Annotated in this window: 111 protein-coding genes (2 of these 111 running past the window's edge); 35 read left to right on the top strand and 76 right to left on the bottom strand. The window is 42.2% G+C overall.

The window, feature by feature from the left end; all coding sequences use genetic code 11:
* The 9 genes from DC487_RS05695 to DC487_RS05655 form a co-directional block, all read right to left on the bottom strand.
* Nucleotides 1-92, bottom strand: partial view of a DUF6850 family outer membrane beta-barrel protein gene (locus tag DC487_RS05695; RefSeq protein WP_116774944.1) — the beginning only. Its footprint begins 1,450 nt before the window's first position; 92 of the gene's 1,542 nt are visible here — the first part of the coding sequence; the start codon lies at nt 90-92; its stop codon lies off the left edge, out of view.
* Nucleotides 93-96: 4 nt separating this feature from the next.
* Nucleotides 97-1,440 carry a DUF4876 domain-containing protein gene (locus DC487_RS05690; RefSeq protein ID WP_116774943.1) on the bottom strand — a complete coding sequence of 448 codons (1,344 nt, stop codon included), beginning with the start codon at nt 1,438-1,440 and terminating at the stop codon, nt 97-99.
* Nucleotides 1,441-1,491: 51 nt separating this feature from the next.
* Nucleotides 1,492-4,509 carry a TonB-dependent receptor gene (locus tag DC487_RS05685; protein WP_116774942.1) on the bottom strand — a complete coding sequence of 1,006 codons (3,018 nt, stop codon included), beginning with the start codon at nt 4,507-4,509 and terminating at the stop codon, nt 1,492-1,494.
* 1 nt (nt 4,510) lies between these two features.
* The gene (locus DC487_RS05680; protein ID WP_116774941.1) at nt 4,511-5,512 is read right to left on the bottom strand and encodes a FecR family protein; all 1,002 of its coding nucleotides are present in this window, start codon (nt 5,510-5,512) and stop codon (nt 4,511-4,513) included.
* Nucleotides 5,513-5,566: 54 nt separating this feature from the next.
* Nucleotides 5,567-6,121 carry an RNA polymerase sigma factor gene (locus DC487_RS05675; protein ID WP_116774940.1) on the bottom strand — a complete coding sequence of 185 codons (555 nt, stop codon included), beginning with the start codon at nt 6,119-6,121 and terminating at the stop codon, nt 5,567-5,569.
* A gap of 182 nt (nt 6,122-6,303) precedes the next feature.
* The gene (locus tag DC487_RS05670) at nt 6,304-7,008 is read right to left on the bottom strand and encodes an SDR family oxidoreductase (protein WP_116774939.1); all 705 of its coding nucleotides are present in this window, start codon (nt 7,006-7,008) and stop codon (nt 6,304-6,306) included.
* 83 nt (nt 7,009-7,091) lie between these two features.
* Nucleotides 7,092-7,631, bottom strand: coding sequence for an STM3941 family protein (locus DC487_RS05665; RefSeq protein WP_116774938.1), 540 nt, complete (start codon nt 7,629-7,631; stop codon nt 7,092-7,094).
* 131 nt (nt 7,632-7,762) lie between these two features.
* Nucleotides 7,763-8,938 (bottom strand): sensor histidine kinase, encoded by a 1,176-nt coding sequence (locus DC487_RS05660; protein WP_116774937.1) that lies wholly within the window; start codon nt 8,936-8,938, stop codon nt 7,763-7,765.
* On the bottom strand, nt 8,905-10,299 hold the full coding sequence (locus DC487_RS05655) for a PAS domain-containing protein (RefSeq protein WP_116774936.1): 1,395 nt from the start codon (nt 10,297-10,299) through the stop codon (nt 8,905-8,907). Before DC487_RS05655 ends, DC487_RS05660 begins: the two co-directional genes overlap by 34 nt.
* Nucleotides 10,300-10,873: 574 nt before the next feature.
* Between DC487_RS05655 and DC487_RS05650 the strand changes: the two genes are divergently transcribed.
* On the top strand, nt 10,874-11,671 hold the full coding sequence (locus DC487_RS05650; RefSeq protein ID WP_133228415.1) for a helix-turn-helix domain-containing protein: 798 nt from the start codon (nt 10,874-10,876) through the stop codon (nt 11,669-11,671).
* A gap of 173 nt (nt 11,672-11,844) precedes the next feature.
* Here DC487_RS05650 and DC487_RS05645 read toward each other — a convergent pair whose 3' ends face one another.
* From DC487_RS05645 to DC487_RS05595, 11 genes are all read right to left on the bottom strand, one after another.
* Nucleotides 11,845-13,791, bottom strand: coding sequence for a glycoside hydrolase family 97 protein (locus tag DC487_RS05645; protein WP_116774934.1), 1,947 nt, complete (start codon nt 13,789-13,791; stop codon nt 11,845-11,847).
* 17 nt (nt 13,792-13,808) lie between these two features.
* Entirely contained in the window at nt 13,809-14,489 is a 681-nt protein-coding gene (locus tag DC487_RS05640) for a DUF3823 domain-containing protein (protein ID WP_116774933.1), read from the bottom strand.
* A gap of 29 nt (nt 14,490-14,518) precedes the next feature.
* Nucleotides 14,519-16,360 (bottom strand): RagB/SusD family nutrient uptake outer membrane protein, encoded by a 1,842-nt coding sequence (locus DC487_RS05635; RefSeq protein ID WP_116774932.1) that lies wholly within the window; start codon nt 16,358-16,360, stop codon nt 14,519-14,521.
* Nucleotides 16,361-16,368: 8 nt separating this feature from the next.
* On the bottom strand, nt 16,369-19,443 hold the full coding sequence (locus DC487_RS05630; RefSeq protein WP_207774311.1) for a SusC/RagA family TonB-linked outer membrane protein: 3,075 nt from the start codon (nt 19,441-19,443) through the stop codon (nt 16,369-16,371).
* Nucleotides 19,444-19,799: 356 nt separating this feature from the next.
* Nucleotides 19,800-21,557: a hypothetical protein gene (locus DC487_RS05625; protein WP_116774930.1), complete on the bottom strand. Its 1,758-nt coding sequence runs from the start codon at nt 21,555-21,557 to the stop codon at nt 19,800-19,802.
* A 147-nt stretch (nt 21,558-21,704) separates the two neighbouring features.
* Entirely contained in the window at nt 21,705-21,908 is a 204-nt protein-coding gene (locus DC487_RS05620) for a hypothetical protein (RefSeq protein ID WP_116774929.1), read from the bottom strand.
* 839 nt (nt 21,909-22,747) lie between these two features.
* Complete coding sequence (locus DC487_RS05615; protein WP_133228412.1) at nt 22,748-23,944, bottom strand: APC family permease; 1,197 nt, start codon at nt 23,942-23,944, stop codon at nt 22,748-22,750.
* Entirely contained in the window at nt 23,941-24,795 is an 855-nt protein-coding gene (locus DC487_RS05610; protein ID WP_116774927.1) for a hypothetical protein, read from the bottom strand. Before DC487_RS05610 ends, DC487_RS05615 begins: the two co-directional genes overlap by 4 nt.
* Nucleotides 24,796-24,814: 19 nt before the next feature.
* On the bottom strand, nt 24,815-26,362 hold the full coding sequence (locus tag DC487_RS05605) for a DUF6850 family outer membrane beta-barrel protein (protein WP_133228409.1): 1,548 nt from the start codon (nt 26,360-26,362) through the stop codon (nt 24,815-24,817).
* An 18-nt stretch (nt 26,363-26,380) separates the two neighbouring features.
* Nucleotides 26,381-27,619 carry a DUF4876 domain-containing protein gene (locus DC487_RS05600; RefSeq protein ID WP_116774925.1) on the bottom strand — a complete coding sequence of 413 codons (1,239 nt, stop codon included), beginning with the start codon at nt 27,617-27,619 and terminating at the stop codon, nt 26,381-26,383.
* Nucleotides 27,620-27,628: 9 nt separating this feature from the next.
* Complete coding sequence (locus DC487_RS05595; RefSeq protein ID WP_165799022.1) at nt 27,629-30,451, bottom strand: TonB-dependent receptor; 2,823 nt, start codon at nt 30,449-30,451, stop codon at nt 27,629-27,631.
* A gap of 387 nt (nt 30,452-30,838) precedes the next feature.
* On the opposite strand from DC487_RS05595, the gene DC487_RS05590 reads away from it, so the two are divergent.
* On the top strand, nt 30,839-31,873 hold the full coding sequence (locus DC487_RS05590) for a glycoside hydrolase family 43 protein (protein ID WP_207774310.1): 1,035 nt from the start codon (nt 30,839-30,841) through the stop codon (nt 31,871-31,873).
* 106 nt (nt 31,874-31,979) lie between these two features.
* Here the strand turns inward: DC487_RS05590 and DC487_RS05585 are convergent, their stop codons facing one another.
* The gene (locus DC487_RS05585) at nt 31,980-33,032 is read right to left on the bottom strand and encodes a glycoside hydrolase family 43 protein (RefSeq protein WP_116774922.1); all 1,053 of its coding nucleotides are present in this window, start codon (nt 33,030-33,032) and stop codon (nt 31,980-31,982) included.
* Nucleotides 33,033-33,055: 23 nt separating this feature from the next.
* Entirely contained in the window at nt 33,056-33,979 is a 924-nt protein-coding gene (locus DC487_RS05580) for a hypothetical protein (protein WP_133228405.1), read from the bottom strand.
* 169 nt (nt 33,980-34,148) lie between these two features.
* Here DC487_RS05580 and DC487_RS05575 point away from each other — a divergent pair, with 169 nt between their 5' ends.
* A complete protein-coding gene (locus DC487_RS05575) occupies nt 34,149-34,373 on the top strand; it encodes a hypothetical protein (RefSeq protein WP_116774920.1) in 225 nt (74 codons plus the stop codon).
* A 50-nt stretch (nt 34,374-34,423) separates the two neighbouring features.
* On the opposite strand, the gene DC487_RS05570 is transcribed toward DC487_RS05575, so the two are convergent.
* Nucleotides 34,424-34,594: a hypothetical protein gene (locus DC487_RS05570; protein ID WP_239016324.1), complete on the bottom strand. Its 171-nt coding sequence runs from the start codon at nt 34,592-34,594 to the stop codon at nt 34,424-34,426.
* Between the two features lie 130 nt (nt 34,595-34,724).
* A complete protein-coding gene (locus DC487_RS05565; RefSeq protein ID WP_116774918.1) occupies nt 34,725-35,438 on the bottom strand; it encodes a dihydrofolate reductase family protein in 714 nt (237 codons plus the stop codon).
* A 142-nt stretch (nt 35,439-35,580) separates the two neighbouring features.
* Here DC487_RS05565 and DC487_RS05560 point away from each other — a divergent pair, with 142 nt between their 5' ends.
* Nucleotides 35,581-36,480, top strand: coding sequence for a helix-turn-helix domain-containing protein (locus tag DC487_RS05560; protein ID WP_116774917.1), 900 nt, complete (start codon nt 35,581-35,583; stop codon nt 36,478-36,480).
* Between the two features lie 192 nt (nt 36,481-36,672).
* On the opposite strand, the gene DC487_RS05555 is transcribed toward DC487_RS05560, so the two are convergent.
* Entirely contained in the window at nt 36,673-36,903 is a 231-nt protein-coding gene (locus DC487_RS05555) for a hypothetical protein (protein ID WP_116774916.1), read from the bottom strand.
* 198 nt (nt 36,904-37,101) lie between these two features.
* The gene (locus tag DC487_RS05550) at nt 37,102-37,494 is read right to left on the bottom strand and encodes a helix-turn-helix domain-containing protein (RefSeq protein WP_116775048.1); all 393 of its coding nucleotides are present in this window, start codon (nt 37,492-37,494) and stop codon (nt 37,102-37,104) included.
* A 152-nt stretch (nt 37,495-37,646) separates the two neighbouring features.
* On the opposite strand from DC487_RS05550, the gene DC487_RS05545 reads away from it, so the two are divergent.
* From DC487_RS05545 to DC487_RS05525, 5 genes are all read left to right on the top strand, one after another.
* The gene (locus DC487_RS05545; RefSeq protein ID WP_116774915.1) at nt 37,647-37,874 is read left to right on the top strand and encodes a hypothetical protein; all 228 of its coding nucleotides are present in this window, start codon (nt 37,647-37,649) and stop codon (nt 37,872-37,874) included.
* Between the two features lie 28 nt (nt 37,875-37,902).
* Nucleotides 37,903-39,096 carry an SIR2 family protein gene (locus DC487_RS05540; RefSeq protein WP_116774914.1) on the top strand — a complete coding sequence of 398 codons (1,194 nt, stop codon included), beginning with the start codon at nt 37,903-37,905 and terminating at the stop codon, nt 39,094-39,096.
* Nucleotides 39,086-40,951 (top strand): ATP-binding protein, encoded by a 1,866-nt coding sequence (locus DC487_RS05535; RefSeq protein WP_116774913.1) that lies wholly within the window; start codon nt 39,086-39,088, stop codon nt 40,949-40,951. Before DC487_RS05540 ends, DC487_RS05535 begins: the two co-directional genes overlap by 11 nt.
* A gap of 8 nt (nt 40,952-40,959) precedes the next feature.
* Nucleotides 40,960-41,169, top strand: coding sequence for a KTSC domain-containing protein (locus DC487_RS05530; protein ID WP_116774912.1), 210 nt, complete (start codon nt 40,960-40,962; stop codon nt 41,167-41,169).
* Nucleotides 41,170-41,253: 84 nt separating this feature from the next.
* The gene (locus DC487_RS05525; RefSeq protein ID WP_116774911.1) at nt 41,254-42,282 is read left to right on the top strand and encodes a hypothetical protein; all 1,029 of its coding nucleotides are present in this window, start codon (nt 41,254-41,256) and stop codon (nt 42,280-42,282) included.
* 717 nt (nt 42,283-42,999) lie between these two features.
* On the opposite strand, the gene DC487_RS05520 is transcribed toward DC487_RS05525, so the two are convergent.
* Nucleotides 43,000-43,821 carry an alpha/beta fold hydrolase gene (locus tag DC487_RS05520; RefSeq protein ID WP_116774910.1) on the bottom strand — a complete coding sequence of 274 codons (822 nt, stop codon included), beginning with the start codon at nt 43,819-43,821 and terminating at the stop codon, nt 43,000-43,002.
* Nucleotides 43,822-44,119: 298 nt separating this feature from the next.
* Nucleotides 44,120-44,497 (bottom strand): MauE/DoxX family redox-associated membrane protein, encoded by a 378-nt coding sequence (locus DC487_RS05515; protein ID WP_116774909.1) that lies wholly within the window; start codon nt 44,495-44,497, stop codon nt 44,120-44,122.
* 249 nt (nt 44,498-44,746) lie between these two features.
* Here DC487_RS05515 and DC487_RS05510 point away from each other — a divergent pair, with 249 nt between their 5' ends.
* The 9 genes from DC487_RS05510 (at nt 44,747) to DC487_RS05470 (ending at nt 56,076) form a co-directional block, all read left to right on the top strand.
* Nucleotides 44,747-45,802 carry a YncE family protein gene (locus DC487_RS05510; RefSeq protein WP_116774908.1) on the top strand — a complete coding sequence of 352 codons (1,056 nt, stop codon included), beginning with the start codon at nt 44,747-44,749 and terminating at the stop codon, nt 45,800-45,802.
* Nucleotides 45,803-45,907: 105 nt separating this feature from the next.
* Complete coding sequence (locus DC487_RS05505; protein ID WP_116774907.1) at nt 45,908-48,268, top strand: outer membrane beta-barrel family protein; 2,361 nt, start codon at nt 45,908-45,910, stop codon at nt 48,266-48,268.
* A 38-nt stretch (nt 48,269-48,306) separates the two neighbouring features.
* Nucleotides 48,307-48,525 carry a transcriptional repressor gene (locus DC487_RS05500; RefSeq protein WP_116774906.1) on the top strand — a complete coding sequence of 73 codons (219 nt, stop codon included), beginning with the start codon at nt 48,307-48,309 and terminating at the stop codon, nt 48,523-48,525.
* A gap of 66 nt (nt 48,526-48,591) precedes the next feature.
* A complete protein-coding gene (locus DC487_RS05495) occupies nt 48,592-49,116 on the top strand; it encodes an RNA polymerase sigma-70 factor (protein ID WP_116774905.1) in 525 nt (174 codons plus the stop codon).
* Between the two features lie 49 nt (nt 49,117-49,165).
* Nucleotides 49,166-49,879, top strand: a complete 714-nt coding sequence (locus DC487_RS05490; RefSeq protein ID WP_116774904.1) for a hypothetical protein — start codon at nt 49,166-49,168, stop codon at nt 49,877-49,879.
* Nucleotides 49,880-49,882: 3 nt separating this feature from the next.
* Nucleotides 49,883-51,103 (top strand): hypothetical protein, encoded by a 1,221-nt coding sequence (locus tag DC487_RS05485; RefSeq protein WP_116774903.1) that lies wholly within the window; start codon nt 49,883-49,885, stop codon nt 51,101-51,103.
* An 82-nt stretch (nt 51,104-51,185) separates the two neighbouring features.
* Nucleotides 51,186-53,594, top strand: a complete 2,409-nt coding sequence (locus tag DC487_RS05480) for a TonB-dependent receptor (protein ID WP_239016323.1) — start codon at nt 51,186-51,188, stop codon at nt 53,592-53,594.
* 59 nt (nt 53,595-53,653) lie between these two features.
* Entirely contained in the window at nt 53,654-54,838 is a 1,185-nt protein-coding gene (locus tag DC487_RS05475; RefSeq protein ID WP_165799021.1) for a DUF4374 domain-containing protein, read from the top strand.
* An 89-nt stretch (nt 54,839-54,927) separates the two neighbouring features.
* Nucleotides 54,928-56,076 (top strand): PepSY-associated TM helix domain-containing protein, encoded by a 1,149-nt coding sequence (locus DC487_RS05470; RefSeq protein ID WP_116774900.1) that lies wholly within the window; start codon nt 54,928-54,930, stop codon nt 56,074-56,076.
* On the opposite strand, the gene DC487_RS05465 is transcribed toward DC487_RS05470, so the two are convergent.
* Nucleotides 56,073-57,542: a MoxR family ATPase gene (locus DC487_RS05465; RefSeq protein ID WP_116774899.1), complete on the bottom strand. Its 1,470-nt coding sequence runs from the start codon at nt 57,540-57,542 to the stop codon at nt 56,073-56,075. The genes DC487_RS05470 and DC487_RS05465 overlap by 4 nt on opposite strands.
* Before the next feature lie 91 nt (nt 57,543-57,633).
* The gene (locus DC487_RS05460; protein ID WP_116774898.1) at nt 57,634-58,752 is read right to left on the bottom strand and encodes a vWA domain-containing protein; all 1,119 of its coding nucleotides are present in this window, start codon (nt 58,750-58,752) and stop codon (nt 57,634-57,636) included.
* A 143-nt stretch (nt 58,753-58,895) separates the two neighbouring features.
* Here DC487_RS05460 and DC487_RS05455 point away from each other — a divergent pair, with 143 nt between their 5' ends.
* Entirely contained in the window at nt 58,896-59,213 is a 318-nt protein-coding gene (locus DC487_RS05455; RefSeq protein WP_116774897.1) for a hypothetical protein, read from the top strand.
* Nucleotides 59,214-59,374: 161 nt separating this feature from the next.
* On the opposite strand, the gene DC487_RS05450 is transcribed toward DC487_RS05455, so the two are convergent.
* The 7 genes from DC487_RS05450 to DC487_RS05420 form a co-directional block, all read right to left on the bottom strand.
* A complete protein-coding gene (locus DC487_RS05450; protein WP_116774896.1) occupies nt 59,375-60,949 on the bottom strand; it encodes a RagB/SusD family nutrient uptake outer membrane protein in 1,575 nt (524 codons plus the stop codon).
* An 18-nt stretch (nt 60,950-60,967) separates the two neighbouring features.
* Nucleotides 60,968-64,270 carry a SusC/RagA family TonB-linked outer membrane protein gene (locus tag DC487_RS05445; RefSeq protein ID WP_116774895.1) on the bottom strand — a complete coding sequence of 1,101 codons (3,303 nt, stop codon included), beginning with the start codon at nt 64,268-64,270 and terminating at the stop codon, nt 60,968-60,970.
* Nucleotides 64,271-64,415: 145 nt separating this feature from the next.
* Complete coding sequence (locus DC487_RS05440; RefSeq protein WP_116774894.1) at nt 64,416-65,426, bottom strand: FecR family protein; 1,011 nt, start codon at nt 65,424-65,426, stop codon at nt 64,416-64,418.
* An 84-nt stretch (nt 65,427-65,510) separates the two neighbouring features.
* Complete coding sequence (locus tag DC487_RS05435; RefSeq protein WP_116774893.1) at nt 65,511-66,134, bottom strand: RNA polymerase sigma-70 factor; 624 nt, start codon at nt 66,132-66,134, stop codon at nt 65,511-65,513.
* 106 nt (nt 66,135-66,240) lie between these two features.
* Nucleotides 66,241-67,215 (bottom strand): NAD(P)H-quinone oxidoreductase, encoded by a 975-nt coding sequence (locus tag DC487_RS05430; protein WP_207774309.1) that lies wholly within the window; start codon nt 67,213-67,215, stop codon nt 66,241-66,243.
* A gap of 22 nt (nt 67,216-67,237) precedes the next feature.
* The gene (locus DC487_RS05425; protein WP_116774891.1) at nt 67,238-68,620 is read right to left on the bottom strand and encodes a M20/M25/M40 family metallo-hydrolase; all 1,383 of its coding nucleotides are present in this window, start codon (nt 68,618-68,620) and stop codon (nt 67,238-67,240) included.
* Between the two features lie 44 nt (nt 68,621-68,664).
* Nucleotides 68,665-68,931 carry a hypothetical protein gene (locus tag DC487_RS05420; protein ID WP_116774890.1) on the bottom strand — a complete coding sequence of 89 codons (267 nt, stop codon included), beginning with the start codon at nt 68,929-68,931 and terminating at the stop codon, nt 68,665-68,667.
* Between the two features lie 265 nt (nt 68,932-69,196).
* On the opposite strand from DC487_RS05420, the gene DC487_RS05415 reads away from it, so the two are divergent.
* The 8 genes from DC487_RS05415 to DC487_RS05385 all read left to right on the top strand — a co-directional run bounded on the left by DC487_RS05415 (nt 69,197) and on the right by DC487_RS05385 (nt 76,156).
* The gene (locus tag DC487_RS05415; RefSeq protein WP_116774889.1) at nt 69,197-69,523 is read left to right on the top strand and encodes a HesB/IscA family protein; all 327 of its coding nucleotides are present in this window, start codon (nt 69,197-69,199) and stop codon (nt 69,521-69,523) included.
* Nucleotides 69,524-69,981: 458 nt separating this feature from the next.
* Nucleotides 69,982-70,272 (top strand): hypothetical protein, encoded by a 291-nt coding sequence (locus DC487_RS05410; RefSeq protein WP_116774888.1) that lies wholly within the window; start codon nt 69,982-69,984, stop codon nt 70,270-70,272.
* A 103-nt stretch (nt 70,273-70,375) separates the two neighbouring features.
* Nucleotides 70,376-70,648 (top strand): hypothetical protein, encoded by a 273-nt coding sequence (locus tag DC487_RS05405; RefSeq protein ID WP_116774887.1) that lies wholly within the window; start codon nt 70,376-70,378, stop codon nt 70,646-70,648.
* Nucleotides 70,638-71,381 carry a hypothetical protein gene (locus tag DC487_RS05400; RefSeq protein ID WP_116774886.1) on the top strand — a complete coding sequence of 248 codons (744 nt, stop codon included), beginning with the start codon at nt 70,638-70,640 and terminating at the stop codon, nt 71,379-71,381. The genes DC487_RS05405 and DC487_RS05400 overlap by 11 nt, the downstream gene beginning before the upstream one ends.
* Nucleotides 71,374-73,893 carry a DNA methyltransferase gene (locus DC487_RS05395; RefSeq protein ID WP_116774885.1) on the top strand — a complete coding sequence of 840 codons (2,520 nt, stop codon included), beginning with the start codon at nt 71,374-71,376 and terminating at the stop codon, nt 73,891-73,893. Before DC487_RS05400 ends, DC487_RS05395 begins: the two co-directional genes overlap by 8 nt.
* Nucleotides 73,894-73,896: 3 nt before the next feature.
* Entirely contained in the window at nt 73,897-74,142 is a 246-nt protein-coding gene (locus DC487_RS05390) for a hypothetical protein (protein ID WP_116774884.1), read from the top strand.
* Between the two features lie 5 nt (nt 74,143-74,147).
* A complete protein-coding gene (locus tag DC487_RS17160) occupies nt 74,148-74,360 on the top strand; it encodes a hypothetical protein (RefSeq protein ID WP_133228397.1) in 213 nt (70 codons plus the stop codon).
* Nucleotides 74,361-74,362: 2 nt separating this feature from the next.
* Entirely contained in the window at nt 74,363-76,156 is a 1,794-nt protein-coding gene (locus DC487_RS05385) for a DNA cytosine methyltransferase (RefSeq protein WP_116774883.1), read from the top strand.
* 14 nt (nt 76,157-76,170) lie between these two features.
* Here DC487_RS05385 and DC487_RS17210 read toward each other — a convergent pair whose 3' ends face one another.
* A complete protein-coding gene (locus DC487_RS17210; RefSeq protein WP_116774882.1) occupies nt 76,171-76,410 on the bottom strand; it encodes a hypothetical protein in 240 nt (79 codons plus the stop codon).
* A gap of 95 nt (nt 76,411-76,505) precedes the next feature.
* Between DC487_RS17210 and DC487_RS05375 the strand changes: the two genes are divergently transcribed.
* Nucleotides 76,506-76,715, top strand: a complete 210-nt coding sequence (locus tag DC487_RS05375; RefSeq protein ID WP_116774881.1) for a helix-turn-helix transcriptional regulator — start codon at nt 76,506-76,508, stop codon at nt 76,713-76,715.
* 309 nt (nt 76,716-77,024) lie between these two features.
* Complete coding sequence (locus DC487_RS05370; RefSeq protein ID WP_133228394.1) at nt 77,025-77,351, top strand: hypothetical protein; 327 nt, start codon at nt 77,025-77,027, stop codon at nt 77,349-77,351.
* Nucleotides 77,352-77,393: 42 nt separating this feature from the next.
* Here DC487_RS05370 and DC487_RS05365 read toward each other — a convergent pair whose 3' ends face one another.
* Nucleotides 77,394-77,654, bottom strand: coding sequence for a hypothetical protein (locus tag DC487_RS05365; protein WP_116774879.1), 261 nt, complete (start codon nt 77,652-77,654; stop codon nt 77,394-77,396).
* Between the two features lie 231 nt (nt 77,655-77,885).
* Between DC487_RS05365 and DC487_RS05360 the strand changes: the two genes are divergently transcribed.
* Nucleotides 77,886-78,575 carry an SOS response-associated peptidase gene (locus DC487_RS05360; protein ID WP_116774878.1) on the top strand — a complete coding sequence of 230 codons (690 nt, stop codon included), beginning with the start codon at nt 77,886-77,888 and terminating at the stop codon, nt 78,573-78,575.
* Nucleotides 78,576-79,122: 547 nt separating this feature from the next.
* A complete protein-coding gene (locus tag DC487_RS05355) occupies nt 79,123-79,689 on the top strand; it encodes a hypothetical protein (protein ID WP_116774877.1) in 567 nt (188 codons plus the stop codon).
* Between the two features lie 47 nt (nt 79,690-79,736).
* On the opposite strand, the gene DC487_RS05350 is transcribed toward DC487_RS05355, so the two are convergent.
* Nucleotides 79,737-80,084, bottom strand: coding sequence for a hypothetical protein (locus DC487_RS05350; RefSeq protein ID WP_116774876.1), 348 nt, complete (start codon nt 80,082-80,084; stop codon nt 79,737-79,739).
* 138 nt (nt 80,085-80,222) lie between these two features.
* Between DC487_RS05350 and DC487_RS05345 the strand changes: the two genes are divergently transcribed.
* Entirely contained in the window at nt 80,223-80,570 is a 348-nt protein-coding gene (locus DC487_RS05345; protein WP_116774875.1) for a hypothetical protein, read from the top strand.
* 107 nt (nt 80,571-80,677) lie between these two features.
* The gene (locus DC487_RS05340) at nt 80,678-82,549 is read left to right on the top strand and encodes an acyltransferase family protein (RefSeq protein ID WP_116774874.1); all 1,872 of its coding nucleotides are present in this window, start codon (nt 80,678-80,680) and stop codon (nt 82,547-82,549) included.
* A 16-nt stretch (nt 82,550-82,565) separates the two neighbouring features.
* Here DC487_RS05340 and DC487_RS05335 read toward each other — a convergent pair whose 3' ends face one another.
* The 23 genes from DC487_RS05335 to DC487_RS05230 all read right to left on the bottom strand — a co-directional run bounded on the left by DC487_RS05335 (nt 82,566) and on the right by DC487_RS05230 (nt 103,100).
* Nucleotides 82,566-83,063, bottom strand: a complete 498-nt coding sequence (locus DC487_RS05335; RefSeq protein ID WP_133228391.1) for a hypothetical protein — start codon at nt 83,061-83,063, stop codon at nt 82,566-82,568.
* Nucleotides 83,064-83,086: 23 nt separating this feature from the next.
* Nucleotides 83,087-83,254 (bottom strand): hypothetical protein, encoded by a 168-nt coding sequence (locus tag DC487_RS17205; RefSeq protein WP_165799020.1) that lies wholly within the window; start codon nt 83,252-83,254, stop codon nt 83,087-83,089.
* Nucleotides 83,251-83,589, bottom strand: coding sequence for a hypothetical protein (locus tag DC487_RS05330; RefSeq protein ID WP_116774872.1), 339 nt, complete (start codon nt 83,587-83,589; stop codon nt 83,251-83,253). The genes DC487_RS17205 and DC487_RS05330 overlap by 4 nt, the downstream gene beginning before the upstream one ends.
* A 3-nt stretch (nt 83,590-83,592) precedes the next feature.
* On the bottom strand, nt 83,593-84,114 hold the full coding sequence (locus DC487_RS05325) for an N-acetylmuramoyl-L-alanine amidase (RefSeq protein ID WP_116774871.1): 522 nt from the start codon (nt 84,112-84,114) through the stop codon (nt 83,593-83,595).
* 11 nt (nt 84,115-84,125) lie between these two features.
* Nucleotides 84,126-85,334, bottom strand: a complete 1,209-nt coding sequence (locus tag DC487_RS05320; protein WP_116774870.1) for a glycoside hydrolase family protein — start codon at nt 85,332-85,334, stop codon at nt 84,126-84,128.
* 1 nt (nt 85,335) lies between these two features.
* Nucleotides 85,336-86,895 (bottom strand): hypothetical protein, encoded by a 1,560-nt coding sequence (locus DC487_RS05315; RefSeq protein WP_116774869.1) that lies wholly within the window; start codon nt 86,893-86,895, stop codon nt 85,336-85,338.
* 17 nt (nt 86,896-86,912) lie between these two features.
* Nucleotides 86,913-89,438 carry a phage tail protein gene (locus DC487_RS05310; RefSeq protein WP_116774868.1) on the bottom strand — a complete coding sequence of 842 codons (2,526 nt, stop codon included), beginning with the start codon at nt 89,436-89,438 and terminating at the stop codon, nt 86,913-86,915.
* An 18-nt stretch (nt 89,439-89,456) separates the two neighbouring features.
* Complete coding sequence (locus DC487_RS05305; protein ID WP_116774867.1) at nt 89,457-89,969, bottom strand: hypothetical protein; 513 nt, start codon at nt 89,967-89,969, stop codon at nt 89,457-89,459.
* Entirely contained in the window at nt 89,969-90,409 is a 441-nt protein-coding gene (locus DC487_RS05300) for a hypothetical protein (RefSeq protein WP_116774866.1), read from the bottom strand. The genes DC487_RS05305 and DC487_RS05300 overlap by 1 nt, the downstream gene beginning before the upstream one ends.
* Entirely contained in the window at nt 90,399-95,201 is a 4,803-nt protein-coding gene (locus DC487_RS05295) for a phage tail tape measure protein (protein ID WP_116774865.1), read from the bottom strand. Before DC487_RS05295 ends, DC487_RS05300 begins: the two co-directional genes overlap by 11 nt.
* Nucleotides 95,202-95,460: 259 nt before the next feature.
* Nucleotides 95,461-95,919 carry a hypothetical protein gene (locus DC487_RS05290; protein ID WP_133228385.1) on the bottom strand — a complete coding sequence of 153 codons (459 nt, stop codon included), beginning with the start codon at nt 95,917-95,919 and terminating at the stop codon, nt 95,461-95,463.
* 134 nt (nt 95,920-96,053) lie between these two features.
* Nucleotides 96,054-96,593 (bottom strand): hypothetical protein, encoded by a 540-nt coding sequence (locus DC487_RS05285; RefSeq protein WP_116774863.1) that lies wholly within the window; start codon nt 96,591-96,593, stop codon nt 96,054-96,056.
* A 95-nt stretch (nt 96,594-96,688) separates the two neighbouring features.
* Nucleotides 96,689-97,129, bottom strand: coding sequence for a hypothetical protein (locus DC487_RS05280; RefSeq protein ID WP_116774862.1), 441 nt, complete (start codon nt 97,127-97,129; stop codon nt 96,689-96,691).
* Nucleotides 97,126-97,602, bottom strand: a complete 477-nt coding sequence (locus tag DC487_RS05275; protein WP_133228382.1) for a hypothetical protein — start codon at nt 97,600-97,602, stop codon at nt 97,126-97,128. Before DC487_RS05275 ends, DC487_RS05280 begins: the two co-directional genes overlap by 4 nt.
* 25 nt (nt 97,603-97,627) lie before the next feature.
* Nucleotides 97,628-97,912 (bottom strand): hypothetical protein, encoded by a 285-nt coding sequence (locus DC487_RS05270; protein ID WP_116774860.1) that lies wholly within the window; start codon nt 97,910-97,912, stop codon nt 97,628-97,630.
* Between the two features lie 2 nt (nt 97,913-97,914).
* Nucleotides 97,915-98,244, bottom strand: coding sequence for a hypothetical protein (locus DC487_RS05265; protein WP_116774859.1), 330 nt, complete (start codon nt 98,242-98,244; stop codon nt 97,915-97,917).
* Between the two features lie 3 nt (nt 98,245-98,247).
* Nucleotides 98,248-98,631: a hypothetical protein gene (locus DC487_RS05260; RefSeq protein WP_116774858.1), complete on the bottom strand. Its 384-nt coding sequence runs from the start codon at nt 98,629-98,631 to the stop codon at nt 98,248-98,250.
* Nucleotides 98,631-99,719, bottom strand: a complete 1,089-nt coding sequence (locus tag DC487_RS05255) for a major capsid protein (protein ID WP_116774857.1) — start codon at nt 99,717-99,719, stop codon at nt 98,631-98,633. Before DC487_RS05255 ends, DC487_RS05260 begins: the two co-directional genes overlap by 1 nt.
* Nucleotides 99,720-99,724: 5 nt before the next feature.
* The gene (locus DC487_RS05250) at nt 99,725-100,123 is read right to left on the bottom strand and encodes a hypothetical protein (protein ID WP_116774856.1); all 399 of its coding nucleotides are present in this window, start codon (nt 100,121-100,123) and stop codon (nt 99,725-99,727) included.
* Nucleotides 100,124-100,132: 9 nt separating this feature from the next.
* Nucleotides 100,133-100,786, bottom strand: a complete 654-nt coding sequence (locus DC487_RS05245) for a hypothetical protein (RefSeq protein WP_116774855.1) — start codon at nt 100,784-100,786, stop codon at nt 100,133-100,135.
* 469 nt (nt 100,787-101,255) lie between these two features.
* A complete protein-coding gene (locus DC487_RS05240) occupies nt 101,256-101,876 on the bottom strand; it encodes a DEAD/DEAH box helicase family protein (protein ID WP_116774854.1) in 621 nt (206 codons plus the stop codon).
* Complete coding sequence (locus DC487_RS05235) at nt 101,854-102,195, bottom strand: STAS-like domain-containing protein (protein WP_116774853.1); 342 nt, start codon at nt 102,193-102,195, stop codon at nt 101,854-101,856. Before DC487_RS05235 ends, DC487_RS05240 begins: the two co-directional genes overlap by 23 nt.
* Nucleotides 102,183-103,100 carry a hypothetical protein gene (locus DC487_RS05230; RefSeq protein WP_165799019.1) on the bottom strand — a complete coding sequence of 306 codons (918 nt, stop codon included), beginning with the start codon at nt 103,098-103,100 and terminating at the stop codon, nt 102,183-102,185. Before DC487_RS05230 ends, DC487_RS05235 begins: the two co-directional genes overlap by 13 nt.
* 293 nt (nt 103,101-103,393) lie before the next feature.
* Here DC487_RS05230 and DC487_RS05225 point away from each other — a divergent pair, with 293 nt between their 5' ends.
* Nucleotides 103,394-104,032: a mobilome CxxCx(11)CxxC protein gene (locus DC487_RS05225; RefSeq protein ID WP_116774851.1), complete on the top strand. Its 639-nt coding sequence runs from the start codon at nt 103,394-103,396 to the stop codon at nt 104,030-104,032.
* On the top strand, nt 104,025-104,213 hold the full coding sequence (locus DC487_RS05220) for a hypothetical protein (RefSeq protein ID WP_116774850.1): 189 nt from the start codon (nt 104,025-104,027) through the stop codon (nt 104,211-104,213). The genes DC487_RS05225 and DC487_RS05220 overlap by 8 nt, the downstream gene beginning before the upstream one ends.
* A gap of 55 nt (nt 104,214-104,268) precedes the next feature.
* Here DC487_RS05220 and DC487_RS05215 read toward each other — a convergent pair whose 3' ends face one another.
* The 13 genes from DC487_RS05215 to DC487_RS05150 form a co-directional block, all read right to left on the bottom strand.
* Nucleotides 104,269-104,589 carry a hypothetical protein gene (locus tag DC487_RS05215; RefSeq protein WP_116774849.1) on the bottom strand — a complete coding sequence of 107 codons (321 nt, stop codon included), beginning with the start codon at nt 104,587-104,589 and terminating at the stop codon, nt 104,269-104,271.
* A 424-nt stretch (nt 104,590-105,013) separates the two neighbouring features.
* Nucleotides 105,014-106,504, bottom strand: a complete 1,491-nt coding sequence (locus DC487_RS05210; RefSeq protein WP_116774848.1) for a phage portal protein — start codon at nt 106,502-106,504, stop codon at nt 105,014-105,016.
* 26 nt (nt 106,505-106,530) lie between these two features.
* Nucleotides 106,531-108,036 (bottom strand): phage terminase large subunit, encoded by a 1,506-nt coding sequence (gene terL / locus DC487_RS05205; RefSeq protein WP_116774847.1) that lies wholly within the window; start codon nt 108,034-108,036, stop codon nt 106,531-106,533.
* Nucleotides 108,036-108,812: a terminase small subunit gene (locus tag DC487_RS05200; RefSeq protein ID WP_116774846.1), complete on the bottom strand. Its 777-nt coding sequence runs from the start codon at nt 108,810-108,812 to the stop codon at nt 108,036-108,038. Before DC487_RS05200 ends, terL begins: the two co-directional genes overlap by 1 nt.
* Entirely contained in the window at nt 108,805-109,080 is a 276-nt protein-coding gene (locus DC487_RS05195) for a hypothetical protein (protein ID WP_133228375.1), read from the bottom strand. The genes DC487_RS05200 and DC487_RS05195 overlap by 8 nt, the downstream gene beginning before the upstream one ends.
* 134 nt (nt 109,081-109,214) lie before the next feature.
* A complete protein-coding gene (locus tag DC487_RS05190) occupies nt 109,215-109,586 on the bottom strand; it encodes a VRR-NUC domain-containing protein (RefSeq protein ID WP_116774844.1) in 372 nt (123 codons plus the stop codon).
* A gap of 914 nt (nt 109,587-110,500) precedes the next feature.
* Complete coding sequence (locus DC487_RS05185) at nt 110,501-111,109, bottom strand: hypothetical protein (RefSeq protein ID WP_133228372.1); 609 nt, start codon at nt 111,107-111,109, stop codon at nt 110,501-110,503.
* Between the two features lie 20 nt (nt 111,110-111,129).
* Nucleotides 111,130-111,882 (bottom strand): Ig-like domain-containing protein, encoded by a 753-nt coding sequence (locus DC487_RS05180; protein ID WP_116774842.1) that lies wholly within the window; start codon nt 111,880-111,882, stop codon nt 111,130-111,132.
* Nucleotides 111,883-112,053: 171 nt separating this feature from the next.
* On the bottom strand, nt 112,054-112,749 hold the full coding sequence (locus tag DC487_RS05175; RefSeq protein ID WP_116774841.1) for an Ig-like domain-containing protein: 696 nt from the start codon (nt 112,747-112,749) through the stop codon (nt 112,054-112,056).
* Nucleotides 112,750-112,843: 94 nt separating this feature from the next.
* Nucleotides 112,844-113,887 carry a hypothetical protein gene (locus tag DC487_RS05170; protein WP_116774840.1) on the bottom strand — a complete coding sequence of 348 codons (1,044 nt, stop codon included), beginning with the start codon at nt 113,885-113,887 and terminating at the stop codon, nt 112,844-112,846.
* A 44-nt stretch (nt 113,888-113,931) separates the two neighbouring features.
* Nucleotides 113,932-114,165 (bottom strand): hypothetical protein, encoded by a 234-nt coding sequence (locus DC487_RS05165; protein ID WP_116774839.1) that lies wholly within the window; start codon nt 114,163-114,165, stop codon nt 113,932-113,934.
* A 640-nt stretch (nt 114,166-114,805) separates the two neighbouring features.
* Nucleotides 114,806-115,024 (bottom strand): hypothetical protein, encoded by a 219-nt coding sequence (locus tag DC487_RS17200; RefSeq protein ID WP_116774837.1) that lies wholly within the window; start codon nt 115,022-115,024, stop codon nt 114,806-114,808.
* A 2-nt stretch (nt 115,025-115,026) separates the two neighbouring features.
* Nucleotides 115,027-115,343, bottom strand: partial view of a hypothetical protein gene (locus DC487_RS05150; RefSeq protein ID WP_116774836.1) — the 3' portion only. 7 nt of this gene lie beyond the right edge of the window; 317 of the gene's 324 nt are visible here — the last part of the coding sequence; the start codon falls outside the window, past its right edge — the gene reads right to left on this strand; it ends in the stop codon at nt 115,027-115,029.

Here is a 115,343-nt window from a genome sequence, read left to right as displayed (position 1 = left end):
ATGGTATCCAGCGTATTACTTTCCTGCGCCAGCGTAATCTGACACAAGAAAGTAAAACAAACCCATAAAATATATTTATTGGTATGCTGCATGGTATTAGTTAGCAAATCCGCGTGGATTGGCTTTGATCGTGACAAAATCTGCCGTTGAGTTATTGGTATCCATCAATACACGACGTCCGTTGATGGTTTCTTTTGTTTTGCGGATCACCGAATTGGAAGAACGTGCACCACCAGTTACTGCAATCCAACCCGCATCACTCTGTGCCGTGAATTTTTTAGGATACCTTGTGGTGGTAGATGATGATTGTATCTCTACCGCATCGATGATATTAGCAACGGGTATTTGTACAAACTCGCCATCTGTACGTTCGCGCCCATCTGCGTAAGGTGCATCATAGCTCTTCCATGAGGTTACCGCACCCATATTTTGATCACGGAAAATGATAAAACTATGCTGACCGTTAGAGCTCAAAATCAAATCCGTCGCGTTGCCTGCCCTGCGGTGTACGATGACATTCGGAACATTAGGATTATCCACATCAGACGCGATCGGACGACCACGATCTACATAGGGTGTATAGTACGCTTCGAAATCTGTCTGACTAAGATCTACTGTTAATTCCGGATCCTGGATAGAAATACCGACGCCATCTGTACCTTGATATGGCTGTTTGTGATTCACTGCCGTAGCGGCAATGACAATACTTTCGCCAGCACGAATTGGATATTGCTGGCCCGTGCCTGGCAATTGCAAAATCGTACGCGCATACACATAATCTGCATTGGCATTGATATCCGTCGGCATACCGAACGAACGAGACCAATCGTACTGACCACTACGCGCTTGATAGGCATATGTGGTACTAGCAGAGTTAGCTCCTTGTGCTTCTGCAATGTATAAGCCATCGGCATACTGTACTTCTTCGGAGTTGTTGTATACTTCGATAAAGTGATCGCGGAAATTAGCGCCTCTGTTTGCATCAGAACCTGCATAATAAATTTGCTTAATTACTAAGGCATTGTACGATCCATTACGCAATTCTACCGAAAACGATTTTTCAGAATTTAGGTTGATGTCTTCGGTCTCAATAGCACTGCTAAAAAGTACGTCGAATTCTTCGCTCAAGCCTGAAGCGGCATTGAAATCATTGACGGGATATGTTTTAGTACCTTGTATACCATAGCGGCCTGGTGCTAGATTGGGTACACTGACGCGCCCTTGCGCATCTGTTTCTCCTTTGAAGACTTCTTTACCAGAGATGTCAAACACTTGAATAGTGATGGCGTCCAATTTTAATTTACTGGAGTAATCGCTTTCGCCAAATGCGGCATTGACTTCGATACTAACGGATTGATTTTCGGGTGCTACATCTTTTTTACAAGCTACGACGCTCAACAGAGCAAAGCAGATTAAGACGAGTTGGATAGATTGTTTCATTTGTTTTTGGAATAATACTGTTTGTGTAATAGATAATGATTTGGAAGGCGACTATAGACGCAGTCGCAATTGCGCACCATAGGTAGGTTTACTGTTGGGGATAATCAACGTATTGTCGGATCGTAAGTATTGTGGTCGATAGTTAAATACGTTGTATACATTAAAGGAAACGGTAAGTCGTTCGGTAATTTCTTTGGATAGATTCAAATGAAAATTGCTGTATAACCCCGGTTGATTCTGGTTGTTCAATAATTGCTGTGTCTGTAATAGGTGTCGATATTGCACATTTTCAGGATCAAATTCATTAATTAGATAATAATTACCGTTCTCCGTATAGTAGCCCACTGGGATACCGTCGGTGGCTAAGGTCTTCGTTTCATTGAGAATGTTAAATTCTGCCGTAAAGTTTACGATCAGCTTGGCTTTAGGAATATGCGTACTGGTGGTGAGAGCCGCATTACTAGTCATCGTTACGCGAAGTCGAGATGGATAAACCCCAGTGACGGCATAGCCGGGATCTGTTCCTGGATTAGTGAAATCTAGAAAGTTATAACTTGTTAATGGCCGTGCTTCCGTATGAGTAAATCCTCCACGTAGATTAAAGACGGTTTGAATTGCTTCCCATTTTGGTGTCGATAATAACACTTCTATACCTCGATTGTACGACTTATTTCCGTTTCTAAATTCGTTACGGGTGAGTCGACGTAAGTCAGTACCGTTGATTATATAAGGAATTTCTGCCGTTTGATCTGGATTACGCTCATAACGATCAAGTAAAACTTGACTGAAACCACGCACGGTGCCGATGCCGTCATAATTGCGCTTGTCGTATACGTTGATAGCTAGTCGATATCCGTTAGAAGCATACATTGTAGACAATTCAAACTGCTGGGATTTGCTCGGTTTTAAAGTCGAGTTGCCGGGCACAAACTTGTCCACGTGCAACAGGTAAAGGCTCTTCGCTGCATCTACGGCACCTGTTTCAGTCACCGCGGTGTATTGGAATAGTGGAATCTCATAATATACTGGACCAGGGTACAGTTGTGCCAAAGCTGGTGCTTTGCTGGAAAAACCATAAGCCAAGCCGACACGCCATTTGGAGTTTAGCTCATAGCGCAAGTTGGCGCGTGGTGATACCGTCACAAATTTTTCAAAAAAGTCCATTCGCGCACCAGCACGCACATGCAGCGGTCGGTCGGCCACATCCAACTGGAACACATCTTCTGCATACAAGCCGATTTGATGTTGGGCGCGGATTTGGGTGTAATCATAATATCGTGCCGAACGATTACTCGCTGTCGCAGCAGAAGCTAAACTATTCGGACGCGATGGATCAACGATTTGTCCAGCACCATTATTTTTCGAATAATTGTAATTGGCACCAAACTGCACTTGATGAGCTACATCGCCTGTGTAATACCGGCCAGTAAGATCTAATCGGGTCGTAAAATCGATTGGTTTACCTTCAATATGAGATATCGACGTGTAGGTACCTGGACCGTAAATCCCTTGAGCTACGCCCACTTCCGTTGCATCCGAATAGATAACAAACGTGCCATTCATCAACTGCTCTTTGTAGGTATTTTGGTAAGATTGGCCATAACGCATATTAAGGCCAATGTTACTGATGAATCCGTGGTCAATACGATAGTTGGCGCGATTGGCTATACTAAAGTTGTAGGTACGAAAACGTACGAAAGTACCTGTAGGATCATCCGGATCTTGCAAGATATTGTCCAGATTACGATTGTAATCTACCGACAGTGTATTAGTAAATGCGCGTTCGCGACCGCCGGCGATCGTCCACATGGCATTTCCGCCCCAACGATCATACGCTTTCAGCTTATCACGATTATCTTCGAAAGAGCGGGTAAAATTTGCCCCAAAAGAGAAGCCACCAAACTTTTTGGTTTGGAAGCCTTTATTCATCCCGTACACCGTTGCATTGTCGCGTAGCTGCATTTGAAAATGTAATGGCGAACTTCCTGCCATACGATTTATGATGATGGCGCCATCCGTGAGATCACCATATCTGGCGGAAGCCACTCCAGCTACGATCTCCACACTCTCAATATTGTCCGTCGTAATCTGCCGAAGATCCAATCCGCCGAAGGCATAATCTCCCGAATAATTACCCGGAGAATTGCCACCACCTGTTAGTCCAGAGGCACCACCAAACACACCGGCATTTTCCATTCCCGTCATACCCACATTTCTGGTTTGCATATTCGCATTATTAGATAATGCAATGCCATCCAAAATCAGGGCAACACCAAAGGCGTTGTTTAAAGCGAAGGCATCTCGCGAAGCGGCAGAATTAGTGGCATAATTGGCCGTACGCAGATTGGCTTGTTGCACACGTTGCAAAGATGGCGCTTCTATCTTCTTGCCTGGCACAAGATTCAATAAATCATTCAAACTCAGTGCGCCAGATTGCAGGATCACTTCCCGATTGATATAGATGGAACTATTACTTTCTAAGCGCGAATCTGCCGTCGGCGCTACCGACACCTCTTCCAGCCCCATACTCAATATCGGCAATATCACATCTGGCAATCGTCTTTCGCCAGGTTCAAGATCAACTTGCAAGCGCTGTTCCTGCCTGCCCAAAAGCGAAATGGTTAATAGTTCATTTCTAGTTTTTGTTGCGGGATAATGGAAACGAAACTCTCCGTTCTCTCCTGTAATGAATCGCTGATCCATCGCCGGCAAATAGACCGAAACCGATTGTAGCGGTGCTCCTTGCTCATCAATCACGCGCCCGGATAATAATCCAGTGCGAGAAGGTTTCATCAAAATATGCTTACCAGATACCTGCAATTCTACAAATGCTGCTTTTTCGATCGCTTTTAGCACGCTATTCAGGTTGCCAGTCACGTCTAGCGAGATGCGTTTATTGAGCGAGATGCGTTGTTCATCGTACAAAAAGGTATAAGGCACCTGCGCTTCTACAAGCTTCACGACTTGGCGCAATGCCGCCTTATCTGCTTTTACTGAAATATTTTGCTGTGCGCTGATCTGATTGGTGCACAAACATAGTATGCACAGTATTTTGTAAAAATGATTCATGTTAATTCTGCTGTACACGTACAGTATCCTGTTGCAAAGTGAAGCGGTAATCGGTGGTATAGGTCAAATGATTCAACACATCTTCGAGAGATTCTTGATGGATTGTACCTGAAAACTGTATCTGGACAGCTATGTCTGACTGCCATTTTACGCCATATTTTCGCGTCAGCTGACGCGCGACTTCCTCATAGCTGGCATGCTCAAAGACCACTAGGCCATTAGATACTTGGCGTTCTTGTGCCACATCAAAAGATTCGACCTGTGCTGATTGGCTCTTTTTGTCCCACACAAAAGCTTGTCCAGGCGACAAGGTTTGTTGTTTTCCTTGATGTTCGATGAGCACTTTTCCATTAAATAGAGCGACTTTTGTTTGGTTATCCGTAGCGTATGCTTGCATATTGAACGAAGTTCCCATTACGCGGACAGCTAATTCGTCGGTATGGATGATAAATGGCTTTTCTGCATTATGCTTTACCTCGAAAAAACCGCCACCATCTAATTTTACTTCACGTATGCTATCTTGAAAAGCCGCAGGATAAGAAAAATTTGAACCCGGAAATAATTTCACGGTAGTACCATCTGCCAATGCCACGTGCATCATCTTTTTGTCGGGTACATGTTGTGCTACCCAGTCGATATTGCTGGTATTAGCAAGCTGACTATCTTGTCTATGCATCCATACCTGATAACTGATTGCGCCCACGAGCAATATCGTCGCAGCAGCTACTGCTGCCTTCCATAACCGGCGAACACGTGGTTTATGCTGCTCGTTGAACGCTGTTATGTGGTTTAGCAAACGCGTTCTTTCGATCTGAAATTCATCCTCGGTAGGTTGGTCTACTAATAGTAGTACCATTTGGCGCGCTTTATCGGTCACCTCGCGATGTTCTGGATTTTGCTCTAGCCATCTGTCCCAAAAAGTGCTGTCTTCGGCACTTTTCGACAGACAATAATTCACAAAAGAGTGATCTGAAATCAGCTTTTCTACTGTAGGATCTAGCATGTATTTGAGTTACTATATGGAGTAGTGGGCAAAGTCAGCGACTTTTACCTATTTTTATTTAGAAAAAATCAAAATAATAGCATGAAGGATTGCTATATCGCCACGCATGCGCTTTAAAGCTTCATAAATAACATTGTAAACTGTTCTGACAGAGGCATTGTCTAGTTCGGCAATCTCTTCGTACGAACGCTCCTCGAAAAATCGCCATTGAATATAGCGACGTTGTTTTTTAGTCAATTTATTAAGCGCACGTTGCAAGCGTTCGTGCATATCCATCACTTGTTCGATGGCAATGCTTTGTGCTTCGATCGATTCCTCTGCTGGTTCGTGTAGTAAATCCTCGATCTGACTATGTGGTATTTCGACCTGACGGATAATGATACGTTTGAGCCAAGTAAACAGATAGAATTTGGGATCTACTTTCGTTTGCGGCAGACGCTCGTGTCGTTCCCACAATTCGCAAAACAAAATATGAAGGCTTTCTTTAACTAATTCCCGATCCCGGCGGATCGTCATTCCGTAGTGAAACAAAGGCGTATAGAACGTGTCGTACAGCTTCAAAAAGCTAGTACGATCGCCTTTAATGATGTTTAACCACGTATCTTTCATAGATGTGCCAGCAAAGATATATATTATTTATAATTATTCTAAATTACTGATGAGAATTTTTATTCTATGCCAATCTAGCTATTGTATACATATAAAAGGGTGAATATCAGTCGATATTCACCCTTTTATGAGAAAACAGTAATTTCTCGATGTGCTGTTAGCACTTCTTATCAGTGTTCCTATTATTTCGTTTTGGAAGGCCGAACTTCGATTTTGCTTGGCAATACGTTAGGATTCATCTGCAATAAATTTACTATCATTTCGCCTAAGTCAGACGGTTGAATTTTCCACGCATCTTCTTCACTTGGTGTATGATCGGCAAAATGTGATGTCACCGAACCCGGCATTATCGTCGTGCATTTAATATCGTAACTACGCAAATCCAGCATGGCTGCTTGCGTAAAACCAACCACACCAAATTTAGAAGCATTGTATCCAGCTCCATTAGCAAAGAAGTTAGTTCCTGCCAGAGATGCTATAGAAATATAGTAGCCCTTGTGCTGCTTTAATTGATCGACCGTAGCTTTCAACGTATGAAATACACCTGTCAAATTGGTATCAATCATCGCGTTCCAATCCTCTAAAGACAACTGATCAATTGGCGCAAACTTTCCAACGCCAGCATTGGCAATTACCACGTCCAACTTTCCAAACTTGGTGACAATCTCTTTTACTGCCTTTGTTTCATCTTCAAAATTGGTCACGTCGGACTGTAAAGCCAACACGTTGTCACTACCAAGCGTAGTTTTCGCTTTCTCCACATCTTCTAATTTCCGACCTGAAATAGCGACTTTGATGCCGTTTTCAACGAGCACTTTGGCAATGCCAAAACCAATACCTTTTGTACCTCCTGTGATATAAGCAACTTTATTTTCTATGTTTTGCATGTCTATATGTGATTTGTGTGTATGTAAAATGAAACGATAAAATTAAGTCATTTAGAATAGAGTAGTTTCATGCGAGCGTAAGATTATGCAGGCATGGTCTTTTCTGTAGATTCTTTCCAATAAGATTGAAAGGTCTCCAATAATTGTTCTGGAGATAGTTCAATTTCGGAAGCCGAATACATGATGTTAAGTTCATTGCGCTCCTTGTCAATTGCAATACTTTTCATCATTTTAGACAAATGGCCAGTATATTTCTCTTGGTTAGCAAGCGTAACCACGACCAAGCGATCCCCACCTGAGGTTTCCAAATTAATATCCTTTACATCAACCCACTCTCCTTTTCCGAATGCCTTTGTTAGTGGAGCGGTGCGTCCTTGAAAGGTATTTGCCGTTAAGGTGATCAAAGGTGATTTATCCTTCAGGCCACGTAATTTACCAATCAGCAAGGCGGTCATGATTAGAAATAGCGCGCTGGAAATTACCAATGGTTTTACCTTGAGTTCATTGTCGATCCATCCTGAGCTGTAGATCGCGATGCCTAAAAGCAATACGCATATAGCACCAGAACTTAGTAGTACATTAGCAGTTTTTCCTTTCTTTGCAAAGAATTCAGTTGTTTTCATGGTGTTTTTTTTGCGTTTAGCGCATAAATGATGCCATTTAACACCAATTAAAGCCACCAGTAATATTGACGTCTCACGTTACAAGCTCTTAACACGCATGAAAGCAAGGTATTGTCACCTATTAAAAAAACTTAATAATTAGTTTCAGAAAGTGGAGCAATCGGTAACTCAAACCAAAATGTGCTACCTCCCCCATCTGAACTCTCTACGCCAATGCGTCCGGCATGTCCATCTATGATTTCTTTACATAAATATAGACCGATCCCAAAACCCGAGATATTCTCCGTCTTCGCTCCGATCACGCGATAAAACCGTTCAAATATATGCATCTGGTCTTTTACAGAAATCCCCATACCTTCATCTTTGACACTCACACGCACCCAGCCATTACCCGTATTACAGGTGACATAGATACGGCTATTATTAGGCGAATACTTCGCGGCATTGTTGATAAAATTAAGCAGCACCTGCTCTAATTTGTCCTGATCTGCCAATACCATTGTCTGCTCTACCGGACGGAACATAATTTTGTGGCTAGAGATTGTTGTCAGAGTTTCTTCTTCTACGATCTTAATTACATTATTCAGGTCAAAACTGGTTTTGTTTAGATAAATCTTGCCTTCGCCTGCTCTAGCGACGTCTAGAAAACCGGTGATTAAGGTTGTCATACGGTTTACCTGTCGAATAGCTTTTGCAGTGACCTCTGCCGTAAATAGATCCTCTGATTTCTTTGATTTCCAATCTAAAATCTGCACATATCCTTTCAACGCGGTTAGTGGGGATCGCATTTCATGACTTACAATACCAATAAAATCTTCCTTGAGTTGGTCATTCGCTTTACGCTCTGTAATATCGATCATCGTACCATAAAAGTGCTGGTCAGTACCCATTGCGGGATCAGAAACCTTGCCTACAGCGCGCAACCAACGCATAGCATTATCAGACTTTCGGAATACGCGATATTCTTCTTCAAACAATGTTCGATTACGGATAGCATAATGCATAGCATCCCAGATCCGATCCCGATCCTCTGTTAATGTACCAAAACCTTCGTCGATCGAAATGACCAGATCGTCTGAAAAACCAAATAGTTCTCGGCAATAATTATTTACTTCAATTATTCCAGTCTTTACATTTAGATTGAAAGTACCCATTCTTGCGGCCTCTATACTCAGACGCAAGCTTTCCTCTTTCTCTTTTAATTTTTTGTTGAGTCGTATTAGATTTTCTTCAGCTCTACGAAGATGTTCGTTCGTTGCGACAAGTTCTTCATTTAGTGCAATGTATTCCTCATTGACGGTACCCAATTCGACATTGGCTTCTTGTAGTTGGCTGCGGCTTTTCCTAGTAACTTACGCGATTTAACTGTTTCGGTGATATCTGTTACTGTCGCAATAATCGCTTCTGGTTCACCTTCTGAATTACGCAAAGGTTTGTATGCGAAGTCAATGTATATTCGATTGATCTTACCGTCTATTTCTGCAATATCTGCGGTGAGCTCGGGTATTGCCAATGGTTCACCAGTATTTAAGACATTACGCAATAAATCCGGGAAAGGTTGATCAATCACTTCCGGAAAAACCTCCGTCAAACGGCGACCAATCACTTGTTCAGAAGTACGTGTCCATATCTTAAGCATCGGATCGTTCGCAATTTCGATCACCAAATCTTGCCCCCTAATGATACACATTCCTGTGGCTGCATTCATTACCATTTCGCGCATTTGGTGCGCACTTTCTTCAATAGCTAGTCGTGCATTCACCTGATCGGTCACCTCTATAGCCATATCAATTATACCGGTAACTTTTCCATTTTCGATCAAAGGTGCATAGGTAAAATTGAAGTAACCGATTTCCAATTTACCATTGCGATGTAGGCTCACAGGTGTATCATAGCGAGATATGCTCTGTCCAGACAAATAAATATCTTTTAATAAGTCATAAGCAGGCTGATCTTCTAATTCTGGTATAGCTTCTAATATGGGTTTTCCTAGAATATCTTCTTGCTGATTGAGCAGCTCCAGCATAGCGGGGTTGATAGCATCAACGATCATATTTTCTCCTCGAAAAACAACAATTGCCGCAGGTGATTGCTCAATAATAAGTCTCAGATTGCGTTCACTTTCCTCACTTTTCAGACTCACTTTTATGTTTTCCAAGTGAGCTTTTTCGAGCTCGCGTAGTTTCTTGCGCAATACTAACTTATTAACCACCTGCTTTGAAAGCGTTTTGATTGCCTTTTCTTGCACTTCATTGAGTTTTCGGGGTTTTCGATCAATTACGCAAAGCGAACCTAACGCGAATCCTTCGTCGTCAACTAATGGCATTCCAGCATAAAATGCAATATACGGATCCCCCGTCACTAAAGGATTATCTTGAAAGCGAGGATCAAGACGCGCATTCTCTACCTGCATTAATTCCGTAGGATTCAGGATAGCACGAGCACAAAAAGACTGTGAACGATGGGTTTCACTGACGTTCAATCCTCGATGCGATTTGAACCACTGCCGTTCTTCGTCTACCAGACTAATCAGCGCAATGGGCGTTCCGCAGATTGCAGCCGCCAGCTCTGTCAGTTCTTCATAGTCATCTTCGATCGCAGTATCCAAGATATAGTAGGAATGAAGCGCGGCTAAACGCTGTTGCTCCTGAGTGGTTTTTTTTTGCATAGAAACACTTCTGTCAAATAGGGAAGCTAAACAAAGCTACACATTCTCTACGGTAGTATGGATATAGCTGCAAGATGAAATGAATGACCCTATACAAGATTACAATTTTCATATGGCGGTACGAGCCGCGATTATAAACTTACTATGATTTCTAGCGTTATTGTGAAAGAGTCTAGTACTATGTACAGCGTAGCGAACTGAAATAACCCGATAAATTCCTACTACAAAAAGTTCAAAACCTAGTAGGTTAGAAAGGATGTATTGTTACAAACTTCTTCTGTATTAAGCTAATTTCGACCTATTTCACTCGCTTTCTTATAAAAATTATCCCAGTAACTGTCATTACACGTCGCTTATGCTAAAGCGTTTTATTCACTAATAATCAGTGATTTAAAATCATTATACATGAAATAATTAGAAAAAATTGAAATTAATTTCTTGCTAAAACAACAAATTTGACATACATTTATTGTCAGTAAGACAATTAATAATAAACCTATGTGGTCAACATCATCAAAGAGCTGCCACAAATTGTGATACTGCTGACAAAGAAAACCTGTTAAAGAAAGTGTTTATGGTAGACGATAACGTGGACATCCGTAACTATGTAGCGAGAATTTTGGAGAAGGATTTTCAGGTCTTTGCCCTTTCGGGTAAGCCAAATGCAGAAAGATTTCTGACCAATATCCAACCGCTTGTTACTAGCCGTGATGTAGTAAAGAGAGACGCATCAGAATTGGAATTATCTACTAAAATTAAATCAAACATGATGTGGAATCACTCACCTGTGATTTTATTGATTGCCAGCTCATCAACTGAAATGGCGCTAAATGGCCTACGGGTTGATACGGATAGTTTAGTTGCGCAGCCATTTGATAAAGATTTACTCCTTGCTCATGTGCAGAGCCTGCTACAGCAACAGAATCAGTCGGTTGATCATCTGGACGAGGACATTCCTTTGCAGAAAATGGAAACTAGAAATGGCGGACAGCAACATGAGTTTCTCGAAAAAGTCACACATATTGTCGAAAAGCATTTGGATGACCCTAAATTCAATGTGCAAATGCTTGCCGAAGCGATCTCTATGAGTCATTCTAATTTTTATAGACGGATCAAATCCATCTCAGGCAAATCGGCAAATGAATTTATACGCTTAGTCCGTCTCAAAAAGGTCGCGCAATTGCTGGTGGAGACCGAATATAATGTGAGCGAAGCAGCTTTTGCTGCTGGCTTTAATGACATTAAGTACTTCAGAGCCAAATTCTTGAAACTGTTTGGCATGAAGCCTTCCGAATACAAGAAGAAATACTTAGCCACGAAGCCTAAACAGCATGTCGACATGCAGCACTCCCTACTACCTTCCTATTTGTAAACAAGAATACAAGCCAATAAGTATTCTTGTTTGAACAGAAAACTGTTCGACACATAGACATTAGATTTCCTATTACATAACACAGCCCTTATACTTTTTTGAAGAAAAGTATAAGGGCTGAGCTTTTTATAACAGAAGCCTTCGGCCAATTGGCCGAAGGCTAATACTCTGGATTAATTTCCAACCACTACCGATCCACCATTAGTCGGGATCGTCATGGTATAGCTTTGCTTTTTAGACTGCACCGCTTTGGAAACTATCGTACGTGCTGAAGCGTCGTCTCTATATTCGACTAACTTGCCGTTCGCCAGCTTCGGCAGATTGATATTTACCGTTTTAGGCGTAGATTCTGCATTAATTCCTGCAATGTACCATTGCTCGCCTTTGCGGCGTGCTAGCACCACATATTTACCCGGATAGCCATCTAAAAACAAGGTTTCATCCCAAGTCGTGGGCACCGATTTCATAAAATCAATCGCACCTTGGCTCGCATCGGTCAAGTTATTGGGCGTGATGCCAAAGTTTTGTACCGCACTTTGAAAAACAACGGCTGTGGCGATTTGAAACGTCTCACTGGTCATCCGCGTTTGTCCACCAGAATTCGTGCGATTATGTCTTTTGTTCAACAAAACGGGGCCAAAATCCATGGCCGCAACGCTATTACGGATAAAGGGATGCAACGTGGCATTGAAAGCTTCCATATCATTCGCGCGTTGCGTAAAAATAAGGTTCTCGGAAGCTAGTACTGCCTCGCTCGACACAAAGTTCGGATACATACGCTCCCAGCCTCTTGGCACGGTACAACCATGAAAGATCACCAGTAACCCGTATTCGTTTGCATCCGATAGGATAGCTTCGTATAGCTGCATGGTCTCCTGTTTGTCGCCGCCAAAGAAATCAACCTTAATCCCTTTAATGCCCACTTCTTTCATCCACGCCATCTCCTTTTTACGGGCTATGGCCTCGTTCATCTTATTTTTCGGTCCTTGCGGTGCATCGTTCCAGTAGCCGTTGGAATTATACCATAGCAACAAGCTAACGTCCTTTTTATGCGCGTAAGCTGCCAATTCTTCGATCTTGTCGCGACCGATGTTCGTATCCCACCAGTTGTCGACCAGCGAATATTCATAGCCCATCGCTGCCGACAAGTCTACAAACTTCTTCTGATCTTCTAGGTTGATACTTTCATCTTGCCACTCCAACCAGCTCCAAGTGGAGCGCCCAAATGCATAATCTTTCGACGCTTTGTACTTAGCGCCCACCACATCTTGCGTAATAGTCGTCTCGAGAATCGGCTGCAAGTTTTTTCCAACCGTCAGCGTGCGCCAAGGCGTGAAGCCAGGCAGCGCAAATGCGGGTTGTACAGCGCCCAAACCATTATTCTCTCCAGGCTCTGGAAATGCGATAGAGTACAGTCCGCTAATAGTCGGCTCGCTAAGTTTGCTGCCACAATAGTTGCCATCTACCCCACTTTCTGAAACCAAGACCCATCCTTTATCTTCCACTTTAAACAAAGCTGGAAAGGTAAAACCAACGCCATATTGCGATGCAGCACCTAATGTTGCATCTACGGTATAATCCTCTTCATAACTCGGCTTGGTCTTTTTCCAACCGACCATCGGTGGCGACTGAGGAGTCAGAAATGTAGTGGTGCGAGCTGGAAACTGAAAACCACTGTGCTCCTGCTGCACCACGATATTCGCTTGCTCTCCTTGTTGTGGAATGAAATAGCGAAAAGCCACATCATTATTGCTCACTTGGAATGTCGTTTCGAAAGCCTGTTTTTCGCTGTTCTCCCATCGACACACTAATTCATTGGCCTGATATCGGATCTGACTTTTCTTGAATCGGGATTCGCTGTATTGCTCATCAATAGCGCGTTCGTGTTTTAGCACGAAATTCAGCCTTTCTGATAGCGCATGCGTGTTGGCGGTCAACCCTAAAGGTGACTTATCCAACATCACTTCCTGATCTAGCAACACGGAATAGCTGAGCTTTCCAGCCTCCAAATAGAGATGTACGGCTAAACGGGCGTCCGGACTACGAACGATCCATTCTTGAGCCAGCGCCGGAAAGACAATAATTAGAGATAGTAGTAAACTGCAAAAAACAGGTTTCATGGGCATAAAAATATTTGTTAAGGTAAATTCACTCGTTGTACATCCGAATAGTAGTATTCTCCTGACAAATTGGAAAGTACGCCTACGCGGACAAACACATAATCTAGATTGGCCAAAGACGCAGGCAAGGTCGTGCTCATACTCAATGGTTGTCCCAATTGAATATTAGCCGCATCCATCTCCACGCGATGTTCAAAGCGCCCTTGATCCGTCAGAATAGAGTGGCCTACGTAAAGCGCTACTCTACTCACATTCGCATTTGGCACCACGCGTCGGATGGCAAACTGCGCATTGAGCGTGGTGCCAGCCGCTGTGAAGGATTCATTCTCCAACACAAAATACGGAGTTACTGGGATATCGACAACCGTGTTCCCGCGTACTGTGACTTCAACCGTATCCAAATTGCGCGGCGACCATGGCGCATCGCCATTAGTCACTAACTTGTATGTACCATCGAATAAGGACGCGGAGAAATGGCCTTCATGATCAATAAAGACATCCATCGGCGTACGCAGCGCATGGCCATCTTCCCAAAGTTGCAATCTAGTACCACCCGTTCTTACACTAACGGGATTACCCTCGTAGACGATACTGCCCGACAAGGTCGACTTTGGGGCTTCAAAATTATCGTATTCACAGCCCATTGAAAGCAGAGAGGCTAGGGTTAAAATAGATAGATATATACTTGAATATTTCATAATAAAATCTTTTCTGATCGTGATAATGGTTAGTTAAATGGATTTCGAACAATCTTCGGATTGTTGTTGAGCACATTTTGATCGATAGATGCATAATAGTTGGCCATACGGAAAAGTCGGGCGCGACGGAAACGTGTCGGGCGAATACGTTGGTAAATGTATTGTCCATTAGTAGGATGCCCTGGACGTACCACGCGATACGGATAAAGTCCATACACCACGGCGTTTCGATCCGATTCTTCCCCATTCCATACTAGGTGAGCGATGCGCCAGCGTTTCAAATCAAAGTAGCGATGATCTTCAAAAGCTAATTCGACACGGCGCTCCTTGCGGATAATATCCATGGTTAAATTGGAAATGCTATTGGCTGGGAAACCTGCCCTTTCACGTAAAGTGTTGATGTAAGTCGTTGCTGCACCTGTTTCGCCCAGTTCAAAAGCAGCTTCTGCAGCATTTAGGTAGATTTCGCCCATACGATACCAAGGCCACCAGTTATTAGCAGAAATACCGCGCGCACTCGCTCCTGCTGCATCACTCACCATTTTACGCAAATAGAATCCAGTATTACTCACATCCTGTTGATTGTCAGCAGGCCCGTCAAAACCCGTCCACAATCCACCATCTGCCGCATAATTATCTCCTAATCGTGATGTCGTGCGTAGGTCATAGCCACCATCTTGCCACACGGCGACACCAGCTTGTATACTGGTGTTCCGTCCTTTAAAGGTAGTACCGGCATAGATTACGGTACCGTAAAGCCGTCCGTCTTTGTTGGCAAAGATATCCGCAGGATTAGCATAGACAATATGATTTCCGTTCTGGTCGCGATCTCGAATCGTACCGACCGACCCATCCAAGTAATCGAAGCTTTCTACGAAACTCAACGAAGGGCTCAAAGCCGAAGAGGATTCATTATCTTCTGTAGAGCCTTTTATAATATTCTCATAGGTGAAGCCATGCACCTTCACACCTGTTTGAAAGTCTTTGGCAAAGATCACCTCACCGTTATTTTTGGCATTCAACATCGTGTAGAAATTCTCCCCTTTATTGGCATTGGCATTGAACAATCCATAGTTTGAATTAGCCATAATAGCGCGCGACGCCGTTAAGGATTTCTGGTAGTAGTCACTAGCCATGCTGGCTGGAATACCCACTTCGCCACCAGGCGTGCTAATTGGCGCTCCCATCAAGTTATTATACTTGGCGATCGACGCTGCGTAGAGCATAGAGCGACTTTGCAAAGCAAGCGCTGTTACCGTATTCGCACGTGTTCTGCTGTTCGCATTCGGCGCCAAGTGATCTTTAATCGCTTCCGTCTCGCTAAAGATGAAATCATAGACCTCATGCTCCTTGGCTCTAGGCATTTGCAAAGGCTCTGGATTTCCGCTAAAATCGTAAATTAATTGCGTAGTTACCAATGGAACACCGCCCATGCGCTTCACCATTTCGAAGTACACTGATGCACGGATAAAGCGCAACTCTGCATTAAAGAGCTGTTTCTGCGCAGCAGTCAAACTACCACCAAATTGTTCGATGCCTTCTAGTGCTACACTGATATCACGGATCAATCCGTAATCCCAGTACCGACCGTAATCGTCACCGTAATGAAGGTCATTGCGCCAGTTTTGATCGCGGTGACCCGACCACATGGCGTCATCCATTTCAGTCATTCCTCCGGTATTAAATACGCCATGCATGGTCGGAAGACGATTATAATAATTCGCCAATAGCGAAGTAATTAGCACAGGATCATTCCAAAGCTGCTCATCAGTAATGAGGTTTTTTGATGGTCGATCAAACCATTCATCATGTTTACACGAACTCACAGATAGCGCCGCCGCTACAAGAAATATAATCAATTTAGTCTTCATGTCTTTAATTAAAATGTGATGTTGAAACCTGCCATAATAACCTTCTGTTGTGGATATACCACCGCCGCTGCAGCTGAAATTTCTGGATCTATCTGAAAACGTTTTACGTTGTCAAATGAAAATAGGTTAGAGCCATTGACATATACTCGAATTTTGCTCGAACCAATTTTGGATGCTAGGTCTTGTCCGAACGTATAACCCAGTTCCATGTTCCGGACGCGTAGGTATCGTACATTGGTCAACCAAAAATCACTATTCCGATGATTTGGACCCGAGTTACCATTACGTACCGCAGGATAATAGCCCGGAATCCACTCGCTATTCAGATCATAAGGATCTGCACGATGCCAACGATCTTCTACCAAGTACGCTGGCGAATTACCGCCACCGTGCAACGCATTCCGCAATTCGTAATCCTGATTCCAAGATTGCAAAGCGCCACCGGCAAAATCGATATTCAAGTCAAATCCTTTATAGTTTAATCCGATACGTCCGCCAAAACTCAACATCGGCGCCCAATTCGTCTGATAACCGATGGGACGTTCGTCCAAACTGTTGATCACACCATCACCATTCACATCCTTGTAGATAAAGTCACCCGGTAGTTGCGTACGGTTGTTTTGGCCATCGTTATTGATCGGATGGTTACGAATTTGCTCTTCCGATTCAAACCGACCTTCGACCTGATAGCCCCACCAGACACCACCGTATCGATTCTCGGCCGAATTACGGTATTCATTCCAAGAGCTACCAAAACGTGGCTTGTAGGTTTCGATACTGCGGTATCTTGAATAGGTCGCATTTGCACTTACTACATATCCTAGCTCCCCTACGTTACTGCTGTAGGTTAGCATACCTTCGATACCGTAATATCCATTTTTATTTAAGTTTTCGTTGGGCAATCCATAGCCGATTTCAGACGGTAGCAATACATCATAACGTTGTGCAGGTGCTCCAGAACGGATAATCTTAAACGCATCAGCAGTAAAGGTCAACTTGTTGTCGAACATCGCCAAATCCATACCGATATTATAATTGGTATTCTTCACCCAAGATAGGTTGCGAATAGGTAATCCTCGCGGTTGCAAGCCCGGAACATATGCCCCATCCAATATGGCATTACCTTGATTCCAGGTATACCCTGCTAAATAGCCATGCATATTTACCCCTTGCTCCAAACCGGTTTGGCCTATCGAGAAGCGGAATTTCAAATCATTTACTGTTCCTTTCAGGCTTTCAAAAAAGGCCTCATCCGATATGCGCCATCCAGCAGACATCCCCGGAAAAACTCCCCAACGATTGTCTTGGTAATACAGATAAGATCCATCATATCTACCCAGTACTTCTAATAAGTACTTTCCTTTATAGTTATAATTAACCCTTCCGATATAACCAGCACGTGCTTCGTAATCCCAACCATCGCCAAAGCTATTGATCTGATCCATTTGCAATAGCGGTATATAGTTGTTGGTTGGGTTAGTACCGACCTGCTGGTAATTGCGATCCCAATCCGAGCGCTCATATCCTAAGGTCGTCGATAGGTGATGATCACCAAAGTCTTTGGCATAATCTAGTTGGAATTGCGCATACCGTGCTACCACCTCACGCTCTGTCTGATAACGCCAGCGCGAATCGGTACCATGAGTACGGTTGTAGGCATCGTTGGCGCGATCGTAGGTATACACACCATACGAATACTGGAAACCATCGAACTTGTTGTTGGTGTAATTATACGACACCGTTCCCTTCGCCGATAGTCCAAAATCCGTTTTATACTGTGCGAATAAGTTCACGTTAGCATTTCTATAGCGGTTATCTTTATATCCGGCGATATCGCGACTAAAAATCGCGGGGTTATACGCGAAATCATTCACGTGATTTGGATACATCGGATTGTCGTTCGCGTATGGTCCTACCGTTGGTCTGTTTCTAAATAAAGCGAGAAAAGAAGAAAAGTAGCCATCTCCACCCGGCAAACCCACATCTTGGCTATACTCTTGGCGACCGGAGATTTGTGTACCGACGGTCAATCCTTTTAAAATGGTGGTCTCCAAGTTAGCCTGTATATTAGTACGTTTGTAGGAGAAGTCTTCCATCATCGCATCCTGATTCAGGTTACCGACCGAAAGGAAATAGTTGGAGTTGGCACTACTTCCATTAATATTAGCATTGATGTAATTCTGCGGAATATTTTTGCGTACAATCATATCATAATAGTTGTAGCCCTGATATCCAGCTTCGGTACCAGCTTGCCATTTCGCCAGTTCTTCTGGCGTCATCACAGCAGAAGGATTTCCACCTTCGTTTTGCGCCGCTTCTACCAGCGCACGCGTATATTGTGCGGCATTCGCTAAGGTCGGAAAGCGGGTCAAATTCTGCCATCCCATGTAGCCATTAATATTCACGCGTACGGACTCGCCTTTGCTTCCCTTCTTGGTCGTCACGAGCACCACACCGTTGGCCGCACGCAACCCGTAGATCGCTGCTGATGCATCTTTGAGGATGGTGATATTCTCAATATCCTCCACATTCAATGCATTGAAGGCATCTTGTCCAGATACATTGGAAGATCCCACCCAATCGTTTCCGGTTTGCCCGCCATACGGTATCCCGTCAATGACGTAAAGCGGATTTCCCATATTACGGATCTGTAGATCCGCACCGCGACCCGGTCGGCCATCTTGTGCACGCACCGAGATACCTTGAATCTTACCGGCTAATGCGCCTGCAGTCGTTGTGGAAGATGTACGTACAATCTCTTTGGCATTGATATCGCTCACGGCACCTGTCAAGTTGCGACGAGATTGTGTACCGTAACCGACCACGACCACATCATCAATGGTTTGGTCATCGTCTTCCATCGTGATATTGAAGGAAGAGCGGCTACCGATCGTGATTTTTTGTGTTTTGTAGCCAATAAAAGACACAATCAAGGTTGTTCCATCTGTACGGAGCTCAAATTGACCGTCTTTATCGGTAGTCGCGCCATCAGTTGTTTTTTCGGCGCTGACGCTGACGCCTTGTAATGGAGTATTATCTTCTTTCACCACGGTGCCCCGTATGGTACGCTGTTGAGCAAACAAAGAATTTGCGCAACATAAAAAAAGACAACACAGAAGAATCTTAAAGTCTTTCATTTTTAGTAGAAATTTAGGTCTGTTAGCAATTAGTACCACAAATATTCAACTTCTAAGTTGCTTTGGGAGGGGTGGAATTGGTCAAATAAGATGGTGTAATATGTCGGAATTTTCACCCCTTGTAAAGTATAAATCAACCATCTCGAACTCTACTATTTCAGCTAAAAAAGAAGAAGGATGAAAATCTTTATCAGATTCCCATCCTTATCGGGTATGAATTTTTAACATCTAATTCCTTAATAGAAACTCGCTAGCAGCTAACTGAACTGAATAGAGATATAAAATAATTCATACTAATAGCTTTATCTTCTGTGGCATCGTATCGGTCTACGCATTGAACGTGGGGATTGTGCAAGTATTACACCCGCTGTATTTATGACTACACCATTCGAGTACTGAGTCACTCTATATCGTGCTACTCCAGCGGTAGTATTATTGGCAGCAGTATTAAGCCAGTGATCTGCTAAGGCTTGGCTAGAAGCAGAACCTAATCTCTCCCCATCTTCCTGAAGCACGCCATTCTCGTTATAGAAACCTAAATATAATATTGTCAAAACATTACTCGGATATCCAGAAGCATTTCCTGCGGCATTACCCGTTTGATTCCAATGCTTCGTTATCTTCCTTACGCCATTTGTATTCCCACTAGTTACTAGACCATTGGTCCCTAGTGCGCGAAAGTCCTCAATACGTGGACTTTTCCACACACTATTTGGATAAACATTTTGACAAGGATCAACGTTTCCTGTTGGTCCAGTTGGAGTATTTCCTTGAAATCTCCAGTATTCGTTATTGAAGTTCGGTCTAGCATAATTATTGTGAGGTCGGAAGCGGTAGCGGTCTACCTGATTATTCGCTGGATCATATATTAAATTAGTGCGTGCAAAGCGAGTTCCATTCACGGCCATAGCGGATTCAATCAGTCGTGCATTGATCACAGAACGTGACCCGTAAGTCGGTGTCATAGCTCCTGAAATGGGTACCAAAGTAGCGGTATTAAAACTTCTCACTCCCCCATCGTCCATAGTAAGATCCAATCGATTTAACCTTACCGTTAGTGAGCCGTTTGCTATATTATTATTGCGTACTGTGTAAAATACAGCATTTTTAACGGCATCGCCTGTGTTAGTTGCCGTAGCCGTCATACTGGCTCCGGTCACCGCCGAAGAATTTGTGATATTAGTATAATTTCCCGTTCGAATGTTCAAATCCCCCATTTGTATGACACTATTAAACGTCGTACCAGATCTCCATCCAATTTCTAAACTAGTGTTATTCCGAATTCTACCAAACATGCCACGAACATTGAGATTGACTTCAATTCTAGCCGTTCTTCTGCTAAAAGTAATTTGTAGTGTATTAGCACCAAATACGGGTGTAATAACACCGCTAGCATACAACACATCCCTGTTAGCAAGACTACTTCTTGCAATAACACCGCTACTGTTAATATTTGGAACCGTAGTAGCATTGATCGATACGGCATACCAATTATAGGTTTTACCTACATCTAAACTAGCCTCCATCGCAGTGCCTGCTATTGCTTGGTTATTAGAAGCCACAGTAGTACTTCCTTGCTCATAGAATATAATACGATATCGCGTTTGTGCCTCCATCCTTGTGACTGCTTTGGAAGATCCTTTTATAGCTTTAGTTCCAACAATGGCAGCCTTACTCACCACACTAGAGTCTATAATATTTACTGCCGATGAAGAAGAGGGTAAGGAACTTTGTACATCGCTCAACACATCAAATTCGGGCAATGTTTGAATGTCATATACGACGGTCTCTTTCTCGTCAGTGAATATGTTTGTGCGCGCAATTGAGGCACGCGCTATTTCGTCTTCCACTTCCGATTCGTTAATTATAAAGGTATTTTCATCTTCTACTCCACTAATAGAGATGTTAACACTCGCGGCACCATTCGTTTGCAACGTAGTATTCTCATCTTTAGAGCAAGACTGTAAAATCGCTATTAGAAATATTAAATGTATACCTACTTTAGCTATGATAGAAATGTTATAAACAGCATTTGGTACGCTTGTACTTGATAATTTCATGTAGTAAATAAATTATGAACACACTAATTCTTTTAACCTATTCAAATTGTCGGTTTGCATCTCAATGATAAGATTCACAGTAATTAATACAATATTGAGTATTAAGGTTTTAGCACTATAATATGACTATTATACCCTCAGAGTGCTTTACATAGTAAAATCAGATGATCGAGTAACACCATCTTGCCAGTCGTCAATAAAAGGGCTATGGTTATTCGATGTACCACCAACAGTTACTTTTGCTGATCCCGCAGCGATCGAACTTTCATGATTTATAATTTGAACCATAATTTCAGGATTTAGATAGGTTTTCCGATTTCTGTTGTTGTAGAGATCTGATGTTTTGATCATAGTATTTTACTAATTAAGAGAATTAATAACTTGTCTTCACAACAATACTAGGAACATCGGGGCAGTCTTCCTAGACGAACCTACACAGTTGTAGGTCAAGCGCCACAAGCATTTATGCTAAAATTGGCCATTTTTCCGGCTGTTAAAAATCTACTTTCTAGCTAATGTATGTCATTCATGCATAAGATTATGATTTTAAATCAAACGATACCACACAAAAACTAAAAACCGCTAAGGAAATATATATACTTCCTTAGCGGTTTTTAGATCTAGATCTACGCTCGTTTACGAAGCCGATCTTAAGTGGAATGCCCATTACAGGCTTACTGGTATTGCCGTTTCACAGTAAGCCGTAGTTATCGTTTTCGAGGCATTAGATTTTCCGAAACTCCTGATCGCCTTGGCTTTCCTTTTTTGTATTTTCGAGGGCCTTGATGCTTCCTAGGTTTACCTTTATGCATCCGTTTGCTATGACCATATTGTGCCCTCCCATGACGAGGTCCATTCGTGTAGCACGATGAAAAACACATGATCATTACACTGCTGATCGTGAGTAGAATTAGTAATTTTCTTAACATACCAGCCTAAGTTTCAATTATTAGACCAATATTTTCGCCCACTGCGATACAAAATCACAACATATTGACCTACAGTTATTTTAAGACAAAACAAGACCTTTATAAAATATCCAATCAATAGATAGAGAAGAAAACGTTCTTAAGCTCATGCTTATTTAACTCATATAACTTTCTTTCATTTGTGTTTACTAAAAGTATCCTTCATGACAGATCTTCTTGTGCATGGGTCTCTATTCACACGTGCTATCTCTATCATTACTTCTAAAAGAAGGCATGATAGAGATAATAAAAGTTGGAAACCAGGGTGATGATGCAGAAGAAAACAGCACACAAGCGAGTGGTTATCCGGAGCTTCAAATGTGATTGGTTACGATGAAACACGAGACTACCTATCACCAAAATCATCGACAGCGATAGTATAAAGGAAGTCGTAATCAATAGACTTTCGAAGTTAGAAACAAGCACAAACAAGATACTTACCAGCATCAATAACAGGATGTGTTTTGCAGGAATGGGTTTGTCATTGCTCCTTTTCCATAGGATTTCTTCCGTTTTCAACGAAACCCGCGAGCCACTCCAGATCATAGCACTAATGTTCGCAATTAGCAATATTCCAATCAGCGTAGAAAAAATTGCGCCCACCTGCGCGCCAAATAAATCGTTGGCTGCTCGCTGGCCGACCTCCGTGACACCGCGCAAATTTGCTAAGCCCGATACCGAGATAAAGCTTACGTTTAACAAGACGTACACTACCGTAGCCAAAATAACGGAGATAAACAGCGAATAATAAAATGTGCGACGATTGCGCATTTCTCTAAACACATATATACAGGTATTCCAGCCCGAATAGGAATAATGCACAAACATCAAGGCGATAAAAAACTCTCCTGATAGCATATGTTGCAGGTGGCTTTCCGACATCTGCCATGTCTTCGTTGATACATCCATGTGAGGAATAGCCGCACAGATAAAAACCACAATCAATGCAATTTTTAAGACAAACAAGATGCGCTGCGCTATACTACTGATCTGCAAACTGAGTAGATGTACCCCAGATACGGCCATAATTGTCACTACCGCAATCTGTGTAGCGGCAAAAGGTACATACAGCTGGAGATAACTCGCTACCGCCAAAGCCGCTAAAGCCACTGGCGCTGCAAATCCGAATACGATACTGAGCAACGCCACCACGATAGAAAGCTTGCTCCCGTACAATTCATTAATAAAGTGTACCTCGCCACCAGAATCGGGATATTGCTTGATCAGTTGATAATAGCATATTCCGCCAGTGAAAGCGGTAAAGCCACCAATCACCCACAATAATACAATCGACCATAGGGAAGAATGCTCGCTAATCTGATATCCTAAGCTGGTGAATACACCTGTGCCAACCATGCTCGAAAACGTGAGGCCAATTCCTGTCCAGACGCCAATGTATGCCCTATTGCCTATTTTCACTTCCGTCTTTGCAGCGTATGTTGAATGAGCTGGTGCGCACTGATCGTACTATCCTGTTTCATGTATTTGGGTCGTAGCGCTTTATATTGTGCTAAGACCGCACTTGCTTGCTGATATAGCGCCGAATCCAGTTGATCTGGTTGATGATCTTCTGGATACGCGTACACGAAATTACCTTCATTACGCAAGTAAGTCGGGATCTGAAAGAATTTTCGCTTTACATGCACACCTGTTGAATCCGACTCATGAAAGGCTTTAACAAAAAAATCTATGGCATAATTTGGGTAGCCAAACAGATAGCCATATCCGCGTAGGCGTTCGTAACGCTTTTCATATTCGTTGACGGTTAGTACTACCGCTGGATCTGTCCCTTTGGTAAATCCGTACTGACCAAAGAAGTCTGCCCGAGCTTCTAACAAACTATCCAGTTTAGAAACTCGGATTACAGTCAGTTGCAGAATACGTGTTTTGCTGTACGCATTGCGGTAAGGCACTAGCAAAAATCGTAAATCGTCGAATTGCATCAGATTTACCGCTTGCTGTATTTGTGCTAGTCTTTGTAGGTGATGTAGGGAGTCTGGGCTTACGATATGCTGGTCGAGCATGCGAAGGCTATCCTTATTACCCACTGGGAAGGAAAAGGCAGCCACACTACTCATAGGCTTTATATTGCCCAAGATGGTGTACAAGGCTTCGCCATCCAAACCTTGTTGCAGGATGGAATCGCGCAACTGTAATAAGTATGGATCCAGATCTGCACTTTGGCGATTGCTCGGATAATAAGATTTGCACGAATACGTAGCGGTTGCCAAAATGAAGGCAAGGCCGCACAGGGATAAAAATCTAAACATGTTTATGTGATGTAGTTGATTAAAAAATAGCGCCGACACTCAAGGTGATTTTCTTGCGGTTTTGGTACTCCGTAGATCGGGCATCGAGCCAGCTACCGACCGCTTGTACATAGAAATTATGTATATGTTTATTGTCTACTTGCAGCGAATAGGTGAATGGTATTTCGATGCTGAGGAAATCTGTCGTAAGGAAATTCAGATCAGAGCGCATTAATTCCTGCACGGGCAATTCATCTGCTCGCTGGCCACCATAGCGATAGTCACCCGAAAGGCTGTGTTGATTTCCGATCTTGCCACCCAATGTGTAGGTAGCATTCCCACTGCTAATCATCTTATCAAATGACAGTGCATAATTCAAATAACTCATTCCAAATGCGGATTGCGGCAGCAAATACTGATCTTCCCGCTTGCGATAACTCGCTTGGCCACGCAGTTTCCAGTCGTAGCCACCCTCCCTTTTCTTGATCAAGGTGTATGCGGCTTCGCCGAATGAATTTCTATAGGTAGATCGCACCGCCTTGTGCTGATTGATGTAACCATCGCTTTCCAATCCAGGAACAAATTCATTCCAATACTCCGTACCCTCGCCTAGCTTAAAGGCATAGTTCAACACAATTTGATGCGCAAATAGGGTGTTTTCGCGCGTAGCGCGGAGCGATGATTCTGATTGGCGAGTCAATATAGATCCTTGGGTACGTCCAGCGAGAAAACCAATGTTTGCTGTTTCTGCTGCGATTGCGTAATTGGTTGATAGCAAAAGATTCCATAGCCCATGGTACTCGTATTGCAACCCCGCACCCCATTTCTCTGACTCATAATTCATATTCGTACCCGATCCTACGTAAGGAATAGCATGGCCCAAACCATAGTGTATGAAATATCCTTGATCTACATACACATTCACATTGCTATTTACCGATTCTTCTTTGGAGGTGGCAAACAGGAGGTTAAAACCTGCTACGTGATTAGCGTTGATCTGGTACGTCAATCCCGGTCTGATGGACAAGCCAAACTGCGTATTCTCTGCACGGATGTCGCGCTGTTTGGCGCCACTCGCCGCTTGGTAATCCACGCTCAAGCCTGCCGTCCATTTGTCTTTAAATACCGGTGAGGCGAGGTCAAACCCCATCGTATATAATTGATTTAACCAGTCGCTGGCATTGCTATCAATAATATAGTAGGGCATATCGCGAAATGGATCGATCAGCGAAGCATTATAGGTAGCATCTTCTCGAAACTGCCGATTGTACCGAATGAATCCTTGCAAGTAATAGTCATTCAGCTGCGTATTACCCGCCCCATAGATAGATTGGCTATTGATCTTCTGAGCCTGTTGCGGCCTTCTAAAGTCTCCCTGTTCGATATCATAAGTTGCCTGTACTTTCGAAAACTGAACCGGCTGATCGCGGGTCAGTCCGGCAGGGTTAGCGGTATTTCTCCATGATCCTAAGCTATCCTGTATTTCTAGCCAATTTGGACTGACCTGTTTTATCTTCTGCTGTGCAACAGCTGGCTTGCTTAATGCCATAACCGCCATTGCAAAAAATAAGATTTGGTATATTTTCATTGTTGTAAGATCTAACTATTAAAAAGCCCGTGACCAAGAAGGTATGCCTTGGCCGTGGTAACGAAATTGCGGTACGACTTGTCTTTCAAAATCTTCTGTACTATTGTTGGTATCCATTAAGATGGGCGTACCATTGGCTCTTTGTCCAATTCGTTTGCGGCGCACGCCTAATGAATTATATGTTGCGCCCACCCAGGTCATGCCGGCATCAAGCACCGTGGGCACCCTTTTGGCGGCAGACATGCTTTCATTATGTCCTGCCTCTACAGCATCCACCACATAGCGAAGTGGGATTTTTGCGTAGAGCGTTGTTCCGGTTGTTCCCAGATCTCTGGTTTGCAAGTTCGGATTGCCTACCGGATCATAGCTTTCATCTTCTGGGATGCGGAAGATGGCAAAAGCGCCGCCAAATACGGAAGTCAAGTATTGCGGCACAGTTCCTTTTGCCGCCCGACCGTTGTAAAATACATGCTCCATATCTACCGCAGGTTGGTCTGGAAAACTAGGATTGTTCATATTAAACTCAAACTCCGATAACGAGGCATCGATTGGCGAGTTGGGGTTGTACTGCGGCAATTTGTGATTGGCGGCAAATTGCGCGATCGTAAACGATTCGCCCGGCTGTAGTGGGTAATCGCGACCCTTTCCCGGAATTTTCCAAACGCGCTGTGCGTAGGTATATGCGCCTTGATCCTCTTCTGGCCAGATCGGCAAATTTGTGGTCGCAATGGTCGGGTGCAAATTCGCAAAGTGCAACCCATCTACATATACCAATTCATCGGAGTTATTCGTGATCTCGTAAAACTGATTTCTAAAATAAAAAGGCGCTGTACCCGCGTAGAAAATCTCGCTAATAGCAAGCGGTCCTACTTTGGCTCCATCAATATTGACCTTCACATGTTGATTGCCTGGCACGAGTAATACATTAGCTACGCTACCTTTCAAAAGGTATTTTTCAGTACCAACCAGCAATTCTCCGTCTACGTTAATCGTGTACAGCCCTGGGATAATGCTATCTATTGTCGTTACGCCAGCTTGTAGCGTAGTACTGATTTGGTGTTTTTCGGTGTAATTTGTCAACGTAACGGGAAGTCCCTCGGTAGAAGAAATTCCTGACAGCACGGGGATTGCTTCGATATCGACTGCTAAATAATCGATGGTCTTAGTATCCAGCGAATCGGTGATTTTCTGACAGGAAATGCTGCATAGCGCTACACCTATAGCGATGAGCAATGGAATAAATGTATTGTTTTTCATAACCGTATATTAGAGATTGACACCAACTTTGAACCCGAAGAAGAAGGGAATATTTCGGCGGTAATACACCGAAGAAATACGATCCGACTGCGCATTTTGATAATACCGAAACAGGTTGTTGGCAAAGAATGAAAGCCTCATAAAGTCTTTGATATCTTTGGTGAGGTTGATGTTGAAGTTCACGAGCGGCGGTAGGCTTTCTCTTTGTTCGGTGGTGCGCACCACCGGACGCGATATCGCAGTAAATTCAGGTGTATTCAGGTCTACACCATCCAGATCGTACACTAATCCGTCGAATTTACTGATGTACTTTTGCGGGATAGAATCGTTTCCATACACAGTCCAGTCCGATTCGTTCCAGATAATATCGGTCGTCAAGGTGATTGCCAAACCAATCTTTGGAATGTTATGCGTTGCTTTCAAAGTCGAAACCACGGAGCTAACATTTTGCTGGATCATCGCGGGCTGGTACAGCCCAATATGTGTTCTACTTTGTGCTCCTGCCCCACTTTGACCGTCATAAAACGTATAATCCGTACTGTAGGTTTTTTCTTTGATATATGCTCCATACACACTAAACTGTGTGCGTATACGCTGTATCCGCGCCAGATCCAGTTGAAATTCCAAGCCCTGCTTATCAATCGCCATATTGTTGTTAGGCATATTGAATTTTGCCAGCACCGGATCTGCCGATATCTCCGTCAGCACCCTGCTATCTCCTACCCGTTCGTATTGTTTGTATTCTACCGGGCGGAATGAATGAATTGTCGGGGAGATCGCATAACCGTTTTTCAACTTTTCGCTAAATGCGGTCACCGATAGTATGGATTTGTTGAAGCGAAGATCAATGCCTACTTCCTGCTTGCGATTGGAGGCAATTTTTAAGGCACTATTTTCGGTGTTGAACGCGCGCGTAGTAGTCATAAAGATCGCATCTGGCGAACCCGTAGGGATTTCGTTGATATTGATATAATCGAAGTATGCATTCTCCGGATATAGATACAGTAAGCTAGGCGCTTTGGCCATCACCCCATATCCTGCGCGAATCATGAGCACTTCGGGCAAGATCTCAAATGAAGCATTTGCGCGCGGCGCAATGATGGATCTATTTTGCGAAAAACGATCATATCGCAGCCCTGCCGATACGCGTAGCAAGCGATCCATGATCCGTGTGGTCATATTATCTTCTACATAAAACCCCAGTTGAGTGACTGCTGGGATATCCGAATATTTTCGGTTTCGGTAAGAAGAGTTCACATATTGAAGATCTCGGTATGGCGGTAGGCTATCTGCAAAGGTTTTACCTGCACCAAAGTTCTTATCCGATCGGAAATCGCCACCCAGCAGCCAGCTATGCTGTGTGCCACCTATCTGATTAAAAAAGTTGGCCGTAGCCGATAGAAAGGTGCTAAACTCCTTCCCTTCTATTTGATGCACACCCAAATAGGTACTTGGCAAGTACACCGCGTACTTATCTTCCTCTCCCAGCGGAATCTGCGTGATCTGCTCTCCATCTTCGTTATACAATCTTTCGCCAGGCGTATTCGTTAGGATTGCACCATCTGTATATGTCATACCATACGCTGCATTTGCCGCTGTGTATTGCTGTTGGTAGTACGATTTTTTGGAATTGAAGGATAAACGACCGGCATAATCTATTTTTCGCAACCAAGTCGTGCCGGGCATTTGATAAGAACCCATGCTGTTGATCGCTATGCCTGTTTCCTTGCCCGAAGATTTAGTTCTAGTGATCTCATCATCTGGATTCAACCTGCGCCCATCGTTGGATACGTGGAAATCAATACCTGTGGTACTACTCAATCGCTCGTTGAAAAAGGAATTGCTGTATAAGGCATTAATGGTTCCGCGTTGATAATAGCGATATGCTTGTACCGGATCATTGGTGTTATAGGCATAGCTTCCGCCCAGGTTGATCGCGCCACGGCGATCATCTAGCACGATGCCTTTGGAAGCGCTCAGGTTGTACAGATTGGGATTGGTATTGGCTTCTACAAAAAGCGGTTGTCTTCCTGCGCGCTGATTGACGATCACCGCTCCCGACGCCAGATCTCCATATTTCACACCCGGCACACCGCGAATCACTTCTACCGATTCCACATTATACATCGGAATAGATCTGGAATCAATACCGCCACGAGGTGGTGCGCCACCTCCTAAGGCAGATGCACCACCGTTCATCACTGGAGATAGCGTTTGCAAATTAGCATTATTCGAGATTGGTGAGCCATTCATCACAATGGATGTACCGAATGCATTCGCATCCATGTATCGATCGATCGCCGCATTTTTGTCTTTTACAACCGATCGGATATTGATCAATCGCGATGCATCATTGTTTAGATCTGGATTGACCGTGATGCCGCCCGGCACTAACGACATGATATCGGCCAAACTATTAGCCTGCAAATGCTCAATAGCATTTCGGTTAATGACGGATGTGGATCCCAAGCCCGATTGCGATGGTTTGGCCACTACGTCCACATTCTCTAATCGGAATGAATTGTCGGCTAAACGTAGCATCAAAGGCTGCGTTGGTCTATTTTGAATCAAAGTATCCAGCGTGACTTTGCCGACATAGCTAATCACCAATCGGAATGATTCGTCGGGGATATTGTTAAATCTAAACTTTCCCTCGTTATCGGTATTGACCGTTAGATTGTACGGCAGAATACTCACCGACGCGGACTTTAATGGCTGCGATGCAGCAGATTGCTCGTAAACCGTTCCCTCCACAACCACCTTTCTTTGAGCTTGCGCATGCTGCGGATATGCGCTAAATAGTAAGATCGTGGCAAGTGCAAGTACTTGCATAGATCTCCGTAAAGTAATATCGAAAAACATATAATTTCTAAGGTTAAGTTTGATGACCCCATTCATATTTGCGCAAAGTTAAATACAAAAACAACAATAGCAACTTTGTTGCAATAAATAATTTTCGATGACTTGAATGTGCTTTACGAGCTGAATAAGGCTGGTCGATGAGGGAATGGAATATTACTTATAAAAGATTAGATTCAAAAAAAATGATATGCTATGTTGGGTATTCTTTACAAGTAAAAAGCTTAAAATACCCCCCATCCATCTGTCTCACATGATGTATCTTGCTATGTTCTTATTCACTTTTAGGATAGCTGGTTTTAGGCATCCCAACCTATCATTAGCTATCCTTCATTTCATATACATTTACCTATTCATGCTATGATGAGCATATATAGTCAAATCTTATTGACCTTCACCTTACTGCTTGGAGCAGCCAAAGGATTCGCCCAAGCAACATCTGCAGACTATGATGGTTATCTTTTCGCTTATTTTGAAGGTACGGGATCACCTGCTCTGCAAGAACAATTGCGCTTTGCGGTAAGTCAGGATGCTCTGAATTGGTATGCCTTGCACGATAACCAACCCATTATAAATTCGGCCGATATCTCTAGTACCGGAGGAATTCGCGATCCGCATCTTTTGCGAGGTGCTCAGCAAGATGGGTTTTACCTGACCTGCACCGATATGAACACGAAGAAAAATGGCTGGGAAACCAATCCGGGCATCATACTCATGCATTCTAATGATCTGATCTCTTGGAAATCTTCTATACTGGATCTTGCGAAACTATATCCGAATGAATTTGGATCGGTAAAATGGGTCTGGGCACCGCAAACGATCTATGATCCTTCGGCCGGGAAGTACTTGGTGTATTTCACCGTACGGCAGTATGCCAATGAGAAGTTGGATTTTTATTACGCGTACGCGAATGAAGATTTCACGGCATTAGAAGACACACCAAAGCTATTATTTAGTCCCACCTTTGGTGGAATAGATGGCGACATCATTCTAAAAGACGGTGTCTATCACTTCTTTTATAAAGGCAACACCAAAGATGCGGATGGCAAAGAATTTGAGAACGGCATCAAAAAGGCGACGAGCAACTCCTTGCTCGGCCCGTGGAAAGAAGATCCGCGCTATCTGGATGTATATGCCGGCACAAAGACTTCGGTGGAAGGTTCTAGCCTCTTCAAACTGAATAATTCCGAGGAGTATTTCCTGATGTACGATTTGTATTCTTCGGGAAAATATGCCTTTCAGCGCAGTACGGATTTGGTGAATTTTAGTCAGACCGCCGAATTCTTTGAGAAAAACTTCCATCCAAGACACGGCAGTGTGATTTCTATCTACAAAGCAGAAGCCGCCCGATTGGCAAAGAAATGGTCTGGTATTCCAGATGAGCTCATCAAGTAAACTATACAGACAAAATAAAAAAGGATTGTTGCTCGCACATATGTGGGCAACAATCCTGCTTTATAAAGTTATTGCGACAGCTAAAAGCAGCAATGCAACCTAGACCTTACTGGGACTTTTTCCAGTGATTTTCCAATCGCGTCGCTTCGGCAGCGGTGAGATGGATCACAGATCCATGTTTGGGTGAAGCGAAGTTAGTCGTCTTCATCACGCCTTCATTGAAGTGCCCCAAATTGGTAAAGTTCTGGAAATCTGTAGTTTCGCTAAATCCAAAATTGTGCGGATTGATACCATAAATATCGTACATCAATACCCATTTCTCCTCCCCGATCCGTTTCCACACCGTCGGTGCTTCACAAGCCTGCGGTTCTGGATCGTACCATTTTGGATCATACACATAATTGTCGCTCAAGGAATTGGATACCGCCTGCTTGATGCCAGGAATGCCATCGTGCGACACATAAAACAAATGAAACTGATCGCCCACTTGTGTAATATCCCCATCGATATTGGCAATATTATGCTTCGGATGCTGAAAAAGTAAACGCGGAGGCGTATCCAATGCCGTACATTCTTGATTGAGGTAGGAATAATACATCTGGCTCAATCCATTTTTGAACCGCAAGGTAAGATACACCATCATCTGATCCTTTTGCTTATCGTAAATAAGTTCCGGTGCCCAAGCGCAGCCGATATCTTGCCAACCCGGAAAAGCCTGATCTACCGCGATCCGGGTATGCGTCCAATGAATCAAATCTGCCGATTTCATCAGCACCAGATTCTTATTATTTCCCCAACCAAACTCCTTTCCATCGCGCTCCCACTCGGTCGTTCTATAGCCTTTTTGCTGTGCAAAAATGTGTAGATCGGTCATCGCCATATAGAAAAGCCCATCCGGACCACGCGTAATATAGGGATCGCGAATACCTTTTTGCTCAGCAATGCTATCGCCCGCGATGATCGGATTTCCATCGTTCACGTCCGAAAACGTATACCCATCCTTGCTCGTGGCAAAGTGCACACTATGGGTATCATCTTTGAAATACACCATCAAGTAAGCCGCCATATCCTTTTCTGTGGGTTGCTGCGCAAACAGACGCGTAGTCAATAGCGTAAACAGGCAAAAGCAAATGTATAGGCAACGCATTATTCTATTCATAATCTCGTGTAATTAATAAGTTGTTATAGGATGGTTAATCTAGGTAGCGTATCATAGGAGTCGCTGGTCTTTTTGGTTTCTTTACCGGCACTGTCATAATGCGTTATGGTTACCTTCCCAGCTTTAAAATATTCAATCTGCTCGGGCTTTCCATTATCATAATAGGTGGTTCTTTGGTAGAAATCTTGCTCGTTCGGCGTCCTTTTCGTACCACCGCCTTCATACGGCACACGCCCAGTATGCAGATCGGATTGCAGCACTTCGATCACCTTTGTTCCCTGCTGATTATACTGCTCATACTTTTCCAGTTTCGTGCCCCAGTCATAGCTTTTGATAGAAGAAACTTCACCATTGGCACGGTACATCTTTTGGTAAATGTCGGTGCACAGTTCTATGGTCTTTCTGGATTCGTCAAAAGTAGTTTTCAGCACCACACGTTGATCGTAGATGATCTCGAGTGAAGTTAAATTGGTGTTATTGAAATAGCTTCTCTGGTGCTGCACATGCAAGTTTTGCCAAGTAGGCACCTGATCTTCGAAAACAGGAATCTCTGCCATCGCAAAGTAGATACTATCCTGCAATCGACCGTTATTGACATCGTAATGGTTCATATAATGCAACAAACCATTCTCGACCGAAAATTTCTTAAACAGGATATTTCCTGCGGAATAAAATTGTACCAGACCATCTGGTTGATGTTCATTATTGATGTTAAACTCCACTCGGGCAGCTTTATTCGCCTCCTCTGTATGCACGACGTAAGTACCAGACTCGATGGATGCACCGTCTTGATAGGTAATACTCAAAAGAGAATCTTGATCTATGCGGATATGCAGGTCATCCTTCGAAATTTCCTTAGTCTGTTGTCCGCTACAGGCTGCGGTATTGATCAATAAGACGGTAAAAGCCATGTATGCTTTTATAATAGCTCGGTTTTTTCTCCTCATGGTAGTTATAAATATAGTGATATTATATCCTAAAATCATGGGGTTATAGGTAATCTTTTGGAGATCTGGCTTGCCGTGGTTGATAGCATATTTTTGCCATAACGTACACAAAAAAAACTATATATAGCAATAACATGTTACTCAGCTTAATCAATATGTATTAAAGAAAATGCCGAAAACAAAAAGCGCCATTCGGGTGAAAGATACCGAAGGCTTAACGCACATTATTTATCTAGACTCGATTGTATCATACCACGAGCGAAAGGACGATAAGGGAATAATCAATGGTTCGGAAATCGAACTAAAAAACGGCAAATGTGTTGCCGTGATGATACGACTGGACAATCTTATCGATGTTTTGGCTAGAGCAAAAGCCGGAATATCTGAGACATAAAAAAAGCCTTCCCAGGGGAAGGCTTCTTACATAAAACAAATCAATCACTCCTAATCGTGCCCCTCTGTCTTTACTAATTTGTTGTATATGCCTAATAATAGAAAAGGTGCTGCCCACTGACCGACAAATAGTGCAGATTTATCCTTTCCAATACATTTCAAAGTTGCTGAGATCGCCATCGATGCGCCAGCTGCCGCTAAGAATACGGTGGATGGAATCAATGAGAATTCTATGAAAAGCCAGAGAAACTATATCAACTAGGCAATAAAGCATATAAGCCAAGCCAGATAAGGAAGTGAGTATCCTTATCTGAACCTAGTATCTTTTAATTAAATTTCATAAGGTAATTTACTAACCCTTATGGAATTTGTATCGCAAATAAAGTATACCAAATTCTTCTTTTTCAACATCGATCAGCTCCAACGATTGCCCTGAAGCAGGTTTTTCGTCTTCGGTACCGTTTGTTTCGAAAATAGATGAAATTTTAGAAAGCCCATCAATTCCAGGATATAATTGCAAAAGAAGTTCATCGATGAGCCCCGCCTTCAAAAATGCACCATTAATGGTAGCTCCACCAACCAAAGTAAAGGTGTATAAACTAAAATATTCATTCAAGATCTTTATCGCTTGATGCAAATCGTATCCATCTTTTCCAGCAAAAAGATAAGAGATATTACGCTCTTTCAAATAAGAAAGATATTTATCTGATACATTGTGTCCCAAAACAACGATAATCTCATCTTCCATAATGGTATTGCTTGTAAAGTCTATAATACCCTTGGAATCAAAAACGACAACCGCTTTTTTTGTCTTTCTATCAGCGACGAAAGTTTCAAAGTTTTTTGTGGTGGGCTCAGCAGAAAAGTCCAATAAATCAGGGTAAGCCAGCTCTTGCACAGAGACTCTTCCTACAATCCAAGCATCTGCATTTTGCTCTAAATTCTTTTTAAGGTACAAATCATTCGAGAAAGATGCAGGAGCATCACCTCTTAAAGGAGTATACCGATCCGTACTTAAACGTCCATCCACAGAGCTGATCATGTGGCAAGTTATTTTTTTATTCATATAATTAATTTATGCCTACAAAATTCCAGACAATAGAGATTCATTTTGATAGATAAATTACGGATTGTGCTACCATTATTACTAATCATCGTAAGTAGGTATAACCTAATGACTATCTTTATATTGGTAATCTGAAGAACCGATGGAAGAGATCTTAAAAATAAATTCAATTGCCGAGTACAATAGACTTGTAGGCGCAAAGACATTACATCCCTTAGTTTCAGCCATTGATATCTCTGAAGTAGGTAAATTTCTCATATCTACGATTGTGTCTAACTTTTATACCATTTACTTTGTTGAAGTTGAATGCGGTGTCATGAAGTATGGACGAAACTTTTACGACTATCAAGAAGGAACATTACTTTTTACAGCACCTCAGCAAGTTGTACAAGGACAACCAACTATTTCGCCAGATGAAGCCCAAGGTTGGGTATTGGTTTTTCATCCGGATCTGATTCGCAATACAACTCTAGGTACGGAAATTCATAAGTATGCTTATTTTGCGTACAACATAAATGAAGCACTGCATCTTTCTGAAGACGAAAAAGATCTCGTCAATAATAGCTTCAAATACATACAATCTGAACTGCGGCGAGGAACTGATAAGCATACCAAAGGATTGGTAACAACAGCTATCGAATTGTTATTGAAATATTGTAACAGATTTTATGACCGGCAGTTTTTCAGCAGAGATAATTCTAATAAAAGTATCTTAGCAAAGTTCGAACTATTATTAAACAATTATTTTGCTTCAGACAATCCGCAGACATTGGGTTTGCCAACAGTTGCATTTTTTGCCAATCAACTGCATTTATCACCAAATTACTTTGGTGATATTATAAAAAAGGAAACTGGGTTTTCAGCTCAGGCGTACATTCAATCTAGAGTAATTGAAGTAGGTAAAGAGCTAATTTCTAATCCAGAAAAAACAATAGCAGAAGTAGCCTATGAATTAGGCTTTAAATATCCCCAGCACTTTATGCGATTATTCAAGAAAAAGGTAGGGATATCTCCCTCAACTTACCGAAACGGCGGTTCCTAAATGACTTTTTGAAATCAAGCCGCAACGGCTACTTCTTGAGCAAATTAGCTTTTTCATTATGTATGAGATAAAAATGCATGTGCCTGTATCGCGCCCCATCGACTTTAACAAATGGCACAAAATCTGGAATTTCCGAGACATAAAAAAGCCTTCCCTAGGGAAGGCTTCTTACATAAAACAAATCAATCACTCCTAATCGTGCCCCTCTGTCTTCACTAACTTGTTGTATATACCTAATAATAGAAAAGGTGCTGCCCATTGACCGACAAATAGTGCAGATTTATCCTTTCCAATACATTTCAAAGTTGCCGAGATCGCCATCGATGCTCCAGCCGCCGCTAAGAATACGGTAGATGGGATCAATGAGGTTACTTTCTCAATTTTCTTAGTTGCTTCGCCTTCGTTTCCTGTATTAAATGCCATAGTAGTATGTATTTATGTTATCAATTCTGTTTGATAAAAGAACAGGCTCGGATGACTTTAGTTTACTTCTATACTACTTTCGGGTATTTGCTGAGGTGGTTTTGTGGGAAGTACGGGAATATGGTAGATTTATTCTACTCGGAATAATAAAATACAAAATCTACAGAATTCTTTATCAAAATATATTCTAACAACCTTCTAACCAGTAATTAAAGTTTGTCTTTTGAGATCGTATTCTTTCGCCAAGTATTCAATAGGAACATTCAACATCTTGCTGAATAGCCTGATCATGTTAATAGAAAGCGCTTGTTTATAGTTAAGCACTTTACTAATTGTACCTTTGTCTCCATACTCTTTTGCGAGATCTACAGGCTTCAAATTCAGATCGTCCATCCTAATCTTGATTAACTCTATTGGATCCAGATCTGGCAAATCCATACTTTCCTTTTCATACCCAGAAATCAAATGAACTAGCAGCATCTTTTCTTTATGCTCCTCAGAGCCACTTCTCGACTGTTTAATTTCTTCATACCGTTTGATGGCAAGATTATAATCTGCCTCGCTTTCGATCAAATACCAGTGTGTTTTCATAACCATTTCCCTTTCTAAATAAGAACTATGAATAGTAATAAACTTATACGCTTCGAGCATCTCAAAAAACTATTATCTCTATTACGGGAATCCGTATTTCAAATATAATGATAATCGACTATATTCGTGATCATTATTAACCAAACATCACTATGAATATTATTCTATTACAAAGCTCTTCTAACGAAGTTTTGACTTTCCTCGCTGCGATAGCTATTTCCATATTACTCTTTTTTGTATTCCGTAGTGTACTGCTATGGTACTGGCGAGTTGACGAAATCGTAAAGAACCAACAAAAGCAGATTCAACAACAGCAAACTATTATTGAAGGTTTGGCTGGGTTGTATAAGTCGATGAATAGAATGGATACAAACGCATAATGATACTTTAAATAAAAAAACAGTTTCTATGGCAACTCATGACCCAATAAAGCATATAAAATTTTTAAGACAAACTTTATCCCAAGACAAAAAACCATTAGGCTTCTTTCTTTCGGCCGGCTGTCCTCTAGCGGTTCAGATGCCGGTTGGTAAATGGCCATTAATTCCCGATGTTGCAAAACTCACTAAATTTATTGCGGATGAATTAAAGTCTAAATCAAATGAGAAAAATAATTATGACAAACTACTTGAGGAAGTGATCCTTTCCAATAAAAATGATCAAAATATTGAAGATATATTAAGTTTTCTTCGAGGACTTAAGGAGGTATCTATTGGAAATTCTGTCAGAGGTTTTACCAATGCAGACTTAATTGAACTTGAGAAAAAAATATGTAACAAAATCGTTGAAAAGCTTGAGGTTAACCTGCCAGGTAAAGATACCCCTTATCATAAACTTGCTAATTGGATTTCAATTGACAGAGATAAACCTATCGAAGTATTTACTACCAATTATGATCTACTCCTTGAAGAAGCATTTGAAAATTTATCGATACCTTATTTTGACGGATTTGTGGGATCCAAGCAATCATTTTTTGATTTACGTGCAGTTGAAGATAATTTAATTCCTAATCACTGGACTAGATTATGGAAAATTCACGGTTCAATAAATTGGTTTCAAAAAGAAAACAAAGAAGTTTACAGATCAAGTTTGACAAAGGAAAATGGAGATTCGTATTTGATATATCCATCTCACCTGAAATATGAGCAAAGTAGAAAAATGCCATACTTAGCTCTTATCGACCAGTTAAATCGATTTATAAGAAGGCCTAATTCTCTATTAATTATAACTGGGTATTCATTTAATGACCAACATTTGAACGACACTATAATAAGTGCTTTAAAAGCTAACCCAAATTCAATGGCTATTGCGCTTTTATATGATACAATGACTTATGAAAAAGACGGAGCTATAATCGAAAGATATCCGGAAGCTGTTGAACGAGCTACGCAAAACAATCTTGCATTATGGGCTTACGATGAAGCAATAATTGGTACAGCTAGGGGGAAATGGAAAATCCAAGCTCATATTGAAGATGTAGAAAATTTGGGAAATTGCTATAGTAAACAAGATCAACAATTAAAATTGGGAGATTTTTCTATATTAGGTAATTTTCTTCAAGCACTTATAGGTGACAATCAAAGTAAATTAGATGAAAAATAATTCTACATATTTAGGAACTGTCCAAGATGTAACTGGTACAACCATAAGGGTATCAATGGTAAACGATTCTCTCTCGGGTTTGACATACGTTAATGGTGAGGGCTATCGAATTGGACAAATTGGAAGTTTTGTAAAAATTCCTATCGGATATAATTATCTATATGGTATTATTACACAAGTTGGGGCAGGTGCTGTCCCCGAAAATCAAGTCGCAAATCAACCCTATGGCAATAGATGGATTACAATTCAATTAATTGGTGAAGGACAAAGAGCAGGTGAGTTTCAAAGAGGTATTTCCCAATATCCGACTATAAGTGACGAAGTCCATTTAGTTTCAGAGCAAGATTTGAAAAGAATATACGGACAACCAGATAAACCATATTTTGTAAATGTTGGACATATAGCCGGTGCAGAGTCTATTCCTGCGTTAGTTGATGTAAACAAATTAATAACAAGGCATTCCGCGGTGGTTGGAACCACAGGCTCTGGTAAATCTACAACTGTTGCAAGCTTATTGAATGCATTATCAGATACAGAGAAATATCCATCTTCTCGGATTTTAGTTTTTGATATTCATGGCGAATATGGTCAGGCTTTAAAAGACAAAGCCAGTATTTACAAGATCAATGCAGATAAAAGTGCGGGAAGTGCTGAGAAAGAACTTCTTCTTCCGTTTTGGGCTTTAAATTTTGACGAACTTTGTGAGGTTAGCTTTGGGAAATTTTCAAATGAAAAAGATTACAATACGATTCTTGAAAGGATATTATCTGAAAAAAGAAAGAGCTTAGAAAAGTATCCTAGAGATGGGTTGAGTACGGATACCTTGAACGTTGATTCTCCAGTGCCTTTTAGTTTAAATCATCTTTGGTATGAATTATATACACAAACTTTAGGTAAACTGTATCAGGATAAAGAAGGAAAACCATTGGCTTATGAATTAGATGAGGATGGAAATGAAATTAAAGGTGACCCCATTAATGGGCTTCCTCCCATCTTTAAAAAAATTAATTCAAATGGTGCTAATGGAGACCGAATTCAGTACCAGAATGAATCTCCTTTGACAAACGGACAACAACTTCATTCTCTTGGTTCAAAATTAAGGATTCCAAGATATGATTTCATTTTCAAACCTACAGATTTAACCCCAAAACAGGATGGAGAGGTAGAAAAAGATTTAGATGAACTGTTAAAAGGTTGGATAGGGAGTGATAAGCCAATTACAATCTTAGATTTATCAGGCGTTCCAATTACCATATTGAATACAATTATTGGCGTTCTGCTTAGGATAATCTATGACGGTTTATTTTGGTCTCGAAATCTTTCTCAAGGAGGAAAGGAAAGACCACTATTATTACTGATGGAAGAGGCTCATAATTATTTAAATTCTGAAGGAAGTGCACTCTCTATTGTTCAAAAAATAGTAAAAGAAGGCAGAAAATATGGTATAGGAACAATGATTGTGAGCCAAAGACCATCCGAAATAAATTCTACAATTCTTTCTCAATGTGGAACTTTCTTCGCTTTAAGACTATCAAATTCAACGGATAGAAGTCATATTACTGGTACTGTTTCTGATAATCTTGAAGGCCTCACCAGCATGTTACCGATTTTAAAGACAGGTGAAGCAATAATTTTAGGAGAAGCTGTAAAATTGCCTATGAGAACATTTATAAAAGCTCCCTCAAAAGATAGGCGCCCAGATAGCCAAGATCCAATTGTCTTTGATGAAGTTAAGTCTGAAGAATCACTTCGGCCAGGAGGATGGGGCAATAAAATGGAACTAAACCCTAATTACAAGGAATTTATTGAAACTTGGAGAGCACAAAACCCAAAGATAGAACGTATAATTAAATAAATATAAAAATGGAAAGAAAACCTGTTACATCATCAAATATCGCTTCAATTGGATACGATGAAAATTCTTCAACTTTAGAGATTGAGTTTTTAAATAACACAATCTATCAATATTTTGATGTCCCTCACCAAATTTATCAAGGAATAATGAGTGCTGATTCACAAGGACAATATCTAGCCCAAAATATTAAAGGAACATACCGTTATTCTAAAATTTAATCCGGCAACATTAGTGACCATAATAAAGGGAGAAACAAAAGTTCTCTCTTTTTGTCATTTTATTTTGAGCTAGAACTGGACGCTATGATAAAAATCAACCAACAACTGAAACGACTTGAAGTAAAGGAATTTGAGATCGAAAACCAAATCGTTTTTAACTATTTCGACAATCTTCCTGCGACGGAACGTAATGAGAAGTTGCTTAGAGCCATATACATCGGGGTTTTAGCATTAATGGAAGATCGAATGTCTGCTTTCCTTTCAAAAACCAGTAATGAGCTGGGAACAGAACTGGAAAGTTTGAAAATGATCTTTGATATGAAAAAAGAGCTATTTTATAAGTCGTCGATCAAAGGTGTGCTTGCGGAAGATGAAATAGCTGACTTTCTTAATCAATATTTTTCGGATAAAAGATTGAAGGATCGTGCACTACTGACAGGACATGCCGCAGGAGCTCTCCCAAGAAATAAGACAGGAGATATTGTTTGCGAGGTAGACGGTAATTCAAATTTTAAGATCGCCATTGAATGTAAATTTGATAAAAGCGTGCGTCTCGGGAGTATTGAAACTAGAGATTTATTCATAAGAAAAACAGATACAGCTTGGAGCCAGCTTCTGGAAGCACAGGCAAACCGGGAAGCAAAAATAAGCATCATCGTATTTGACATTTCATTAGTTGATAATTCTGTGCTTAAGGAATTTGAGAATGTTGGTTATATACCAAACATCGGTCTAATAGCAATAATTAATTCGCAAAAGGGTGATTACACCAATTTGGCCATTGCATATATGTTAGCAAGAGATATTGCCTTGAATTCTAGACAAGTAGATCTGGATAAAGATTTGCTGGTGATATTAGTTAATCGAATCATTAAAGACATAAGTGAGATTACAGCCATCAAAAATCTTGTTCATAATAACATTGAGAACAATAAGATGATACTTAAACAGCTTGAAAAAAGCATATTACTAATGGAATTTAATCAGCAATATTTGAAAAAATTCTTAGAAGACGGGACACTAACAAAAGAGGATCTATTAAATTATTATCAGGGTGAAGATGTTAAAGATAAGTATCGACTAATAGAAAGAGAAATTAATGAAATTTCTTAATGACCATTTTGTAAAGCAATCATTTAGTTGTAAAAAATAAGTCCCATTAACCTCTCCCCCACCCTAAAAAACCCAAAGGGCACAGCGCTGAACCCGCTATGCAGAGCAGAGATTTTGGTATTGCAGGTATGCATAGGTAATTGCTAGACATGTGACTTGATACAAACTACCTGCAAGATGATGACAGCTTACCCCACTCCTTTCCTTTGAGCATTTTTAATCATATCTAATCGAAATTGATGCAACTCAAAAAAACAGGGAGAGAAAGCGAGATTGGGATATAATCGGGAGAAATCAGACGGATGCTCCGTGTGGTATATGCCAATAGGGCGAGCCTCAATGCTTTGCAACTGGTACCGTCAAGAACCGCCACAACCGAAGCTGTGGTTCACCAAAGACTAACATGAAACTCGCCCTATTGGACAGGTATCTCTTCAAAGATAGCAAAATCCAATAGCAAGCGAGCTCACGATCGACTCATAGTGAAATTGACGGTTTCGCTGTATGAGTGACATCGTAAAAGTAAGAGGCCGGAGCCTCCAACTAAGTTGTCGCTATTATAATTAGCATGAATATAATAATAATTCAGGAGAAATAAAATATTTCTTAAAGAATACTATACTGCAATCAAGATCATTAGGAGGAATACAGAAGCGGGAAGACGCCATATCCTCATTCCAAAATAGTGCAACAACCATCCAACACTGCTGCTTGCAACTACGATCGGATAAACGCTAAAATATCTTTACCGATCGTTTCAGCCTCTGTCGTCGGCATGCCGTGCGGAAAACCCGGATACGTGATTAACTGACCATGTTTCAATAATTCGACCGATTTTACACCTGCATTTTGGTAAGGTACGATTTGGTCATCTTCACCATGCAATACCAATACAGGAATATCCACCGCTTTCAGATCTTCGGTAAAATCGGTCTCAGAAAATGCTTTTACACATTCGTAATGCGCTACCATGCTTCCCATCATGCCCATCCGCCACCAGTTTCTTTGAATACCTTCATTTACAGCAGCACCTGCTCTGTTGTAACCGTAAAAAGGAAACGTAAAATCGATGTAAAACTGGCTTCTGTTTGTCCGCACCTGCTCCCTAATATCATCAAACACGCTGATTGGTAACCCGTCTGGATTCTTTTCACTTTGTAGCATGATTGGCGGCACGGCACTAACTAGCACTGCTTTTGCCACGCGGTCTTTACCATATTGGTGTACATAACGGATTACCTCACCGCCGCCAGTCGAATGCCCTACATGGATCGCATCTTTCAAGTCCAAAAAAGCAGTCAATTCCGCGACATCAGCTGCATACGTTTCCATTTCATGGCCTTTCGCAGTCTGACTAGAGCGACCATGCCCTCTTCTATCGTGTGCGATGACGCGATAGCCGTTTTGTAAAAAGAAAAACATTTGTGCTTCCCAATCATCCGAAGATAATGGCCATCCATGATGAAAAACAATAGGTTGCCCTTCGCCCAGATCTTTGTAATAAAGCTCTGCACCGTCTCTTAATTTTAATAAGCTCATTTTTTTAGTTTTAAGTGTGTATAACTATTTGTTGCGACAGAAAGTGGTAAACCAGAACTGATTCACAAAACCCATATAACCAAAATGAAGTTAAAAATAATTTTCAAGAAATAATTTATTTTATAAATAAATTAAAGAGATCGCAATATAAGAGGGGAAATGTTAGCGGAGCGCAGGCAAAACATAGGCATCAATCATCAAAAACACCAAAAAAAACAGCATATTGGAAAGTTACTAGACGCAAATAAGAGAAGCTGCCCGACCTATCCTGGCTGGCAGCTTCTCCAAATATATTTCGCTAGTTTTTAGCCAAAAGCTGCATAAAACGTGTGCGGTGATCTACGATCATCCAGATATTAATCAACAAAAGAGGAATAGCAATCGCTAAGCCACTTGGCATGAATGTATAATTATGCAGCACAATACCCACCATAACCGGCAGTATCACAATAGCTCCAATAGCTCGGGTTTTTGGAAAAATAAATAGCAGACCGCCAATAATCTCCACCAAACCCACCAAAGGCATGATCCACTGTAGTTTTTCGATTGCTTGAAATATTTCTAAATCCTGCGGAGTTGGCTCCGGCATAGGCATATAGTGTAGAAATTTATCCAGTCCCGCATTGATAAATAGCAGACCGAACAGTAAGCTGAGGATGAATTTTACGATTTTCATAATGATGGTATTTATATGATTTTATAAACAAATGTAGCATAGATATTTATAATTTTTCTTCGCTACTGCATTTCTTGTCTTAAGACAGCTTTAGCACCTTCAGTAACGCTACCGTACGGGGTAGTCACTTGGCTCCCATCCTATATATTTAAGAACTTTTCTAAATAAGCCTTCGGTAAGCTCCCATTTAAGCAACTCTCTTATAAGAAGGCGGTAAAAATTGCTGTCATAACAACAAAAAATTACACGATGAATAAAAGAACTACCCTTTTCCTATGTGCATTTGCCTTGCAAGGCCTAATCGCATTGGGCCAAGAACAAGATATGCCCGATATGAATTACGAGATTGCGCATACCCAAAAATTGCCCAACGAAGTATATCAACTCGTATACAACCCCACCAACCATAAAGTCTATGTAGCCGGACCAAAAAAAGGATTTAACCGCGAAGCGGAAAACTTTATCTACGAATTGGACGGCGGCGATCTGCGCATCACCGACTCGATCTCGGTTGGCAAAAACTTGCCATTCGGCATTGCGCTCAACAACAAAACGCAAACGCTTTATGTCGGTCATTCCCTACAAAATGCCATTAGCGCCATCGATATCCAGTCTAAAAAGCAAACCCTGATACCAAGTGCGCACGCCAAATCCAAAATCCGCGAACTAGTCGTGGATGAAAGCACCAACAAAATCTACGTTTCGGATCATGGCAATCCGTCTATCTGGCAAGTAGATGGCAAGACGAATAAGCATGAAAAATCATTGAGCCACGACAAAGCCTATTTGCTAGGCTTAAATGTAGATAGCCAACGGCAACGTGTCTATGGCACCGACGGCCAAGATATGAAAGGCAATATTTTGGTATTCAATACCGCGACGGGCGAAATGGAAAAGAGCTTCCAAACTTGGTCGTACTGCCCGATGAATATCGCATTGGACTTGAAAGCAAACCGCCTATTCGTGAGCCAGTCCAACGACAATAATATCACCGTGGTAGACGGAAATACCGGAAACATCGTAGACAAAGTATACTTGGGCTATGACACCTCGCCGATCGGTTTGGCGTACGATGCAGCCAATGAACTGATCTATACTGCCAATCGCTCGAAACAAGAAGTGGCCATCATTGATGCCAAAACCTACAAAGTAATCGAACGCATCCCGACCGAAGGATTGCCAAACACCATTAGCCTGGATCAAAAAACCGGTACGATCTACGTGACCAACAAAGAGGCCGGCAGAAACGGCGAACCAGTAGAAAATGGCAATACCGTCATGAAAATAAACTATAAAAGAGGATAGCATCGCTATCATCTACACACCGTCAAACTATACATCCAAACCATACATCACCGATATTGTCCTCTGCTTCCTTCGCGGAAGCGGAGGATCGTATCATGCCGCAACATGACTTTACAAACACGATTACTCTTCTTTCTTTTTCTACTTTTAGGCGCCAACTTGTATGCGCAAACCAGCATCAAAGGACGCGTATTATCCGCTGATGGCACGCCACAGTCCGATGTTTCCATTAGGCTGCTGCGCTCGCCGGATAGCACATTAGTAAGTTCGCAAAAAACAAATGCAGAAGGTACCTATCAACTTCAAATCACGCAAAAAGGCACATTTGTAGTCCGTGTGCAGGCATTAGGCTTCGCCGAATATGTATCTGCCGAAATGATGCTGACTCCAGGCGAACAGCGTCTGCTGGATGATATCTATCTGCATGGCGACCTTACCGAAATCGCCGTCGTATCCGTGAGCGGACGGCAGCCCGCCATTCGGCAATATGCCGATAAACTGGTGGTTGATGTAGAAGGATCGGTATTGAGTGAAGGAAATAATGCGCTGGAATTGTTGGAAAAAACGCCGGGAATCGTGTCTGACGGAAAAGGTAATTTTTCGATTCAAGGCCGAGCGGGTGCGAATGTGCGCATCGACGGACGCGAAACCTACCTGACTGGAGCGCAACTGGCCAGCATGCTGCGCGGTATGCAAGCGGCCGATGTGGCCAAACTGGAATTGATGAGCAATCCATCTGCGCGTGAAGATGCGGCCGGAACGGCAGGCATCATTAACATCGTGACCAAGCGCAACAAACGCAGTGGTTTTGGTGGTGATGTATTTGTGCGTGGTTCGCAAAGCAGACGATCGCAAGGAACAGTTGGCGGTGGCGTCCACTACAAAGTAAATGGCTGGAATATGTACGCCAATGGATCCATTGGGCGCGAACAATCGGAAGATAGCACCTTGGTAGAGCGTCAGTTTTTCAACAATGGTGCTTTGCAGACCTTGCAGAAGCAGAAAGAAACGAAAGAACTGGATCCGGGCAAGTTTCACAGCCTGCGCACGGGCGCGAGTTATGAATTTAACGATGGCGGTGTGCTCGATGCCAGCTTTCACTGGATGCGCGGGCGCTTCATCAGCAAATCGCTGATCGATATGATCACGAGCAACGCAACAGGCAGCACTACACAGACAGCGGCGACAAACAATCAGTTTGACGAAACATTTAACAATCTCACCTTCAACATCAACTACGTCAATAAATACGAAGGCGAGGATCACTTTTTAAAAATCAACTTCGATTATGCCCCGCATACCAATGCGTATAACAATAGCTTTCGTACAGATATCGCCAATCTGCAAACGAATACCAACAACACCACAGCACGCACGAACGTACAAGATCTGAGCAACACGACTTACGCTGGACGGTTGGATTACAGCAAACCATTCAGTGATCTGGGCAAGTTGGAATTGGGTTGGAAAGCCACCTATTTCTTTATAAATAACGATGTGCGCAATGATACCTTGAGTGGCACAAGCTGGCTACGGGATGCCAATACCTCTAATCAATTCCAATACACGCAGCATATCCAAGCGGCTTATGCGATGTATTCTGGAAAATTCAACCGATTCGAATATCAAGCTGGTTTGCGCGGAGAATATACCTTTATCAAGGCCAATCAGGTGACACTGAACGATATCAGCAAACAACGTTATTTTGACTTATTCCCGAACGGGTTCTTATTGTATCATATCAACGATGCGAATACCATCCGCGGATCATTCAGCAGCCGCATCGAACGCCCAGGCGATCACGATATCAATGCTTTCCGTATTTATGAAGATGCGTTTACCTATTCGGAAGGAAATCCAGAGTTGAAACCCGAGCGCAGCTATATCGGTGAGATTGGTCACGGCTATAAAAATGCCCTATTTACCACGGTGAGCATGAGCTACGGCTACGATGTGATCAATTGGATCTCTCGCGTAGGCAGCAATCCGGGCGAGAATTTGACGCGCCCAGCCAACATCGGCGATTTCAAAAACTACAGCGCCAGCGTGATGTACAACAATACCTTTTTCCCGTGGTGGACAGGCAGTCATTACCTCAATGCTTTTCATAATAACTACAAAGGGGAGATCGACGGTGTGATTCTGGATTCGGAAGGTTCAAGCTGGTCGGCCAACAGCCGCCACACGCTGCACCTGAAATGGGGATTGCGTGCCGAAGTCGCTGGTTATTACAATTCGGGCGTCACGACGGGTGCGATGCGCACCGATCAGCGCTATGGCGTGGATCTGGCAGCCGAGAAAAAAATGCTCGACGATCGGGCGATGTTGAAACTGGCGGTAACGGGATTGATCCGCAATGGCAATCCACAATATACCAGCACCTATGGTGATTTAGTGATTTGGCAATCGGCCTTCCCTGACAATCGGAAGGTCATGCTATCGCTGAGCTACCGATTTGGAGAATAGTACAGGGTTATTTTAGACAATGTTTAAATGCTTTTAGTATGGGATTTACAAAGACACAACAAGCAATCATGGATTTGTTGCACGAGCAACAGAAGGCACTTTGTGCCGACGATATCTTTCTGCAACTCAATCCGGGTAGGAAATGCTATAGCTATGCGGCAGTATACAACAATATCAATCAGCTTTGTCGCGAGGGAATCTTGACGGCTGAGAAGCTGGATGAAGAACGTAGAAGAGCGATAAAAATCAATGTTTGAAATAAAAGTAGATAATATGAAAATATTATTTATAATAAATCTAAATAACTGTATATTTGCGATGCTTTGGAAAACCATCTACATACGCAGTTATTACAAATCACGACCGATTCGTTCAAGCAATTGTTTGAACGCTATTGGAAGCGTTTGTTTGCTTTTGCGATAAAGATGACGGCGGATGAGGAAGATGCGAAAGAGATCGTACAGGAGATATTCAAATCCTTGTGGGAACGACGCGACAACCTCAACATCCAAGATGTAGAACGGTATTTGCTCCGCTCTGTCAAATTAAAAACGATGGAATACATGCGCAACAAATCAACCAAACAACGACATCACGATATCATACTAAGCACCACGAAGATCGATTACGAAGACCAGCAAGTGCAGGTCAAAGAGCTCAGTCACAAGGTGAATAACTTGGTAGAATCCTTGCCAAAGCAATGCAAAAATGTGTTTAAAATGAGTCGCGAGGAAGGTATGACGAACAAAGAAATCGCACATCTGCTGTTGATCTCCGAGCGAGCCGTAGAATACCATATTAGCAAAGCCTTGAGCGCACTAAAAATTGGGCTGTATCCGGTAGAATAAGTATTACCTACAGCTCGCAATTATGTACTATCTTTGCAAAGTAGAAGAGATGAAGATAACCAAAGAACTATTAGAACGCTATGCACTCGGGCAATGTACCAAGTTGGAAGCGACTGCCGTTAATCTTTGGTTGGAAAGTCCATCCCTATCTTTAGACGATGATGACGACGATGAGCTAGAGGTCTATACAGCGGATGACGCGACGGAAGATTCGCTAATTGAGTTGGAATTGTGGCAAGAGATATCGGCGCATATGCAGGAATCAGCTACCAAGAGTCATACCGCTGAACGATCTGAAAATAACCTCGTCTTCAGACCTACTAAAAGCAACGATCCAACCATAAAATTTGCGGCGCTAATAGCCATCGCGGCCTCGCTAATGATTATCTTAGGAATGGGTTGGTGGTTCTACCCTACTACGGCAGATAAAGAACATTTTTTCAACGCCAGCAACTCGGATAAAGCGGTCATGCTGTGGGAAGAAGATTCCTTCGAATTCACACTCAGCAAGAACAGTTCGGCCAGCATCAACCTACAATCTGGCAATATGGCTGTTTCGGGCGATGTGCTATTCAGTCCCAAAAAAGACTTTAAGCTGTACGACAAGCACAATAATACCTCGCTGGATTTTCGGCAGGGAGAAGTTTATTTTATCTCTACCGATCCGGATACCAGCGAATTGGTCGTTTATTCTAAATCACAGTTAGAATATTTGCCCCCTATTTTACGAAAACACATCCGAAAGCAGTTTCACCTTACCTAATCTATGCGTTTATTTACAGGACTATCCCCGATCTTATTTGTTGTACTTGCAAGTAGCATTATCGGCCTCGGAACATCCTGTAAACATTCCAATCAGCAGGTCGATTCCATCCTAGATTTTGAACCTGTCTATTCCCTATTTGTTAGCAAAGAAGGAGTTAATAACTTTTTATTGGTGGATAGCACCTGGCAAAGTGTTGCATCCGTGCGGCCACCGCACGCTAATTTCAACCGTGAATTTATCCAGCGCAAGGGTTTCATTTATTCGGTAAACCCAGAGAATGATTATCTGATCCAATACAAGATTACTTCGACGGGATTGGAAGCCGTGGATTCGATCAAAGTAGTGAATGATAATATAGAGCAATACCATTGGAAAAACAACTCAGATACTTTACTGATTTCCAATGTGGTACATGGTGATACCGAAACCTGTCGTTTCTATGAGATTGACACTAAAACTTTCTCCTTGATTCGTGAAGCGCAATTACCGATTCCACCTGCGGTGAATGATTTTAGCATCTTGAGCTTGGGCTTGGTGCGCTATGAAAACGATAAGCTCTGGATCGCTTTTGCGTACAGCAAAATGCTCGGACATAACGAATATACCACACTGGATACCATGTATTACCGCACCTTGGATTTCGCATCCTTGCGTGTGCTGTCGGAGCAGAAAGATCCGCGCTCCACTTATCCCGGCGGGATCAATACAATACAAACGTATAGTGGCACCGCCGAAAATGGGGATTTCTATTTTACCAGCGGACCGGGCATTGCAGCAGGAAACAATATCAAACAACCATCGGCTATCTTTCGCAAGAAAAAAGGAGCCGACCAAGTGGATACGACCTATATGGTGAATATCTCGGCACAGACGGGCAATCATGCCTATGGATTCTGGTATGTTGGTAACGGTAAGGCCATCGTACGTGGCGAGCGCTCGGATAAATACACCGATTTCTCCAACCACCACGCTGTCTACCAGTTTGAATATTTTCTGGTGGATCTGGCCAGCGGCAACATGGAGAAGCTAGATTTGCCGTTGGATAAGGGAACACGTAAAGAGAACGTAGTACAAGTGGGCTCCTATCTATATATTGCCATTGATGATGAGCAAGAAAACCATACGGTATGGCGATACGACCTGCAATCTGGAAAAGTATCTGCAAAACTAAGTCCCAAATTTCCAATCGATTACTTACTCCGATTGGACAAATTGAATTAAATCATCAATTTTCTTTCTATCCGACCTTCGGTTAAATGGTACATAAGCTACATTCTTATGTGTCATTAATCTAAATAAAAATATGTTGGGTCTGAAATGGAGACTTTGTCTCCTCATGTTCGTCGCAGTGGCTGCGTCATACGGGCAGGGAATTACAGTAAGTGGAACAATCAAAACAAAAAATAATCAGGGGGCAGAAGGCGCAACAATCCGCATCCTAAATCAAGACAGCAAGCAAACGCAGAGCGATGCCGCTGGAAAATATAGTATACAAGCCATAGCGCCGGGGGATTACGTCTTAGAAACCCGTCTCATGGGTTTCAAAACACAACAAAGAAATATTCGTGTGGGCACAACTCCTCTGACTAACATCAACTTTACGTTAGAAGAATCGGACGAGAACATCGAGCAAGTACAGGTGCAAGGCCTTAGCAAAGCCAAAGAAATCCAACAATCAGGTTTCAATGTAAATGTGATCGAAACGAAGCAATACGCGAATAGTAATACCGATATCAACCAGATCTTGAATCGTAGTACCGGTGTCAAAATCCGTGAGCAAGGTGGTTTGGGTTCTAGTTATTCGTTCTCGATCAATGGGATGTCGGGCAATCACATCAAATTCTTTATCGATGGCGTGCCGATCGAAGCCTATGGCAGCGGCATGTCTTTCAACAATATTCCGGTCAACATCGTCGAGCGCATTGAGGTATACAAAGGTGTTATTCCAGCACATCTTACTTCGGATGCTTTGGGTGGCGCGGTGAATATCATTACCAAACGCGATCGCCGGAAATCAATTGATGTGAGTTATAGCTATGGTTCCTTCAATACGCACCGTGCGGCATTGAGCGGTAGCTTTACCGATCCGAAAAAAGGCTTACATGTGAATGTAAACTCGTTCTTCAACTATTCGGACAATGACTATCGGATGCGTACTAATCCTGAAGCACGTGTGTTCTTAGAGGTTGTCAATCCAGATAATCCGAACAAGTTTGACACTCTTTCTTCTGCGAAGCGTTTTCACGATGCATACCGCTCTAACATGACGCAGGTAGAAGCTGGCTTATCGGGCAAAAGCTGGGCCGATGTATTTGTACTAGGACTGACCTATAATAACGTGTATAGAGAAGTACAAACTGGTGCTACGCAACAAAAAGTATATGGTCACGTGTTCGAAAAAAGCAACAGTATTGTCCCTAGCCTACGTTACCGCAAAGAAAACCTATTCACGCGCGGTTTGTCTGCTACAATCTTCGCCAACTTTGCCAACGATAAATCTATCGTAACCGATACGAGTTCTTATCGCGTGTACCGTTGGGATGCCCGACCTGACATCTATTTCCCAGAGGCTGGCGAGATCAACCTCACTAAATCTATACAGCACTACAATGGCTACAATAGTTTGATACAGAGCACATTTAATTACGAGATTAATCCAGTACAAACGATCAACCTCACGCATTCCTTCTCCAACAATCATCGTAAAAGCTATAATGAGATTGATCCATACAATCACAGCTATCGCCAAAACAATACCGTTAGCAAAAATATTGTAGGCCTGAATTATATGCACGACTTCTTCGACAAGAAATGGCGTAATCAGATTTTTGCAAAGTACTATAATTTTGCTGGCCGTGTAGAAAATGAAGACGGTAGCGATACGCGCCAATCTAAAAGCTATGTGGGATATGGTGCAGCATCTAGCTACTTCTTGTCTAAAGGTCTAGGCGTAAAAGCTTCTTATGAGTACGCTTATCGCCTACCTACACTCGTAGAATTATTTGGTAATGGTGTAGATGTATATCCTAACGTAGGTCTAGTACCAGAGAGCAGCCATAATTATAATTTGGGTGTATTCTACAATGGTGAGATAAATGATAGGCACCGCATCTATGCGACCGCAGGCATATTCTACCGCGATGCAGATAACTACATTCACCGCACGCCTCCAGGTGTAGTATCTGGTTCTTCTGAAAGTTTTAGCCAATACTACAACTACGGTGGTATCAAGGTAGAAGGTGCCGAGATGGAAATGACGTACTCGTACGGTGACTTATTGAAGTTCACGATCAATGGCAGCTACGAAAGCGCGGTAGATCGCGAGCAATATGTACGCGGAACAAACCGGGTGAAAGTAACCTATGGCAACCGCCTACCAGATAAACCTTGGCTATATGGAAATACCGATTTCATTATCGGGAAGAATGACATCCTAGGCGAAGGAACACGTATTGAGTTCAATTGGTTTATGCAATACGTGAACGAATACTCCACCACTTGGTCCAAATTGGGTGATCGCTCGACCAACTACTACATTCCGACACAATTGATCCAGAATGCAGGTATCACCTACTCCATTAAGCATGGCTTGTACAACTTCACTTTAGAAGGCAGAAACTTAACCGACGTGATTGCTTACGACAACTCTAAGCTGCAAAAACCAGGTCGGTTTATATCTATGAAATTCCGTTACAACTTAAATATTTACTAATTAATACAATTAAAATGATCAATTTACAACACACTAAAAAAAGTGTTTGGGCCGTAGCAATGGCTTTAGCTACTCTTAGTTTTTCGGCTACGTCTTGTAGTGACGATGCACCAGCACCAGAGGATATCGTCGATCCAGAATTTGCGGTGATCGTCGGTACCGACAATGGTCGTTATATGTTGCCTATCGAAGACTTGATGAGCGGGGTAATTTCTCCAGTAGGAAAAGGTACAAATGTATCTGACATTTTGACTTGGGAAGAAAATTTGGTACAAAAAGGACGTGATATCTACCACGTAGATCCAAATTCTAACAAATTTGGAAAATACCGTTTTGAGGATGGCGTATTGAAAACCATCCGCGAAATCCCTTTCTCGCAACTACCAAGCTTGTACTTAGGATGGCACGCCTGGTTGAGCGATACTGAATTGATGTTTGGTGCGCGCTCTAACAACTACTATGCTGTTGTAGACGTGGAGAAAATGGAAGTCACGAAAAGCGGTGAATTCGACAAAACAGGTCTTCCAGAGAAACATGCTAGACGCGTATTCTCGGTGATTCCTCAAGGAAACAAACTGTTTATCGGTTACGGCTTATACAACGAGGAAACTCAAGTACACTATGATAAATCTTACACCGGTACAGTAGATTACCCAAGCTTATCTAACTTCCAACAAACAGGTGAAGATGCGCGTTCTGCACCGCTTGGAACTGTGCGTAACTCGTACTTCAGCAACTTCAAAGACAATGGCTATACGTACATCTTGACGATTCCAATGCCGGTATTAGGCGGTGGTAAAGCAGCATTGCCTACAGGTGTATACCGTGTGAAAGATGGTGATGACAAAATCGATCCTAACTACTTCTTCAACATCAGCGCGCAGCGCGGTGGCGACAACCAATTGGGTGTTTCTTACATTGGTAACGGTAAAGCCATGTTGATCAGTGCGCACGATACCCAAACCAACATCAAAGAATTCAACGACTGGTGGTATGCTGCTATGTGGGAATACTTGATCATCGATGTAAACACGCAACAGGTCGTAAAAAAACTAGACTTCCCATTAGTAGGCAACTCACGCTCTGGTGTAGTACACAATGGCAAAGCATACATCGCAGTGAACGATCCTAACGCTGATGGCGTATATGTCTGGGAATACGATTCTGCAACGGACAAATTGACTCGTGGCGCGCGCATTGACGGTGCTGACGGCGATACGCCAATGTTGTACCGCTTGAAATAATCTCCCTACATCTATTTCAATATCTTCCTGTTGCAATGTGGCAGGAAGATATTTTTTTGACCGATTATCCCTGAAGAGATATTGAACGCATGAAAAAAATTCTATTAAAGATCAACGCTTGGCTGCATCTGTGGCTGGGTTTAGTATCGGGCATTGTGGTCGTGATCTTGTCGATTACGGGCTGTGCTTTGGTATTCGAAGAAGAGATCAAATATTCTTGGCTCTACAGCGCCTCACCCGACAGCTCGGAACAGACAGAATTATTGCCACCGAGCGTAGTCTATCAAAAAATTAAAGCCGAACATCCAGAAAAAGAACTGGAAAGCTTCTGGTATTACGGCCATGGCAAACCCATCAAGATTGGCATCAACCACGGCGATACCCTGATGTATGTAAATCCATACAATGCGCAGATCATTGCCGAAGTGGATCACGAGGATTTCTTCCATTTTATGGATGAAGGACATCGGCACCTATGGTTACCTACCGATATTGGCAGACAAGTGACGGGTTGGGGAACGCTGATGTTCTTCGTAATTACTTTGTCGGGATTAATCCTGTGGTGGCCCAAGCGTTGGAACAAACGTATGGTGAAGCAAAGCTTCACAATTAACTGGAAAACCAAATGGAAAAGAATCAATTATGACTTGCATAACGTATTGGGCTTTTATTCTCTGATCATCGCGTTAGTAATGGCATTTACGGCCATGATGATGTCCTTTCCTTGGTTGCGCAAAACGGTGGTAGATCTAGCAGGCGGCTATCCACGATCTCCGCGCAACAAGACCGAAGAGATCCTAAAACCGGAAACGAATGCAAATACTTTAAATGCTTTTGCCATCGCCGATTCGATCTTCTATAAAGTACGACACGAAATTGCTAGCGTCAACAAAGATGCTGTCATTATCCATATTCCAGAAGAAGATGAGGAAGTAATCTACGCCTGTACGGACATGATTGATGGTAGTTGGCGCGATTTACGCTTCAATCGCTATACCTTGGAGCTGATGCCCAACAATCCAAAACCTATGAGCGAAGCCAAAGGTGGCGAGTGGGTTTCACGCGCCAACTTTGGCTTGCATACCGGTTATATCGGCGGGCTGACCACCAAAATTATTTACTTTTTAGCCAGCTTGATCTGCGCTACCTTGCCGATCACCGGTTTCTATGTCTGGTGGTACAAGCGTAAGAAAAAACCGACAACCGCCAAGCGCCTTAAAAAGCCGCAATTGGCTTAAATCTTATCCCGAAGGTATCCATGAAAATTGTCCTCAAACTGCGATCCTTTGCCTGAACGGTACTTGCTCAACTTATTGTTTAGCGTCAGTCCCCAAAGCAAGAATTCGCTGAGGAAGTAGATATCTTCGGGTTTTGTATCTGGCTGATACTGTGTGAGCAGCTGCCGCAATGGTTTTACCTCATCCAACTGTGCTTGATATTCCGCATCAGTCGACTCGTCCGATAAATGAATGCCCTCATCCGATTCGGAGAACCAACGCACGATCTCATCATACGGATAACGCTGATTTTCGCGCTCCAATTTTTCTACTTTCGGAAATAAGGTATTGAATAAGGTTTTCACCGCACTTTCGATCAGCTGAATGGCGACCGTCGCCGCTCCCTCCTGCTCGCCTTCGTACACCAGTTCGACCTTGCCGGTGATGGCAGGAATAATACCCATAAAATCACTTAAACGAACCGCCGTCGACTGATCGCCTGTGCGCAATAAACGCAATTCTGCCGCACTAAGTAAGTTTTGAAATGCCGTGATTCCCATTCGGGTACTTACACCGCTCTTCGCATCGATAAAATCACTTTCACGCGCTTCAAAGCTGATTTGCTCCAGTAGATCGCGCGCCAACTCGGGTACATAGATTTGTTCCTTTTGCGCAGACTCTAATCCAGCCTCTTGTTCGGTGATGCGCTTGGCAATCGCTACGGAAGTAGGATAATGCGTCAGGATCTGCGAACCAATCCGGTCTTTCAAAGGCGTCACAATACTGCCACGGTTCGTATAATCTTCTGGATTGGCGGTAAATATAAATTGGATATCCAATGGCAAGCGTAGCTTGAAACCACGAATCTGAATATCGCCTTCTTGCAAGATATTGAACAAGGCCACTTGGATACGCGCTTGCAAATCGGGCAGTTCATTGATTACGAAGATGCAGCGATTAGCGCGTGGAATCATCCCAAAGTGGATGACGCGATCATCGGCGTAATTTAGTTTCAGATTTGCGGCTTTGATCGGATCCACATCACCAACCAAATCGGCCACCGTGACATCGGGTGTCGCTAATTTCTCTGCAAATCGTTCGCTGCGATGCAGCCACGTAATCGGTGTATCATCACCATGCGCTTGCAATTGTTCGATGGCGTAGCGCGAAATCGGATCAAAAGGATCATCATTAATCTCCGAACCGGCAACCACCGGAATATATTCGTCCAAAAGATTAATCATCAAACGAGCCAAGCGCGTTTTCGCCTGCCCGCGCAAACCCAGCAAATTGATATTATGTTTAGAAAGAATCGCTCGCTCTAGTTCGGGGATCACGGTATCTTCATAGCCATGTACGCCTTCAAAAACGGTTTCGCCCCGACGGATTTTCTCCATCAGATTTTGGCGTAGCTCTTCCTTAATGTGTCTTGATGTATAGTTGGCGTTTTTCAACGCGCCAAAGGTGGTAATATCTGTATAGTTCATAGATCTGTAATCTCTTAATCGCTGTGTTTTGTAATCAATTTAATGCGCTCGCTTTCCCGTACTTTGGGTGACGTAAGCCGAGCTTCCTTCCTTATCGGATTCTTTTCTTCCGGTTGGCCTCATAATCGGAGAATATCATCTCCCCTAGATCGCCTAAACCTGTGTAGTAAGCTTTGCCATGATTGGAAGCCGTAAATTCATCCACAAATTCTTGCAGATAAGGATCCGAAGTAATCATAAATGTAGTGATCGGAATACCTAGCTTACGTGCCTGTGCGGCGATACTATAGCATTTGCCCGTAATAAACGGATCCAAACCCATCGGGTTTTTATAATACGTACCGTCTGGCATATTTAAGCAGCTTGGCTTGCCATCTGTAATCATAAAGATCTGCTTATTGGCGTGACGTTTCCGACGCAAAATATCCAAAGCTAATTGCACGCCAGCCACGGTATTGGTATGAAATGGACCAACTTGCAGATACGGCAAATCCTTAATGGCGATTGGCCAGGCATCATTCCCAAAAACAATGACATCCAAAGAATCTTTCGGATAGCGCGTTAGAATCAATTCAGACAAAGCCATCGCTACTTTCTTGGCTGGCGTAATGCGGTCTTCGCCATACAAAATCATACTATGGCTAATGTCGATCATCAGCACCGTACTCATCTGCGATTTAAACTGCGTATCCTCCACCACTAAATCATTCTCCGACAGGCTAAACTCGCCAATACCATGATTGACCTGTGCATTTTTCAGGCTTTCGGTCATCGAGATCTTGTCGAGATTATCGCCATACTGATAGCTCCGCAAATCACCGGTGCTTTCGTCACTCAGTCCGCTGTATTTCGTCTTATGATTCCCAGAAACACCTTTGCGCATCTTTCCAAAGATTTGATCCAAGGCATTCTGCCGCAAAGCTTTCTCCAATTTGGAGGTCAGTCCGACACCGCTGCCACCGATATCTGATCGCTCTTGGATGTAACCTTTGTTCTTCAAATCTTCTATGAAGTCATCTACGGTATAGTCCGGTGTAGTCAGTTTAAACTCTTTATCCAACTGCCGTAACCAATCAATCGCTTCATCGAAATCGCCAGAAGCGTGCGTGATTAGCTCTTTGAAGATGTCGAAAAGCTTGTCGAAAGGGGTCTGAAAGGGAGCCTCGTACTGCTTGAACACAAATCCATTATTTCTCTTCCCATTGCTCATGATTTAAATTTACGACATAATTTTTGGTATTCTTCTACACGGTCGAGACAATATGACGTTGGCGTGAGAAGGCCGCAGTCGTATTCAAAACTTATATTGACGAACTTTGTCTAGTCATTACACATTCATTCGGTTTATAGTACATGGAAAAGCAACATCAATCTTATACACTCTCTTATCTTCCAGTCGCTTGGGAATACCAAGAGATCATCAAAACTTTAATTCAGAATAAGGCGCAGGGCAAGGTCTTTTATTTCAATACGGAGAACACCATTGATGAAACAGTAGGACAAGTAATGACATTGACAGGTGACTCAGGTGCTGGTCTTTTTGTAACAATGGATAATGGCGTCGCTGTCCGAATTGATCGCATTATTACCATCTGCGGCAAGCTTGGCGCAGCCTACGACGAGTACAATAACTTTAGCGTGTGCGGTGCGAATTGTGGTGAAGGGAGTTGATATAGTTAATAAGGTTAATAGAGTTGATGAAGTTGATAAGGTTGATAAGGTTGATAGATTGCTGCAGCCTCGTGCCTCGGCTTCGCAAAGAACTTAATATAATAAAGAAAGCCTCCAAAAATTTGGAGGCTTTCTTTATTACTTTAAAACTCGAAGTTGAATTACCAACCGTTGTTTTGGGTAAGCAGCTTATTTAAGTTTAGCTCATTTGCTGGGATCGGCCATAGGTAATCGCGACCCGCATTGAATGTACGACGCTCGACGGTGATGTAATTATTGAAGTCACCACGTGTTGCATCGAAATCATTAAATATTCCTTGTGCTACGCCTTGCATCACTGTTTCGGCGATCTCCCAACGACGAATATCGAACAAGCGATTATCTTCTACTGGAAATTCTACATGGCGCTCACGACGCACTAAGGCACGTAGCGATTGTTGATCTGGATGCGTAACCGCTGTAGCCGCTACCATGTTTACGCCATTACGTTGGCGTACCTGATTGATGGCGGCATACACCGATGCATCAATCTGTCCAGCCTCAATCTTGGCTTCCGCATAAGTCAACAAGACTTCCGCGTAGCGAAGAATCATCACATCTGCGCCAGCGCTACGATCCCAAGCTCCCGAAATATTGGCTGGCACCGCTTTTTTGTAATAATAACCAGAAAAAGAAGCGTTGGATTTGCCCAAGGCATCAGGTGAATTTGGATTCGTCACGTCAATCGTCACGCCATTAACAACGGTACCCGGCGTCACGATCGTCAAGGCCAAACGCGGATCTCTATTCTCAAATGGCGCTGCCGGATCGTACAAAGGCGATTCGTCGATCGTCAGTCCATCGACACATTCATACGCATCTACCAAAGAACGCAATGGAACAATTTGTCCCCAACCTGCTAAACTCGGTCCACCGATCCAAGTGGCATTCGGATTGGTATACACATTTTCTAAATAGCGTGCAGAAATGATAATCTCTGTACTATTTTCATTTGTTCCGTTGAATAGGCTTAGGTAATTATTGTCGATCGTGTACACGCCCAAATCCATCACTTGCTGCGCTGCGGCAGCCGCTTCAGTCCACTGCTCATTGTACAATAAGGTACGCGCTTTTAGTGCTAATGCTGCACCACGCGTCGCTCTTCCCTGTTTAGCAGTTTCGCGCGTCGTTGGTAAGCTTTCCGCAATCTCTGTCAACTCGTTCACCACGAAAGCGACAATTTCACTCTTTGGTGTTTTGGCCACTTGAAAATCTTCTGGAGTTGGTGTGGTCGTATACAAAACTACGTCGCCATACAATCCAGCGAGTTGCTGATAGGCAAACGCACGTAAGAAGCGCGCTTCTCCTGTTAGCTCTGCTTTTACGGCAGCATCCATATTCGGCACGCGATCAATATTGTCTAACACATCATTTGCCTTAGCAATCATCTGATACATGTAACGCCAATTTTTAAGAAACACGTCGGTATTTGGCGTAGCACTACCATTGGCAGCAAATTGAATGTCAACTGGCCAGTTGCTCCAAGAATAACTATCGTCTGTGGCGCAAGACATGAAAAAGCGCTCATCTGAACCTAAAAAACGGTATATATCATTCACCGTGCGTTCGGCATCTGCTGTGGTTGCCCAATAGGTGGTATTTCCCAAAGAATCCAGTGGCTGCTTATCTAAGGTCTTTTCGCAAGACATCATAAGTAGCACACCGGCCAAGGTATAGGTTATATTTTTTCTAATCATGTTGATTTTATTCTACAATTAAAAATTAGCATTAAGTCCAAATGAAATAGTGCGCACTTGCGGATAGTACCGGTTGTCGTTTGGCGACTCTGGATCTAAATCACTTGGAAGTGAAGTAATAGTGAATAAGTTCTGCGCGCCAGCAAAGACACGAAGATTACGGATGAATGAATCGCCGATCACGCTTTTAGGTAGTTTGTAACCTAATGTCACGTTCTTTAGACGAAGGTAAGCGCCGCTTTGCACCCAAAACTGAGATGGCTGATAGTTGGTCGCATATGGCGTTAGACGTGGATAATCAGCCCCCATATTTTCTGGTGTCCAAGCACCTAACCAAGCCGAACGGAAGTTACCATCCTGATTGATTGGCGCTCTTTCTAAGTTTAAAGTATTGATATCTACTTTGGCTACGCCTTGGAAGAAAGCACTGAAGTCAAAACCTTTGTAATTAGCACCCAAAGTCAGACCGTAGTTAAGACGTGGAATATTGCTACCCAAGTAGGCAAAGTCATTGGTATTATCAAAAACGCCGTCGCCATTGATATCACGGTAGATCAAATCACCAGGCCCAACCTGTCCTGACAAAGTCGTAGAATTTGCAACCTGCGCATCATTTTGGTAAATACCATCTACCAAGTAACCATAATAGCTTAGAATCGGACGCCCAACATAGTTACCTAGGTTTAGACCATTATTGTCCGTGGAATTGAAATCTGTTCCTTTCAAATCAAGAATTTCATTTTTCACGTCAGAAAGGTTTAGCGCTACATTAAAGCGAAAATCTTCGTTAACGGGCTGGCTATAGTTCATCGTAAGTTCCCAACCTCTATTGCGTACCGAAGCGGCATTCTGGAAACTAGGTCTCAATCCTACTGCTTCCGGAATAGGCAGTTGCAACAAGATATCGCTCGTTTTCTTATCGAAGACATCTAAGGTGACATTCAAGCGATTGAAGAGCGTAAAGTCTAGACCGATGTTCGCAATATCGGTGGTTTCCCAAGTAAGTCCTGAATTGGGATAAATCTCCAATCCCGTACTTGGATTGAGGATACCACCAAATGGGTAACTGCGTAAGATGTAATTCGACTGGTACGGATAATTACCAATGGCATCATTACCCAAACGACCGTACGATCCACGGATTTTCAGATCTTGAATAAACGTGACATCTTGCATAAAGGCTTCCTCAGAAACGCGCCAGCCTACGGATGCCGAGGGGAACCAACCCCAGCGCTGTCCTTGTGAAAAGCGAGATGAACCATCACGACGGATATTAGCTTCTAACAAGTATTTGCCTTTGTACGCATAATTCAATCTTCCAAAGAAAGATACCAAGTTGTATTCACGTGCAGTACCTCTCGTCAGTTGCGTCGCCTCTGATCCAGCATCAATCTCTGTCAAATTATTATTGGGCATATCAAAGCGCGTCCCCAACAAATCGTCGGTACGCTGACCCAAGTATGATGCACCACCTAATACTTTAAAATCATGATCATTAATTACTTTGGTATACTCCGCTAAACCTTGGTAATTCTGGTTTATGTAACCGATTGCATTCTTGGTGATTTGATCGCGGCCGATAGGCGACGTAGCATTGGAGTAGGTAAAACGCTTCGTGTGATTGGTGAGATATTGGTTCTGGAAATTGTTGGAAGCCACCGCACTCAACGTCAATCCTTCCACAGGCAAATAGTTTAACCGGAAATTGGTGGTAAACAAGCGGTCATTGTTTGAAAAGATACCGCCTTCTTCTTGCAAACGCAACACATTGTGCTCGCCACGCAGCGCACGCCAATTGCCATTTTCGTCTTTAGCAGATTCTAATGGGTTGATTTTGGTGGCTTGACCAAACTGGAACCAAGCCGAACCGTCCGTGGCTTGTGGCTCATCTGTGCCAGATAAACGACCGGAGATATCCGCATTGAAATTCAATTTATCCGAGATTTTGAAATCGGTATTCAACCGAACCGTAAGGCGATTGAAATCCATATTGCGAATCAAACCTGCTTGATCGAAATAGTTGGCGGAGAAGCGGTATTTGTTCTTCTCATTACCACCTGCCAACGACATGCTATGCTTTTGTTGGAAACCCGAGCCCGTCAAGATATCTCCGTACCAGTAATTGTCTGGGAATTGGTTGGGATCGCGATTCGGATCATTGTAGGCATTGATGCGCTCTTGGTTGTACACTGCGGTATTACCCACATTGGTATTCAACTGGTTTACTAAACGCATAAAATCTTGGGCACCGACGTAGTCCGGCGTACGAATCGCCTCTTGCCATCCAAAATAGTTGCCATACGTTACTTGCGTGCCGCCTTGCGCACCGCGCTTGGTCGTTACTAAGATTACACCATTCGCTGCGCGAACACCATAAATCGATGCTGCCGCCGCATCTTTTAATACCGAGATACTCTCGATGTCACTCGCATCAATATCATTCAAACTGATGGAGTTATCATAGCGAATACCATCTACGAGAATTAAAGGGCTACTTGTATTCAGCGTACCTACACCTCTGATATTCAGCGTTCCTTGATCGCGACCAGGTTGCCCGCTACCGTTGGTAACTGTCAAACCAGCAGAAAGTCCTTGTAAAGCTTGCGTCGATTGACCTACAATCTGACGATCTAAATCTTCAGATTTCACCGTGGAGACCGAACCGGTCAAGTTCACCTTGCGCTGAGTACCATAACCGACTACGACAATCTCGTCCAATCCTTCGGCAGCCACTTCGAGTGTCGTTTGGATCGTTTGCTGTCCGGTGTAACGCACTTCTGCTGCTTGAAACCCGATGAAAGAGAACGTCAAGGTTTCGCCGTTGGCCGCATCTAACGTATAACGACCATTCTGATCGGTCGAAGTACCGCGATCGGTACCTTTGATACGCACGCTCACGCCAACTAAGGCATTGCCTTCGGCATCTTTCACCTCGCCAGAAACGCGTTGTTGAGCTGCTGGATTATTGATCACGATTAAGTTGCTTTCCTTCTCGGTGAAAGAGATTCCTTTGGCGCCCAATACTTTTTGGAGCACCGAGGTGACGGATTCGTCTTTAGCATTGACGCTGACCGTTCCTTTGCTGGCCAAAACTTCCTGATTGAACACAAATCGATAGTCCGTTTTTGATTCTAGAACTTGCAGGAATTCTGTAATGGAAATCGCGCGACGCTGTAAAGTGATCTTGTCTTGCGCCTGTACCTTGGCATAACTTTGAAAGTGCAACAGCATCATAAAAAGCACAACCAACTGCTTGGTCATGAACTTTTGGCGAAGTCCATGCCGTCTGATAGCACCACGTGGGTGTTGAAAAAAAATCATAAATTTAATACGAATTGGATAAAGGCCAGCATCGGCAAATGCTGACCCGATTCTTGTTTGTTTTATTAGACTCGATGGAAGCTGCCTGGCAGCTTTCATCATTTTATGTAGGGTGTTTAGAAATTCTCATTTGGATTAGGTTTGGTTAGTATTTGGATATGCTAATTCGGTTATCATGAATTCGGTATTGAAAGGTGGCTGCTAGCTGCAAAGCGGAGAGAATATCTTCTAAACTCTCTTGCTCAAATCGTGCAGTAAAGCGCAGTTTGGCTAGGCTAGCATCTGTAAATTCGATAGGCGTATCGTACTTGCGTTCTAGCGCTTTGGCCAAATCGGCAAATGTCTGATCTTTAAACACCAACTTATTCTCCAGCCATGTCGTTTCCACCGCCTGTACATCGGTAGGTTTGAAAAAAGTGATTTTTACCTTTTTAGGAGCACTTCTTTTGCGTGAAGCTATTTTCTGGAGTTGCTGATTAGGAATGATGACTTTCTCGGCTGGTTTTAGCAGAATCGGCGTTGCTTTTTTATCATTTGCCGTTACTTCCAATGCGCCCTCGATCAGACTGGCTTCAGTCGTGTTTTCATCGGGGTAAGCGCGAACATTGAAACTAGTTCCTAATACCTTTAGGACGGCATTTTTGGTGTGGACAATGAATGGGCGATCTTTTTCTTTCGCTACGCGAAAGAAAGCCTCACCTACCACCGTGACCTGACGAATGTCTTCTTCAAATTTGTCTGGGTAATATAACGTGCTTTTATAATTTAAGATTACCTCGGTGCCATCATCTAAAATGACTTTCTGCTGCTTGCGATCGGCCACAAATTTATGTTCTTCCGATCCGCTAAAATAGAAGACAAACAGGCCTACGGCCAATAATACACTAGCGACAAGTGCTACCGGCATCCAGAATTTCCGGAATCTGCTCGTATGTGGTTTGTCGCTCCGATCGATGCGCTGCAAGACATTTTGAAAGAGTTCTCGATCACGTTGATTCTGGCTATGTTTTTCTGACCAATACTGTTGCAAAAGCTTATACTGCTTGAGTAAATCTGGTTGTTGCTGTAACAGCGCCTCGAACTCCTGCGACTCTTCATCGCTGAGCTGATCTCCTAACTTTTTGCTAGCTAAATACTCAAATCTTTCTTGTTGCATGGAATATCATAGGTGGCCATAGGAAGCCCTTCCAAGCATATGACAACATTCTAAGCAAAAAGGCGTAGAAGAAATTTAAAAAATTTAAAAAAACAGTGAAATCAAACCGGCCAATGTGTAGAATTTATTGGATAAACGGGCTTTATCACGATCTACAAAGGATTTTAATAGGCCGGATATTTTCTGAAATGCGATCCGCATGTGCGTCTGTACAGTGCGTGGAGATATATGGAGAAGTTTGGCCACCTCGTTGTACTTCATCCCATCTTCCTTCACCAATCGAAACACCAGTAAAGTTTGTGTGGGCAATCGAGCAATAATACTATCAATCTTGGCAAAAAACTCTTTCCGCTCCAGCAAGGTATTGGGGTCGGTGCTGTCCATCACCGTGACATTATCGGAAAGATCTACCTGCAACTGGAGATGTGAAAACTGCTTGAGGTAATTTAAAGACTTGTTTTTGACGGCTCCATAAAGGTAAGATCGGGGCGTCAGCACATGCGTCAGCGTGGCGCGATTATTCCATACATGCACAAACAAATCGGACACCAACTCTTCTGCCGCGGCTTCGTTGTGGATGATGGTATCGCAGAAAATCAAGAGATTGCGATTTAGCTGATAGAAAAGCAGCTCAAACGATTTCAAGTCGTCGTGAAGACAGACCTGATCCCATAATCTTTTCAGATGATCGTTTGATATTTCTTGCATGTATCTGGTAGAATGCGCCCAATATACACTTTTTGAAATAACTACTATCTTTTGAAGAGAAAATCGTTTAAATCATCATCTAAAAAATGACGTAAAATTGTGGTTCTTAAACTGTCAACACTATCTTACCAACATGACCACCTTTTTCTAACCAAGCATGCGCTTGTTGTACATCTTGGATGGGGAATGTTTTTTCAATAACCGGTTTAATTTTACCAGCAGATATCTGCGGCCAAATATGCTCCCGCAAGCCGGCGGCGATTTTGGCCTTTACATCGAAGGATTGCGGACGGAGAAAACTGCTGGTCAGGCGGATTTGCTTTTCCATCATTTGAGGAATCGTTACGCTAACCTTCGCCCCCGTGAGGAAGGCAATCCAGACCAATCTTCCCTCCTTGCCTAGTACTTGGATATTTCCAGGATATGTTTTCTCTCCCAACATATCTAATACTACCTGCACCGATCCGCGTAAGGCTTTCACCTGCGTTACCCAATCATCATCCAGTAGCACGGCCGCATCGGCGCCAATATCTTTACAGATATTCAATTGCGCTTCTTTGCGCGCGGTGATGATCACGCGATGGCCAAGTGCTTTGGCCATTTGTATGCCCGCGACGCCAATACCGCTAGCACCGGCATGCACTAGTAAAGTTTCTGCGCCTCGGCGCCCCAACTCGCCTTGCATGAAGACATTGAACCAGACGGTGAAATACGTTTCTGGTAAAGAGGCGGCTTCTACAAATGACCAACCTTCTGGCTTTGGTAAGCAATGTCGCTCATCAACCCACACATATTCGGCGTAGCCGCCACCATGTGTGAGCGCACAAACTTCATCGCCCGGCCGCCATTGGCTTTCGCCAAAAACTTGCTCTACCACACCTGCGACTTCCAATCCTAAAATGGGCGAAGCATCTGCTGGAGGTTCATACTGGCGATCACGTTGCAAAATATCTGGACGATTGACGCCGGCCGCTTTTACACGAATCAACACCTGTCCTTCTGCGGTGGGATGTGGATAAGGGACATTTTCCCAGCTCATTTGCGGTGAGTCGTTAGTATAATCCAACTTGATTGCTTTCATGAGTTCAACCATCGCACAGATTTTATTTTGGTAATTGATCTATTTGTGAATCTATCAAATATAATAAAGAAGCAATCGCCGCCACGCCAGATTGGAGTTCACGTCGGTCTACCGCTTCAAACACGTCTTTGGCCGTGTGGTGCAGATCAAAGTAACGATGCGGATCTGGGCGGAAATTGAACATCACCGTATTCGGAAACTGCTCCGCCCAAATACCAGAATCTACGCCCGGACTGCCTTCTAAGAAACGCGACACCCAATATTGCTGCTCAAATAAAGGTTTCCAAGTCGCCTGAATCCAATCTACCGATGCACGAGAAGCTTTAATATCAAATCCACGCGGGGCAAATCCACCGGCATCGCTCTCGATCGCCGCTATGATTTTCTCCTTGTTTTGAGCCGCTAATTCGCCATATCTTGTTGAGCCATGTACACCATTTTCCTCATTCATATAGAACACCAGTCGAATCGTATGCTTGGGTTTATAGCCCAATTTCATTAAGGTACGAATAGCATCTAATGTTCCCATCGTACCGGTACCATTATCGTGCGCGCCTTCACCAACGTCCCAAGAATCTATGTGCCCGCCGATGGTGATGATTTCATCTGGTTTTTCCGTACCACGCCATTCGGCGATCACGTTGTGTGTTTGAACCGGTCCTTTCCAACCAGAATGCTGCTCCAAATATACTTTTGCTTTCGGATTGTGTTGCAATGCGCTATGTAAACGTTCGGCACTTACCACGGAAATGGCCATGGCCGGAATGCTGTCAATCCCTTCTACATATCGTGTGCCACCGGTGTGCGGAAAATCATCTCGCGTGGAAGAAGACAGCGAACGAAATAAGTACGCTACACCACCAAATTTGGCGACTGCGGCTGGACCACGACTACGTTGTGCGGTATTTAATCCGTACGCCGTGCCAGTCTCGACGAGTGATTCATCCCATGGTTTATTGACAAATACGATTTTACCTTGTACATCTTCACCATGATTCTGCAATTCTGACAAGTACTCAATTTCGAGTACTTCAGCTTCTAATCCACCTTTGGGTGTACCGACAGAACCACCCAATGCTAATACTTGCAGCGTATCTTGGTTTTCTTTTATGATGGCTTTCTCCGGCGCGCCGCGATCCCAATAGGGCACGGTAACATCTTGCAGATACACACGATCAAATGGTAATGTCTTCATCAAAGACTCAGACCATTTTACGGCTTTTTCGGCGCGATCCGAACCTGCAATTCGGTGCCCTATCTCTTTTGTTAAATAACGAAGATCGTCATATGCTTCTCCTTTGGTGAGCGATTGGCGATAGATTTCGCGCATCATGGTCGTATCTGCTTGCGCAAAAGCGGCAGATGTAAGCCCAAACGTAGCTATAGCTACAAGTATTTTGTGCATTTTATAAGTTAGAAACTGTGGTAGATATTTGTGATATATGGGTATTAATAGCTGATATCAATCAGAGAGCGCATCGGAATTAAAACGCTTGCTTTCAACACAATGTATTTTTCCGTCAGAGACCACACAGTGGTTTCCACCCGTTTTGGACCATCTTCCGTCATAAAAGTCATGGCTGTTTTTGATTTAAATTCATTCCCTAAACGTAGTGCATCAGATAGCTTAGATGCAAATTCTTTGGTACGATCTACTTCAGCAGGAACAAACTTGTATTGTTCAATCTCTTCTTTCTCAATCAAAGTTGTTGTCATATCTTTCTCTCTTTAAAGTAATAAATCCTTTTACTGACTACTTGAAGACAATTTACGAAATCAGCACATTAAAATTTATTAAAAATCGTTAATTACGCATAATGTGTTGTAATTATTACAATAAGATATTCGTTACTAACGAAATAAGTTTTGATCTAATGCAATAGATAAGTTTTGAAGTTGAAATGACACAAATCAAACGGGATCGCATTGCTTTTTTTGTAAAAATTACGGTTATTTGTATAAACACTAATAAAGGCATACCATGGTGACTGTCACAGAGAAAGCGAAAGCGCGGATAGACGAGATTTTAAGAGATGAGCAGTACAATGACTCTTATTTTGTACGCGTTGCCGTAGAAAGCGGCGGCTGCTCAGGACTTTCGTACAAATTGAACTTCGATAACGAAGAGAAGAAAGGTGATCAGTTTTTTGAAGATAATGGTGTCAAAATCTGTTTAGACATCAAATCTTACTTGTACCTAGCTGGCACCGAGTTGGATTACACTGACGGATTAGGTGGTAAAGGTTTTGAATTTCACAATCCCAATGCTTCTCGCACCTGTGCTTGCGGAGAAAGTTTTTCTGTTTAATAAATCAATACAAGTGAAAGATTTGCAAACATCTAGTTTATAAGACTTTACACGTTTGTTTAAAATTCCTGTAAGGCATTTGTAAATCTTTCCAAATAAACACCGCTTCTAGGCGGTGTTTTTTTTGTTTATCTAATTTCTAAAAAATAATCTAAAAAATTTTAAATAATATTTGACATGTCAAGACATGTTTTATATATTTGCATCAGTACGTCACAATAAAAATGTTATGAGACTTGACTTCGACAAACTGGTTCTCAAAAAATTGTTGACGATTAAAATAGGCGATACGATCAGTATTGGGAAGTTAGCACCAAAGGATCCCGTTGGATTCTCGGATGGCGTGAAACGACTAATTAGATCAGGATGGTGTGAATATGAATTCTCAAATGATTATTCCGCTATTCGCCGATTAGACCTCCCCGATTTTGCGAGTGACCATTTCAAAAATTTAAGAAATGAACACAGCAAATTACACAAATCAAATCAAGCCGCTACTGGTAGAAGCTACTGGTAAAGCGGCGAACAATATCTTTCATCCTTACGCACTTTGCGAACTTGGATTTACTGACCGTGGTACAACATGGTCAAATACCAATGAGCAATATCACTCCGTAGAAACTCAACTCGGCACGCTATGCGTTGTTAGATTTTCCAAAGTCTTTTTGCTTCACGGCAATAAGGAAAATCACCTCGATCGGATTACCAGCGTGAGAATGCTAACCCTTTTCATCGAAATGCTATCATGAGAGATCAGGAAACTATAGCTGCGCTCGATCAGATCGAAGCGCCAGCTCTTCAAGTTGCGCCAAATGTTTACGATATCGCGCCAGAACGAGAGGAGGTTGAATCATGAGAGAAGCCTCACACATGCAAAAGGGTGAAGTAAAAGTAACCCAAGGATCAAAGGTCTACCCTACTCGCGTGCATGATCCTAAAAAGCAGAGAAAAGTGCACATACCGTTCATGAGTATGTGTGTATATGTCAAGATCAACGATCCACGTACAGACGATGAGATCAAACGCGCCTGGGCAGAGAGAAAAGCAAAAGAAGACAAATCATTCACATCACCTTATCTTGCTAAGCCGGTGAAGGGGAAAGGAGGAAGCGACAATGACTATTAAACCAATTCTTTTTAGCGCACCGATGGTACAGGCAATACTTGAGGGAACTAAAACGCAAACAAGGCGAATTATCAAAAGCAAGCACGAAAGCGGCCTGTTTCAAGTTGGTAAAACTCTCGATGGCGTTGTTACTGGCATAACTTCAATTGATTGGGACGAACGACCTAAAAACGACACTACCAACGATATCAAACCTATCGCAAATGTTGGTGATGTACTTTGGTGTCGGGAAACTTGGATTCAGATACATACAGATAGAGAATTTGAAGGCAGAACATCAGAATACGTTTATCGAGCTGACGAAAAACAGAACGAAGAAAAGTTTGGCGACATATGGAATGGTGTTGGCAAGAGGTTTATTGATTCTTGGAAGTGGAAGCCATCTATCTTCATGCCTAAAAGAGCATGTCGGCTATTCTTGAAGGTTACCGGTGTGCGCGCGGAACGTTTGCATGATATCACGGATGGTGATGCTATTGCAGAGGGAATAATCGGAGTAGATCGGGCAGGTGGTTACGGTTATGGACTAAAACAGGAATGGGATTATAATTTCCCTCTTCACGAGCCTACCGCAATATTGGCTTACAAAGAACTTTGGCAATCTATCAACGGAATGGATTCATGGGATGCAAACCCGTGGGTGTGGGTGTATGAATTTGAAAGAATCGAAAAACCCGATACATGGCCTTACTCTATTGACATCAATACTTTGAGAGGAGGATCAAATGGATAACTACAAAGCATTCCTAGAAAGCAAGATTGTAGTAGCTGAAAACTTCGGTACCAAGATCGATCCGGCCATCCTGTCACCAAAACTTCTATCACATCAAAAGGTGATTGTTCCTTGGTGTATAGAAGGTGGCCGTCGCGCGATCTTCGCCAGCTTTGGGTTAGGAAAATCCATGATGCAGTTGGAAATCGCAAAACAGGTAATTGCCATAACAGGTAAACCATTCTTGATATGCATGCCACTAGCTGTTGTTGGTGAGTTTCGGAGAGATAACGAATTCTTGGAAACAGGATATCCGGTACACTACATTACGGATACTGACGAAGCCAATGTAGCGGAGATGGCAGTCTATTTGACCAACTACGAACGCATCCGCAAAGGCGACATAGATCCTTCTGTATTCGGCGGCGTATCATTCGACGAGGCTTCGATACTTCGGAACTTGAAAACGGAAACGACAAATTATGTGCTGCATTATTTCAAACAGATCCCTTACCGATTTGTCGCTACGGCCACACCGACACCAAATGACTTCATCGAGATTTTGAACTATGCTGATTACTTAGGCGTGATCGATCGCGGCCATGCTCTCACTCGCTTCTTCCAACGCGACAGCACAAAAGCTGGCCATCTCACTTTATACGAAAACAAGAAAGAAGAGTTTTGGAAATGGGTTGCCACTTGGGCGGTCTTTATCAATAAGCCGTCCGATTTAGGGTTCGACGATCATGGATATGATTTGCCGAAGTTGAATCTTCACGAAAAAGAGGTTACCAACATAAACCTTGATGTGATCACCAACAAAAAAGGTGATATCGTAATGTTCAAGGATACCACAAAAAGCCTTATTGATGTTAGCAGAGAAAAGTCTGAATCAGTTGATTTACGTGTAGACACAGCTTTCGATATTGTCCAGGAGAATGGCAAGCATGACAACTGGATTCTATGGCATCATCTGGAGGCGGAGCGTGTTGAAATAGAAAAGAAATTCAAATCGTCGCCACATCACGATGATTTGCAATCGGTTTTCGGATCACAGACAAATGATGAAAAAGAACGTCTGTTGATCGATTTCAGCGAAGGCAAATACCAGATCCTTTCAACTAAACCTAAGATCGCAGGATCCGGATGCAACTTGCAGCATCATTGCCACAAAATGATCTTTGTGGGAATTGACTTCAAATTCAATGATTTCATACAGGCCATTCATCGCACATACAGATTTGGGCAAACTAATGAAGTGGATGTTTGGGTGATACACACCCAAAATGAACGAGAGGTACTAAAGACCTTGAAAGAGAAGTGGAGCAAACACATTGAGTTGCAAACCGAGATGATCAACCTAGTGCGCGAGTACGGATTGAACTCATCCAAAATTAAATCAGATATGAAACGTCAACTATTCAATAGCCGCAGATCTGCAACGGTCGCAGGTGCTACGGTATACAACGAGGACACCACAATCATACATCAGGAGATGCCCGACAATCATACGGATATGATCCTTACATCTATTCCATTCGGTGACCACTACGAATACAGTGATAATTACAACGACTTCGGACACAATTATGGCAATGAAGGATTCTTTAAGCAGATGGACTTCTTGGTACCTGAACTGCACCGTACATTGAAGCCCGGTCGTGTGGCTGCAATACACGTTAAAGACAGGATCCGTTATTCACATCAAAACGGAACTTGCTTTACAACAATTGACGATTTCAGCGGCGATACGGTGAGATGCTTCCGCAAACATGGTTTCTATCTTGTCGGCAAGATCACCATCACCACAGATGTAGTTCGTGAGAATAATCAAACCTATCGACTCACGTGGGGCGAGCAGCGCAAGGACGCAACAAAAATGGGTGTTGGACTTCCAGAGTATGTTTTGCTTTTCCGCAAAGCACCAACTGAAATGAATAATGCCTATGCTGATGATCCAGTAGTAAAGAAGATTGACGAATACCTGCTTTCGCTTTGGCAGCTTGACGCACATGCTTATTGGAAGTCTAGCGGTGATCGCTTTTTGTCCTTCGACGAGCTATCTAAGGCAGACATGAAGTATGTGTTCAATAAGTGGAAGTCTTTCGATGCATCGACCGTGTACAACTTTCAGGAGCATTTGCGCGTGTGCGATGATCTAGATAAAACAGGTAAGCTATCAAAGCTATTCATGACCATCCCCCCGACATCAAACAGCGACATGGTTTGGACAGACATCAATCGCATGAATACGCTAAACGCCAATCAGGCAAACCGGAAGCGCGAGAAACACATCTGCCCACTGCAGTTGGATATCATAGACCGATTGATTTACCGATTCACAAACGAAGGTGATTTGGTTGACGATCCTTTTGGCGGCCTATTTTCTACTGCCCACCAATCATTAAAGCTAAATAGAAAAGCAGTATCAGCAGAGCTTAATCCAAACTACTACGACGATGGATTATTCTATTTGAAGGCCTTGGAGTACAAGCTATCGGTACCCACGCTTTTCGATATGCTCAGCGCTTAGTCCATGACCAAAAAAGAAATAGCATCCGCACTCGAACTACTCCACGGCATGGGAATGTCCTACGTGGAGGTAGCAAGCTTGTGCGGATGTAACGTCAGGGATTTAGAGCAACTATCGGCAAAGGTGATGACTTTTCATAGTAGCCACTACAATGCGCATAATTTGGTGTTGACGCGCCAAAGCAAAATAAACTGGCCAAAGGAATTGGCCGATATCAGTAATATGAGTGATAACACGAAATATCAGTAAATACGATGAAGTACTACATCAAGAAACTTTGGGTAAGATTCCTAATGAAGCTACTAAAGAAAGGTGCTGTCACAAGTGAATTAGCAGCTAGAATACTGGTGCACTATACGCTTGTAAAGATGCAAGAAAAAGGACAAACCGAACTTGAAATTGAATACGAAGCTCCAGAAATAAGCAATGTTAAGTTGATAATGGTGGCTTACCTAACAGAGAAATAGTAATGATAAACGCATTTATACTTCAACATAAACCATTCAAACCACAACTCGTCACACGGCCAGAAGCCATCAGATACATAGTGATTGATCTATTCTGTGGCGCTGGCGGCACAACGACAGGATTTGCGCGCGCTAAAGATTCGCAAGGAAACCCGATTGCAATTGTCGCTGCTTGCGTAAACCACGATTACAAAGCTATCCGTAGCCATTGGGAGAATCACCCAGAGGTATATCACTTCGAAGAGGATATACGGATACTGGATCTCGTGCCATTAGTAGAAATCGTTGCCACATATCGCAAGCTTTACCCAAATGCTAAGGTTGTTCTTTGGGCATCCCTAGAGTGCACCAATTTTAGTAAAGCCAAGGGCGGCCAAGCACGTGACGCAGACAGCCGTACATTAGCCGATCATTTGGATCGATACGTTACCGCACTAGATCCTGATTACATCAAAATTGAAAACGTTGTGGAGTTCATGTCTTGGGGGCCATTAAATGAAAAGGGAAAGCCCGTAAGCATGAAGTCAGGCCGCGACTGGCTGAGATGGCGTGCTCATATCAATGATTTGGGGTATCGCGATGAATGGCGCGAAATGAACTCCGCTGATTTCGGTGCTTACACTTCGCGCAATAGGCTATTCGGATGTTTCGCTAAACCTAGTCTACCAATAATTTGGCCGAAGCCAACGCATTCTAAGACGGGAAATGGAAAGCAAGATCTTTTCGGCGGTGGCCTTTTGAAGTGGATGCCGGTACGCGACCTTCTTGATTTCGATGATGAGGGTGAAAGTATATTTGGACGTAAGAAACCTTTAGTAGAAAACAGTTTGAAACGGATCTATGCTGGCTTGATAAAAGAAGTAGCTGGAGGTAAAGCTAATTTCATCATGAAATACAACTCCATGAATCAGCAAGGTAAGATCCGCACACCATCAACCGACGAACCAATGCCGACCATCGCTTGTCAAAATCGATTGGGATTAGTGCAGACTTCCTTCATTGCGAAGTATTTCAGCGGTGATCCATTCGGGCAAGTAACATCAATAGATAATCCGCTATCGTCAATTACGACTATTGATCATAATTCATTCGTAAAGGTTCAGCCATTTGTACTGACAAGTAATTTTAGTGGGATCTCCCGTTCAGTAGAAGAACCTTGTCCAACAGTACTAGCGAGTCGCAAGCACCATTATGTAGTTAATCCTTCATTTTTAGCAAAGTATTATGGGAATGGTGATAATGTGCAATCGGTAAACGAACCTGCCGGCACGCTCACCACTAAAGATCGATTTACACTTATTCAAACAAATTGGTTGGATAAGTCCTATTCGGGAGAACACAATCATCAATCGGTCGACCGTCCAGCTGGAACACTTCTAACAAATGATAAGCACTCATTAATGACCGCTAAAGGATTTATATACAACCCATCACACGGTGGGCATACAATGCATATTGAGCAACCATGTGCAACAATTATTGCGAGGCAAGATAAAGCACCATTGTACTTCATCCAATATGATGTTGCTGTAGACGTGATAATCGAAGTGTACAAAGGTGATTCGGAAACCATGATAAAAATCAAAGAATTCATGGCCATGTATGGAATTTCCGATATCAAAATGCGTATGCTCAAAGTATCAGAGCTGAAGCTTATTCAAGGCTTCCCAGCTGACTATCGCTTGTATGGTAATCAATCAGATCAAAAGAAGTTCATCGGAAATAGTGTTGTGCCACATGTGGTCGAAGCATGGGCGGAGCAGGAAGGCGAAGTATTGCTTATAGCGGCGGCTTAAGAAAATAAAGTTAGCTAGCCGATCTGACCAGCTAACTTTAATAAATAATATAGTATCCTGTTTTTAATAAAAAATCGGACTCTACCTGGAAATAATTTAAATTCTTCATCAAAAATAATGAGACTTAATTCTCCAACTGACATCAAATAGAATGTAAACTCTAATTCTTTGATGTTAGCGATGTTGTTTTCAAAGCGAAGCATAGCTTCAGTAAAAACAACATCACATATGAAATCATATTCAACAGGTTTCATATTACAAATATAGAGTTCGGCAGAATATCATTTTTGACACACGTCATATTGATCTGAAATAATTTCTTAAGTAGTATTATCTTTACCTTCACACCATGCCCACACTAACTAAATTCGAAAAACTACTGATCAAGAAATTGAGTGAAGGAAAATCACAAAGAGAGGTTTCCGAGGAACTCTACAAGGAAGGTATCAAGCCGAATAGTCTAAGCTCCATTGAAAAGTATATTTCCGATCTACGCGCGAAGTTTGGAGCAAAGAATATGTTTCATTTGGGGGTGATGATTGGGAAGTTGAAGGTGTAGTATATGTAATTGGTGTCATGTAGCCTTAATTAGTTAATGCTAGTTGACACCATTATCATAAAATTAAATATTAGGATCATAAACTAAATATCTATTGTATCAGCGATCCAATAGTAACACAACCAAAATAATAAGCCTTCCGAGAATATAAATCCCTATTGGCGCAAGAAAAAACCATTTAAAGGCTGAGTATTGCCGCTTACTCCATGATTTGAATATTTTAGGTCTCTTCATAGTAATATAGCTGGCTAACTCTATGCCAGTATTCCAAACTTTATCGTATATTGAAATCGTAAATTATGAACTAAAATGACACGTAGAAGGGTTTTTCGAATCAGTTCAAATGATTTTAAAATCAAGATGATGTTTGGTGCAGCGCTTGGTATTTTTGTTGTTAGCCCTTTTATATATGGCAATACTCCACACAATGATGAATGGGGATTTTTTTGGTTCATAAAGCCATTAGTACTGATTCCATTATCGGGAGCTGTTGGTGGAGCGTTGTACTATCTATCAACCAGATACCTTCAGCACATTCTTCCAAAGTGGCTACTTATGGGTATGGGGACGCTATTATTAGCTGTATCTATTTGGATTGGGGCTATTTTAGGGTTGAACGGAACTTACTGGAATTAACTACATCCACAAATTTACATTCAATGATTTGATGAGATCAACTTAGATCCAAACCTCACCAATCAAATCTTCTTCATTGATATTATCGAGAGCATCTTGAATAACCAATAGGTGTTTTTCTTCAAAAGGAATATTCAGAAGTCGAAACTCGTTATTCTCCCAATGCATGAAATCATCCAAGCCTACTGTGTCTGGATACCAAGATGGATTCTCGCTACTTAGTGGCGAGGTCGATCGTAAAATATTAAATCCTTGATCGCGCAAACCACGCAGAACTTTATGTGTTAGTGTAACGTATTTCATCTCAATTAATATTGGGTATGACTTTTGTTTACGTAAATTTAACATGAAAACCTACCTATTTATAACCTTGGGCATATCCCTTATGGGAATAGCCCTATATACCTACAGTATTCATACTACTATTTTAGAAACTCTACTTGAAGTGCCACTATTCATATTAGGATTTGTATCTTTCTCATATGGTTTTGTTTGTAACATCGATCCACATGAACCACCTCTAAATTACTAATTATGTGCTATCATACAGCTACTCCAGGAAAAAAGGAATTACAGAAAGCAATATTGGGCAAAGATGTCCTTTACGATCAACCAGAAATATTTCACGTCAGCGGCTTCGCGCGGCCATACCTTCCAGTAACGTTAAATAGCAACGTAGATGAGATTATTCCGGCAAGATGGAAGCTTATACCTTATTGGGTAAAAAGTGAAGCAGATGCGAACAAATCAGCCAATACTCTTAATGCAAAAGGCGAAGAGATTTTTGATAAAGCATCGTACAAAAATGTGATTGGCAAGTACCGCGGTTTGTTGTATGTCAATGGATTTTTTGAGCCACATGCAACCAATGGTAAAACCAATGATCAGAACTTCTTCGTATACATGCCCGATCGCGAGATATTCACGCTAGGCATCACCTACAGCATATGGAGAAACGAAGAAGGAAAAGAATACCCGACATTCTCCATTCTAACAACAGAAGCCAACGATCAGATGGCCGATATCCACAACGTAGGTAAACGCATGCCACTGATTGTTCCCGAGGAAAACCGCGATGCTTGGTTGTTTGCTGATGGCCGCCAAGAAATCGAGCAATTGATAATTCCATTCAAAGGAGAGTTGGCTAGCCACCGCACTACAGAGGTAACCAAAATCCGAGGCACTGATACGAATGTGGCGAATATTCAGGATGCGATACAATAAAGCCCCTCTAGGGTGTCAACCTTTGATGAGGGGCTAAGAGCTGCTAAGATTTACATGAACACATGAAAATCTACTACAAATATAGTTTGCACGTTTTCTAATAAAGCAGAATAATGTTTTTTACGCAATCGATTGCGTTGCATAAAATCATTGTAAGTCCAACTTCCGATGAAATAATAGTCCAAATTTCTTATACCTTTGAATCACCCTACTTCAACATATGAGAAACGATTTGTCAATAAGCGCTCTTATAATACTGGAAGAACTTCTAACAGATATGACCTCAACCGTTAGCTTTTATGAAATTTCTATTATTGTGAACGAGCGCTTATACAAATTTTCAGCACGATGTTCAGGCGATTTCAGCAGAAATACAAAAGACTGGGTTATTATACCAGTGTACTAGTAACGATCACTTTTTTTTGCTCTCAAAAGAATTGGTGCACCGCACATATTTTAAGAACAACTTAAAAGCATTTTTTTATTTTCAACAGCAAGGGAATATAATAGTAATATCTTATATTTGGGTTACACCAAATTATGTATTATGAAATTAAAACTAAGTCAAATTAGTGTGGCAGCATTGTGCTGTTTATTTTTATCATGTTCAGAACATGTTATCGATCTTCCGCCAGAAAAAACAGATGAATCTTCTGGAAATAGAGAATTAGGAGAGGGTTCAAAAGCTACTTTGCATGACTTTAAGCCAATGGACCCAGGAGAAATACCAGATAGCGATTGGCAAGATGGCCCACAACCACATGATGGGCTTCCATCGGCTCCAAATGAAGCCTCATATATTGTAGGTAATCTTCAATCTGGAAATGCTTATGGAACAGTTAGCAATGGTGTTGTAGGTGTTTCTTTCAGTTTATCCTACACTAGAAAGGCAAATGGAACTTATGATGAACCAGTAGTAACGGCAAATGGTCCAGAGGGAACTACTTTTACAACCAAGCGTGCCATAATTAGTAATGGTGTTTTAATAGTCAGCTTCATGGGTTCAGTCAAGATAACAACAAGAAATTATAATGCTCCACCCCCAGCTGTTGCTCCTCCAGTAATTAGATATGAGTATTTCAGTATAGTACGCGAGTATCCATTACCTCACTAACATAAATTAAATTAAGTAAGTCTAACCCATTGAAATGTGGGTTTGACTTACTCTTTCTTCCTCTCAAACGAAACATTATACTTTTCGAGCTTCTCAAGTACAGCCTGTAATTCTTCGCTAGCTTTTCTAACCCATTCAGCACGTTGCTTGATTGCAGCCATCGGACTCATTACCTTAAATTCAAGATTTGGCCTAATTTCCCCTGGCTCTCTATAAACGCTCTCCCACTTTTCGGCAAACTCTTCAGGGGTATAGAACTTCTTTTTTATGAGATCATATATCCAGCAGTCGTTGACTTTTGCACTTTTATAAAGAGCTGCTGCCTTTGATGGCATCTCTTTTTTCTCTGGCTCTCTTCGATGCCAAAGTGGTATGAACGGTTCTTTGCTTGACATATAATTACTAATATTATTAGCAAATATAATCGAATTGATATCGCATAATCAATACCGATCATGATTTATCGTATTAATACTCTGTCGCGACCGTAGCACTATTTTGCTATCTTAGTCGTAACCTACAATTGAAAGATTTTGAAAGTACTATTTGCCGATGAAGTAAGCCTATATAGGTATAGCACTATATTGGTTGCCAGAGAGTGTAGAAACGATATTGAGCCATTTGAAGCGGACAATATTTTAGATGTGCTGGATACACTTCGCTACGAGAACATATCCATTTTAATGATCAATGTGAACTTGCTTGGAGATGTTGATGTGGATCTACTTAGATCCATACCGGACGTGCGCACTGTGCTAGTGATCGATAGTCACTCCAGACGAATGGAATACGATCGGCTATTGCCCTATGTTTACGGAGTGTTCGATCTTGACAGTGACTTGGAGGCTAGCAAGAAGTATTTGAGGGAGGTGTTGGGGTAGGAAATATAGCTGTAAATCTACATAATTTTCATAAAATTATTCATGCAAGGAATAAGTCTGATAATTTGCTTAGTTTCGCCTCTGAAGTAACCTGACTGACGCATTAAATGATAGCTAGTAATAATTTCCGATATGATATTTCATTTCTACGGTGCATAGCGGTTTTAGCTGTAGTTTTATATCATTTTAAATTTCCATACACTCATGGAGGCTTTATAGGAGTTGATATTTTCTTTGTTATTTCTGGTTATTTAATGACTAAAATTGTATTAACTGGCATTGAATCTACTTCATTCGATCTTTTAAGTTTTTACTTGCGCAGAGTTGTTAGAATATTTCCTGCACTGATGTTCTTGCTGGTGGCCGTATTTTTTTTGACACAATTATTTCTTGGCCTGAAGATTCCTGGATATATAGATAGTGCAATATGGTCGTCTGTTTTCTTATCGAATATTAAGTATTATCTGACATCAGGATATTTTGACGGCGCATCAAAAACTAACCTACTTCTTCATACTTGGTCTTTATCCGTGGAATGGCAGTTCTACATGATATATCCTATTTTTCTGCTTTTCATAAATAAAATATTTAAAAGTAGAATAGCTATGATAGTAGGAATATCTACTCTGACTTTAATATCGTTTATTCTCTGCGCAATCTATTCTATCAAGGATCAATCACTAGCCTTCTATATGGTGCACACGCGTGCTTGGGAAATGCTCTTGGGAGGAATTGCGTTCGTCGGTAGCCAATGGGCAGAAAGGATCATGTCTTTACAGGTTCGGTCAGCTATTACCATGTGCAGTTTATTAACTTTAGCACTCTGTATAACTAACGTTATTCCTGTTGCTCACTATGGATGGCCATCCGCGCTGACTTTGATACCAGCTATTGTTACCTTCTTAGTAATATTAAGTAATTCAAATGTTTCAATCTTTACTTGGAGATTGCCAAACTTTATTTCAGATGTTTCCTATTCATGGTATTTATGGCACTGGCCAATTGCTGTATTTGCATTATACTTTACAGTACACGAAGGTGTGAATAATAAGATTCTGCTGATAATGTTATCATTTGTAGCCGCTATATGTTCTTACTTTTTTGTAGAGAAAAAAATGTATCACTGGAAACCTTCATACCTATTGTATTTAGCAGGTTCAATTTTTACTCTATTTCTACTAATTTCTAATTTGGACTATTCAAGATTAGTGATTTATGATAGTGAGAAAAAGATAATAAATGATTTTTATACCTATAAAGACTCTATAGCTCCAAGACAATATGATTTTGGCCGAGGGCATATACTTTCAACATCAAACTTTCAAGATTGGGATCAAAGTCACCTAGACAAAATTAGACCTGATGTTGATAATTATCTATTGATTGGAGATAGTCACGCAGGAATGTTCGGCAACTTGATGCCAGATATAGCTTTGACAAAAAACGTAAACATACTTCAAGCATCCGGCGATGCAACTTTCCCATCTCCAGCATCACATACTGATTTCGAAGCCCCAAAAGATCTATTCAAATACATATTTGATTCATATATTCCAGAAAATCATCAACATTTTAAAGGTGTAGTAATTTCAGCAAATTATGCTTCATACGATGATGAGACACTTTTAAATTATATAGATAGTACGGAAAAGTATTTTGCGCAATTCGATATCCCAGTAATATATATCGGGCAAACGGAGTCCTATATAATAGATTATCCTATTGCAAATCTATTAAGTAGTCGATATGGGGTCAGTTTAAATAGATATATTGATCATCGCACTTCTGAAGCTAATAATTTTTTAAAAAATTCACACATAGCATCACGGTATGTTGATATATATGATGTAAAGTCCAATACCAGTAATGAGGATGAGACTGATTACATTTATGACGCAGGACACCTTTCCGTTTCTGGATTAAAAATGTATAAAGATATTTTAGAACGTGAAGTATTCGAAAAATTCATCTCAAACTAATTTTTGGTAGACGGCATTATTTATTTCGTTTAATCCCAAACCTCCACATCAAAAATCCAGTCACAATAACCACCGCACATCCAATCCCTATCCACATTCCCCAGATAGCCCAAAAGCTCGGCTTACTCTCACTAGCCTTCTCTTCCTTCCGCTGTTCTTGCTTTTTTCCTTCTTGCTCGACACTATCTTTCTTCTCATCTAAACTTCGCGCAACTTCACCCACCATATTACGAGCTGCATCCGTTTGCTGTTTAGTGTTCTGTACTATGCTGTCCGCTTCGGTTGTAATAGTTCCATCTGGAGCAATAGTGGTCTGCGCACCGGACTTAGGGTAAACGGTTGTTTTTCCATCGCTTGAGCTAACCACGCGCGTATTTTCTTCAACACGGCCAGTCTCTTTGACGGTCAGCTCTGTATTTACTTTGACATCCTTTGAAGACTCCACCTTATCTAGCGACTTCTCTGATCGCTTAGACTTACGGAAGATTCCGCAACTGGTGAACACTAGGCACACCAGAACTATCATTAACCCTCGCATCATAGCTTCTCAATTTTAATAGTCATACCTTCCAATTTACATGACAGCGAATCCAGCAGCGGCACAAGCTCATCCAAAGGCTGGGCAATACGTTGCACCGGTACCGGATGGCTCTGCGGCTCATCACCTACTGTGACGATGAGCACAAATAGAATTATCCATTTCATTTGCGTTTCCCTTTCTGTTGTTGAGCAACGCTATCCACTTTCACTGCTGCGCTATCTACTTTGATAGCTGCTTCGGTGACTTTGTTTACCGCCGGCCGAATCTCCTCGATCATCTGCTGATATAATCCACCCTGCATTTCTAGCATCTTCTCATTCAGCTTTCGTTCCGCCTCGCGCGAATCCTTATTCAAATCAACGATGTAGTAAAATACTAGATTGAATACGGTGACAATAACGATCATTGCGTAAGTCACCGGATGATTTACAATCTGCATGAACGATGGCTTCTGCTTCCCCTGATCCTGCTGTTTGCAGCCTTGCTCTTCTGTTTTCATTTATTAATACGTTTTCCGGTGCTTCATTCGCTCCAATGCCTTATTGCCGGCAATCCACCCATACTCTTCCATTGCGTTGAATGTCGGACATACTTTGATCCACTCACGCTGCTCGATAATTCCGTTGCCATTAAGATCTGGTGAAAGATCGCGATGTCCAACTATGGATATATGGCCTATCTCCTGATACTTCCCGATTTCTTTGAAGAAGTATTCGATTGCCGACCAGAAACCATCCTTTTGTTCAGGCGTTCGCGTATCGCCGTAGATGTGCTTTCCGTTCTTGATCTCAACTAGACCACCAATATAGGATGCATGCACGCTATCGGAATTGTAGCCAGCCACACCATTTGTGATCTTGCTGATATCTGCCAAGTGAACTAAAGATCCATCTGTAGGAATGAGAATGTGATACCCTGGATTTTTCCATCCGAGATTCACACGCCACATCCGCTGGATAGATTCTGGCGTTTCGTGCGCCCAACCTGCAGTAGTATGCAGTACTATTCTATTTATCTTTCTCATTGTTACTAATGTTAATAGTCAATACCATTTACATTGAAAGTACCGTAGTCCAATGGTATGTTGTGAAAATCGGTTGCTGACTTATGTACTAAGGGAATGTTGCTAAGTGTATTCGGTGTTACTCCAGTTGCCACGAAATTTTCCATTGAACAGGTTACTGATATTTTGCCCTTTGGTATCTCGTTACCTCCAGTGCTGTGTTTAGTCTGCACCGTAAAGTCGTCGACAAGTATAGTACCCACATCGCCTTTACCTGGTCTATCTATTGCCCCAGCATACCATGAATATGTATCTATAAGCAAAGCATAATCGCTAGCTACACCCGATATGTTGGAGATTTCAATGCCATCTACTCTACTGGTAGATGATAATATTCGAATGCCGAACCCATGATAGGTTCGCTCGTTATCGATAATGAGATTCTTCATTATAATATTTTGAGCAGGGCCATTAAAATTTATGTTATAAAAACCAGCCAAATAAGGATTGTTGTGTGATGCAGTTGGCCAGTACGCATAACCATCATCTGCATTAATACAATATGCATCATCATTTGATCGAACACGTCCATTTTCGAACAAGCAATCCATACAATGCCCGTCCCAATGAACTCCATCCATATTTGGGCCTTGGTAAACATCGCCAATGTCAGTACGAAAATTCCTTAGTTTACCGCCGATAACATTGGTAGCTTCTTGAGCATATACCTTGTGATTAAATATCGATAAACCATCAATATCGATATTTCGTATGCCATGCCATGCAACGCCAGCAGCCATGCCAGACCCGTATACACCACGTTCTTGATTAATAGCATTGCCATTTAATATGCCTTCTCCATGGATTGTAATATTTTGGTCTACTATGTTTGCATGACCATAACCACGATCTGTGCGATTCCTAAAAAGCGGCTTACTAACACCATTCATTAAAACAGCTCCCTTACCACTGTTAAAAATAATATCAGTATTAGATCCAATTCTTAAATTATCTGAAAGTGCTACCGCTTTGTCCCACTCCATTATCACGCGTGTACGGCTAGAAGCTTCGTTAAGCCTTGTTTGTATGGCTGCGTAAGCGTCGTCACGTACGGCAAAATCGTCAAGACCCAACGCACTTTCAGTAAAAGCAGCAGGAAGTAGATCCGACACTTTATATCGCCGCTCTTCGGTAGGCACTACGGGGCGACTGTCTCCGAGTTGTAAAAGTATCCCAAACATATTAGTTGACGATTAGCACCGTAGGACGGTTATACGAATTGTAGATATAGATCGTGTTCCATAATGAGGGATCATATGCTTTCGATCCAGGGGCAATATCAAAAGCTCCACCAAACACTACTCCGCCACCTCGGAATCTAAATGCGTTTACCATCCCGAAAGATCCTAAATCCAACAATTCTAATTCTATGTTAGTTGTGATTTGCTCTGCATCATGATATCTATTTTCAGATAGATCTATCGCCCTTGGTGATCCACTTATACTCTTGAATGCATTCAAGTAAATCCTACCTACGGCGCTTAGGGTGAAGCTACTGGTGGATAGATTAGAGCCAGTAATAACACTAATGAAACCATCTTGAGGGAAAGTATATGATGCATTAGATTGCACCGTTACGCCGCTTCCGTTCAATGGACTTCCAATTAGATTTAGATTTTTATCGTAGTAATCAAGTATGGCAAAATCTGTATATACTTTGAAATTACCTTTCTGACCAGCTTTAACGGGAATAAGTAGTGTTTTGAGATATCCTGCTCCTGCATTGGTATTGAATGCTTGAGATCCCAAAAATGTCTGTGATCCCGGGTCGCCCGAAAGCCTATTTTCTTCCAGTTGGCGTTGTACGGATTCAACAGACTTATATACCCCGTCAGGTTGCGCAAACTCATTTTCTCCTAACAATGTAATGGAAGGAATTACTGTTGCTTCCGACGCATGGTTGTAATTGTAGGTTACGTAAACCGTCACAAAATTGGATACATCATACGTTTTATCAAAGTCAATATATGCCCCTCGAGATGGTTCAATAGCCATTTTTTTGCCGTCAGATCTTTCTCCGACTATAGCAGCCCAAAGAGGAGGATTACTTGTGATCATATGCCTACCTTGGTATCTCAATTTATGGGCATTTGTTACGTCAACTTCTACTGTCCTATAACCTTCATCATTCGTTCTTACTAATCCAGGATTAGTAATTAAATAATTTTGATAAACAAGTGGATCAACTGTCCCACCACCATCTGAGGTATATGAGGTTAGCAACTCTTTTGCTGTGTCATCACCGCCGACAGGATCCCAGTCTGATTGATCCTTAGCAGGAGCTTGGGTAGTATTTTTGTTGGCAACTAATAAAGTGCCATCCGTCAATCTAGTTACTTCGTCTTCAATCCAATTTGATTTGGCAGAGGCAGGTAGCACTTTTGATAAATCAGGAAGCTTCCCAAGATCTCGCAATTGCCAGTTAGGATCACTCCAGAACATTTCCCAACGATTATCACTAGTCACTTCACGAGTAGTTCCACCCACAAAGTAAAACCCCGGTGCCGGTGTAAACTTTCGCTTCTGCCCAGCTGGCCCTGCTGGAATAACTGCAGGAGCTTGAGCCGTACCTGGTGCTATTGGGTCTATTAATTCTCCTGTGATTTCAATACTATTCACCAGCTCATTGCGATCGATATAGCCAATCTCTTTGGTGTCCTTGTCTGAAACCATGAAATTATCAACCTTGGTAGATTGTATTTTTTTGTAGCCTGCTGGCCATGCTTTACCTTGTTTTGCCATATGTTTAAATGTAATTTCTATCCTGTGTATGGGATTGTGTTGATATAGATACCTTCCACGAATACCATCCCATAACCGCCCCCAATATTTTGTATAAATGTTCTTCCCTTGACGTAGGTCTCTCCATTGTAAACCAGAACCCCACCGCGTAATTGTAGAGCCACATCATCGATAGTATTAGGAGATCCATGAGCATCCAGATCCAAGGCAATATTTGGTCTTCTTGTGCCCGGCTGATTATTCATAGAAATTGTTTTTATTTGATGTGCAACCTGTGCGGATCGTCTCACATCGATATAGATTTGCTTATCGTATTGGACTGTTTGACCTCCAGGCGACGTGTCGGTTTTATAGTGAATAGCTGTTGGAGATAGAAAAGCATTTGATTCCTCTATATTGGTAGATCCGAAGTAGAGGAAATTCTGATCAATATTAAACCCACCGATTCTACCTTTGAAGGCTTCCATTGACCCATCATTCAGCACACGGAACGGCGCTGTATCTTTGCTTTGCGCATCTGCACCAGCCCAGAACCGCACGGACTGTCCGCCATTATCTGAGACCCCAGAAATCCCAGCGTTTACAAAACCTTCGGATCCGACAGTGATCACCTGCGCAAATAGGCGCACTACATTTATGAAGTAGGCGGTGATGGTATCTGTCTCAATATTGCCACCGCTGATCATTGTGAACATTTTGGTTGGGCGGAAACTGCGAGAGCCATCCAAGACACTAGATAGTACGCCGAGATTAAAGTACCAATGTGTTCCGCCATCTGTTGCGATCTGCTCTTCACTTAAAACCCATTCACCTGTAAGGGATGTACGACTACATTTGGCTGAGAGGTAATATGCTTTTAGCGGATCTAGCTCTGTTGCGCTGAAAGGTGCTAATTGCCAGATGTAACCTAGTCCCTCGATAACGTATCGTTTGTGTACTAAACGGCCGCCAGTCATTGTAAAAGCATTCGGATCACCGCCGGCATTGATATCCATCACAACATCTACCAAATCGTAATACTGGCTATCAGTACCGAAAAGTCCGGCGATTGCTTGAATCAATGGATTCTCCAAATTGCCATCTGGATCGAATACCATGGTTTTGAATTCATTTAGCGCTAGTATGTTTCGACGATCATTTTCCCAGCTATCGCGGCTAACTTGAGTGACAACATTTCGCGTATCCTTGATATCCTTTTCAATCTTCTGAACACGCGTGTAGGTAATATCATTGCCCACTTCGCATGTAAACTGCATACCTTGCTCTAGTACATCTGGAAAATGCGCTGGATATGAAATGGAGGTTACGCGAACATCTTCGTCAATTCCCTCACTATCATCTTTGATGTTGATGATATCACCTTCCCTAGGTTCGACGGCCAGACGTTTCAAATGCAAGACATCGATATCCAAATCGTATGCAATTCTAGGCACACTATTGTCCGCGAAAAACTCTGCACGTTTTTCAGTCAGCTTTGCAATAGCGGCCGTCACATACGTTTCGGGCATACGCATGCCAATTAGCGTATATTGATCGCCAATCTCCGCAACTAAACCCGATCTAGGCATTAGAGTTCCGTTGGTTTCCTTATTGGCTTCGTATCTGATCGATTTTCGGCTAGGGCTGTACGAGAGTATTTTAAATTGCATGCCTGAAAGAATGCCTGATTTAAAAACGATGTAAGCATCTTCACCTGCAATCCGTTGCCCGTTTAAATCGAAATCTAGGGCGGTATCAATCAACTCAAATGTGCCTTCATTTATTTGGCCAACACCAGTAGCGGTCGATGTTCGGTTGGGGTAGATCTCCAAATCTTCAACATATCCTTCGCGAAGGCCATAACGCTCAACCAATGCCGGATCTTCCAAATAATCTGGAACGGTAAGCTGTTGGTAAGGATAGTCTTTAGGTAAGTTCTGCGTGCCGCCATAAGCGTATGCTCTGGTGATTATACGGCTATTCTCCAGCAGATTTCTAGTAAGACTGTATAGTCCATTACCCATGCCGTAGCTGAAAGATAATGTCGTAGCAGTTCCGATCGTCTTTTTTATACTGATCACCTTTCCTTTGATCTGCCACTCGTAAGCAAATGCTTGGGCGATATCGTTAAGCGCGGAATAGCAATCAACCTTATCAAACCGTAGCGAAGTTGGCTCTGTGGCATCTAACTCACCAATGGACCAACCTGCATCAACGCTGTTGACATATTCCAGAAACATCAACATGAATACATCCAGTTCCCCGAAGTAATCAAAGGTTGCCTTGCCTTCGTCCTTCAAAATGAATCGTTCAAGGGTATGACGCTGGCCTTGAAAGGTCAGGTTGTATTCTTTCAGATGAGTCAGCGTTCGTTCTGGATCACTATTTAACGTCATTAATTCACCCTTATAATTTAGCGTATCTCCAACACGCAAATCAAGGTTTACCGGCGTAGCAAACGAGAACACCAATTCATGCTCGGCCATCAGCTTGCGCGTGTAGATAGCAGCATTTAAAGGCAGCTCTATTGTTGGTACGTTACGTCTGTATACTTGAATGTTCATTAGAATTGTGTTGTGAACTTAAAATTGTATTGTGTAATCCATTACATATATTTCCTCACCCTTCTCAGTTAGTACGATGCTATTGATGTCCTCCAGTCTAAAAAGCTGCTCGGTTGGTGCGAAGTTGTTTTCAAGCGTCAAAGTGAACTCGCAGTACAATTTCCCTTTGCTCCAGATGGGATTTATTGTATTGAATGACCCACTTTCGATATACCTCAATGCAAAGCCTCTTCCTAGCGTTTCGCTAAATAGTGTGAAACCTTCTGGTTTAGATATTAGCTCCAATACGTCCGAACGCTTTTGCTGTAGATCACCAATACTATCAGCCGTCAAATAGCAAGCGATGCTATACTGCAATGGCTCATATACTGTAGGCGAAGTAGTGTCGTATTCTCTACCATGTTGATCAGGCCACTCATTGAAAAAGCGTTCTTTTGGTTTCGGGAGCTTTAGCAATTCACTGTACAGCGATCCTCTGCGGAAATACAGGCCAAGCGATGTTGCTGGGGTTGAGTTGAGGATCGAACTCATTAGCCGAAAATTTTTACTGATGCATTCCCATTGGTCACTTTCGCTATTTCCGCATTGTGATGCCTTTCCGCCGTAACGTACGCGTTACCAGTTGCAATAATTTTTACTTTAGCATCGTTTGTGGCATACACCTGAGAAACATTGTAATCATCAATAGTCAGTGTAATATTGCCGCCAAACACAACAACTAGCTGTGCATTTTTCAAGGTGTGATCGCCATCCACATAGACATGATGTGTTTTTAGCTCATCTTTGTGTTGAAGAAGTAGTTTGATGTCTGGAAACTGAAATTCCATGCAATGCTCGATACCTTTAGGCGTAAGCATTAAATCAATCAATTCTTTGATAGATCCAGCCTGCTGCACCTCTTTAATGCCATAGCCACACGAACCTTTTCTATTCATGTGTCGCAATACGATTTCTTTTACATTATACCCCATATTTACCTCCTAAGTTTCGGTTGACGGCTTTGAGTTCATTCAGCATACCGGCAGTGTTATTAGCGATGTTCAGCGCTTCCGCGGCAGTGTTGTAGGTATTGACCTGAATTGCATTCAAAGCAATCAACTTATTTTGAGCAACCGCCAATAGATTAATCTGCGTTGCTTGCTGGCTATGCATAATGTTAAGCTGCTGCTTGGCTATATCATAACCAGCACGGTACATGCCGACGATTTCGCTTCCAGTTGATTCTGTTAATTGTGCCGCGACAGATTCCGATCGTAACGATGAGATACTGTTCATTCCTAATCCGTCAAATAGGGGAACTAAAGAATTCTGGAATATTTCCCCTGCTGCACCAATCCTTTCTCTCCAACTTTCAAAATTGAATCCCTGAAGGTCATTTCCGTTTAAAGACATATATTCATCCACCGCGGTCATCATTTTTTCAACTTCAGGTTCAATAAGTCGCATCTGCAAGCTGTTCACAATTGCGTTTTTGATAAAATTGTTGAATGAATCATCTAAAGCTTTAACCGCATCCTCACCCTGTTCAAAGGCTGCCACTAATGCATTAGCCAAGTCTTTAGAAAAACTTTTAAAGTCAGTTTGTAGCCTTATTTGCTTGATACGCTCTTGCAAATCCTCTATATCGTTGTCTACCCCTTGAAGTTCGTTTCGAGACTCTCTTATCTTATCCTGATTCGGCTTCTTCTTTTGCGCTTCCTCATCAATTTGTTTCTGTATCAAAGCGCGTTGCTGGATTAGATTTTGCATTTGTTTTTCAGAATCCTTGTAATACTGATCCCCAACACTTCTTTGTATTGACCTTTCTAATTGCTGGTACGCAAAATCTAATTCTTCAACTGCCTTTTTAGTGTTTTGAATTGATTTTTCAAGCCGTTTATCGCCTGCATTGAATATTGATTTGAATGCGCCGGCCAAAAGATTTGCGACGACCAATGCGGCTGAAATTACCGCGAGAATAACACTTGCCTTTTCTGCGGACTTAATTGCTGTTTGGACAGCCAGCGCTGTTGTTGCTATTGCTGTCAAAGAATTTAGAGCGGCTGTACCAACCTCCCCTAATGCATCTTTTAAATGAGCGGCAGAATTTACCGCATCTTGTACAAACGCAAAACTTTGTGCCGTTGCATTTTCAAGTTCCTTCCAATGCCTAAGTATTTTTGCTTTTGATTCTTCACTCCCATCTGCTGCTTCAGACATGATAGCGCGTATCTTCTGCCCTACACGTGCAAAAGGATTATCAGCAAGAATTTGATCTTGCGCCTCGCGAAGCTTGTCACGGATAGCCTGAACATCAATTGGATCAAAGTTTATCTTTAATTCAGCAAATTGCTTTTCAATTTCATCAATCAATTTGCCTAGTTGGGAGGCGGTATAATTGTCTAAATTATTGAAAAGCATATTCCAAGAATCCGAATTAGTCAATTGGTCAGCTGCAAGTTTAGATATATCTTTTGCACGCCTACGCTCCAATTCAGCCTCTTGTTCTGGTGTAATATCTTTTCCTAATGCAGTTCTAGCTGTATCGTATTCGCGGTCAAGATCTAAACGTTTCTGATTAAAATCCTTTGTCAGATTTAGTGCATCAATGTACTTCTTGGTTTCCCTTGCTCTCTCCTCCTTATCAAGAGCCTCTTGCCTTTCCTTTAGCGCCTTATCAGCTTCTTGTTGCGCCAATGTCAAAGCAGCAGGGGCGCCAAACATACCAAATGCTGAAGCTGTTAATTGAGCCGCTCCAAGCTTAGCTCGCTCATCAATAATTCGCTGGCGGTAGCTTTTGATGAGTTCCAGTTCCTTAGCAAATCGCTTATCAGCAGCTTCAAATGAAGTGGCTTCTGCGTATGAATTGTATTCATCTACCAATGCTTTTTGCGCGTCAAGTGACTTGGCTAATGTGGTAGAGTTTTGCCTAGTCTCCGCCTCCGAAACCTCAAAATCCTTTGAACGCTGCAATCCGCTCATATCAACATTGAAACCCTTGTTCTTTGGGTTATCATAGAATTTTCTAACCTCCTTCTCGATTTTTGCATACTTGTCTTTGATGGAGGCGATTTCCTGCTGATCACGGGTTAGGTTATTCCGAGAAGCCTGCTCATTAATCGCATCAATAGAGAGTTGCAAAGCGCGCTGACGTTCGAATGCAAGTCTACGCTGCTCTGCGGCACTTTTGGCTGCATCTGCGTCAACTTCTGGTTCAACTACAGTATCATCTACTTTCTTAAAACGAGCCGGTAGTTCGACGTCCATTATTCCAGCATTAATGAATCCATATCTATCTAGGACATCACGTTGCTCGCTAGTAAGTGTATTTCCAATACTTCGAAGTTCTTCAGCAGTTGTTAGGAGTTCGTTTTTAACGGAGGCAAATCTTTCTCGATGTCTTTCTAATCCAAGCTCGTCGAACTTATTATTGTTCAAAATTTTAAACGCTCTATCAGCCATTTTAGCCTGCTGCTCGAACTGCTGATTCAGTTCACGGGTGGTTGATAGATTCATTTCCTTTAGTAACTCACGATGCGCTTCTGTAAGTCCTAAAACCTTAGATCTGTTAATATCCAATGCTTCTCCTAAACTGTTCCATCCAGATACGGCCGAAGGCATCACAGCAGCAATTTGCTGAATAATATCCTTCAGTTCTTTCTGCTGCTTGGTATTTAAGTGGCCGCTATGCTTTAACTCATCGTAGCGCTCTAAAAGCGGCTTTATTTTACCTTCTGTCGCAGCCACTTCATTACGCTGCTTGATGTATTCCTCTGTAAGAGCTTGAGTTGCCGAACCAGCAGGTGTGACAGCTTCAATAATGTCTGCAAAGAAGCCTACAACCGCAATCGAAGTTTTACCTATAATTCCTTGCCCATTCTCAATACTTAGTACAAGATTATCCCAAGCGATCCCAACACGTGCTGTTTGATTTACCAACTTCTGAGATGCAGTTCCAAACTCATCATCCATTGCCCCAGCAGCATTACGAACTTTCTCTAATGAATTTGTTAACACATCGTAGCCATTGGTGGCGAGTGCGCCAAGCACCGTTCTATCTCTAATGGCACTAATACCGACCGCAGATAAAGCCTGATTAACACCAGCTGCTCCACCTTCAACTTTATTAAGCCCGCCAATGAAATCAGTCAGTACTCCTGCTGCATCTGCACGGAATCTCGCGCCAAGTTCTGCCTGAGTTCCTCCAACAAGTTTGAGGACTGTAGAGACTCCTTTACCAGTGCGGATTACCTTCTCCAGAATACCCAACGTACGGCCGATAGTAGATCCGACCAGCTCGGCCTCCACACCAACTGACTTAGTAGCTGTTGCATAGGCAAGCACTTCTTGTCGTCCAATCTTATAGATACCTGTAGATTGAGCGATTCGAGTAGCATTTGCTAATATCTCTGCTTCGGTAGCTGGAAAGTTGTTACCTAGGTTCACAATCTCATCACCAAAGGCTTTTACATTCTCAACGCCACCATCAACTAATTGAAGCAAACGAGCGATCTGCGCACCACCTTCTTCACCGCCGATATCGGACGCTGTTTCAAGCTTGGCAAGTGCTTCAGTGAATGCTAAGATATTAGCAGATCCCTTAACACCGAGCTGACCAGCAACAGTAGCGTATTCCAATAGCTTATCCGTGCTGACAGTTTTTAGTGATCGCGAAAGCTTGATAATGGCGTCTGATAAACTCTGTAAGTCTGCGCCAGCCAAGCCCGTTGTTTTGGCAACGTTCAGCAAACCATTATTGAAATCGATAACTGTCTGCTTGTTTGCGGTGAATAGCTTGAAAAGTGCCGTAACGCCAACGATCAAAAGGCCGATCGGAGAAAGTAGGAAAGACAAAATACCTTTACCCATGGAGATAAAGGCTGCGCCCAATTCTTTAATAGCAGATGGCTTTCCTGCAAGCTGATCGATGGAAGTACCAAAAAGCGCAAGCTTACGGTTGATGTCCATGATGATTGGACTTATCTGCTCAAGTGCTTCTCCGTAGTTACCAACATTGCGCTGGTGCAAACCCAACGTAGCGTCGATCTTCTTAATACCGTTGTCTAAGTACTGGGTTTGCTTGGTTAAAGCTTCGGCCTTTTGGCGCAAGTACTCATAAGCGGCAGAATTCTTCTTGCCCTGACGCTCAAGACGAAACATCTCAGCAAGTAAATCTTTAGTTTCTTTGCGAACTTTGCCTAGGGCTTGATTTAGTTGATAGTATTCGCTGCTTTCTTGCTGTAGCTGCTTGCGCCGACGGGCGGCCGCTTTCTCCCGCTGTGCCTGTTGACGTTCAGCATCTTTGAGCACTTTTTGCGCATCACGAAGAACCTTTTCGGCCTTACGTTCTTCCTCGGTGGCTTTGCGACGTTCCTCTGCCTGCTGCTTTAATGCTAGGTTATAATCAACCGCAGCCTTACGGCTTTTTTGAAGTTCGATGTTTGCTTTCTGCTGGGCTTGAACTAAACCTTCGGTAGCTGCTTTCTTTTCCGCCAGAACGGTTGCAGCTTCAGATTCAATTTGCTTTAGCGTGGTGAGCTCACTAAGTTCCTTCGCTCTTTCCTTGCGCAAATCCCGAAGCGAATTGATCGCCGCTTCCTGCGCATCTTTAAGGCTATTCTGTGCTTTGCTTACCTCAGCAATACCAGCAGCAGCTTTCTTTGCATCATCTGCTCCGCCGCCGGATCCTGCTTGAGACGAAACACCCGTATTCGACAAAAGCTCGCGTAATCTTCTGCGAGCTTCTGCATCATCAACAACTACCCTATACCTTAAATCAGCCATGTATACCCGAGTTTTGTGGGTATTTCAAAGTTCCCTATTCGCGGCAGGCAGGACAAGCAAAGGGGGTTGCAACGGGGCTCTGTTGCAACCACTAAATCAAGGCTAAGGTACTAGCTATCTCTACTTTCAAACATGGAAAACATCTCAATCACTTTACCGTCACTGCTGCCTCGCTTGCTTGGCGTATCATCGGAATCGCTTTTGGCGGACGGCATACACAAAGTGTACAATAGTAGGTTTTGGTAGGACGTCTCCCAGACTAGCTGTTGCTCGGACCATCCTTTGGTAGCGATGGCGGTGTTGATGATGGTTGCCCATGGGCTTGCTGATCCTGGGTATCGCTTAGATTCAGACTTTTGGTCAAAGCCAAAATGCCGAAAAAAGTCGATAAGTCTAACCTCCGGTAGACTTCCGATATAGCCTCTGCCAATTCGGGCATAGTAAACTGCTCATTGAGCGCATCCATCAAGTCTCGGCTTGGCATCTTTGCGCCTTTGCTTACAGCCATACCAATCACTTTAACTAATTGAGGTAGATTACTCTTTAATAGCATATTAATTTGATCTGACTGAATCATCCCTTCAACCTCTTCACCACCTAACATATCGTCAAACTCTGCGGCAATTAGCTGAACTTTACCAAGCGGAAGCCCAGAGATAGACAATTCTTTCGTGCGGTATAATCCAAGCAGGCGGCCAACAATACCCCACTTCGGCATGCGAACCTCGCCGATCTTTGTAGGCTGGTCAGCAAATGTATTTGCAATTTCTCTTTGTGTCATTTTTCAGGTGTAAAAAACCCCTACTTGATTATGTGGCAAGTAGGGGTATGTAAATTCAATTGCTTGGCGAATTACGCTACCGCAACTTTCTCGTAGTACCAAGGCGCTACTGGATCGCCGTCCGGGTCACTCACTGCCGTTGCCTCTGCTGTGAATCCTAATGAAAGGAACTCAGCGCCAGTCTTGGTCAATGGGTTTTCAATACGAGCCACCACAGCTCCATTCAAAATCACGAACACCATCTTGTGGCCTAATCGCGGACGTGAGGTCACACGTACAGCAAGATTGACAACATTCGCGCTATTGATTGGCGCTTCAAACTTGTTGGTAGCCGTGGAATTGGCAATACCTTTGAAAAGCAAATCCGCAATTTTAGGATCAAGGTTCAAAGATTTGCCGGTCACACTTGCGCCGTCACCTTCTTCACCAACAATTGCCCAAACGCCATCTTTGTCTTCAACACGAACTTTGGTAAGTGTCGCTTCTGGAACGTTGAACGATACCGACCCATCCTCGATGTCGGTAAACTTTACCCAACCCGTAGATGGTAAAGCTCCATCTGCACCAACCGGTGCAAACTCAATAGATTCTACTCCTTTTACTGGAAACATATTATTCTTTGTTAGAGACCAACGAGGTTGCCTCCTCGTATAATTCTGTTAATTAACTGGCGAATGGTCGCCACCCTAGCGGTATGCCGCCACTCCTATGTGATATCTTTCCGTAGAAAGTTGTACTCCACTTGAATATTGTAAATCCATTGATTACCATGGTTATCCAGTTGACCAGGATCGCGAAGATTGAGAGAAAAGTCGAAACCTTCAAACCCATCCAAAGCTGTAGCTGCCACCTTTCCCAATTCATGCAATCGAGGTATGTTTGGCTGGGTATTATCTACTGCTGTAGGATTATCACTGCGCTCGCCAGTAAGATTAGGCACATGGAAATTGACATTCAATATGCCTCCCTGAATCTGCTCAGCATCCCAAATTAGCGTATTGATAACGCAATCCTCTTTAGTACTGTTCAATCTACGCTGTAACAGTCGAACTTCACCCGAAAGCATATCAGCAACGCCAGCACTTAAAAGTACGAGCTTAACATCTTCCATCCCATCAACTGAACTTTTCAATTCACGTTTGCTCATACCTCTATTTCATTGAACGCTTGATCCAAACTATTTCCCACTTCCCGAAGCGCATCCCTCACGACCGACTTACCATGAGCATTCTCCAACCAACTAGCGTAATCCATTCCTGCGACTAACGTTATCCCCCAACCTGAAGAATCACCGTAACTGCGAGCAAGCTTTACTTCACGTAATGCCAATTCACGGCCAGCATCCATTCCTGGCGCTTTGTCGGTCCCGTATGGCGCTAACTGGAAATCCTCGTGAAGAACGACACCATTGCGGTAGATCATTCCACCAGTAGATGATCGCAGTTGTCCTGTCTGATCATCGTATCCACCGTCTGGGCGCATCTTAGCGCGCTGAATCTCCAAAGCTCTTGCAAGTACCCGTTTGAATGCATCTAGCGTTTGGCGATCCATTTCCTCGATCTGATCATTATAAAGAGCATCCAGTTCGGCAGGGGTCATATCTAATTCAAGTCTAAACATTATACGTCGCGGTTATACATTGCGGTTACACATATGCCACACAATGAAAATGCCCATGATGGAAGATTGCAATCGTATCATTCCAAACAATAACGTTACCTCTCTCATCATATCCAGTAACAATTTCGCCAACGGCAAGATTTGGAGTTTCCTCCGGCATCGAGATGGTATATTGTACATCAACTTCATTACCATCCTTTACCTTCTTCATACCGCGGCTACGTGAGTTGGGATAGAACCTACAAGGCAATGCTTGATCGATCGTTTCCCCTTGCCTTACGAGCTTATCTGGATATTGGTCTGGAAACATGCTTAGTGAGTATTTGATAAATCAACGAATCCAGAGTCACCTACGGGCTCGATGATACCCCATTTAGCTAGAATACGCCTGCGCATATCGCTCAAAGCATCTGCATCTTGCTGTGTGATCTGGTAATCCAGCTCGCGGACAGATTTAGGTAGCGTGATAAGAAAGTCAAGAAGTGCAGCTCGAGAAAGATCCATCGACTTAGTCTGATCGATATTACTTGATTCACGTGGTGCGTCTGGCGCCAATCCGTGCTCTTCCAAAATTAGTGTGACCGTAGCATCTGGAAATTTATATCCCATTGATGCCTTCAAGACTTCCTTAACGCTTGCCATACCTTAACCCTTCTTGATCAATCCGCGCTTTACACAGCTAGCCAAACGATCCTCATCAAAGTGAGAGACATCATCGCCTTCCTTCCACATCTTGCTGAAGTTGTCTTTATCAGCAAATGGTTGTAGAACGGTGTATTTGGCTGGCTTTGCCTTGCCTTTGGACTTGCCTGCATCTGCTGTCGCTGCCGCCTCTGCCGCGCGTGCATCCGCAGCGGCCTTCACATCTTCTGGAAGATCGATCGTATCAACGACTTTAACACCTTTGCCAATCAATTCTGGATTGTGCTTGATATCAGCCTCAGTTACCGTGTGCTTAACCGTCTTCACGGTTTGTTCTGTTGAGGGAGCAGCTGCTTCTGCTCCCTTGTTTGTAGTTTCTCCTGCCATTATGCTTGAATAATTTTAGTGTCTAATAAATAGATTTCGTCGATGGCAGTTACCACCGGTACCACGCGAGCCTGTGCACGCGTAACCTCTCTCAAACCTGCAGAAGTTGTGCGGAACTTGCTCACCAAGATGTACTCATTGGCTTTGCTATATTCAACACCTGCTTCTTTGTGGTTTTCCTCGGCCAATTGCGCATAAACCAAATCACCAACATTTGTGCTGGAAACAAATACCATTGCTCCAGCTGCGAACGGTTTGATTGTGCTACGCTTTCCGTCTTTCTCCACTTTGATCGTACGGTCGACTTTGATGAAAGTAAAGCCATAACGCTTACTCACCAATGTGCTCAACTGATCGAAATCAAGATTTGGGATCTGCTTATTGCCAGTACTGTTTTGGCTGAATGAGTAATACTCTTTAGCCTGGTCAGTAGCGGCGATCGCATTCAGAGTTGGCGTATCGGTGTAAACAGCTACGATGGTGTTACCATCTTCGGTCGCTTTCTCGACAATACGCTGGAAGTCATCAAATGGCTTGGCATTTACCTTATCGGTATACAGTCCTTCCACTCCAAACTTGTGATCAACCTTGTACTTGTAATCACAACGAACACCTACCCCAACATTCTCCGGATCTTCAACAACAGTCACTCCTGTAGAGAAACCGCGTAAGAAGATAGCTTCGTTACGCTCGTAGATCGCTCCGATGGCGCGCGGTGTATCCGCGAATAGTTTGGCAATCACCTGCCCATTGGTTGCTCCACTGCGGATCAACGTATCAAGCTGAGTAAGTTCAGTCTCATTTAGCGCTAGCTCAATACCCATTTTCGGGATATCACCAGATGCTTGAGAGATCGAATCGCGCGATTTAAGCGGCAATTCTGAATCCATTGCAACAACATCGGCAGCAACCAAACTAAAAGAAGCCGAAAGGCTCTCCCACTTCCCTGTAACTGAGAATACCGGACGAAGCATCGTCGTATGTAAATACGATAACGGACGCTTCGTGTCGTTCAGCGTTTCGACGGTACGTACAATGATCCCCGGAAAGAACTTCTGTACCCACTGAATAAATAATGATTTTTGCATAATTCTTAGTCTGCTCTAAAAATGATAAGCGGTCCAAGTGCTTCGATCGCTTCCGCGGTCGGCTCAATAACACACGCCTTTGGGTTTACTGTTCCCCGCACTAAAAGGGCAGCGGCAGGTTTCGCTGTTAAGACCGTGTTGATCTGCACGTGCGCATACTCGTATCCATCTGGAAGAGCTGCGTACGCGGTTGCCGCCGTATTGACTGGCATCGGCTTGAAGATATTGCCCGTAGCAGTATCTTTAATGATGATATGGCCAGCATTAACGACTTTCGGATCGAAACCCGTAACGTCAAGCGCACGTCCACCTCGAACCGTCTCCAAAACTTTGGTGACAATCACCGTGTCTTTGGACGAATCGATGATCGTACCTTCGTTGTGTAAATCTATTGTTGTTCCCATTTGATTATTTTATAATCCAATTTCATTCATTACCGAATCCAACTCATCCTTAGTTGCCTCGGTCACTTTGCCGTCTTTTCCGACGCCTCTAAACGGAGCATCATTCCCTAATTTACTCTCAGCTACGTTTTGGGTATGTGTCGTGTAATCTGACTCTACCTCACCCAAGTACTCTGCAAATGCTGCATCGTCAGCGAAATTCATTCTGCCGAAGTCACGAAGTACTTTACCAGAATACGTCTCATCAGCTCCAGTTAGTTTACCAAGGATAGCAGAACGGCGATCGTTCACGACTTTGTTCCCCTCCAGAGCAGCAAGCTTTTCTGTAACGGTCCTATTCCCCTCGATCAAAGCCTTTGCCCATGCTGGCATGTCTTCGGTTGTGGTGGCGGCAGTTTCGGTTTTATCACTCTTTTCATCGCCCTTGCCTGTGCTCTTCAACCTCTCCAATTCCGCAAGCTTGGTACGATATCGGTCGTCGTCTTTTGCAATTTCTGTGAAGGCATAACCTTCATTGAATGCATCCAACTTCGCTTCGAGTTCCTCTTCCGTAGTGACTTTGTCCTTTACCTTTTCGATTAGCTCATTCACACGAGCGTCTGAAAGTTGTGCGCCTCCAAATTTGCTTTGAAGTAATGCTCTAATTAGTTTTTTGAAGTCCATTTATTTGTGATTTAGTTATAACCGTATAGAGCTGCGCTGCTCATACGTGTACGCCTGAATACAAAAGTATGGAGGGGTTGTGGTGGGTTAAAGTGTTAGGGGTTGCAACGGGGGCTGGTTGCAACTGTTGGGTGTCGCTTTGCTAGAGACCTTTTTTTTGCGGCATTATTTTTAATGTATAGAATTTTTGCGGATAAGTCGGGGTATTGCTTAATCTTACGAAACTGTAAGTTACCCTATTTACTTATAAAAATATTTCTGATTGCCTATTAATGGCTTATAAATATTTATAAAAATTACCAATACAGAAGTAAATGTTGACTGGCTGTTTAAGTTGCAGTCGTTTGCAAAACATATTTAAAGAAATCTAATAAGTATGATATTACTACAATCAGTATTGAAACATATCATAATTATTAGCTATTTCCAAAGACTTGTACTTTATGCAGGAGTTAGGAGTGATTTGTAATTATTTTCTATTGATGCTTATGATGACTTCGAAAATAGACTCACTCACCTCCGTAGCTTTAGATTCGATGTCGGATATTTTTTGCATGTTAACATATTCTACATCATCTTGAAGCTCTTTTGAGGCATCTGAACTTACTGTCCTAGGAGAGTCAGTAAACAACTCCCAGAGCTCACTAAGGGGTTTATTTATAGGACAATCCTTTTCAGTACCAGTAGTCTTCAATTCATACTTGGCTGCTAGATCTTCGAGTGATTGGCGCCTTCTTCTCAATGTCTTGAATTGAGACCGAACAATAGCGGTATCAAACTGCCTTGTATCTAGAAATTCTCTAACTACGTTATCAACCTGATTCCCAAAGTTTTCATAAGAGCTTATCAGAATATCTTTCTCTGCTCTATCGGAGTCGTTTTGTTTACCAATCGTTTTCCCTATATATAATGCCAATAAAACGTTGATAATAATTGCGACAAATTCTACCGGATTTATGCCTAGAGTGATGCTATCTTGTAGCGTAAATTCAGAAAACTTTTTAAATAAAATTAGTGAAATTATTCCAATTGCAAATCCAGTAGCAAACGCTAAACCCAAATGAAGCTTACTTGACTTTATCCTTTGCATGTTCTATGTAAGAATGTATATCTTCAATCAAATAAGGTTCTTCCTTCGATACAAATTCTATTTTAGACATCACGGTTTTCGTATCGTAATGGCGGGTTAACCCACCAAACACTTCCTCTAACCAAGACGTTCCAAATCCTATCGTGCCGTCGAGGTTGACCACTAGCTTATTATATTCTCCACTTATTACTTTGGAAAAATACGGCTCCAAATATTCTTCACGAAATTGCTGTCCGGAATTGGACTTTCGGCCCTCGTCCCTATGCCTAGTACCTGGAGTACGAGAAAAATCCTTGACGTAAAGAGTTAATTTATCCATGCTGCGCTAACATTATTTTCATTCAATTCCCAGTGCACAAAAGTACCATTAAATTCGCTTTTTATAGTAGTATAATTACCATTAACGACGTCCGCGTAAACATTATTACTAATAATCTTTAATTCGCTTATTTGATTTCTGTCGAAAACTTCTTTAATTCCGGGTAACCCTTTTCCACGGTATGGTTGGCCTGTCACAGTTAAGTGCATTTGCCCATTCAATAAAAGTTTAAATATTTCATCGTTACCGCCATGGATAAGATGTGTCTTTAATTTATCTAACCAACCAAACCATTGGTTTGTTTTCGGTTTGTATTTCAAGCTTTCAAAAATACCAATTCCGTAATCAATAAAGATGAAAGAAACTTTTTTGTTTACTTTATCGTGATTTACAGATAGCCACCAATGTTCCTCACCTTTTTGTTTAACGGCCGCGTGGTTATTCGTATTTTGCATCAATTCAAGTATGGTTCTCTGCAAACCTTTACAACTCCTTGGATGTCCCCAAATAGTTTTAGAAGCTTCGTACATGACCAATTCTCCAAGTTCTGAATTGACTTCTTTGTTTCCCATTGTAAAGATCTGGTTCGATTTGCCTACCTTATACTCTAATTTCTCGCTAATCTGACGACCTAAATATTTAAAAAAATCTGAATCAATTAATCTTTTAGCTAATAATTTGTTATTAGGAAAATTTCCATTAAATCTTATTTTGCGAGCCTTGAAAGAAAACATAACTGAAAGTAATATCGTAACAGCTGAATAATCTAATTTTTCAACGTTTTTTAAATCAATGAAGACTTTAGTTCTTGCTAAATAATGTTCTTCTAGCTTATTGATAAACTGAACTACACTAGCCGGATTTGTAACTAACGAAAATTCAATCGGAGCGGTTACTATCTCCATAGATTTAACAATACCATCGAAAGATATTTCCGCCGAGGTACGATACCTGTAAATTATGTTATGTTTATTTTTAGACTTTTTGTACTTTTTAAAGCGAGCTTTATTCTTTTCGGCTCGCCTTTGTAAAGCAGCTTGAAAGTGGCGGGAGTAGGATAGTATGTTTTTCAATTTCAAGAAATGGATTGGCCGTCTTTATTTTTGCTAAAGTAAGAAATTCGAAACCATATCTAAGTAAGGTTTCCCGTATTAGGGATAAAAAAATTTGTATTACTTTTACAAACCAATTATCTACTATGGAAATATCTGAAGAAATTCCTGAGGCGGGAAATAATGATAGGCCTGAATCAAATAGAGAAAAATGCTGGAACTATAGTCTGCAATCCTTCGGCAAAAGCTATATTTTCAATAATAGAGCAAGATTTTACGAAACATGGTTAAGACGATTATCACTTTTAGGCGTTATAGTGCCAATTATGGTAGGTGCTACCGCAATGGCGTATAATTTGGACACTCCAATCTTTAATTATATACTTGCGCTGTCAGCACCCTTATCCCTTCTTCAAGTTTTAATGTCTTGCTTCTCATTAGTTAATAAGTGGGATGACAAATATTCTTACGCTATTGAGGCTATAAATGAACACGATAATCTTAGTGAAGCATTTAAGAAGCTAGCTACTTCAAATGGTAAGGGTGACGTTTCTGAAAGAAAATTCGAAAAACTAGAGACCAGACTTATATCATTAAATAAAAATGATTCAAAACAATTAATTACCGATCGCGAACGCCGAATGGGAATGCGATCGGGTTTGCGGGAATTTCAAAGAGGCTGTGCGGGGTGTGGAGAAATTCCTATATCAATGCAATCAACAAAATGCCCTGTTTGTGGTGAATTTGAGAAAAAAAATATAACTAAGCACTTTACACATGGATAAAAAAGTAGAACAACTATTGTTAGCTTATGCCGAGCTATCAAACGAACAAAAAAAGGATTTGAAGAAAGGTATTGATGATTATGACAAAAGTAATTCAATAAACGAAAGGAGACAGTTTACCGAACGTCTTCAGAAAAGTTTAGGCCCATTAAATAGGGTTTGCGAACGCTGTGGACGGTAGATGAACTTAAAAATTTAAAAGACATGGAGTTATTGTAGCCTTTAGCTCTATGTCTTTATATCTCCCACCCGTACTTCCTAGCAATAAGCCTGATCACCCATTTGCGGTAGAGCGATGATCGCGGATAGAGGTCCATTAGGATGTCTTTCCATGTAGGGTGGTTTTCTCCTTCAAAATGTTTGCTGAAATACAGGCGGTATAGCGTGATCAATTCCATTGATTCCGAGATAGGTCTTATAACTCTATGGTATAAAATCATGCACACTGCATATGGCAAACCAAATAAGAAGTAAATTATTAACTGCTTCCAGTTGTCCGAAACGCCGCCAGCTAAAAAGGCATTTATGATGAAGTAGATGTAGATTGCGTGGATCATGGCTCTTTGTTGTTTGTCCCCTTTAAAAAAGCCGTGAGAAACGGGGTGAATCCCACGGCCATACTAACCAATTAACCTAAATTATGAAGTGGAGCGCAACGGTTTCGAACCGACACCACCTGCCCAATGCAGAAACGCCCCAGTAACCGTCTTTCCGACCTGTCAGTCTTTGTGGATAATAGGGTAATGCTAATCTACACGTTACACCCTTCTCGTGATATGTTGCCTATTTTACTTTTCCAACAACAGTGTGACCACATATCACTATTTACCACCGAACTCTGAACCCGACAAGGTTCAACGCCTTTTCCGTAACGAAACCTGTTGCTGCATGTCTTTGCGATGATTCGCATAATCAAATATAAAAACATGTCACGACATATCATAAAATATTTAAAACTATTTGAACAGATGATTCCCGCGGCTATTCTTTAACTTCTGCCGGTACCTCCCCCTTCATCCGATCCATCTCATCCTGCACATTAGTGACCAAACCACTAATACCCATGGCAGTCTCTACGCTGATCAATCCACCATCTTTGGCTTTGATAGCCAAGGTAACATCAGCATCGAGATCCTCCAATTGAAAGTGTGGCGCTTCGAAAGTAACTGACAGCGATTGCATAGCGCCAGATACCGAAGTATCCATGCTCGCAAGCAAAGCTTTCTCCAGATTAATTCCACGTTGGATAAGCTCACCGTATCCACCTTCAATCTCTCTGCGACTAGCCAAATGCGCATCAATAAACACACGATCAAATGCCACTCCAGATAGATTGCCCAAAGCTTTCATTTCCTCGAAGCTGATGTTTGGGGTTTGGGTAAGCGAATAGATGAAGTTCACCAGAGTATCAATCTCCAGCTTGACTGCATCGACTGATTGATCCCAAGTGACGTACTTTGCGTCCGCATGTTCACCAGTAAGCAAAACAGCTTTGCCACTCTCCCCTTTTTCTTGGGCCTGCGCACCTGTTGCTCCCTTGAATACGAGCGTTGGTGATGCATGATAATCGTTGGTGTCGGCGAAGTTGCTGATCACTGTTTCCAGTCGTTCAATAAGCGGCTGAACGTTTGCCCAAATAGGCCTTTCACGACTATAGTAGATCACTGGAATCTTACCGTATGGAAGTTCAACTGTGTCAATCAATGCCCAGCCTTCTCCTGTTCCAGATCCACTGCCTGCCGCAGCACCCTGTTGGAAACGGTAAAGCTTTTCGATCGTGTAAACGTCAAGGCATTTGGTTTTCTGTTCGCTGCCGCCTGCACTTGCTCCGCCATTCTCGCCACCTGCTTGAGCATCGATCTCATAACCTCTACCAAAGTAGATCAGATCGCCATGGTTATCAAACACAGGCAGCAAAGTATCACCTTTGCTTGGGGCAAGAACCTGCACCTTGAAGTTCTTCTTTACCGCACTATATCCACCCCAATGAGTTGCATCGATTGTATCAACGGAATACCACAGCTTAGCAGCTTGAAGCTCTCGGTTCATGATATTGGCAATCTCCGATTCTTTGAAAGCCACTTTGTTATTCTCACGAAGGCGTTGCAGCAGAGAAAAGGCACGCTCCTCTCCGGTATTGTCTGGCTCTGCAAATAATTTGACCTTGCCCAGGTTCATGAAAGCAACACGACGTGTAACGATGATATCTTGAAGTGAAAGAGATAAGCGAGCTGGATCGATGTACGTTGTCTGTGTTGCCGGAGTAACACCATCGGCCATCATCACCGGTTTACCATCCGCCCCTAGCACCTTCTTGACGATCGCCTTCTTCTTACGCTTCTGCTCATCGTGAATAGCATGATCATCGGGGCTAATCTCTGGCTTTACCTCGTATGTTGGCGCGGCCTTCTTGCCCATCTCTTCAATGAGAGTGGGCGTGATCTGCTCTTGCGTTTTCTTAGTCTCTTTCATAATTACTGCTTGCTGTGTCTGCTTGGCTACCCAAACATGCCTATAATTGAATCGTCGATGTTGCTCTCATTGTTGATGCCAAAGTTCTCAGCTATCCCTGTCAAACAATCCTCAGCGTCATCGTGCGGATTGTTTCCTTTTTTGGTGTATGTAGTAATGTGTTTGTGAAACTGCGGCCACATCTTCTCCCATCCTGCTGGCATATGGATGAGCATATTGACCTTTGCAGAGTTGGTAAAGATCCTAGCCTGCTTATTATCTCCCTGATGAAACCAACTAACCTTACAATCGAACGCCTTGAGCGTTACCAGATGTGCTTCTACATTTCGTGCGAAGCCCCGACCACCGTTATTCGATTCGATCTTAGCATCGGTCACTCGGTATGTTGCTAACTGTCGCGCGGTATCAGGCTCTGTGATCTCCATTGGATCCTGCGTGTAAAGTACATCTTGAATATAGCAGCCAAGATCAGTCTCCACGTAAGCGATACTACATAGGTAATCCTTGCCCGTATCAGCCGTATCAACATAAGCTTTGCGGTAGGTTTTACCAGCTGGCGGTATATTCAAATACTCTTTGAATGGCCTATACATCAATCCTTCTTTAGGCTGCGGATTCTGCATGTATTGGCGACCGAAGTTGATCGGGTTGATATCATTCATCTTGAGCAGCTCATTGAGATTATGCTTGAATTCCCAAAGCGCTTTGCCCTGCTGTAGTGATTGCCCTTCTTCGACAATGATACATGGCAAACTAAGCACCTCCCATTCCCCAGGGTAATTTGCAAGGACATGGCCACATAGATCATTTTCATGTAGTCGTTGCATGATAATGATGATTGGCGTATTCCGTGAGTTTACACGGTTGATGATCGTTGAATCGAAGCGATTATTCACACGCTCGCGCTTTATCTCACTATCCGCATCATCAGGCTTGATAGGGTCATCAATGATCAGTGCGCCACCAAACAGTTCACCTCCAAGCGCAAGCATTTCTTCAAGCTCCAGTTCGTCATCTTGCAGCTGTGCATCATTCGGCTCATTGTCAACTTGCCCAGCACCGAAACCAGTAACCTGACCGCCGGCAGCACGCGCATATACGCCGCCGCCAGCTGTTGTGTACCATTTATTCTTTGCTCCAGATCCTTGCTTGAGTTGTACATCCGGAAATAGCGCTTGGTAGGCTTCTGACTGGACCAGATCCTTTACCGCTTCGGAGTTATCCAAAGCAAGGTCATCGCTGTACGAAAGGTGAATGAATTTAGATGCAGGATTTATGGCCAGACCAGCGCTGATAAGGTTCTTCACGGCTAGTTCAGTCTTACCATATCGAGGAGCTATATTGATGATCAGGCGAGTGATCCTACCCATCAGCACATCATCCAAAGCCTTCGCAATCTTTACATGATGATCACCGACAACAAAACTACGCGAATACTGCTTTTGAAAGAAGTACTGCGTGTAGTTCATGATGGATGACTTACACCATAGAGCGACGATATCGCGACGTGTAAAGGCTGCGTTGGTTGTCATTAAGCGTCAGTCGTGTTAAAGTTCCCACTTGCCAGCTGCTGAAGCAATCGCTGCGCCTCCTCTGGTGATACCTTCTCATTCAATGATTGATCCTTGGTGGTGATATCCAATTTATCTTTGTACATCCCACGTACGCGCATCAAACGATCCATAGCGGCGTCAGCTGAGTAGAGCTCGACCTCCAACCCATTTTTACCGTACTTAAATGATTTGATGATGCCTCTCTCCTTGTCAGCGATAAGCTTTTGCATATCGACTTCCACTTGCGGTACAAGTTCAGTTTCACCGTTCACTAACCGGGTAGCAAAGGGATTACGACGTAATTCGATCTGATAAGCAAGGATCTGATCACGCTTAGGCTCAAGCATAGCTTGAAACTCATCAAAAGCTTCTTCGGTATATCCTTTTTCCGCGCAAAACTCCTCTTTAAGCATTAGCTCATACTCGAGTTCAGCGATAAGCTCATTAAGACCCTTTCGAACCATCGGTGTATATGCAACCATCTTTGTGGTCATGTAGTCAGAGAGGTTGCCTCTAGCGATATCCGCAGTCTTCTTGGTAAGCTCTTCTGCTGTGAGGGATAGTTCATCAAGCCTAGAGGTGATTGCAGAGGAAATATTAGGTTTTCTTAAGTTCTCATGCCCCACAACAGCAGCTGTCTTAGCGCTATATCCAGCACGAATAGCCGCCTGCGTAGCATTGAAATCTTTGCAATACTCTTCTACAAAACGACGCTGATTGACGGTTAACTTTACCTCTAGCTGTTCACTACCCATTCCCTTTCACCTCCTTTACAATTTGATCTACCGCATCACGCGCCCAGCTGACATGCGTGTAATAATGACGTGCTCTTTCTACTTTCTTACTAATGACTTGATGTGATACCCCGATCTGCTTCCCCAGCATAGTGGCAACTCCACTATTACGACGAATACCGCAATCGGTATAGATAGTCTCAGGTGACACCAGAAGTAGAGCTGCTGCAATTGATATGATTTGTACCTGCCAATGTTCACTGGCAAGTGGTATAGTATGAGTATGCACGGACTTGATTATCTCAGGCGTACATGGCAAGGACTTGAAACGCTGGTAAACCTCTTGAGCGATATCGGGATGATATTGCTGAAGGTATTGTTGAAGGTTTACAGTGGTTGGGATTGTACTTACAGATGTTGTGATCATGCTGCTACCTCCTTCCCTAGTTGGGTTGTGATGGGCTGGCCTAAGATAGAGATGATCGCCTTCTGAAACTCCTCTAGTGTGCGTATGATGTAAACTGGTGTACCATCTTGCTGCCATACCTGATGTACTTTTGCCTGTTCTGGAGAGACTGTACCCGTTAATGTTTTGAATTCAAAACCGTAGGCTAAGCCTAAGTGGATTAGGATGCAATCTGGAATACCAGCTACTACACCGGATGCTTTGAGTTGCATCCCTTCTACGGCGTTTCTACTTCCCCCGTTTGGAATGTGAAAGAAAAGCCGACGTGTGGCTGGGTAGGTGTTCCACAACCAAGTTACTGCGGAGGTTTGCAATTGGATTTCTGTCATATCTACACGTGGTGTGGTTTAAAATATGCAGGATGACCCGAAAGCCACCCTGCATGAACACATATACACAGTGTAAAGTTAGTGATATGTCTTGATATGTCAAAGTAAAAAGTTGGGTTACAGAAAATAATTGAAGGTTACAGAAGCTGCAACCTATAAAACACTGATTAATTGCGAATTAATGGTCAGGTTACAGTAAAACATCAATTTTTACAAACCTCTATAAAAACTAAATGTGAGTACGTTAACCCTATAGGAAAATTGATGTTTCATAAAGATTACATTGTTGCATTTAATTTTTTAGGATATTTATAGTAAAAATGTTGTAACTCCTGTAACCTTAATAAAAAATTGTGCTTGATATACTTTTAAGGCTGTTTTTGGTTACAAGTATACTTGTAACCCTCCTGTAACCTAAGCCCTAATCTTGTAACCTGTCGCATAATTTGTTATCATCTGTTTGTAACAACTATACAAAGTGGCGTAACAGATGAAAAACGACTTAATAAACTGAAAAACAATTATTTACAAAATTGTAACAGAATAACACCCTTTTTTACAAACCACTATGAAAACATAATTGTGAATTCGTTTACCCTATAGGAATATTGATTATTTTTAAACATTACATTGTTGCATTTATTTTTTTAAACTAATTATTACTAAAATGCTGTTACTCTTGTTACAGATATAAAAAAGTGCATCAGCTGTACAAAAAAGGGTGATTTTTGTAACAAGAGTTATTGTTACACTCCTGTTACAGGGTGTTAAAAATTGTTACATATCCAGGAATTTGAAAAACGTTATCGGAATTTATTAAAGCAAATAAAAAGCCCCTATAAAGGAGCTCTTTGGACAATCATTTTAATTGTCAGCAGTATCATTATTGGTACTATATTATATTCATTGATATATCACCAATCAGACTTCTTTGTTTGATCCGCTACTAAATCAACTACACGAGATAAATCCTTCTCCAACTTATCTTTAGTGGATTTTTCGACAAGCTTACCTTTCTCATCAAATATAAAAAGCTTCTTCTCTTTATTATTCCACACATCACGCTTACCCGAAAACCCCATAGTCAATGTAAATTGCACTCCTGAATTAGCTACAACAGCAAATCCATCATATTTTTGATTTGCAGCAATATCCAGTTCTGGTACATTTATTTTATACCGGCCGTCTTTAACTTCTACCAGCATTTTATAGGATAAATCAAGTTGATAAGCACTTCCTGCTGATTTATCCGTCTTCGTATAACCAGGAATAAAATCCTTGATGACTATCGCATCGTTTAATACTTCAACAGTAATATATTTAGAATTGCTTTTAGTTTTTACGTTCGCCACGATGTTTGAAATGATCTCATCTTTACTATCGCCTGTTTCTACCACTATGAATATTTGTCCATTAGCGAATTTTAAACCATCTGGAGAGACGAAAACGCTTGCGTCTTGCGCGGCTACATCAAATGTTGTATAAAGCGCAAAAGTAATCGTAACAAGGATTGATCTTAACATGATATTAGCAGTTGGATTCACTATTTCTCTAATATATCTATAATAGACAAAACAGTCTGATCTGATTTCATTTTTTCAACAAACTTCGGCATCTTTAATTTTGCACTTCTTGAGGATGAGGAAGGTCTTATGTAAACGGCACCTATACCGATCGAAGCTAATGCTGATATGCCAATCAATGTCTTTTCATCTTTGCTTTCAAAAAATACTGCATCATCGGTCGAGCCATAGTAATTATACCTCTCGCCATAGAATCTTGCAAGATCCGTTGCAAGGGAAGAGTAAGATCTAAATGTCAAAATCGATCCATCTAGGGATCCTCCTGAAAACGAATAGTACACCTCGTTCTCCTTCTGGCCCTGACCTTGATAAAGAAGATCTGTAGAAGATTCATTTTTTAGGTTTCGTTTCTCCAAGGTTTTAATAGCATTTTTATTTGCACCATAATTAAAATGCGGCTCAACAATATCTGTAATATAAGGCTCAACTATCACTCTTGCAATTGTGGAACCTCCTGCGTGCCTAGCGGTAATAGTGGTTTCTCCGATATGTTCAGCAGTGAAATTTCCATTGATGTCGACAGTTCCCACAAAAGGATCACTTGAAGACCATTCTATATTCGAGGCATTTGAAACAGTGAATGCGAAATCACCGTCATACTTTAATTTCACCTCGGATTGATTGATTTGGTAGTTAGACTCTTCATTCTTGGAGCACCCAACAAATAATAGCGCGATAAGCGCAAGTGCTTTCAATTGTAGATTGTAGGTCATAATTATTTGTAATTTTTGGCGAATATAAGAAAATAAATCACGCTAGTAACTACGTTTTCCCGTAATCCTAGATCACACCCAAACACAACAGACCCACAACCACTAATAATAATTTCATAACTTCATAATTTCAGCAAATATAGGAAAATAGGCTGCACTGTTCTTTACGGTTTACCACGGCACGTTAACTTCCTCGATTATTGTTGAAGCAAGGAAAGGATCTTGCGTATAGTAAGCGTTATCGCCGCCAGATATAAAAACTCGATATGATCCATCTTTACTCTCAAAATAATCTCTATCATTGTAGCCCTTACCAAGATAGTTGTATCTCTCTTTATAGAAAAGCATCACATTTTGAATCACATTGAGATTAAATATAAACTCAATGTTAGCGCTGACCATTATTCCTTGAGCGGTTAGGTAACCGACATATTTTTCTAAGTCTCCTTGACCGCGAAATACCGTATATACTGTACTGATATCTTCTAAATACTCGCGCTTTTCATATTCCATTATACTCTGGACACTACCACCGAAATTTAAGTAGGGCTCGACAATACCGGTGACATACGGCTCCACAACTACAGTCGCGGTGAGGGTTTGTCCGTCTACAGTGGCAGTTATTTTAGCCTCACCGACGTGGTGCGCGGTGAATTTGCCAGACTCATCAACCGTCCCAACAAACTCATCACTACTGGACCATGTTACGTTCGAAAAGTTAGGAACTCTGAACTGGACGTCTTCATCATATTTAAGTGCTGCTTCTGTTCTGCTTAATGCTGGGACAGGCTGCGGATCATCTTTGGAGCAGGCGAAGAAGGAAAGGCACAGGAAAAGGTAGGTACTTAATTTTAGGAAGTTAGTCATAGTATCATAATTTTCTATAAAGATAGGAAAATTATTTGGGGAGGGGTTGTGGAAGCTGTACGCCCATTACCACCAGCTAAAGAGTTTTTTACAACTAAAACCGTAAAAAGTCCAAATTTACAATTTCCAGCAAATATAGTCCTCCGTAGCCAGATATTATACTAAAAATAAACAACACAAACCTATGTCTCCATGAAACTGTTCTATCAGTTTTATTATTAAAAAAATCAGCAAACACGGCAAGTGAGAATGCCCAAGAAAGGAAGAGCAAAAATGCTGAATAAACACCTTGCATGAAGCTCGATGCGAAAACGAGAGGTATAATAATCGTTCCGAAGAAAACAATCATAAAAATAATCCCAGCAAATCCTTGAAGCAAAGTATAGTCTTTGTCCTTCTTTTCTTTGTAAATATAATTGAACCTCAAATTTAGGTTTGAAATATTCCTATATGGTATAATTAATATGTCGCCAGCCACATCGGAATATTCTTTAGCACCCTCTTTGATGATCCGTTTTTTCGCTATCGATAAAGATATACGATCCAATTGTCCATCTTGATCTAACGAATAATCATGCAGGACACCTGTGTAAAAATTTGGTTTATCTTCAGAAGAGTCATTTACGAAAACATCTACTTGAGTAGAGTGATATGAGTTTCGGTACTTGTTTAATTTAAAGTCGTCATGATTCAATTCATTTCTAAAAAGATAATTCCACTCATTTGAAAACCTAAGTGGGGAAAACTTTATGTCTAGCTTCAAAAGCCGTATCGCTTTGTGGACTATATGCCCTAGAGTGCATGCCAGTATCATGCTTAAAATAAATAAAACTAGTAGGGTTTTTAACTGAAAATCACTAACATCAGGCAAAGAGTTTGTCTGTAAATCTGAATAAATATTTTTACATCTGATGTACAGCTGACTCATATCCATACTAGACACAGACATGAAGATCAGTACAATTATTAATTGAATGATGATCCCCCAGAATATACTTGTGATAATTTTATCCGCAAAAGATCCCGAATAAAATTCTTTGTTAAACTTCGATTGGAAATAAAAGCGTTTAAAAAATATGCCCGGTACTACTAAATATATTATGTAAAATACCGCAAGGATGGTTAGTCCAAAATTCATAATTGTTTCAAGGATTATTGGTCATTAATCCGAACTTGGAAAACTTAACGTACCAGGGTCACCTTTTCTCCGTTTTTCAAAGTAAATGAAGTTTCAGGCTTTTTCCCTTCTAGCTCCAACTCCCGCATTCGTGAAATCGCTTCAGCAAGTTCACGTCTATCGTGATAATTAGAAAGGCTTTTCTTTGCCTCGTTACTTATTACATCCATATCGGAAGCAAATGCAGTATTGAAAAAAGCAAAAATGGACTTCTTGATGTGACTTAATAGAACTTTCATAGTATTTACAATTACAAACACATATCAATCAGCTTTTTAGACATCGACATAAACTGTCCTTTGGAAATATCAATATCTTTTCTACCTTTGCACCCCTTTTTAAGCTGGGGTTTTACAAGTATAATATATTTTACACTATTTATCACCAATACCAATAAAACATTTAAAATGTTTGATACAATAAAAACAACTGGTATAACAAGGCGGTAAAAAGTAATTAGTAACATAGGGCACCTATTTTGATAGCCCACCGCGCGATATAGATATCTGCCAATCGATGATAAGGGTCATGGCAGTATACCACCTTAAAATATTTAAGTTAAGTTAACCTAGCTCATCTACTGAAGTCCTATAATTTTCACGTTTTTAATTATCATTTACGTTACAAAGTAGCTTTGTAACAAAGAATCATTAAAAAACACTTGTTATTGATGAGGGTGAAGCTCTAGCACCTACCCAATCTCCACCCTAACCGCAAACTCTACAAAAACCATTATCCTCAAAAACTCTGCTGATCACGGAGCTCTTGGCAGGCGCACTAATTTACGCCCATTGAACAGGTGCGGCTTATCCTTCAGATCAACTATTCTGATACCACGCTCGAGAAGCTCCTCTGGGCACTGTGTATATGTGTCCATGGCTAAGAGGTGTATTTATTGAGGTAGTATCCAAGTGTAGCGGCCGCCGCAACGATCAATATAAACACCAAGATTCCCTTGATAAACTCTAGAACGTCGGCCTCAGCATTCAGCTCTTCGCCAGTTGAGCGCCGCTGTATCTTCTCTCGGCTTTCAAGCGCGCTTTCCTGCCGGTCATCCTCACTATGAAGATGACCGATAATAACCTTTGGAGAAGGCATGGCTATGCAGTAAGTTTTAACCAGTAATCGAAAGAGGGCTTTTCCAAATCGGATGGACTGATTTCCGATCCGCATTGAGGACATTCAGTATGTCCGTATTCTGGCTCACCCCAAGTAGCGATTTCGTCGGTAATATATATTAGATTGTCCGGCGACACTTCTACTTCACACTCTGGACAAATCTTGGTGTGTTTGTCGCTGTGGTAATCAGCAACGACCATCTGAATTTCCTGTGGATCAAGATCCGCCAGCAGATCTGCATGAGGTAAAGCAACCCCGTTTGCCTCCGGAGTTGCTTGCTTTGTTAGATTTTCTTTAC

This window comes from Sphingobacterium corticibacter, assembly GCF_003076635.1.
Taxonomy (GTDB): Bacteria; Bacteroidota; Bacteroidia; order Sphingobacteriales; family Sphingobacteriaceae; genus Sphingobacterium; species Sphingobacterium corticibacter.
This window is presented reverse-complemented; position numbering and strand designations above follow the sequence as displayed.

What these genes read in the sequence shown, in the direction of transcription:
- DC487_RS05690 (WP_116774943.1), bottom strand. Translation starts at nt 1,440, where the DNA reads ATGAAACAATCTATCCAACTCGTCTTAATCTGCTTTGCTCTGTTGAGC.
- DC487_RS05685 (WP_116774942.1), bottom strand. Translation starts at nt 4,509, where the DNA reads ATGAATCATTTTTACAAAATACTGTGCATACTATGTTTGTGCACCAAT.
- DC487_RS05680 (WP_116774941.1), bottom strand. Translation starts at nt 5,512, where the DNA reads ATGCTAGATCCTACAGTAGAAAAGCTGATTTCAGATCACTCTTTTGTG.
- DC487_RS05675 (WP_116774940.1), bottom strand. Translation starts at nt 6,121, where the DNA reads ATGAAAGATACGTGGTTAAACATCATTAAAGGCGATCGTACTAGCTTT.
- DC487_RS05670 (WP_116774939.1), bottom strand. Translation starts at nt 7,008, where the DNA reads ATGCAAAACATAGAAAATAAAGTTGCTTATATCACAGGAGGTACAAAA.
- DC487_RS05665 (WP_116774938.1), bottom strand. Translation starts at nt 7,631, where the DNA reads ATGAAAACAACTGAATTCTTTGCAAAGAAAGGAAAAACTGCTAATGTA.
- DC487_RS05655 (WP_116774936.1), bottom strand. Translation starts at nt 10,299, where the DNA reads ATGCAAAAAAAAACCACTCAGGAGCAACAGCGTTTAGCCGCGCTTCAT.
- DC487_RS05650 (WP_133228415.1), top strand. Translation starts at nt 10,874, where the DNA reads ATGGTAGACGATAACGTGGACATCCGTAACTATGTAGCGAGAATTTTG.
- DC487_RS05645 (WP_116774934.1), bottom strand. Translation starts at nt 13,791, where the DNA reads ATGAAACCTGTTTTTTGCAGTTTACTACTATCTCTAATTATTGTCTTT.
- DC487_RS05640 (WP_116774933.1), bottom strand. Translation starts at nt 14,489, where the DNA reads ATGAAATATTCAAGTATATATCTATCTATTTTAACCCTAGCCTCTCTG.
- DC487_RS05635 (WP_116774932.1), bottom strand. Translation starts at nt 16,360, where the DNA reads ATGAAGACTAAATTGATTATATTTCTTGTAGCGGCGGCGCTATCTGTG.
- DC487_RS05625 (WP_116774930.1), bottom strand. Translation starts at nt 21,557, where the DNA reads ATGAAATTATCAAGTACAAGCGTACCAAATGCTGTTTATAACATTTCT.
- DC487_RS05620 (WP_116774929.1), bottom strand. Translation starts at nt 21,908, where the DNA reads ATGATCAAAACATCAGATCTCTACAACAACAGAAATCGGAAAACCTAT.
- DC487_RS05610 (WP_116774927.1), bottom strand. Translation starts at nt 24,795, where the DNA reads ATGTTTAGATTTTTATCCCTGTGCGGCCTTGCCTTCATTTTGGCAACC.
- DC487_RS05605 (WP_133228409.1), bottom strand. Translation starts at nt 26,362, where the DNA reads ATGAAAATATACCAAATCTTATTTTTTGCAATGGCGGTTATGGCATTA.
- DC487_RS05600 (WP_116774925.1), bottom strand. Translation starts at nt 27,619, where the DNA reads ATGAAAAACAATACATTTATTCCATTGCTCATCGCTATAGGTGTAGCG.
- DC487_RS05595 (WP_165799022.1), bottom strand. Translation starts at nt 30,451, where the DNA reads ATGCAAGTACTTGCACTTGCCACGATCTTACTATTTAGCGCATATCCG.
- DC487_RS05590 (WP_207774310.1), top strand. Translation starts at nt 30,839, where the DNA reads ATGATGAGCATATATAGTCAAATCTTATTGACCTTCACCTTACTGCTT.
- DC487_RS05585 (WP_116774922.1), bottom strand. Translation starts at nt 33,032, where the DNA reads ATGAATAGAATAATGCGTTGCCTATACATTTGCTTTTGCCTGTTTACG.
- DC487_RS05580 (WP_133228405.1), bottom strand. Translation starts at nt 33,979, where the DNA reads ATGAGGAGAAAAAACCGAGCTATTATAAAAGCATACATGGCTTTTACC.
- DC487_RS05575 (WP_116774920.1), top strand. Translation starts at nt 34,149, where the DNA reads ATGCCGAAAACAAAAAGCGCCATTCGGGTGAAAGATACCGAAGGCTTA.
- DC487_RS05565 (WP_116774918.1), bottom strand. Translation starts at nt 35,438, where the DNA reads ATGAATAAAAAAATAACTTGCCACATGATCAGCTCTGTGGATGGACGT.
- DC487_RS05560 (WP_116774917.1), top strand. Translation starts at nt 35,581, where the DNA reads ATGGAAGAGATCTTAAAAATAAATTCAATTGCCGAGTACAATAGACTT.
- DC487_RS05555 (WP_116774916.1), bottom strand. Translation starts at nt 36,903, where the DNA reads ATGGCATTTAATACAGGAAACGAAGGCGAAGCAACTAAGAAAATTGAG.
- DC487_RS05550 (WP_116775048.1), bottom strand. Translation starts at nt 37,494, where the DNA reads ATGAAAACACACTGGTATTTGATCGAAAGCGAGGCAGATTATAATCTT.
- DC487_RS05545 (WP_116774915.1), top strand. Translation starts at nt 37,647, where the DNA reads ATGAATATTATTCTATTACAAAGCTCTTCTAACGAAGTTTTGACTTTC.
- DC487_RS05540 (WP_116774914.1), top strand. Translation starts at nt 37,903, where the DNA reads ATGGCAACTCATGACCCAATAAAGCATATAAAATTTTTAAGACAAACT.
- DC487_RS05535 (WP_116774913.1), top strand. Translation starts at nt 39,086, where the DNA reads ATGAAAAATAATTCTACATATTTAGGAACTGTCCAAGATGTAACTGGT.
- DC487_RS05530 (WP_116774912.1), top strand. Translation starts at nt 40,960, where the DNA reads ATGGAAAGAAAACCTGTTACATCATCAAATATCGCTTCAATTGGATAC.
- DC487_RS05525 (WP_116774911.1), top strand. Translation starts at nt 41,254, where the DNA reads ATGATAAAAATCAACCAACAACTGAAACGACTTGAAGTAAAGGAATTT.
- DC487_RS05520 (WP_116774910.1), bottom strand. Translation starts at nt 43,821, where the DNA reads ATGAGCTTATTAAAATTAAGAGACGGTGCAGAGCTTTATTACAAAGAT.
- DC487_RS05515 (WP_116774909.1), bottom strand. Translation starts at nt 44,497, where the DNA reads ATGAAAATCGTAAAATTCATCCTCAGCTTACTGTTCGGTCTGCTATTT.
- DC487_RS05510 (WP_116774908.1), top strand. Translation starts at nt 44,747, where the DNA reads ATGAATAAAAGAACTACCCTTTTCCTATGTGCATTTGCCTTGCAAGGC.
- DC487_RS05505 (WP_116774907.1), top strand. Translation starts at nt 45,908, where the DNA reads ATGACTTTACAAACACGATTACTCTTCTTTCTTTTTCTACTTTTAGGC.
- DC487_RS05500 (WP_116774906.1), top strand. Translation starts at nt 48,307, where the DNA reads ATGGGATTTACAAAGACACAACAAGCAATCATGGATTTGTTGCACGAG.
- DC487_RS05490 (WP_116774904.1), top strand. Translation starts at nt 49,166, where the DNA reads ATGAAGATAACCAAAGAACTATTAGAACGCTATGCACTCGGGCAATGT.
- DC487_RS05485 (WP_116774903.1), top strand. Translation starts at nt 49,883, where the DNA reads ATGCGTTTATTTACAGGACTATCCCCGATCTTATTTGTTGTACTTGCA.
- DC487_RS05480 (WP_239016323.1), top strand. Translation starts at nt 51,186, where the DNA reads ATGTTGGGTCTGAAATGGAGACTTTGTCTCCTCATGTTCGTCGCAGTG.
- DC487_RS05475 (WP_165799021.1), top strand. Translation starts at nt 53,654, where the DNA reads ATGGCTTTAGCTACTCTTAGTTTTTCGGCTACGTCTTGTAGTGACGAT.
- DC487_RS05470 (WP_116774900.1), top strand. Translation starts at nt 54,928, where the DNA reads ATGAAAAAAATTCTATTAAAGATCAACGCTTGGCTGCATCTGTGGCTG.
- DC487_RS05465 (WP_116774899.1), bottom strand. Translation starts at nt 57,542, where the DNA reads ATGAACTATACAGATATTACCACCTTTGGCGCGTTGAAAAACGCCAAC.
- DC487_RS05460 (WP_116774898.1), bottom strand. Translation starts at nt 58,752, where the DNA reads ATGAGCAATGGGAAGAGAAATAATGGATTTGTGTTCAAGCAGTACGAG.
- DC487_RS05455 (WP_116774897.1), top strand. Translation starts at nt 58,896, where the DNA reads ATGGAAAAGCAACATCAATCTTATACACTCTCTTATCTTCCAGTCGCT.
- DC487_RS05450 (WP_116774896.1), bottom strand. Translation starts at nt 60,949, where the DNA reads ATGATTAGAAAAAATATAACCTATACCTTGGCCGGTGTGCTACTTATG.
- DC487_RS05445 (WP_116774895.1), bottom strand. Translation starts at nt 64,270, where the DNA reads ATGATTTTTTTTCAACACCCACGTGGTGCTATCAGACGGCATGGACTT.
- DC487_RS05440 (WP_116774894.1), bottom strand. Translation starts at nt 65,426, where the DNA reads ATGCAACAAGAAAGATTTGAGTATTTAGCTAGCAAAAAGTTAGGAGAT.
- DC487_RS05435 (WP_116774893.1), bottom strand. Translation starts at nt 66,134, where the DNA reads ATGCAAGAAATATCAAACGATCATCTGAAAAGATTATGGGATCAGGTC.
- DC487_RS05430 (WP_207774309.1), bottom strand. Translation starts at nt 67,215, where the DNA reads ATGAAAGCAATCAAGTTGGATTATACTAACGACTCACCGCAAATGAGC.
- DC487_RS05425 (WP_116774891.1), bottom strand. Translation starts at nt 68,620, where the DNA reads ATGCACAAAATACTTGTAGCTATAGCTACGTTTGGGCTTACATCTGCC.
- DC487_RS05420 (WP_116774890.1), bottom strand. Translation starts at nt 68,931, where the DNA reads ATGACAACAACTTTGATTGAGAAAGAAGAGATTGAACAATACAAGTTT.
- DC487_RS05415 (WP_116774889.1), top strand. Translation starts at nt 69,197, where the DNA reads ATGGTGACTGTCACAGAGAAAGCGAAAGCGCGGATAGACGAGATTTTA.
- DC487_RS05410 (WP_116774888.1), top strand. Translation starts at nt 69,982, where the DNA reads ATGAACACAGCAAATTACACAAATCAAATCAAGCCGCTACTGGTAGAA.
- DC487_RS05405 (WP_116774887.1), top strand. Translation starts at nt 70,376, where the DNA reads ATGAGAGAAGCCTCACACATGCAAAAGGGTGAAGTAAAAGTAACCCAA.
- DC487_RS05400 (WP_116774886.1), top strand. Translation starts at nt 70,638, where the DNA reads ATGACTATTAAACCAATTCTTTTTAGCGCACCGATGGTACAGGCAATA.
- DC487_RS05395 (WP_116774885.1), top strand. Translation starts at nt 71,374, where the DNA reads ATGGATAACTACAAAGCATTCCTAGAAAGCAAGATTGTAGTAGCTGAA.
- DC487_RS05390 (WP_116774884.1), top strand. Translation starts at nt 73,897, where the DNA reads ATGACCAAAAAAGAAATAGCATCCGCACTCGAACTACTCCACGGCATG.
- DC487_RS17160 (WP_133228397.1), top strand. Translation starts at nt 74,148, where the DNA reads ATGAAGTACTACATCAAGAAACTTTGGGTAAGATTCCTAATGAAGCTA.
- DC487_RS05385 (WP_116774883.1), top strand. Translation starts at nt 74,363, where the DNA reads ATGATAAACGCATTTATACTTCAACATAAACCATTCAAACCACAACTC.
- DC487_RS17210 (WP_116774882.1), bottom strand. Translation starts at nt 76,410, where the DNA reads ATGAAACCTGTTGAATATGATTTCATATGTGATGTTGTTTTTACTGAA.
- DC487_RS05375 (WP_116774881.1), top strand. Translation starts at nt 76,506, where the DNA reads ATGCCCACACTAACTAAATTCGAAAAACTACTGATCAAGAAATTGAGT.
- DC487_RS05370 (WP_133228394.1), top strand. Translation starts at nt 77,025, where the DNA reads ATGACACGTAGAAGGGTTTTTCGAATCAGTTCAAATGATTTTAAAATC.
- DC487_RS05365 (WP_116774879.1), bottom strand. Translation starts at nt 77,654, where the DNA reads ATGAAATACGTTACACTAACACATAAAGTTCTGCGTGGTTTGCGCGAT.
- DC487_RS05360 (WP_116774878.1), top strand. Translation starts at nt 77,886, where the DNA reads ATGTGCTATCATACAGCTACTCCAGGAAAAAAGGAATTACAGAAAGCA.
- DC487_RS05355 (WP_116774877.1), top strand. Translation starts at nt 79,123, where the DNA reads ATGAAATTAAAACTAAGTCAAATTAGTGTGGCAGCATTGTGCTGTTTA.
- DC487_RS05350 (WP_116774876.1), bottom strand. Translation starts at nt 80,084, where the DNA reads ATGTCAAGCAAAGAACCGTTCATACCACTTTGGCATCGAAGAGAGCCA.
- DC487_RS05340 (WP_116774874.1), top strand. Translation starts at nt 80,678, where the DNA reads ATGATAGCTAGTAATAATTTCCGATATGATATTTCATTTCTACGGTGC.
- DC487_RS17205 (WP_165799020.1), bottom strand. Translation starts at nt 83,254, where the DNA reads ATGAAATGGATAATTCTATTTGTGCTCATCGTCACAGTAGGTGATGAG.
- DC487_RS05330 (WP_116774872.1), bottom strand. Translation starts at nt 83,589, where the DNA reads ATGAAAACAGAAGAGCAAGGCTGCAAACAGCAGGATCAGGGGAAGCAG.
- DC487_RS05325 (WP_116774871.1), bottom strand. Translation starts at nt 84,114, where the DNA reads ATGAGAAAGATAAATAGAATAGTACTGCATACTACTGCAGGTTGGGCG.
- DC487_RS05320 (WP_116774870.1), bottom strand. Translation starts at nt 85,334, where the DNA reads ATGTTTGGGATACTTTTACAACTCGGAGACAGTCGCCCCGTAGTGCCT.
- DC487_RS05315 (WP_116774869.1), bottom strand. Translation starts at nt 86,895, where the DNA reads ATGGCAAAACAAGGTAAAGCATGGCCAGCAGGCTACAAAAAAATACAA.
- DC487_RS05310 (WP_116774868.1), bottom strand. Translation starts at nt 89,438, where the DNA reads ATGAACATTCAAGTATACAGACGTAACGTACCAACAATAGAGCTGCCT.
- DC487_RS05305 (WP_116774867.1), bottom strand. Translation starts at nt 89,969, where the DNA reads ATGAGTTCGATCCTCAACTCAACCCCAGCAACATCGCTTGGCCTGTAT.
- DC487_RS05300 (WP_116774866.1), bottom strand. Translation starts at nt 90,409, where the DNA reads ATGGGGTATAATGTAAAAGAAATCGTATTGCGACACATGAATAGAAAA.
- DC487_RS05295 (WP_116774865.1), bottom strand. Translation starts at nt 95,201, where the DNA reads ATGGCTGATTTAAGGTATAGGGTAGTTGTTGATGATGCAGAAGCTCGC.
- DC487_RS05290 (WP_133228385.1), bottom strand. Translation starts at nt 95,919, where the DNA reads ATGCCGAAGTGGGGTATTGTTGGCCGCCTGCTTGGATTATACCGCACG.
- DC487_RS05285 (WP_116774863.1), bottom strand. Translation starts at nt 96,593, where the DNA reads ATGTTTCCAGTAAAAGGAGTAGAATCTATTGAGTTTGCACCGGTTGGT.
- DC487_RS05280 (WP_116774862.1), bottom strand. Translation starts at nt 97,129, where the DNA reads ATGAGCAAACGTGAATTGAAAAGTTCAGTTGATGGGATGGAAGATGTT.
- DC487_RS05275 (WP_133228382.1), bottom strand. Translation starts at nt 97,602, where the DNA reads ATGTTTAGACTTGAATTAGATATGACCCCTGCCGAACTGGATGCTCTT.
- DC487_RS05270 (WP_116774860.1), bottom strand. Translation starts at nt 97,912, where the DNA reads ATGTTTCCAGACCAATATCCAGATAAGCTCGTAAGGCAAGGGGAAACG.
- DC487_RS05265 (WP_116774859.1), bottom strand. Translation starts at nt 98,244, where the DNA reads ATGGCAAGCGTTAAGGAAGTCTTGAAGGCATCAATGGGATATAAATTT.
- DC487_RS05260 (WP_116774858.1), bottom strand. Translation starts at nt 98,631, where the DNA reads ATGGCAGGAGAAACTACAAACAAGGGAGCAGAAGCAGCTGCTCCCTCA.
- DC487_RS05255 (WP_116774857.1), bottom strand. Translation starts at nt 99,719, where the DNA reads ATGCAAAAATCATTATTTATTCAGTGGGTACAGAAGTTCTTTCCGGGG.
- DC487_RS05250 (WP_116774856.1), bottom strand. Translation starts at nt 100,123, where the DNA reads ATGGGAACAACAATAGATTTACACAACGAAGGTACGATCATCGATTCG.
- DC487_RS05245 (WP_116774855.1), bottom strand. Translation starts at nt 100,786, where the DNA reads ATGGACTTCAAAAAACTAATTAGAGCATTACTTCAAAGCAAATTTGGA.
- DC487_RS05240 (WP_116774854.1), bottom strand. Translation starts at nt 101,876, where the DNA reads ATGCAAAGGATAAAGTCAAGTAAGCTTCATTTGGGTTTAGCGTTTGCT.
- DC487_RS05235 (WP_116774853.1), bottom strand. Translation starts at nt 102,195, where the DNA reads ATGGATAAATTAACTCTTTACGTCAAGGATTTTTCTCGTACTCCAGGT.
- DC487_RS05230 (WP_165799019.1), bottom strand. Translation starts at nt 103,100, where the DNA reads ATGGAGATAGTAACCGCTCCGATTGAATTTTCGTTAGTTACAAATCCG.
- DC487_RS05225 (WP_116774851.1), top strand. Translation starts at nt 103,394, where the DNA reads ATGGAAATATCTGAAGAAATTCCTGAGGCGGGAAATAATGATAGGCCT.
- DC487_RS05220 (WP_116774850.1), top strand. Translation starts at nt 104,025, where the DNA reads ATGGATAAAAAAGTAGAACAACTATTGTTAGCTTATGCCGAGCTATCA.
- DC487_RS05215 (WP_116774849.1), bottom strand. Translation starts at nt 104,589, where the DNA reads ATGATCCACGCAATCTACATCTACTTCATCATAAATGCCTTTTTAGCT.
- DC487_RS05210 (WP_116774848.1), bottom strand. Translation starts at nt 106,504, where the DNA reads ATGAAAGAGACTAAGAAAACGCAAGAGCAGATCACGCCCACTCTCATT.
- terL (WP_116774847.1), bottom strand. Translation starts at nt 108,036, where the DNA reads ATGACAACCAACGCAGCCTTTACACGTCGCGATATCGTCGCTCTATGG.
- DC487_RS05200 (WP_116774846.1), bottom strand. Translation starts at nt 108,812, where the DNA reads ATGGGTAGTGAACAGCTAGAGGTAAAGTTAACCGTCAATCAGCGTCGT.
- DC487_RS05190 (WP_116774844.1), bottom strand. Translation starts at nt 109,586, where the DNA reads ATGACAGAAATCCAATTGCAAACCTCCGCAGTAACTTGGTTGTGGAAC.
- DC487_RS05185 (WP_133228372.1), bottom strand. Translation starts at nt 111,109, where the DNA reads ATGTTAAGATCAATCCTTGTTACGATTACTTTTGCGCTTTATACAACA.
- DC487_RS05180 (WP_116774842.1), bottom strand. Translation starts at nt 111,882, where the DNA reads ATGACCTACAATCTACAATTGAAAGCACTTGCGCTTATCGCGCTATTA.
- DC487_RS05175 (WP_116774841.1), bottom strand. Translation starts at nt 112,749, where the DNA reads ATGACTAACTTCCTAAAATTAAGTACCTACCTTTTCCTGTGCCTTTCC.
- DC487_RS05170 (WP_116774840.1), bottom strand. Translation starts at nt 113,887, where the DNA reads ATGAATTTTGGACTAACCATCCTTGCGGTATTTTACATAATATATTTA.
- DC487_RS05165 (WP_116774839.1), bottom strand. Translation starts at nt 114,165, where the DNA reads ATGAAAGTTCTATTAAGTCACATCAAGAAGTCCATTTTTGCTTTTTTC.
- DC487_RS17200 (WP_116774837.1), bottom strand. Translation starts at nt 115,024, where the DNA reads ATGCCTTCTCCAAAGGTTATTATCGGTCATCTTCATAGTGAGGATGAC.